The organism is Plebeiibacterium sediminum (assembly GCF_026013605.1).
Lineage (GTDB): Bacteria > Bacteroidota > Bacteroidia > Bacteroidales > Marinilabiliaceae > Saccharicrinis > Saccharicrinis sediminus.
In genome coordinates this window covers 1-115343 of record NZ_JAPDPJ010000008.1, presented here as the reverse complement: position 1 = coordinate 115343, position 115343 = coordinate 1, and the positions used below count along the sequence as shown (strand labels likewise).

At 34.5% G+C, this 115343-nt stretch carries 59 protein-coding genes; 18 read left to right on the top strand and 41 right to left on the bottom strand.

Annotated features, from left to right (window positions below; all coding sequences use genetic code 11):
• The first annotated feature begins 339 nt into the window (after window positions 1-339).
• Window positions 340-951 carry a hypothetical protein gene (locus tag OM075_RS05840; RefSeq protein WP_301189550.1) on the top strand — a complete coding sequence of 204 codons (612 nt, stop codon included), beginning with the start codon at window positions 340-342 and terminating at the stop codon, window positions 949-951.
• A gap of 275 nt (window positions 952-1226) precedes the next feature.
• Here the strand turns inward: OM075_RS05840 and galB are convergent, their stop codons facing one another.
• From galB to OM075_RS05695, 29 genes are all read right to left on the bottom strand, one after another.
• Complete coding sequence (galB, locus tag OM075_RS05835; RefSeq protein WP_301189549.1) at window positions 1227-3650, bottom strand: beta-galactosidase GalB; 2424 nt, start codon at window positions 3648-3650, stop codon at window positions 1227-1229.
• A 212-nt stretch (window positions 3651-3862) separates the two neighbouring features.
• Window positions 3863-4960 carry a glycoside hydrolase family protein gene (locus tag OM075_RS05830; protein WP_301189548.1) on the bottom strand — a complete coding sequence of 366 codons (1098 nt, stop codon included), beginning with the start codon at window positions 4958-4960 and terminating at the stop codon, window positions 3863-3865.
• Window positions 4961-5348: 388 nt separating this feature from the next.
• Window positions 5349-8918 (bottom strand): malectin domain-containing carbohydrate-binding protein, encoded by a 3570-nt coding sequence (locus OM075_RS05825; RefSeq protein WP_301189547.1) that lies wholly within the window; start codon window positions 8916-8918, stop codon window positions 5349-5351.
• Between the two features lie 28 nt (window positions 8919-8946).
• Window positions 8947-11661, bottom strand: a complete 2715-nt coding sequence (locus OM075_RS05820; RefSeq protein WP_301189546.1) for an alpha-d-galacturonidase — start codon at window positions 11659-11661, stop codon at window positions 8947-8949.
• A 32-nt stretch (window positions 11662-11693) separates the two neighbouring features.
• Window positions 11694-13730: an aceric acid hydrolase gene (locus OM075_RS05815; protein ID WP_301189545.1), complete on the bottom strand. Its 2037-nt coding sequence runs from the start codon at window positions 13728-13730 to the stop codon at window positions 11694-11696.
• A gap of 5 nt (window positions 13731-13735) precedes the next feature.
• Entirely contained in the window at window positions 13736-16552 is a 2817-nt protein-coding gene (locus tag OM075_RS05810) for a glycoside hydrolase family 78 protein (protein ID WP_301189544.1), read from the bottom strand.
• Window positions 16553-16920: 368 nt separating this feature from the next.
• Entirely contained in the window at window positions 16921-17523 is a 603-nt protein-coding gene (locus OM075_RS05805; RefSeq protein ID WP_301189543.1) for an SET domain-containing protein, read from the bottom strand.
• Between the two features lie 206 nt (window positions 17524-17729).
• On the bottom strand, window positions 17730-18698 hold the full coding sequence (locus OM075_RS05800) for a pectinesterase family protein (RefSeq protein ID WP_301189542.1): 969 nt from the start codon (window positions 18696-18698) through the stop codon (window positions 17730-17732).
• Window positions 18699-18799: 101 nt separating this feature from the next.
• Window positions 18800-20779 (bottom strand): right-handed parallel beta-helix repeat-containing protein, encoded by a 1980-nt coding sequence (locus tag OM075_RS05795; RefSeq protein WP_301189541.1) that lies wholly within the window; start codon window positions 20777-20779, stop codon window positions 18800-18802.
• Window positions 20780-20808: 29 nt separating this feature from the next.
• A complete protein-coding gene (locus OM075_RS05790; RefSeq protein ID WP_301189540.1) occupies window positions 20809-21717 on the bottom strand; it encodes a sugar phosphate isomerase/epimerase family protein in 909 nt (302 codons plus the stop codon).
• 37 nt (window positions 21718-21754) lie between these two features.
• Window positions 21755-23149 (bottom strand): hypothetical protein, encoded by a 1395-nt coding sequence (locus tag OM075_RS05785; protein WP_301189539.1) that lies wholly within the window; start codon window positions 23147-23149, stop codon window positions 21755-21757.
• A gap of 387 nt (window positions 23150-23536) precedes the next feature.
• The gene (locus OM075_RS05780; protein ID WP_301189538.1) at window positions 23537-24628 is read right to left on the bottom strand and encodes a sialidase family protein; all 1092 of its coding nucleotides are present in this window, start codon (window positions 24626-24628) and stop codon (window positions 23537-23539) included.
• Window position 24629: 1 nt separating this feature from the next.
• Window positions 24630-25271, bottom strand: coding sequence for a DUF3826 domain-containing protein (locus tag OM075_RS05775; RefSeq protein WP_301189537.1), 642 nt, complete (start codon window positions 25269-25271; stop codon window positions 24630-24632).
• A gap of 12 nt (window positions 25272-25283) precedes the next feature.
• Window positions 25284-26831 (bottom strand): MGH1-like glycoside hydrolase domain-containing protein, encoded by a 1548-nt coding sequence (locus OM075_RS05770; protein WP_301189536.1) that lies wholly within the window; start codon window positions 26829-26831, stop codon window positions 25284-25286.
• Window positions 26831-28672 (bottom strand): exo-alpha-sialidase, encoded by a 1842-nt coding sequence (locus OM075_RS05765; RefSeq protein ID WP_301189535.1) that lies wholly within the window; start codon window positions 28670-28672, stop codon window positions 26831-26833. The genes OM075_RS05770 and OM075_RS05765 overlap by 1 nt, the downstream gene beginning before the upstream one ends.
• A gap of 129 nt (window positions 28673-28801) precedes the next feature.
• Complete coding sequence (locus tag OM075_RS05760) at window positions 28802-29737, bottom strand: glycoside hydrolase family 43 protein (protein WP_301189534.1); 936 nt, start codon at window positions 29735-29737, stop codon at window positions 28802-28804.
• A gap of 10 nt (window positions 29738-29747) precedes the next feature.
• Complete coding sequence (locus OM075_RS05755; protein WP_301189533.1) at window positions 29748-31139, bottom strand: glycoside hydrolase family 140 protein; 1392 nt, start codon at window positions 31137-31139, stop codon at window positions 29748-29750.
• Between the two features lie 12 nt (window positions 31140-31151).
• Window positions 31152-34322: a DUF6298 domain-containing protein gene (locus OM075_RS05750; RefSeq protein WP_301189532.1), complete on the bottom strand. Its 3171-nt coding sequence runs from the start codon at window positions 34320-34322 to the stop codon at window positions 31152-31154.
• A gap of 111 nt (window positions 34323-34433) precedes the next feature.
• Window positions 34434-35099 carry a DUF3826 domain-containing protein gene (locus tag OM075_RS05745; RefSeq protein ID WP_301189531.1) on the bottom strand — a complete coding sequence of 222 codons (666 nt, stop codon included), beginning with the start codon at window positions 35097-35099 and terminating at the stop codon, window positions 34434-34436.
• A gap of 69 nt (window positions 35100-35168) precedes the next feature.
• Window positions 35169-36908, bottom strand: a complete 1740-nt coding sequence (locus tag OM075_RS05740) for a pectate lyase family protein (protein ID WP_301189530.1) — start codon at window positions 36906-36908, stop codon at window positions 35169-35171.
• 124 nt (window positions 36909-37032) lie between these two features.
• Window positions 37033-39507 carry a pectate lyase family protein gene (locus OM075_RS05735; RefSeq protein ID WP_301189529.1) on the bottom strand — a complete coding sequence of 825 codons (2475 nt, stop codon included), beginning with the start codon at window positions 39505-39507 and terminating at the stop codon, window positions 37033-37035.
• A 244-nt stretch (window positions 39508-39751) separates the two neighbouring features.
• A complete protein-coding gene (locus OM075_RS05730) occupies window positions 39752-41713 on the bottom strand; it encodes a RagB/SusD family nutrient uptake outer membrane protein (RefSeq protein WP_301189528.1) in 1962 nt (653 codons plus the stop codon).
• Between the two features lie 19 nt (window positions 41714-41732).
• Window positions 41733-45035, bottom strand: a complete 3303-nt coding sequence (locus tag OM075_RS05725) for a SusC/RagA family TonB-linked outer membrane protein (protein ID WP_301189527.1) — start codon at window positions 45033-45035, stop codon at window positions 41733-41735.
• Between the two features lie 226 nt (window positions 45036-45261).
• Window positions 45262-46842, bottom strand: a complete 1581-nt coding sequence (locus tag OM075_RS05720) for a sodium:solute symporter family protein (protein ID WP_301189526.1) — start codon at window positions 46840-46842, stop codon at window positions 45262-45264.
• A 16-nt stretch (window positions 46843-46858) separates the two neighbouring features.
• On the bottom strand, window positions 46859-48028 hold the full coding sequence (locus tag OM075_RS05715; protein WP_301189525.1) for a four-carbon acid sugar kinase family protein: 1170 nt from the start codon (window positions 48026-48028) through the stop codon (window positions 46859-46861).
• 7 nt (window positions 48029-48035) lie between these two features.
• On the bottom strand, window positions 48036-49073 hold the full coding sequence (gene pdxA, locus OM075_RS05710; RefSeq protein WP_301189524.1) for a 4-hydroxythreonine-4-phosphate dehydrogenase PdxA: 1038 nt from the start codon (window positions 49071-49073) through the stop codon (window positions 48036-48038).
• A gap of 1 nt (window position 49074) precedes the next feature.
• The gene (locus OM075_RS05705) at window positions 49075-49995 is read right to left on the bottom strand and encodes a dihydrodipicolinate synthase family protein (RefSeq protein WP_301189523.1); all 921 of its coding nucleotides are present in this window, start codon (window positions 49993-49995) and stop codon (window positions 49075-49077) included.
• 1 nt (window position 49996) lies between these two features.
• Window positions 49997-51142, bottom strand: coding sequence for an iron-containing alcohol dehydrogenase (locus OM075_RS05700; RefSeq protein ID WP_301189522.1), 1146 nt, complete (start codon window positions 51140-51142; stop codon window positions 49997-49999).
• Window positions 51143-51608: 466 nt separating this feature from the next.
• A complete protein-coding gene (locus OM075_RS05695; RefSeq protein WP_301189521.1) occupies window positions 51609-52604 on the bottom strand; it encodes a LacI family DNA-binding transcriptional regulator in 996 nt (331 codons plus the stop codon).
• A gap of 374 nt (window positions 52605-52978) precedes the next feature.
• On the opposite strand from OM075_RS05695, the gene OM075_RS05690 reads away from it, so the two are divergent.
• From OM075_RS05690 to OM075_RS05630, 13 genes are all read left to right on the top strand, one after another.
• Window positions 52979-54547 carry a glycoside hydrolase family 28 protein gene (locus OM075_RS05690; RefSeq protein WP_301189520.1) on the top strand — a complete coding sequence of 523 codons (1569 nt, stop codon included), beginning with the start codon at window positions 52979-52981 and terminating at the stop codon, window positions 54545-54547.
• A 205-nt stretch (window positions 54548-54752) separates the two neighbouring features.
• Window positions 54753-56357: a glycoside hydrolase family 28 protein gene (locus OM075_RS05685; protein WP_301189519.1), complete on the top strand. Its 1605-nt coding sequence runs from the start codon at window positions 54753-54755 to the stop codon at window positions 56355-56357.
• 17 nt (window positions 56358-56374) lie between these two features.
• The gene (locus OM075_RS05680; RefSeq protein WP_301189518.1) at window positions 56375-59599 is read left to right on the top strand and encodes a glycosyl hydrolase; all 3225 of its coding nucleotides are present in this window, start codon (window positions 56375-56377) and stop codon (window positions 59597-59599) included.
• 43 nt (window positions 59600-59642) lie between these two features.
• On the top strand, window positions 59643-60818 hold the full coding sequence (locus tag OM075_RS05675; RefSeq protein WP_301189517.1) for a glycoside hydrolase family 88/105 protein: 1176 nt from the start codon (window positions 59643-59645) through the stop codon (window positions 60816-60818).
• A gap of 114 nt (window positions 60819-60932) precedes the next feature.
• Entirely contained in the window at window positions 60933-62183 is a 1251-nt protein-coding gene (locus tag OM075_RS05670; RefSeq protein WP_301189516.1) for a pectinesterase family protein, read from the top strand.
• A gap of 46 nt (window positions 62184-62229) precedes the next feature.
• On the top strand, window positions 62230-65073 hold the full coding sequence (locus OM075_RS05665) for a glycoside hydrolase family 95 protein (RefSeq protein ID WP_301189515.1): 2844 nt from the start codon (window positions 62230-62232) through the stop codon (window positions 65071-65073).
• Window positions 65074-65094: 21 nt separating this feature from the next.
• Window positions 65095-66510: a glycoside hydrolase family 28 protein gene (locus tag OM075_RS05660; RefSeq protein WP_301189514.1), complete on the top strand. Its 1416-nt coding sequence runs from the start codon at window positions 65095-65097 to the stop codon at window positions 66508-66510.
• 132 nt (window positions 66511-66642) lie between these two features.
• Complete coding sequence (locus OM075_RS05655) at window positions 66643-69960, top strand: glycoside hydrolase family 2 TIM barrel-domain containing protein (protein ID WP_301189513.1); 3318 nt, start codon at window positions 66643-66645, stop codon at window positions 69958-69960.
• Window positions 69961-69985: 25 nt separating this feature from the next.
• Window positions 69986-72868 (top strand): glycoside hydrolase family 2 TIM barrel-domain containing protein, encoded by a 2883-nt coding sequence (locus OM075_RS05650; protein ID WP_301189512.1) that lies wholly within the window; start codon window positions 69986-69988, stop codon window positions 72866-72868.
• A 97-nt stretch (window positions 72869-72965) separates the two neighbouring features.
• Entirely contained in the window at window positions 72966-76382 is a 3417-nt protein-coding gene (locus OM075_RS05645; RefSeq protein WP_301189511.1) for a glycosyl hydrolase, read from the top strand.
• 225 nt (window positions 76383-76607) lie between these two features.
• A complete protein-coding gene (locus OM075_RS05640; protein ID WP_301189510.1) occupies window positions 76608-78026 on the top strand; it encodes a sialate O-acetylesterase in 1419 nt (472 codons plus the stop codon).
• Window positions 78027-78577: 551 nt separating this feature from the next.
• The gene (locus tag OM075_RS05635; RefSeq protein WP_301189509.1) at window positions 78578-80899 is read left to right on the top strand and encodes a DUF5703 domain-containing protein; all 2322 of its coding nucleotides are present in this window, start codon (window positions 78578-78580) and stop codon (window positions 80897-80899) included.
• Between the two features lie 306 nt (window positions 80900-81205).
• Entirely contained in the window at window positions 81206-84007 is a 2802-nt protein-coding gene (locus OM075_RS05630) for a family 78 glycoside hydrolase catalytic domain (protein WP_301189508.1), read from the top strand.
• Between the two features lie 510 nt (window positions 84008-84517).
• Here OM075_RS05630 and OM075_RS05625 read toward each other — a convergent pair.
• The 3 genes from OM075_RS05625 to OM075_RS05615 all read right to left on the bottom strand — a co-directional run bounded on the left by OM075_RS05625 (window position 84518) and on the right by OM075_RS05615 (window position 87844).
• Window positions 84518-85105 carry a YceI family protein gene (locus OM075_RS05625; protein WP_301189507.1) on the bottom strand — a complete coding sequence of 196 codons (588 nt, stop codon included), beginning with the start codon at window positions 85103-85105 and terminating at the stop codon, window positions 84518-84520.
• A gap of 780 nt (window positions 85106-85885) precedes the next feature.
• A complete protein-coding gene (locus OM075_RS05620) occupies window positions 85886-86608 on the bottom strand; it encodes a LytR/AlgR family response regulator transcription factor (protein WP_301189506.1) in 723 nt (240 codons plus the stop codon).
• A gap of 225 nt (window positions 86609-86833) precedes the next feature.
• Entirely contained in the window at window positions 86834-87844 is a 1011-nt protein-coding gene (locus OM075_RS05615; protein WP_301189505.1) for a sensor histidine kinase, read from the bottom strand.
• Window positions 87845-88240: 396 nt separating this feature from the next.
• Here OM075_RS05615 and OM075_RS05610 point away from each other — a divergent pair, with 396 nt between their 5' ends.
• The 3 genes from OM075_RS05610 (at window position 88241) to OM075_RS05600 (ending at window position 94108) form a co-directional block, all read left to right on the top strand.
• Window positions 88241-89356 carry an efflux RND transporter periplasmic adaptor subunit gene (locus OM075_RS05610; protein WP_301189504.1) on the top strand — a complete coding sequence of 372 codons (1116 nt, stop codon included), beginning with the start codon at window positions 88241-88243 and terminating at the stop codon, window positions 89354-89356.
• A gap of 167 nt (window positions 89357-89523) precedes the next feature.
• Window positions 89524-92778: an efflux RND transporter permease subunit gene (locus OM075_RS05605; RefSeq protein WP_301189503.1), complete on the top strand. Its 3255-nt coding sequence runs from the start codon at window positions 89524-89526 to the stop codon at window positions 92776-92778.
• A 28-nt stretch (window positions 92779-92806) separates the two neighbouring features.
• Window positions 92807-94108, top strand: a complete 1302-nt coding sequence (locus OM075_RS05600; protein WP_301189502.1) for a TolC family protein — start codon at window positions 92807-92809, stop codon at window positions 94106-94108.
• A gap of 336 nt (window positions 94109-94444) precedes the next feature.
• On the opposite strand, the gene susR is transcribed toward OM075_RS05600, so the two are convergent.
• Entirely contained in the window at window positions 94445-96049 is a 1605-nt protein-coding gene (susR, locus tag OM075_RS05595) for a SusR family glycan utilization regulator (RefSeq protein ID WP_301189501.1), read from the bottom strand.
• A gap of 127 nt (window positions 96050-96176) precedes the next feature.
• Here susR and ung point away from each other — a divergent pair, with 127 nt between their 5' ends.
• On the top strand, window positions 96177-96839 hold the full coding sequence (ung, locus tag OM075_RS05590; RefSeq protein ID WP_301189500.1) for a uracil-DNA glycosylase: 663 nt from the start codon (window positions 96177-96179) through the stop codon (window positions 96837-96839).
• Window positions 96840-96869: 30 nt separating this feature from the next.
• Here the strand turns inward: ung and OM075_RS05585 are convergent, their stop codons facing one another.
• The 8 genes from OM075_RS05585 to OM075_RS05550 all read right to left on the bottom strand — a co-directional run bounded on the left by OM075_RS05585 (window position 96870) and on the right by OM075_RS05550 (window position 115325).
• On the bottom strand, window positions 96870-98249 hold the full coding sequence (locus OM075_RS05585) for a sigma-54-dependent transcriptional regulator (protein WP_301189499.1): 1380 nt from the start codon (window positions 98247-98249) through the stop codon (window positions 96870-96872).
• A gap of 44 nt (window positions 98250-98293) precedes the next feature.
• Window positions 98294-100351 (bottom strand): tetratricopeptide repeat-containing sensor histidine kinase, encoded by a 2058-nt coding sequence (locus OM075_RS05580; RefSeq protein WP_301189498.1) that lies wholly within the window; start codon window positions 100349-100351, stop codon window positions 98294-98296.
• A gap of 85 nt (window positions 100352-100436) precedes the next feature.
• Window positions 100437-100892: a GAF domain-containing protein gene (locus OM075_RS05575; RefSeq protein ID WP_301189497.1), complete on the bottom strand. Its 456-nt coding sequence runs from the start codon at window positions 100890-100892 to the stop codon at window positions 100437-100439.
• A gap of 125 nt (window positions 100893-101017) precedes the next feature.
• Window positions 101018-101515, bottom strand: a complete 498-nt coding sequence (locus tag OM075_RS05570; RefSeq protein ID WP_301189496.1) for a sigma-70 family RNA polymerase sigma factor — start codon at window positions 101513-101515, stop codon at window positions 101018-101020.
• Between the two features lie 283 nt (window positions 101516-101798).
• A complete protein-coding gene (locus OM075_RS05565; protein ID WP_301189495.1) occupies window positions 101799-105812 on the bottom strand; it encodes a VPS10 domain-containing protein in 4014 nt (1337 codons plus the stop codon).
• Between the two features lie 118 nt (window positions 105813-105930).
• The gene (locus tag OM075_RS05560; RefSeq protein ID WP_301189494.1) at window positions 105931-107454 is read right to left on the bottom strand and encodes a hypothetical protein; all 1524 of its coding nucleotides are present in this window, start codon (window positions 107452-107454) and stop codon (window positions 105931-105933) included.
• 22 nt (window positions 107455-107476) lie between these two features.
• The gene (locus OM075_RS05555; RefSeq protein WP_301189493.1) at window positions 107477-108424 is read right to left on the bottom strand and encodes a PorP/SprF family type IX secretion system membrane protein; all 948 of its coding nucleotides are present in this window, start codon (window positions 108422-108424) and stop codon (window positions 107477-107479) included.
• Window positions 108425-108542: 118 nt separating this feature from the next.
• The gene (locus tag OM075_RS05550) at window positions 108543-115325 is read right to left on the bottom strand and encodes an Ig-like domain-containing protein (protein ID WP_301189492.1); all 6783 of its coding nucleotides are present in this window, start codon (window positions 115323-115325) and stop codon (window positions 108543-108545) included.
• Between the last annotated feature and the right edge of the window lie 18 nt (window positions 115326-115343).

The window sequence follows — 115343 nt, the reverse complement described above, 5'->3', positions numbered from 1 at the left end:
GATATTTACACTCCCTACTGAAGTCTGTTGACTGTAGACTGAGTACTGAGTACTATTGAATAAGATATAACCCCTTACGTTTTATCATATTTACACCTAATTTTAGAACATTTTATCACCAAATACCACAATAATCAATATTAATTCGCACATTTTAACTTTTTACAACCATTTATTAAGCTATATTTGTTTACGAATAAAGGAGTAGAAAAGAAACCACCTATATTATCTCTTCACTTCAATTATTTTGCCCGAATATTTATAACTCTCTGGGATCACATCTTAAAAACCGATTATGTTTAACCAGTATCATTTGTGATGCCATAAAACAATTTTAAGATGACCAATAACTACGTATTTTTTGATGTTGACTGTATTGAAATCACCCCAAATAAAGTAAAATTTAACTGTCCCGACAGAAGTCAACCTATTAGTGATGAACTGTTTGAAATTTACAGTTTAATTTCTGCCATTGTTGCACCGCTTGTATTCACTATTCATGAAGATGGTTTTCAACCCATGGAAGATGATAAACGTGACTTTGTTTTTATTCCGGCCAACAAGGAAAAAGAGGAATGGAAAAAGTCTATTGGTGAAAGATATAAGTTTTATCTGGAAAGAGGTACTAAGGACGGTGTTCAGGATGTTTTGGTTTTTAACAGCAACGAAAACACAGCTGAATGCGTTAAAAAATTAAAGGCTAAGGAATGGATTGTTTTTGGCGTGGGACTGGAAAATAAAGTGGATCATGTGATCACAGAACTACTTAAAATGGGTAAAAAAGTACGCTACATTCCAGAACTTATCATTAATGAATCTGCCTACAATGATGGTGAGGTGAATTTAAAATTAGTTTATGAATACTTTGCTAAATGGGAATCACTTGGTGCTTACCCTATGACTTACAACGAAGTATTGCTATTGATTAAGAAAAATAAGATGCATAAATAGGAGAAAGGAAGAGGGAAAAGGGAGAAGGGTTAAAGGAGAAAGGAACAGGAAGAAAGGAACTGGAGACTGAAGACTGGAAGAATCTTACAGGAGACTATTGATCATTATAAGAAAAAAGCAGGTTAACCTTTGTACACACAATAAAACCTAGCATCAAAATAGAAAAACTGTACAAAATTGATTAACCTAACTTTTAAACTAATAACACAATTGGAAAAACTATAACATTAGATGGCTGGTTTATATATTAATAAATCAGCCATCTTTTTTATATACTATTTTGATTTTAGAGTCAATACTCCATTTTTTAAGCCATCAGTAGTCGCTGTAATTTTAATATCCCCGGCTTCTTCTGTGGCCTGAACTATCAATAAGCACATTCCATTAAAAGCTTTACGATAATTGGCTTTAAATGGCTCTAAACTGGCTTGATATCCATTGTCAACTCCGGCAATAAAGCCGTTACCTTCTATGTCAAAATGAACCAATTGATCTGCATCCGGAATCATATTACCATCCTTGTCCATAATCTTAACTGTTATAAAAGACAAATCTGTTCCATCGGCATTAATTACCTCACGATCAGCAATTAATTCTACTTTATAAGGCTCGCCTGCAGTATGAATTTCTTTTTCTAAAACAACCTGACCATCTGTACGAGAAACTGCTTTAAGAGTACCTGGTTCAAACGGCACTCGCCACATTACATGGAATTTTCCATCTTCTTTTTTACGTGTACCTAATGATTTACCATTTAAGAATAGTTCAACCTCATCGGCATTATTATAATACGCCCAAACATCAATATCCTGTCCTTTTTCCCAATTCCAATGTGGGAAAATATGTAACATGGTTTTATCTGTCCATTCACTTTGATACAGGTAATATGCGTCTTTAGGGAATCCTGCCAAATCAATAATTCCTAAATAAGAACTACGTGCTGGCCAAGGGTAAGGTATTGGTTCTCCTAAATAATCAAACCCCGACCAGATAAACATCCCTGAGATGAAATCATTGTTTTTAACCACATTCCATGTATCCTCATGCGTTGCACCCCAATAGGCATACACATGATCATAAGCAGAAACCGTATAATCATCATTTGCACCTACCAAAGGAGCATTATAAGCCGAAGGCCAGATTCGCATACTATCTGAAGGCATATCATAATGTCCGCGTGTTGATAGAGCCGACATATTTTCAGAAGCGAGCATTTTTTGACCCGGGTAATTCTTTGGAAAATCAAGATACTCCTTATGCTTATAGTTAAAGCTAATTAAATCCAAAGCTCCTGATTGATATATATTATTTTTTTTAGGATCCTGCTCTGTTAATGCACTGGTTACAGGACGGGTTTTATCCAACTCTTTTACAATACCAGCCAACTCCCTTGTAATAGATATTCCTGTTGTATCAAACTGCTCTCTGATTTCGTTTCCAATACTCCAGGCAATAATACTTGGGTGGTTACGATCGCGTAAAATCATATCCTGTAAATCGCGAACATGCCATTCATCCCAATATAAATGATATCCTTTTTTAGCTTTAGTTTTTTTCCATTCATCAAAGGACTCATCAATAACTAAAAATCCCATTTGATCGCACAGATCCAATAATTCTTGAGCCGGAGGATTGTGCGCCATACGGATAGCATTACAACCCATTCCTTTTAAAATTTCAAGCTGGCGCTCCATGGCTCTGGTGTTTACAGCAGCACCTAAAGCACCTAAATCGTGATGTTGATTGACACCGTGAATTTTTAATGGCTGACCATTTAAAAAGAATCCTTTTGCAGAATCAAACTCAAAATATCTGATACCAAATGGAGTTTCATATTGATCAATCAATTCCTTCTTATTATAAACACTTGTTACAGCTGTGTACATATAAGGATTTTCAATGGACCATAATACGGGGTGATTTACAGTAAAATCATAGGCTATGGAACATAGAGAATCTTTACAGGAAACTGACTTTTCATCCTGAGCTACAACTTGATTATTCTGATCATACAATTCAGTTTTTACCTTTAATTGTTGTGCTGCGTTTTGATTGTTTTTGATTTTAACCTCAAGGTTTACGATTGCTGCCTCATCACTAACTTTTGGTGTTGTAATATAAGTACCCCAATGATCAACATGAACCTGATTTATAGTTACCATCCAAACATTACGATAGATTCCTGATCCGGTATACCAACGAGAAGCTGGCTGAGCATCATTATCTACTCTCACCGCCATTACATTTTCCTTATCTTCAAAATTTAAATATGGAGTCATATCATAACGAAAGGTAATGTATCCAAATGGACGCTTTCCTAAATAATGACCGTTTAACCAAACTTCACTATTACAAAAAACTCCATCAAAGTCGATATAATATTTTTGATTTTGAGGAACTGAATCCACCTTAAAGGTTTTTCTATACCATCCAATTCCAGTTGGCAATGCTCCTCCTTCAGTAGTTGAAGGATTATCCTTACTAAACTCCCCTTCAATACTCCAGTCGTGGGGTAAATTCAATGCACGCCAATCCGCATCATTAAATGATACCTTTGAAGCATCAGCAGTATCTCCTAAAAAGAATTTCCATCCTTTATTAAAAGATTCCACCTGTCGCGGATTATCAACCTTTTGATTACAGGCTGCCAATAAGGCAACTGCAACGATGATTAATATTTTATTTATGTGTTGATACATAATTTATTTTTTTAAGCTGATGGCTATTTGTTATTAGTTTAAACCACCTCCCCCTCATTCTTCGGGTACTCCTCCTTTAAAAGGAGGAGAATTATTTACAGCACTTACTAATGTATCCTTCGAAAGAGGAATCGTTTCTCTTGACAACATTCCCCGCCTTTTAAGGAGGGGTGGCAGATGCGAGGTACGAGAATCTGACGGGGTGGTTTATATTAATAAGTTAACTCACTCTTTCCTAAATCTTTTGACGTTGCCACAGCGATGCCTCTTTGTTGATCGCGATTTGTAGCACAATAAAAGTGGTAAACCACACCATCGTGCTTAACAACATATGATTTGTGAGCAAACCAGTTATCGTAAGGCTCTGATGGGAATACTAAATCTTTACCATCCCACTCTGTCCAGTTAACAAGATCATAAGAACAAGCAAAGCGGTTAAATGCATCGTAATCTTTACGAGTAGGCCAAAAAGCACCGAAATAAAACATTACCGAAACATCATCAATCTTTTGAATCACCGCATCACCAGAGATTCCTTTATGGTGATTGATTACAGGATCGGTACCAAAACGCTCCCAGTTTACCATATCATTTGACACAGCCATACCAATACGTTCTGCACCTCTGTTTGGATTAATACTATCACCCCTTGCATTGTAATACATTACAAATGGATATCCGGTAGTTTTGCTTCTATCGAATAAGACCCATGTTTTATAGATGGTGCTGTTCTCCCACCAACGTACATCTTCATCTGTAGCCATAAAAATAGGCTCTTTTTCTCTGTCCCAAAGGTGTACAGTTGTTGGATCCTTTTCTGTGTGAGCCATACCTATTGATAGCAAACCTTTTTCGTATCCTCGTGAATTACCACCAAAATATGGCATCCAATACTTGCCATCAAACTGTTCCAATTCATAGCTTCCTCCCCACTCCGGATCTTGTAAACTTGGGTAACCTGCTTTTTGATTGCTATCCCAATCTGTTGTATCAGAAAAAGACATCACTTTACCCATGTTATCCCAATGTAATAAATCATCACTCTGAGCTAACCAGGTTTCATATCCGCGACCATCAAAAACAAAATAGGTCATAAACCACTTGTCACCTTTTCGATATACAGTAGGACAATCCATTTTCTTAGAATCATCTTCAGGAACCATTACCAATCCATATTTATATGGCGTTTTTACTTCCTCATAGATCTCCTGCATCTTTTCCTTTGACACAGTTTTTGGCAATTCTTTTTTACAACTTGTAAAGGCTGCAAGCACCACAGCAATTATCACCAATACATTTAATGTCTTCATCACGGTATAGTTTTTATTATTTTTTTTCGATTTGTTGATTTGATAATTTGTTTAATTGTATTGCATCAACTTTACCGGGGCTAAAACCCCTGGCTATTTTATATCGGACTTTCAGTCCTTTTCCTTGTTCCTTTAACCTTCTTACTGCCACTTGTTGTCGCACGATTGCATCGTATAACGTTATCTATTAATATTTTAATTTACAGAACGTGATAAAATCGCGAACTAGCATATGGTTCACCTGCTGATGCCGAAAGAACCATTCTTAAGAGATTTATCTTTCTAATTCTAACAAGATACTCAAAGCTCTTCGCTCTATGCACTAGGCCAATTCTTGTTCCTTTCTCCTTGTTCCTTGTTACCCTTTACCCCTTAACCTTTAACCCTCTTATTGTACTTTCACCCAATCAAAATACAGCGGGCCTTTTTCTTTAGGTGTGATTTTAATGGTATAGGTTCCGGCATTAATGGTTGTTTGAGTATCTGTTCTAAAGCTTTTCCATTTGATGTTTGCTGAAGGAAATGTCCAAGAGCCATCCCACATTAAACGACCATCGGCTGCTAAAATTTCAACATCAGCATCAATCTCATGATTTGCCATATTCATAAAGCGGAATTGTAATCCATATTTTGAAGCCAAGCCAACTTTAAATACGAAACCAATGCTTCCATTTTTATCCGGAACAATGATGCAATCCTTTTTCATGAATTTTACCTGTTGTGCATTACCCCAACGTTTTCCATCTTCAGCCTGGTAAGAAACAGTTTTTCTTAGGTCGATGGCTTTATCTAATGTTGAAACAGGAACTGCAGCTACCACATACATCTTTTGTTCTTTAGCTTCTGATGCTGGCAATAACTCAACAGTTTGTCCTTTTAAGAATTTCTTTTGATAAAGAATAAATTTCGCCTTTTCATCAGATACTGATTCAATTATCTTATCAGATGGTAAAAAGTCTTTCATCCATAATGGTAAAGTTGTCATTGAAGAATCAATTCCGATATAAACATCGGCATCAGCACTTAGCTTAAAAGAAGCTATTACACTACTATTTTCTGCTTGTATTATTGAAGGACTTTTAATCCATTCTGCACCATATAAAACCGGTGGAATAGATGAAAATGCCTGCTCACTATCTGAATATTGCTTTATACCAGTATCCATCCAGGTTTCAGCCTTCCAATTATCTTGATCTCCACCTTGAACCTTTAGATTTGTTATTAGGCTCTCTGATGCCGGAGCAGCTTTTGCATTTGAATCCAGAGCTGAAATTGCAATGGCTGAAACGACTGCCTGTCCTGATTTTACTTTAGGAAAGGATATATCCAGACTACCGCCTTTAACATCTACTTCAATGGTCTTTTTCAATAATTTATCATGACCTGCTTCCTGCCAGATATCTAAATCATCTAGTACTGTACTATTGTTAACAGCCACATCAAAAATTCGCCATCCCTTACAATCTAAACCACCTCCGGTTCCGTACCATGGTTCAACAAAATACATATCCACTTTGTACTTTCCATCAGCTACAGGAAAGTGATATTTTAATTTATGGCGGCCATATCTGAATGTCTGAATTAATGGCCATTCATCTGTACCTTCTATTGGATCATGCGTTTGTCGCTGACTACCATAAAATGCAGGTAAGCCAGGATAATCATCCGTCCATGATAAAGAACCCCAGGTATCATTACTTATGTTGTGAACATCTGCCATCCAAACATTTCCTTGTTGGTCGATATAATCACTTCCACCACAATTCACCCTGTAAATTGTATTCCAGTCAGAATCTGCCTCCATCAATGGAGCAACATCTCCTTGCAATAGCTTGATATCAACACCCTGAGGTAAATGATGCATAACGATGTAATCTTCTGCAACTTTTTCTCCTTCAACATATCCAACAGCATATAAAACATTGGTTTGTATATCAACCTGATTAAATACAAAGTGAGTTCCAATACCTCCTCTTTTCTGACGGCCCAATGAGTTTTTATTAACTCCATTGAAAAGTTCTACCTCATCACAATTAGAATAGACTCTGATACCATCTTTGATGCCCGGTTCAGTCCAGCGATCTGGCCAGGTATGAGAAGCAATATAAACCATAGGTTCTTTTTTATTGTCCACATAATTAGAGCGAAACATATAGAATACATCCAAAGGTTCCCCCCAGATAGAAACTGCACCTTTATAATTGATTGGCCCCAGACGATCCATATCTCTGAACCCTTCACCTCCTTGTGTTCTTCCCGGGTTGTCGTGAGAATTAAATAACCAATGATACTGACCACAACATTTATCAGAAGCCTTTTCTGCCAATCTAATTTTTGATTCCATCAATAGGGTCATTCTATCTTCACTTAACACCCCATTAGCGTCAAACTCTCCCTCTGAATGTAAATCAATACTTCTCCAGGCACCATACTCACCGTTTAATAATTGCTTTGATATTTCCTGATCATAAATTTCAGGTTTACCGCCATAAGTTCCCGACCAGTTTTGAATTACATTCCAATCTGTACCAGAACCTCCATTACAAGTTGTAACCAATCGTTGCGATGAAGTCGTTGGATCTAATTCTCTGATAATATCTGAACACTCTCTGGCGAAATCTTCAGGAAGCGTACTTTCATTTTCCAATCCCCAAAGAATAATTGAAGGACTATTTCTTCTTTCTTTTACCCAATCACGAAGCAGCATTTTAAAGTTTTCCCTAAACTCTGGTGTATCAAACCAAATATGAGCTGCCATCTGAGTCCACCATAAAATTCCATTTTGATCCCAAGCTTCATGATAACGAAAATTATGAGGTTGATGAGCATCCCGGAATGAGTTGTAACCCATTGACAATATCTGATCTACACGAGCCTGTACCTGCTCATCAGAGAATGCATGACTCTGACCTAAGATATGCTCATACTCTGCAGTTCCGTTTATAAAAACAGGTTCATCATTTAAATAAAATCTGTTGGTGGCATTTTCACCTTTAATATCCCATTTAATCCAGCGGATTCCATAGGGAGTCGTAATCTCATCGACCAATTTATTACCCTCATAAATTTTAGTTTCCATGTGATATAAGTACGGATTTTCAACCGACCATAAATGAGGATGATGAATATCTTTAATTTCCTGAGCAATAGTATCAGTCGCTCCGGGAGCAATTTCAAACTTTTCAATAGCAACTGCTACTTCATTTCCAAGCGCATCCTTAAAACTGTTAACCAGCTCTATCTTTCTTGGTTTTGAACCATAGTTTTTCAGTTCAACTTCAATATTTAAATGTGCTTTTTCTTTCGTAATTTGATTATCATTCCAGATATGAACCCCGAAAGGCTCAACCCTAACCGAATTTGTCACAATCAGATGAACAGGTCGAAAAATTCCCATTGGCTGACTTCCTTCAGAAAATCCCCATTCAGGACTACATCCTCCACAAACCCAAGGTAAATCCCTGATATCAGATGGATGATCTGCTTGTACTGCCAGAATATTCTTTTGATCAAATTTTACAGCCTCAGTAATATCCAAAGTAAAAGTTGTTCTTCCTCCGGCATGATAACCTACTTTTTGTCCGTTTACCCATACAGTAGCATAAGAACCCACACCTTCAAAAAACAGGAAATAACGTTTATCATCAGTTTGCTTTTGCACCATAAACTCTTTGCGGTACCACGCATATCCATGACGATTTCCATGCATCATTCTGCGATAACCACCATAATCATCCCAATTATGAGGCACATCCACACTCAACCAATCTTCAGTGCTAAACTCAGCATCTTCAAATCCATTGAAGGCTGTTTTATCTGAATCATTAGCAATAGTCAGCCAATCTTCATTCAATAGAATATCTTGTCTCAAAGAATTTTTCTCAGAACATCCTGTGAATAGAATTAAACCAGCAATTAATAAATATCCAATTCCCCTAAATCTTAATAAACTCATCATTTCTTTATGGTTTTCTTTTCGACTCTATTTAATAAAATAACCAATCTACTGCAGCTCCATCTTCTGTACCACCCACTCCGGCATCATGTATCATAATTTCTTCGTTGCCATCGATAAAACCAAGAATTAACACACGGCCTTTCCCTAACTTTAACTCATTAACTCCTGGTTCGTATAGATAACTATACACATTAACCGGATACAAACCTGGTACATCAAGTGCATTTGCTATTTTAATATCTGCCTGACCACGATCATTTGCCAGCGCATTTGTTTCAAGCGTTGGCGGTTCCAAAATGGTATAACTATTTGTATTGAAGTAACCTACTAATACTTTAACAGGCTTTTTATTTTCAAATTTTAGTATGGTACCTTCTGCTTGCTGTTGCATATCTGAAAATTGAACTCCGGAAAGTTTTTGTAACTCATCACAAACTCCGTTTATCATAGTTTTATTATCGCTATAAACCTGTTGTCCTTTAGTCAAAGAGTATCTCTTAACTCCTTTATTTAGTATTTTCACTTCAACAGGATCATAAACTTTAAGTTCTTCAGAGATTTTAGCACCTCCATTGGCTTTAAGTGTTTCTATATTTCGCTTAAACACTTCCAATTCTTTTTGAAAATGAGGTAATAATTCATCCCAATGCTTATTAATTCCTCCTTTTCCAGCTATAGGAACTCTACGCATGGCTGTTTGCATACTGTTAGCATACAGATAGGTATCTTTAGTTCTATTCACCAAACTTGTGTAATGCTTCAGGCTACTCTCAAGAAAAACTTCTGCATGTTCCAGATCTTTTATATCATTGGAGTATTTATATCTAAGCACTAACAAGGCAGCATTTACTTTATCTGAAAAACAATTGGCAATATCGTTATAGCAGTAAACATCATTCTTCAACCTTTCAAATTCTTCCTGATTAGTCCCAATATTTTTTGATGCCTCTTCAATTGCTGCTACAGCTAATTTTCCATGCTCCACAACCTCTTTAATAATTTGAGGTGGTGTTTCTCCAACATGTTGCTCTCCTTTCCATTCCTTTTCAGCATAATCTATAAGGATTTCTCCAACAGGACCATTTGAGGACAGGAAGTTTTTATAAACATGATATTTAAATGGATTCACCAATTGTCCCATGAACATCCCCAACAACAAAGTTTGTCTGTTACCATCAGAAATACCAAAGGTGCGCAATAACTTTGGGGCAATTTCTCCTGTTTGCTCATAAGCTTCCAAAATATTCTTCCCCTGATCACCACATTGATAGTAATGATCCAAAATATCAGACCAATAGGCCACTTCCTCTTTTCTATCCCTGTGGCAATTCCATGCGTAACGAGCCCATGTTTCATACCACATCCAATCCCTGTCAATTTGCTTTAATCTTGGCGTTGTTTTATCTGCAGTATATGGCCAATCCCAGTAGGAAGCCTGAGGATACAAATGCAAGCCGTTGGCACCTTGAATATTGTGCATCGCCTTCACACTCTTTTGAATAAAATCAGGAGATGAATAACGGAAAGGCTCCAGATTAGCCATTATATGCACATTAGAAATATGAACAGAACCCAGCTCGCTTAATCCTTTTGGTATTGACTGCCAATCATCACGTGGTTCATATGTAGTCAATGACTCACCATTATATTTAAACATGGTATACAAGTTCTTATAGATAGGTAGTGCTGCTTCCATTACTTTAGCGGCATCTGTATCGTGACCTCTTAATACAATTGGAGGTTCATCGGTTCTGCCAAGAGCTTTTAAACCATCTTTTACTCCAGGAATAATTGTTTCAGTAAACCACTTTACATCATCATCGATAGTGTGCATGGCTTCACCCAAAGTAACCAATAATCCAACATTGGGATATTTTTCAATAAATGCAGTAATTGACTTTTGCGTATAATCTGCAATAAGTGGAGTAATTGGTCGACTACGTTCCTGAGTTTTTAAACCATGATGTTCGGCAAATGGCTTTGAAAGAATAATATTGTAGAACATCTGAATCACAAAGATGCCTCTTTTGTTTGCCTCTTCCGTTAAGAACTCAAACATCTCTTCATTCTTTTTAAAAGTCTCATCACCTACCTCTACGGCATAAGGATAATCCTTTAATTTAACCAATGAAGCAAACGGATGACCATTCCATAAGTACAAGGAATTATATCGATTTTCAACCAACATATCCAAATACTCAATCCATAATTTTTTATCATAAAACCAAGGGAAATTCTCAGGAGTATATGGATACTCATAAACCATTCTTCCCGGAAGGAAATCAGTTTTTTGCATCCCGATACAAGTTCCTCTTAAAACCATTTCGGGTTGATCAAAGAAATTTATATTTTCTGGCACACCACCATTCTCTTTTACCTGTTTAGCTAACTCCATGCAGGCATATAATGAACCGGAAGCATCTCCTCCACAAACTAAAACTTCATTACCAACAGTCTTAATCAGAAAGCTTTCTTTTGCTTTTAGTTTTGCTTTTTCATCAGATGACAGCACTGTCTCAACATCTGAAACTTCACAAACTCTTATGGATAAAAGATCCTTTTGTCCTTCACCTTGCACGATCTCATACCCAACAGCATCTAATGTATTTTGTAACCTTTCAGCTCCAAAAACAGTTCTGGTATGAGCTCCTTCCTGCAATACAAGATGAACCTTTGATTTACCACAAGAAGTGATTCCTATTAAAAGAACCAGGAGGTATAAATATTGTAGATTTTTTATCATTGATTTTATATTTTGCTTCCTTTTACAATTAATTATCTCGCTAAAGGAATCCAAACAGTCATTTCTGATTTTCCTCTGTTATCCCAGGCATAGTAAGGAATTAATCTTACTTTAACTTTTTTAGCATCATCTGATGATATTTCACGATATAACTGATTACTCCACTCTTTTTCTTTTGTAAGATTGGCTTCACCTACAAGAGTGGTAATTTTACTATCTGCAATTACAGTTGATTCGGGAGTTAATTTTATATCGGAAGGTAAGGCTATGTCAAAAATACGGGCTCCATCAACATCCGGAGATTCCAAACAATATACTATTGGTCCTCTTTTTACTGCAACCTGATTACGGGTTTCCTCTACCAACGGATTTGCTTCAATTAATTTAGCTTCCATTGGTAAGATTAACTCTACAACATCACCTTTTTTCCAGCTTCTGTTTATCTCTGCATATTTTCCAGGAGCCACAATAGCATCAACAGTTTTACCATTCACCATTAATTTTGCAGCACCACACCATGATGGTATTCTTAAATACATTGAAAAAGCATTTTTAGGAACCTTATTCATGGTAATTTTAATATCGCCATCCCATGGATACTTGGTTACCTGCTCTAATTCAACACTTGAACCATCTTTTAATTTTGTATCCAGTTTGTTTCCACTGTACATGTGGCACCATAGACCTTTATCACTAACACTGTAAGCATAATTACTTACCTCAGCAACAGTTCTGGCCACATTTGGCGGACAGCAGTTACATAATGTGATATATTCCTCACGATCTTTAGACCATCGTAAAGTGTAAGGCAAATCATTATTCACACAAAGCGGATTTGTATAAAAGAATCGCTTTCCATCAAGACTAACTGCCGAAAGTACACTATTATATAAAGTTTGTTCCATTACATCTGCATAACGCTCTTCGCCTGTAATTTGTAACATTCTCCAATTCCAGATCATATTACCAATATTGGCACATGATTCATTATGAGCTGTAGCATTGGGTAACTGATAATCTCTTCCATAAGCCTGGTGAACTTGTTGAATTCTTGGTTGATCGTAAGTAGTTCCATCCGGTGAAACACCATCGTATAAGGCACCACATGCACCTGTAATGTACATCTTACGATTTACAAGGTCTTCCCAAATTAATTCCAAAGGCTTTAATAAGGTGGTATCACCAGTTTCAGCCACAACATCAGCCACACCGGCATACATGTAATTAGCTCGTACTGCATGACCAATAGCTTCATGTTGTTCTCTGAAAGGAATACGATCCTGATTGTGATCACTGCCATTTTCAACCAAATCTCGAATTTCGATTAATTTTTCAGCTAACTCTAAATATCGAGGTTCTCTGGTAGTTCTATACATTTCCACTACTCCCATATAATGAGATGGACAAATAGCATTGCGTGCTAATTCTGCTGAAGATCTTTTATAAAAACCATATAAATAATCCGTTGCTTTTTTTGCTAAATCAAGCATGGTAGTTTTACCTGTTACACGATAATGCACACAAGCTGCAGTCATTAAATGACCTAAATTATAGGTTTCAAAATCCAAACGTTCTGCGAATTCTTTCTTTTGCTCAGGGTGCTGACGTTGTTCAATATTTACAGGCGTATGGATGTATCCATCTTCACGTTGAGCCTCACCAATGATCGCAATAATTTTATCCATCAGTTTATCTAGCTCTTTATCCTTTGTTACGGCATAAACCATTGCTGCAGACTCAAACCACTTATAAAAATCACCATCATGAAACGGAGGTCCAGAATGAACACCATCTTCATGCCCTGCCGCAATCTCAAAATTTCGAAAAGAATGACTGATTTCCGGATCATTTAATATGCTCCACATAAATGGAACCATAGTCTTTTTACAAACATCAAAACGTTCTGCCCAAAAACCATCAGTCCACTGTACATCATCCATATCTATGTTACTCATTTTAACATACGGACTCTGCGATGTATTTATCAAACTCTTTTCCTGTGCCTTAAGTTGAAATCCACTAAAAACACTTGCTGCCACAATTAAAAATCCCGGAAGTACCCTTTTCATTATTATTATTTTTGCGTTGTCTTAAATTGATAATTACCTGATCCCACTTCAACTTTCACATATCCATTTGATGGTTCAGTATACTTGATTTTTGCTTTTGAAATTTCTTTGCCATTGACATACAAACCTGATGTTGTAGAAGCTGGTACAAATACAGAAGCTGTTGTATTGGCTGGTACAGTTACTTTAAGTAGTAAAGATCCATCCTCTTGTTTTTGCCAATGAGAATTTATTTCACCATACATAGACTCAATATTTGCTTTTGCATAGGTAAGCTGATCGGATAATTGAGGTTTAATGATAATATGCTTATATCCTGGCTTTTCCGGATCAATTTGAACACCTGCTACCTGAGTATACAACCAATTACCAACCGCTCCATAGGCATAATGATTGAATGAGTTCATGCCTACATCCTGAAAAGATCCATCTGGCTTAATTCCATCCCAACGCTCCCAAATTGTAGTTGCGCCCATGGTTACAGGATATAACCATGAAGGATATCGTTTATTGAAAAGTAATTTATATGCTATATCCGAAAAACCGTTTTCAGATAATGCCTGACAAATCAAAGGTGTTCCTAAAAAACCAGTGGTTAAATGATCTAATTCATTGATATTATCTGCTAATCTTTGTGCTGCAGTTTCTTTGAATTCGTCAGGCATTATTCCGAATGATAAAGCCAAAATATAGGCGGTCTGCGTGTTCGAACTTAAACGTCCGGTCGCTGTAACATATTCCTTTTTAAATGCGGCCTTAATTTTAGGACGGATGGATTCGTATCTTTTTGCATCCTCATCTTTACCTAAAATTGCGGCTATTTTTTGCATTAACCCAGTTGTATAATAATAATACGCTGTGGCAATTAAATCTTTATCGGTATGAGCACCTGCAAAACCATAATCCGGAGCATTGTATTTGTAACTCATATATTCTGCAAAGGCCAACCAATCTCCAAAGTGGAATCCATAATCAAAAATATATCTATCGCCTGAATGCTTGATCATATATTCTTCCCATGCCTTCATTGACGCATACTGATTCTCTAAAATTTGAGTATCCCCATATGATTGATATACTGTCCATGGAATGATGACTGCTGCATCAGCCCAACCTGTAGCACCAAAGCCATCTGACCATCCGGTTCCTCCTCCGTTTTCAACAACATTTGGAACTACCCATGGCACACTACCATCGGCTTTTTGATCTACGATGAAATCTTTCATCCACTTAGTATAAAATGGAGCTGCATTCATATTAAAACAAGCTGTGGATGCAAAAACCTGAGCATCTCCGGTCCAGCCTAAACGTTCATCGCGTTGAGGACAATCTGTAGGAACATCAAGAAAGTTCCCTCTTAATCCCCATTGAATATTTTTTTGTAGACGATTTACCAAAGTATCTGAACACTCAAAATCCCCGATAGGATCCATATCAGAATGGATTACTTTTCCTGTAATATCATTTAAGGAAACCTCACCTTTGTAATCTGAAATTTTGATATATCTAAAGCCATGAAAAGTAAAATGAGGTTGAAACTCTTCAACTCCTTCACCATTAAAAATATATTGATCCTTTTGTTGGGCCACTCTTAAATTATCGATATAAAAGTTACCTTCCTGATCAAGTACTTCAGCATGTTGAATAGTTATCTTACTTCCTTTTTCTCCTTGTAGTTTAAACTGGACCCAACCCACCATGTTTTGTCCAAAATCAAATACCAATTCACCTTTTGGAGTAATGATTTTTTGAATGGGTTTTAATTCTTCAGTAATTCTAACCGGAACACCAACTGAGGCAGTTAAAATTGAATTATCATATTCTTTTTCAATACACTTACTCCATTTACTATCATCGAAATTTGACTTATCCCATCCTTCTTTTTCTAATCTGGCATCATAAAGTTCTCCATCATAAATTTCAGATTTTAAGATGGCACCTGTAGATGCTTTCCAACTATTATCTGACACGATGGTTTCTTTTGAACCATCTGTATAAGTCACTTCCATTTGAAAAAGCAACCCTGATTTTTTACCGTATAGATTTTTATTTCCCTGCCAAACCAAAGGCCCACGATACCATCCATCACCAAGAATAACACCTATGGCATTTTTCCCTTTTTTTAATTGAGCCGTTACATCGTATACCTGATACTGAAGATTACTATGATAACTCGTCCAACCCGGAGTAAAGAATTCATCACCAACTTTCTTTCCATTTAAATTGATTTGATACAATCCGTGGCAAGTGGCATAAATACGAGCTGATCTGATTTCTTTGCTTAAGTCAACTTCTTTTCTTAACAATGGAGAAGGATAAGGCTTTGTTTCATCCTCACTAATATCAGGCTCAATCCAGGATGCTTTCCAATCTGAAACACTTAATAATCCCATTTCAAAAGAAGCTACTTCACTCCAATTTGAAATATTTCCGTTAGCATCCCAAACACGCACCTGCCAATATACTTTCTGACCAGATGTTAAACTGTTTCCTTTATATGGAATTTGAATGGACTCTTCTGAGCTTACTTTATTGGTATTCCACAACAAATTATTTTCGCTTTTTAAATCAGCCATTGTTGCAGCAGCCTTAATCTGATAAGCACTCTGCAGTACATTGGTATTTTGTGAAGACAATTTCCAAAATAAACGTGGACTTAAATTCTCTAGTCCTATGGGATTTACTTTGTATTCTGTACGAAGATCTTGTACAGTTAATTTTGACTTCGCCCCCTGAACTTCCATAAAGCCAAGTGTCGTAAAAACCAAAAATATGAAAAGTGATTTTTGAAAATATTTCAAATGCATGCGATTTGATTTCATTAGATTTCTTTTATAGGATTAAAACTACTTTGTCCATATACCTCTGACAACTACATAAACACTTATTTCTTTAATAGTTATCCATCATAGATCATAAAGCATACAAAAATAGTTTATAAAAGTTAAAATTCCAATATATCGTTTACATTTTATTATTTATCAACCATTTTATTTACTTGTTTTTCTGGTTTTTACAGAATGTAATCGTTATCATTTTTAATGCTTTTTTCAATATAGAATTTGATTATAAACAAAGAAATCCACAACTATTCATTTCTGAATTATTGTGGATTTCCCTGAGTTATCTTAGTAACTATTTTATTTAGAATCGTATCTGATTATTTCATGGCTATTATTCAATTCTTAACCTAACCGTTATCAACTTTTTCCGCATTATAATAATTTAAAAGAATTGAATCTAAAGCTCTCTCTCCTTTTGTTATCAAAATAATTTCATTCCATAACCGATCAGAGAAATATGGACGAAGAGGTTGTTCAACTTCTTTAATTTTATTGAAGTTTTCAGCTATTATTGCATCCCACTCCTTATGGTAATTTACCAGATCATCGGGATAAACATATTTTCTATGTGTTCCTTCATCTTCAGCTTTAAACGGAGCTATAATATTTAAATAGCCATAATCATCTGTCAGCTGCTCACCTGGCTGAATATCCCTGATCGCAATCTCAAAATTGTAAGGTGTAGCCATACAATTTGAATTGAAACTATGATTCATAAACCTACCATGATCCCAGCATAACACATAATTTCCTTTATTATTACGATACGTATAATTTTCAAATACAGAACGTAAATCAGGAGACATCATATCCAATTGATCTGGTGTAAACTCCCGATCGAGTTCGTCTAACACCCAAATAATTGATCCTTGAGGAATGAATTGTTTGGCTACTAATCCATAGCCAATTTCATCACTAATATATTTTAATTCGGTATGAGGATGAATCATAAAACGCAGTTTAATTAGCGACTAAAAAATGATATTAAATTACGGATGCAAATTTAGATATAAACTTAATAGGAGATTTTCAATTTGCGGTATTTTTTTGCTAACAACAAAAGTCTATTGTATAATATTATTACAAAAGGTATACCCAATAAAAAAGGCTAATCTCAAAAGATTAGCCTGATATATTTATAATCCTATATAAGATATTATTTCACCATAGGAATCCAATCCCCAAATATATTTTCCTTGGTATACTTACGAGCTTGCTTTTTAGTTAATTGTTTAGACCAAGTGACTCTTTTTTCCGGCTGAAAACCTGATCCAGTGCAATCAAACTCAGCATATAGAGCATTCTTCTCGGCCTCAGCTTTTTTCCAGTTGTGCCAGCCTACAGGCAAAATATGGTTTCCTAATTCACAAGAGATAAAAACTGTTTTAGCATAAATACGCCATGGTCGTCCTAAATAAACCTTATCTACGCCCTCATCTGCTGTTAACTTACAGTTTTTAAACACATAACCAAATTCAGTACCTTTAAATGTACTGGCTGCAGTTACGTATGAATTGGTTTTACTATTTATTGTACAATCATCGAATAAGGCAGTAGCAGCACCAAAAATAAAATCAACTGAACCTTCAATGTAGCATCTTAAAAAATACTGTCGACTACCCTCTCCTGCTGCGTATACTGTGTCCTGATATCCTAATATTTTACAATCTACAAACTGACATCGATCTTTCTCTACATGTAAAGCTACCGCTTGTCCTACAGGTCCGGAATTATTGACAATGGTTAAATTCTGAACAATACAATCATCTGCATCAATCAATAATGTGTATGTATAAAAGGTACTATTTCTGCCTAAACCAATTTTACCAAAATAATCATCATAAGTAATAATAGTTTTATCAGTACTTTCTCCTTTTATTGTCAACAAATTATTCCATGCGTGCACTTTTACTTTTTCATGATAAACACCATTCCTGATATTTATTGTAACTCTTTTATCCGGAAAAGCTTTTGTGGCATTAATCGCATCCTGTATGGTAGTAAAATCACCAGAGCCATCCTGAGCCACAGTCATTTCATATTTTACTTCTGCGAATGAGGATGTTACGATTAACAACAACATCATTAACAGACTCATTTTCAATGTAATGTTTTTTATCATCATTTTTTGGTTGATATTGTAGAACTAATTTATCCTGCTAGTGTAATTTATTTCGACAAAAATTCCAAATTACCATTGAAGGAAACGGTATTTCAGATACTTTTTTAATGAAAAACGTCTCTTTCTTTAAAACCTTTAGGATGTATGCTCAATTTTTCTGGTTCAGAAACAGGAATGATATCCTTATATTCTTCCTCAATACCTGCATTATCAATAATTTTTTGAGCCTCTTCAGAGAATTCATCTTCTCTGAATGATATTGTATTTCCAATAACATTATTGATTCCATTATCCATCAAAAGATTATTCTTTACATAATTTCTGTAGGCTACATTATCATGACATCTTTTAGTCCATAAATGCAACCACATCCATTTATAACTATCATTATCCACCACGTTATCCTTTATAGTAATGTATGCAGAACCATCATCAGGATAGATACATCTTGGCCCATTAAAAATGTGATTTCCTTCTATTAAAGAACCAGGTTGTTCTCCCAAAACATATATTATTCCTCCATCATCCAAAACCTGATGGGTATTTCCAACCTTATTAAAGCGGATATAATTGTTCTTTGCCAAAGTTGAAGCCGGGATTCCGGAATTACCCCACCACCAGCCACAGGTAATTGCTCCATAGGGTGTCCATTCTATATCATTATGTTCTATGCTAACATTGGCCACAAAAAAGGCAGTAATTCCCTCAACTTGTCTGAAATCCAAACAAACATTACGCAAATAATTATTAGAGACTTGTATATTTTCACAAAGACCTTCAACACCTTCAGGAAAAATAGCTCCATCACCAATTTTATAATGCTGAGAATGGCCTACATTTACAGCATTACCCAGCATATCATAAAAGAAGTTTCCTTCAACCTTACTGTTTTTAACATCGTTAACCATATTAACGGCTACTGCAGAACTAATCCCTTCAAAACGATTACGAGTGAAAGCAATACCCTCAGCATTCTCCACTTGAATAGCACCTCTGGGAACATCAGTACTATTATACTCTGTAGTATGCCAATTACCGCCAGGTATGTATTTAACTGCTAAACCTAAACTTTGTATTCCTGCAAAACCATGCGAACCAGCAACCTCCATCAATTGCCAATGATCATACGAGAAAGTGATCCCTTGAAATTGAATATTCTTAACTCTCGATTCTGTTGAGTTTCCTTTAATATGAATTAAGCCCTCACTTACAGGTGCAATCACCTCAGCTTTGGCCATATCTTCACCATTGCTGTAATAGTAGATTGTTTTGGTTTTACGATTGAAATAAAACTCACCGGGAGCATCCAATAATTCATAGGCATTTCTGATTACAAAAGTTTTTTTGTAGTTGATTTTTCCTGCCCAGGCCATAGTTGTTGCAATAGCACCATAAGGTTGCTGCAATTTTACAACAGTGGTATCTCCCATTTTTTTTATATCTCTGGCACAAAGAATTTTTTCAGTCCAAATATTAAATTGCTCCAATTCAATATCCTCAGGATTAGAATATTCTTTTACATCCTCAGAACTAAATTTAATTCCATCAATTGCAGATCCTTCTCCATAAGCCCATGGCTCTTTACCTTTAATTTTAAACGTACCCCAATCACCTAACCCGGAAACCGGAATATCAGTTCCTGCCATGTGCATTCTTTTACCATTTACAAATAAGGTACGAAGCTTATGATCTGAATTAAGATGTGCTTTATAAATATTACCATCTACTTTTTGCCAGCCTGTAACTTTTACACCTCCGCTAATTATCACTTTTTCATTATTAGCTGACGAAATAATTGTAGGTGAAGATTCTGAACCAGAATCCTCAGGACCAAATAAAATAGGCTCACTGATCTGATAAGTTCCTCCTTTTAAAAGGATATGAATACCCTCAGAAATTGAAGTCTCTTTTTGTTGTCTTAAATCACGAGCTTTTTGAATTGCTTTTTGAACCGACTGCAATGGTTTTGCTTCAGTCCCTTCATTAGCATCATTTCCATTTGGAGAAACATAAATATTTTGTGCTGATATTAAGTTGCACAAACTCCAAACAATGATAACTCCAAGTGTCTTTATCTGGTTCATTACGATCAATTTGTATATTTTCGATATTATTATTCTGCTTGGAAAATCTTTTTAAGGTAAGCAGCATTGGCACCATAATTAGCTACTACATTTCTTACCTGAGTAATATCCCTTGAACGCTCAATAATAAGCCATCCACTCCAACCCATCTCATCAAGTGTTTTCTTAATTTTTGGCATATCAATCATTGGGTCGTTTTGCAACCAAACACTATCTGTATTTGAAGCATGAATCATAGCAATTCTATCTTTACCAAGAATTCTTAATTCATCACAAATATCCTTTTGGTGTTTAATGGCATTGTCAAAATTAAAATAGCTTTTAACTGCAGTTGATCCTATTTCATTTAAAAATTCAACTTCAGCTTTGGAATCAAAATTGGTTTCAATACCTACAACTACGCCTGCAGCTTCAGCTTTGGCTCCAATTTTTCTTAAATTATTGATTAATGAATCTTTACGCTCCGGATGTTGCGTTAAGTCCCCCTGAACACCCAATGGCAAAAAGATTGTTTTTACGCCCATCATTTCTGCAGAGTTAACAGCATCATCAATAACACGATCGATTCCTTCTCTTTCCGCAAAATTTTGTGCATAAAAACCAGACATCGCAATAGAACTGATCTCTATTCCGGTTGCAGCTGACTTTTCTTTAAACTCTTTTCTCCAGATAGCACTATGAAACTTATTTTTAAAGGTTGGTCGTTTTCCTAAGCCACCTAAGTCAACTTCCAGACCGTCGCAACCAATTTCAACCGCTCGATCAAATGCACTGGTTTTTTGACGCTTTAATATCATCCAGTCGCAAACTGCTACTTTATACCTTGGTTCTTTGGATGCTTCAGTTGAGTGTTTTTTATTGTTGCAACATGATATGATCATTGCTATCAATAAACCAATAGCAATAAATATTTTATAGGATTTTTTTATAGACTTCATAGATTTAAATTTTACACTAAACCAGTTTTTTTTTCAATTATTGTGCAATTGCACTCTCAAATTCTTTTGCAAGAACATCAAAACTCCTAATTGCTGTTTTCGGTAATTTTTCGCCATTATCACCGAAGACTTTCATAGCATTTTCATCTTCTACTGTTATTGCAGATTCATCCAACTCACCTTCTTTATTGAATACTTTAGATTCATCTAACTTTAAGTGTTTGGCCATAAAATGATACATTGCGGTACGTTTTAATGGGCCATAATCGTGATGCTCTTTAGGTAAATGAACATTTTCTACTACTGCATTATCATAGAAATTATAGATGCGTTTCAGGTATGGAAATTCAAGTTCCGGAACATTAGATGTCCAGTCACCTCCATCAGAAATTATCAATTGAGGTTTAGGTGCGAACACTCCTGCCAACTCCACATTATTTGTACCACCACAGCAAAGATGAATTGGATTTCCACTTTCACAAGGGCATCCTCCATAATGAATTGAAGACATCATAACAGTAGGAACACTCACATCAATTCTATCATCTAAAACAGACATTAATATAGAGTGACTTCCACCGCCGGAACCTCCGGTGATACCTATTCTGGTTGTATCAGCATATTTAAAAGAAGTCAAATAATCCAATAAACGAATGCTATTTAAAGCTTGTATTGTATTGGCTAAACTTTTACGGTGAGTTTTTGGGTCAACTTGCAGAACAGATTCTCCCCAGGCAAATAAATCATAATTAATTGCCATTGCGCCCATTCGAGCTAAACCAGCACATCTGGTTTGAATATCTTTATTATAGCGACCATTTCCAAAGTGTCCATTTGGACAAAGAACCACTGGGATTTTTCCCTTAATTTTAGCTGGTCTGTAAATGGAACCACAAACATAAAATCCGGGTAATACTTCAAGTGCAATATTTTGCACAGTATAACCATTCATTTTTCTGATTTTGGTTAGGATGGGTTTACTATCCGGGGACGTAGGCATGTGGTTTAAACGAACTGCTTCTTTTACACACTGCTTTAGTTTTGCTTGACGTTGTTGCCATTCATCCTTAGTGGAGTATTTAGAAGCTAAATAATCTAATGTTTCTTTGCCTTCTTCAACAGTTCTGCGATGATAACGAAACTCTTCTATTTTATATTTATTTTCTCCATTATCCGGAAGCGCCATTAAATCAAAAGGAGCCAATACATTTTTTAATGTTTCTTCTACATCCGCTCTGAAACGCCAGTTGGCATAATTCAATATTTTTCCTTCTACATCCTTATCTGAAATACGCAGTTTCACATTGTACTCCTGCTCAATATCTTTCAATACATCCTTTAACGGACGGGCAAACTTATTGTCTGAATTTTGTGCGATAGCGCATGTAAACGTTATCATAATCAGACAAAAAAATATAGTTATTTTTTTCATTTTATATTTTTAGATAAAAGACTAGAGATAAGAGAAATGAGAATATAAATGATGAATTTAACCTTTAATCCATTTGCCTTATTCTCTTTATCCTTTTTAATTATGTCACCCTTACAAAGCTTTAAATTCCCGATGCTTCACCTCTGAGTATCTTAAGATTTCTTAAATCTATAATTTTTTGAGAAGCAAAATCAACTCTCCTCCTTTAAAAGGAGGAGTACGGTGAGGTACGAACCGGGAGGTGGTTTTATAACTAGTCGTTAAACATTTCAAATTAAACTGAAGTATTAAAAACCACCTCCCCTCTCCTACGTCGAGGTACTCCTCCTTGATAAGGAGGAGAGTTGATTACCATACCGTTTTATTAATCTCTTAACCTAAATTCTGCTATTCAGGCCATTTTTCATCTTTAATCAGCTTCATACGTAACTTAGAAGGATCTACTTTTACATATTTCATACGCTCACGTCTCCAGGTGTAAATAAAGTGAACCATTCCATCAGCTGATTGAATTACTGCTGGATATGAATACTGACTAATTTCTGAATCTTCCAAAACTAATGAAGCATACCATTTAACACCATCTTTACTTACTGCAACATTTAAAGGAGTTCGATGTCCTTTTGAGGCATTCATAGGTGTTTTAGCATGATTATAGATAATTAAATGACGACCATCAGCTAAGGTTACAGCATCTGTACCTGAATTGTTATTAGGTAATTCTGTATCCTGAGTTAATCCCCATGTTTTACCATTATCGTGAGAATAAGCAGTTACCACAACACCATTTTTACTACGACAAAGGATTTGTAATGTACCATCTTTATGCTTTAAAATACTTGGCTGAATAATGTTATGAACCTTGTATTTATTAATAGCCTTTGTGGTTTCCCAGGTTTTACCCCAATCTTTTGTAGTTTCGAAATGTACTTCCCAACCTTTAATTTCTTTTGAAGAAGGACAGATTAATGTTCCATCATCCAATAGAATAGGCTTGTTTTTGACCGGTCCTATGTAACCTTCAGGCATTTTTTCTGCTTCGCTCCAGGTATGACCATTATCAGACGAACGTTTAATCATTCCCCACCAATCCTGAGGTTTAGGTCCCTCTTTATAAAAAAGTAAAAGATCACCTCCAGGAATTTGATATAAAACCGGATTCCATGTTGGATAACGCAATGTGTCATTTTGAATTCCGTTGGCCACGTTCATTGGTTTAGACCATTTACCATCTTTAAGATGACTAACGTAGATACAAACTTCTGGATGACGTTCATACTCGCCTCCAAAAAAAGCAGCTACTATTCCTTCGGGTGTTTCAGCTAATGTTCCGGCATGACAAGATGGAAAATCCGCTTTTTCATAAATAAATTGCTCTGTAATTATTCCTTTCTTCCACTTGTCTTTCTTGGCTTGCGCACTAAAAATTACCAATCCAAGAAATAAACTCAACGATAAAATTCTCTTTAATGACATCATATTATTTTTTATTTTTCTTTTCCTTAAGAGCCTTTACGTAATCTTTATACATCTGGTGCCAGTTGCGTCCATTACTATTAAGGTATTGCTCATTTTTTGTTTTATAAATCTCGAAAATAGCAGAAATCTCTTTCATACTTTTATAATCAACAGCCATTTCTCTGGCTTTTTTCAAGTTCCCAAGAATCACTTCTTCTTCCTTTGTAGTCATATTCGGAACAATCTCCTTATATGCTTTCATTGTAAAAGCGACTTTACCAACAGTATAGCAATCCAATACTTTTTCTACCTGCTCTGTGGTTAAATCTTCTCTTAACCCATCCATTAAATTTTCGTGCACAGTTGCCGGAATTGAGGAATCCACGATAATCTGACGATCCAAATCTGTTAGTTTATCACCTGTCCGTGGGTTAATACCCGCAGGAACCATTGAAAAAGGATGAGAATCGTGCCATTCTTTAACTGCTGTAAGATGCTCTGTTACAACTTTAATTAAACGTTTCTCTTTTGCATTATCGTTTAGTTCCAAAGTCTTAATCCATTCTGTAGCTTTCTTTTCCAGATCAGACAATTCTTTGGCATAAATTGAACTGACAAGACTCAATAAAACAAATATTAGTGTATATTTTCTAAGTACCTTCATAACCTGTATTGTTTATTCAGTTACCAACCTTTGTAATTGGTCTGAATGTGCAACAGATTTTCCATCAACTAAGATCTGTAAACCTGTACCTTTGTTAAATTTTGATCCATCTTTATCCCAGATTATTGTTAAGATTTTCCCCTGATATTTTACATTATCCAGGCAAAACCAATCCCACTTATCCTGAGGAACTAATGGATTAACTTCGATCTTTTCATCAGCTCTTGGTCGTAATCCTATTAACCCTGAAATTATTAAATCATTAAATGTTGAATGATTGTAATAACGACTTCGTTCCTGATCACCTTTTAACCAATATCCGGTCACTTCATCCTGATACTCACCAATGTAAGGACGACCTCGATGGTACTGTGACTCTACATATAACTCCATGTGCTTGAAGTAATCCTCGTTAGTAATCTCTTTCTGATCGTAATTATTAAGCACATTTGCCAATCCTACCATTGTTTGCGATGTAGCAAATGGCCAGATAGCACCATCCCACTCACATTTACAACATCCTTTTGTTCTGAACTCATCATGACGACGTTCAGCTGTTGTTTGTCCGTAAGGAGCTAAAAATCCCTGATCATCCATTAACTGCTTCCATGCTACAGACTGAGCATCAGTTGGAATATTAAAATACCATGGAATAAAACCTATTGCTTCACGAACATTTGCAAAATCACCATCCTCTTTTACAGTTTCATAAAAATGACTGTCTTCACTCCAAAGTTTCGTTGTTATCAATCCCAGTAGAGTATCCGCTTTCGCTTTATATTTCTTTTCAATATCAGCTTCACCTTGCATAGATGCCATTTTACTTATGGCAACTGCATTTGCATACATATAACTATTAATTGTTGGACGGGCATTTTTTACGTGACGTCCACCGCTAATTTGCTCTTCCATTCCATCCTGAACATCTTTTTGCCAAAACAATCCGTTTTCTAAACGACGCTCTTTTTCCCAACGCTCATAATCAGAAATCATATCCGGTAGCATGTCCAACATATATTCTTTATCACCATCAACCAAATACTTTTGATATAATGCATCTGCAGTCCAGTTACTAAATTTATGCAGCTTATTCATTGGCTTACCTTCATTTCCCCGGAACCAAACATGTACATACTGATCCAGATATTTTGAATCATGTAACCATCTCGATTCCATAATATGATGCCCCATTGCACAAGCAATCAAGTTGTATTTATCAGAATAAGAACGTTGCACTAAAAACTCTGTAATGGCATAGCCAACCGGAGTTTCTTTAATATGCTTTCTCAAAGTCCACCAACGATAAATAAACATCTCTTCAAAATTATCCTGCGGACATTCAAAGAAAGGAACATTATCTTTCATCCATTGCCATGATTCAGCATTAGGTATAGCCTGGGCTATGTTTTCATCTTCCATGCGATTAAAATAATCCACATAGTGCTTAAAATCATCTACATTTAAAACCGCCCCCTGGTAGTTGCTGTCTTTTTTATTACAACTACATGATGTTAATGCAATAACAGCTGCTATAAATATGATATACTTAAACGTGTTCATTATCTGATTTTTTTCGATGTAAATGATTTGATATTAAACTGAGCTTCCTTTACAGGAATTCCAGCATCTTTAAGATCATAATCCTGATCTGTAGGAGTATCTGCATCAGGGAAACGACGAATATCTCCTGTTCTGAAAGCTACACTTGAAATTTCGTGAACCGGACGATACATTAGGCGATAATTGCCTTTTTGCTTTCCATTAACAGTAACCCAGTAAAATCTTTTATTCACATCAAATTTAACCTGAATGTGATATTCTTCACCAGGCTCATAGCGTACCACTCCTGAATAACGGTAACCATTTCTAACTTTTAATACACTATCATTGTCGAATACTAAACGAATAGCACCCAGACCTTGAGCATTTTGAAATTCAACGTGCAGCTGACCATTATCATTTTGCTGAGGTACAACGGTAAACTCAACCACAGAACTTTCAGATGTTGGAATAACTCTTTCTGCTAACGCAAAATCATAACGATCTTTATCTTTTATTGTTAATACTTTCTCTTCTTTTACTTTTTCAATTTGCACAGGAGCCCATTGAAGGCTATAAATATTCCACCAATCTAATTCTTTATTATCTGGCAAGGCATTAAATTCCTCTGTTACATCCTCTGTTACCTTATCGATAACCGGAACAGGAACTTTTGACACCCAGATATCTTCTTTATTCATACTGTATGTCAACCACATATTATTATCTTTTGGCTGACCATTTCCTTCAATAATTCCTCTAATATATTGAGGTCCGTATGATTTAAAGTTTCCTCCATAGCGCATTGGAGAAATTTCACCATGAACCAAAAGAAGGTTGTTGTAATTTAAACCATCATCACTTACAGAAACACCTAAAGGCCATCTGTATTCTGAAGGATTGTAAACTGTAGCATATTTTCCATCAGCAGTTTTTTGCCCCCATATTTTGGCATTTTTATTTACAAAACCAGGAGCTCTTTCAGGGCGAGGCCATGTTTTACCACCATCTTCACTAATCGAAGTCAAGGCATGTTTCCACCAACCTACAACACGGTTATCTGGTAAATGATAGTAATTAAAAGCTTTAAACTGCAAGGTCATTGGGATGATAGGATCATCACGATCTGCCTCTTCATTCCACTGTTGCATCATTAATGGATTTGCCATCAATTCTTCACATGCCTTTTTAAATCCTTTATCTCTGCTTGAAGTATAAAATTTAAACTCGGTATTTTTCTTATTCCAATTGTGATTATATCGAACAAAATAGATTGGTCCCCATGTGCCATCTTTATAAATTTCACGAACTACACGACCAATACCATTGCCATCATTAGGGCTATCGTGTTTATCAATACTGATTCCATAAAATCCGGATACCAATAAACGATCATTTGAAGAAACATAAAATCCCATACGCTGATGCATAATCGCGATTAAGTCTTTAGCTACTCCATCAACACCTTCTTTTGTAGTTCCATCAGGCACTTTGTATTGAGGAAAAACAACCTTTGGTTTGCTCCAATCGTAACCATCTTTTGAAACACATAAATAAGACTGACTAGGTGGAATATGCTCACCAACTGAATCACTTAAATACTCTAAATAAAAAGTATCATTCCAATAAGCCAACATTGGTTGATGATTGTATGTCCAACCAAAATCATCTGCTGCCTCAGGCATTTCTCGATTAGCTCGTAACACCTGAATATTATGTGTACCAACAGCAGGACTTAACAATCCATGATGATAATCGATGTTTGATAATGTATTACCAACATATCGGGCAGTATCCTGTGCCTTTACACTCAGGACTCCTAATGCCAAAAATAAAAATGTATATAGTGTTGTTCGTATCATTTTTTCCTTTTCTAAATTTGTTACCAATAACTAAGTTAATAAGTTAAATGTCAATAGTTTAAAGTATAGTAACTTAAACATTATATTAAGTATTCTATTCACTTTTAACTTTAAACTTTTAACTATGAACTATCTAGTCATCTTAAGTTTTAAGCTATTCAAAACCTCTTCTGGAGCTGTAAAGATTGTACCATGTTTATGCCCTTTAGGTATGCTAAATTCAGATGAAACATCTTCAAAATTGATGAAGTCTTTTGTTTTATAAACCCCATATCTGTATTCTTTATAAACATCACAGAAGATATACCAGGCATCACCAAGTTTTAATACAGTTGGTCCCTCTACAAAATTACCAGAAAAAGCTTCAGAAGCTTCACTCCATGGACCAACAGATGTTTTACCAAAGGCGATTTTAAGATTTCGGTTAGGACGTGTATTATCTTTTAAAACCAAAACATAATCCTCTTTAGCTCTTTTTACAATAACTGCATCTATGACGCTAAAACCAGGATCACAAAATAGTTCAGGATCAGAATAGTTTTTAAAATCTTTTGTTTTCGTATAATACATACGATGATTGTTTTTTTCATCTTCAATTCCTTTTGGGAATTTATAAGGAATAGTAGACGCCCACGCAATGATGTATTCCTGGTTTTCATCATCGTAAAACAACTCCGGAGCCCAAACATTTACTGCAGTAGTATCATATTCCATAACAGGAATAAATTGCTGTTCTGACCAATTCATCAAATCTTTAGAGTTGGCATATCCAAAACCTAAATCACCACGCCAACCTGTAGTCCAAACCAAATGAAAAGTACCATCTGGTCCCTGAACCATAGAGGGATCTCTCATCAAATGACTTGGTCCAGCTTCTGGTTTTAGAAATGTAGTATCCAAATCTGTCCATTGAAAACCATCTTGACTATATAAAAGTCTCAATCCATCTGTTGCAGGCTCCTGAAAAGAAGTAAACATAAACACTTCGTTTGCCTCTTTAGTCTGATTGCAACTGGTAAAAACCAATACTAATCCTAATGTTATAGCTAATAAAAATTTACTCATTGTAATGCTATTAAACTTCATCTAAAATTAATACCCAATCATTTCCCTCTTCAGTCTCACCCGGAGCATCAAATCTTGCTACACCTGTGTTTGAAACTTCTTTTATCTCCTTAATCTCACCATTACGAGGATTAAACCATGAAGCTTTAACTTTTGAAGAAGAAAATTGATCCATATTAACTGCTATCTCATCTCCAATATAAGTATATATCATTGCATAACAATTGCCTTTTGTAGCCACTTTATAGGAATATTTTTCACCATTTTCAGCTAATAACGATTGATCCGGAACTCTACTAAAGAAGTCTCTTGAAAGCATCAATTGCTTCACATATTTCATTTGTTTTGCTCCTGGTTCATTTACAGCTTGCTGCCAGTATAATTTAGCTCCATAAGCAGGTTCTTTATCTTTTTCGCTATAAAACTGCATCACAGCACTATGTCCATATGTATATCCAAAGGCACCAGCAAATACAGACCAATATGCATATCTGCGAACATCATCATCATTCCAAAATGGTTGGTTTGTATCATGTAAACCCTGAGGAATGCCTTCATAAGATGGCTCCCCGTCAATTGTAGGTTTAGCAGGAGTCATTTTATAATCATCCTCCATATAACGCCAGTTATCCTGACCATAAGCTCTCTCTGTATCATCCTGATCATAGCGACGGTGACCAGACTGAACCATGTTAAAATCCATCCATTTTTCGTTATGAAACCAATCTGTAGAAGAACATCTGCCACGAGGATGGAATGTGATTAAGTGATTTGGATCTGTATCATTTAAACCATTACCAATGATGTTCCATGTAGCCGTTGAATCACTACCAAAAGTATCACCACCATTTAACCAAATAATATTTGTTCTGTCCTTATAACGATTTGCTAACCATTTAGAGTAAGTTGCAGCTTCATCTCTTGAAACATATCCATCTTTTACATTGTTTCCCCAAACTGGAACCATGGCCATGTATAAACCTTTTTCTGCAGCAAGATCAACAACATAATCCACATTATCCCAAAAATCATACTGTACAGAATCTTTAAAATCATTACCTTCTGTGATCAATGGAAATGCTACATTATTTTTGATTAAAGCAGAATCTCCATAAACATTTTTGGCACCAATCGTATGTAAAACCATCACCTGTATTACATTAAATCCAAGTTCTGCTCTATTGGTAAGGTATTGATCAGCCTCCTCTCTTGTCATTTTTGAAAACAGCAACCATCCGGTATCTCCCAACCAAAAAAATGGATCTCCACTTTCATCTTCCATAAACCTTCCGTTTTCGGAAATCTTTAATAAAGACAGCCCTTCTTTCTTTGTAGCTTTTTTTGAAACACAAGCTACCATCAGTAATAATGCTATAACGCCTAATGCTAATTTTTTAAACATGCCTAAACGGTTTTATTTTTTAGTTATCCATAAAATACTATAACTCTCATAAGGATTAGATAAACTAACCTTAGATCCGGCTTTAATCACCTTTTTATCACCTGTAATTTTTCCGGAATTTAAATCAACATATCTTACAACATACGTTCCTCTGTATGAAGAAAGATCCAGATCCACTTTATTATTTGCTGCTAAATGAATGATATACTCACCATTATTATTTGAAAGCATAGATAATTCTTCTGCATTTTCTGCATTTTCAACAGGCCGCATTGAAGATGCAGCATTCAATAGTTCTTTAGAGGTTTCCTGAGGTAATACAGGCAAAGATCCACCTGCCATAAAAACAGCCCAACCATAAGCATCAAATCTCCCTTCGCTGTAAATCACTGCTTTTTTCGGGAAGCGCATTTTATATTCAATCACACTTCTATAAACAGAATTAAAAGATCTGCTACCTGTCTTCTCCAAACGAGCATGTTGACGAGGAGCTAAATTTACACCACCTTTAGGAGCATATGCTGAACTATCCGGACGATAACTCCAGTAACGAACATCAATTACATCAATCACTGAAGCTCGTTCAGGTTGATTTAAAATTGCATCCTGAACATCTTTAGTTGTACTTAGGCAAATCATTTCATGCTTACCTGTTTCTTTCTCCCAATCTTTGATCACATCAATCCAGAATTCAACAAATTCTAAAGGCCCTGTATATTCAGCACTAATCAATTGAAGTACATTATGGTTATCTTCAAAATTATCTAAACACTGACGAATGAATTTATCGTGTAAGTCTCTGCGAACCGGATGGTTGATATCATAAAACTGTTCTGCAACGAAAATTCTTTTATCTCCAGCATATGGAGCTGGTTCCGGAAAGCCAGTATTATTGATATTATTAACCGGACGCCATGGACTGTCGGACCAGTGTGCTCCTGCTTCTAAAATATTATGCTGAAAGTAATTATGATGAACTAAAACCTGTCCTTCTTTGGCTGCAATATCAGCAAACTGCTTTAACCTTGACCAATAGAAATAATCGAATTTTGTAAGATCATATTTACTTAAACCATCCCAGGCAGTTCCTTGTCCACTGCGAGCCCAAGGCTGCACAAAGAAAGGAGCCCAAACATTACCATTCATGCGGCGAACTCGCTCATGATCCATTCTACGGCGATCATACCATAAACCATAATTGTGTTCCAAACCAACCATATTATTCTCCTTCATCCATTCTGATGCATATGTAAGATCATCAGTATAACCTTTTCCATATCTTCCCGGAACGTATCTTGTAACGCAAGGATTCTCTTTAATTGCCTGATAAGGACGAGCAACACCTCTCCACCAAGGTACCGTAAAGCGCATTCCTGCCATCACTTTTGATCCATATACCATCCATCCATTTTGAATAGAAATTTCAGGTATATCATCCTCTTTTACATGTTTAGCATCTTTTATTTTGGTTGCTAATAAAGCATCTATTGAATTGGTATTGATATGATTTCTTTCTGAAGCTCTCATTACCCATTGCTTCATTGTTTCCAATGGTTTGTATGATTCTTTAGTCAATTGCTCTGCAACTTCTGCAGTCGGACTACTTGAAGCTTCCTCCGGTTTGATTCTGTATTGATTTTCAAACACTTTTTCATCTTTTCCCAAACGATCTGCCAATTGCTTATAATATAAACTTCTTGGTGCCAGATGGCTATTCTGTTCATGCCAGTATCCATCGCCAATAAACTGAGCCCACGATGCAATACACCAGTTTGTAGCAGTAGGAGGAGCAAAACTTTCTATTCTGTCAGCAGAACATTGATAAAACATAGAATTGGCAGCACACCAACCCGAGCCTTGATTATCAAGATAATGATTATTAAAAGATAAACGTTGACCATCAACATTTACAATATCAAATAAAAGACCAGAAGCCCAACTGTCTATTGCTCCACTGTAATTATGAGGCAAACTCGAATAACACTCTACAAAAGCATTGGGTCCTGTTGCACAAAATCCGGTTGCAAAATCATGGTATCCGTCTTCAGCATATAATCGTTGAAACAAGGTTTGCTGTCCCATTGTAAAGAAGGTATTTCTTCTCCATCCACCAATTTCAGAAACCGGAGCTAATGAAACACAATCTTCAACGGTAACCTTTCTGGCTGTTTCATAGGCAGCTACTGCAGAACCTGCAAAATGAGTAAACACGATTTGACGAACCCAAACATTTTCGGCATTTTCAATAGAAATAGCTGTATGACAATGATCTTCGTCTTTAGTGTTTGATGCATCATACTCTGATGTTAAACTCAAATTTTCAATGCCTATATTATTGATTCTTCCTTCCCATTGATAAGGAACAACCTGACTTATTCCGTAAGTTGTATCTAAAGCTGTTGTAATTGGAGCATCAAAAAACAATGTATCTTGTTTAATTTCTTTGATGGTTCTATCCCACCATATATCTCTTTGTCCTGGTTTCCAACCCACATAACCAGTTTCTTCTCCACCATGTTCCCGCATGCTCAATTCATCAATCCACTTTTGAGTAGATGGACGATGAATCATTATTTTTTGTCCTACTGTAAAATCCTTAACATTGTTTACAGTAACATATTTTGCATTGATCGGAACATAGACATCTTTTATGTCCGATGCTTTGTCTAATATTTTATTATCCTCACCTTTAACTCTGATAAAAGTAAGTCTGTCCTTTCCTCCTACAATAATTTGGGTTCCATTATCACCCATTCCTTTCCCTCTAAGAACAATTCCTGATTTTTCAATTAACAATCGTCCTTTTACTAAATATTTTCCTGATTCAAACTGGATGGCACCTCTAAAACCTGTAATATCCATTGGAAGATTTCCAACAAAATCTATGGCTTTTTGAATCAATTCTGTAGCGTCACCTTCCACATAAGGGACAACAACTTTTGTTTTAACTAATGGTATTTCTTTTTCAGATGCTTCATATCCGCAGTAAGAGAAATCGATAATTCTATTTCCCTTTTCATCTGAGATGTATTCTAAATTTCCGTTGCTACCAATATATACAAGTGGCTTTGGACGAGGTTTCGCCAAAATTGAAGAAGCTACCACCAAAAGTGTTATGATAAATGTATTTTTAATAGCAAACATTTTATGTGTAGAAAAGATATCTTTCGCAGATTTAATCATTAGAACCGTAATTAATAGTTTTAACAAGAGTTTGATCTATAAATAAATCAAACTCTTAGTTTCTCAATTGAATTGCAATATTAAAATTACAATTTAAGATAATAGTATATATTAAAGCTCAATTCCTTTTGCTCTCATTCTATCATGCCATTCTTCGCTAAGTTTATTTAAATCGTAACCTTGCTTGGAAAGATAGTTGTTAATCCGACCTTTGTATTTACCGAACCAACCATGTTTTTCTTTTGAAGAACCACCATCAATAGCATGCTCTCTGGCTTCCAATAACCAAATATGTATTTGCTCTTTTTCTTCTGGTTTTAAATTCTGAATCATATCCTGAAACGCAGCGAAAGTATTGGGGCATACGTTGTATGTCAATCCATTTTTCACCCCGTCAATTTGCTCTTCTGTTAAAATCAGTTTTAACTCCGCATTAAAGGCAAAGTGATGATCACGAATTTTCAACTCTTGTTCTGCCTTTCGTAAATCGATTTTGGCATTTCTTAATTCTGTATTATCTGCAAATTCTTCTCTGATTTCAGCAACATCTGCATTACGAGATTCTTCTGCATCATTTAAAAATCGATAATGATCCATAATCAGGTCTCGAACCCTAATTTTTTGATCATTACTATCGAATGTTAATTCATCTACAATTTTATCTGCTCTGCCTCTGATGACTTTGGTATATTCATCATCCTCTGTTGTTGCGCATTTGGCATTGGCAAAAACAAATAAAACGATACATAGTGTTGTTAATATATTTCTCATCTTCATAACTCAAACCTTAAAATTAAAAACAAAAAATCCCCGGGAATATTTAGTTCCCAGAGATTAAACACCATATTAATATTCAATTAAAGACACTTTATCATTTAAAGTATCGTAATTATTTTTAAGATCTTGCCAGTTTACAGAAAACTTAGGATTGATACCATTGATGTACATTTCGATATTTGTATAACCATCATGGTTAATATCTCCGTTAGCATCAGATGCATCGTTAGGATTTAATCCAACTTTGATTTCATACGCATCAGGCATTCCATCTTTATCTGTATCTACGTAAGGAGTTCCTTTATATTCAGGATATCCACCTACCTGGCTGATGTCGGTAATAATTCCGATTTTATATGAATCTTCAGGTAAACGACGATATTTGAATTTAGGCACATCCTTTAAGCTAACTTTTTTAGGATACTCGATAATACCTGTACGAACCACTCTTGAAATTCGTTGGTCAACAGCATCACGAACCGGCCATGTTGCACCTGCATGATCTAACACATACTCGTGAGCATCTTTTGCTGGCATAATAGTTAAATGAGGCATTGCAAACGGACGAGTCCAGTATACTTGCTCTTTGTATTGCTTAAGATCGTCTGATAATAATACTTCTTTATATGGATCATTTTTATCTGGCATATCTTCTAACTGAACACCTCCTGCCCAGTTATCTTTGGTAACTTTTTCATTACCTTCCATGATATTACCATATACATAAGCTTTTCCATATACATGATGATCCAGCTTACTTCTTCCTGATTCAGGTTTTAAGATACGATGCCCAACAGGCTCATCTATTTTAGAAGCAGGACCTGGCTTAAAGTAGTTGTTAATAATGTTATACTTTGCAGTATAATCACCACCATCAATTGATCGGTGAACCCAGTTAAACATAGTGTTGTTTACAAAGTTAAAAACACCATTCCAACCAATAGATGGATTACGTCCTGAATTATTAGCCCAAAGATTACGCATAAAAGAACAGTTTTCACCACCAATGGTACTACCAAAAGCATGGTTCCATGTATCTAAACCTTCAGCAAAAATTGAATTCTGAATAGTAATATTTACTGTTGGAAGTTTTACATCTTTTTTGCCAGTACCATCATTCCACATGTGTCGGTAAATAGACATGTTTTCATCTAATCCCCATGTTGCAGAAATATGGTCAAGCATAATGTTACCTACAGGATTTCCTCCGATGGCATCATCACGACGACCTACCCATGTTTCTCCTCTACGAAAACGCATGTGACGAATTACCACATCGTGCGTATTGATCCAGAAACTCTCTCCAGCTAAACAAACTCCATCACCAGGAGCAGTTTGACCAGCAATTGTTACATAAGGAGCACGAACAATAATTGGACGCTCTAATTTGATAATACCTGCAACATTAAAAACAATAATACGGGCACCACCTGTTTGGCAAGCTTCACGCAAAGTTCCTGGTCCGTGATCAGCTAAACTGGTAACAGTTATTACTTTTCCACCACGACCACCGAAGCTATACATACCACCTCCCTCAGCACCAGGGAAAGATGGTATATCTGCCTGTGGTAAATCACATGGACGAGCTGCCCATGGAATATATGGTTTACCTTCAGCTTCTTCTTTTTCTACAATAGGTAACGCTTTTTCCCATGCTTCATCTGATAACTTATAAGTATCTTCAATTAATTTCTTTGACGCTTTCTTAACATCATCTGGAATATCCGGGTATTGTGCATATAAACTATTACTAAACACAAAACCAGATAATACAATTAATGTGCATAACACACGATTTGCTTTCTTCATTTCTAATTGTTTTTTTAATTCCACTATCCTTTAAATTCTATACACTGAAATAAGGTAACAACCTAATTATAATAGATATTTCTTATTTAATTTTTTGCTTTTACTTGACTCTAGTCAATACCTTTTATTTAAAAAAAGCTACTATTTCTCTTTTCTTACTATCTCCGTCTGCATCAACAACTTTTACTACAAATGAAGCAAAGCCCTCTTTTCGAGATGTAATTATTGCCTGATCATCTTTAATAATAATTGTTCCATTTGTTTCTTTTTCTATTGAATACTTTGGCGATTTTTCATAACCTTTAAATAAAGATAAAAGGCTAAAATTTATATCATCACCAATCTTATTAATATAATGCGGCTTATTCATCCATTGTAAATATTCCTCTAATTGGGTATATCCATTATTATCTTCATCATTATTACTATCTGAAAAGTCATTTTTATCAGACTGTATATTTAAGTTAAAAAACTTCTCCCACCAATCAGGAAGTCCATCTCCATCTGTATCCCAATCAGTACTTCTTGTTTCATAAGGATAATTCTCATAGCCTCCAACATCCTCCTGATCATCAGGCAGTCCTGGCTTACCTGATTTACTACCTTTACAAGAGTAAGTACCGGTTAACGTTTCTTTAATTATGCGCTGATCATGATCATCCGTTTCAGGGAAAATACATCCAACATCTGAAAGTACATCCTTATATGCGGCTACTGCAGTTTGTGTATTTACATACGATTCGAAAAATGGTTTTTCAACAAATGTTTCCCATTCTACAATAGCTTTATTACGGATTCTATATATACGTCCTTCATGTTGATTTGACTCATCAAAATACCCCGGCATAACATTTCCCATAAAATAGCCTCTTTGAGTACCCAGGCCAGTACCTTCATGGTCAATTATCAAGGCATAAAATTGATCTGTAGCTGCACCTGGTTTATAATAATTGCCAACAAAATTAACCTCTTTTGATCCACCGTCCGTTGCTCTGTGTCCCCAGTTATACACAACATTATTACGTATATCTAAACGACCTGCATAATAAGCATCACCGTCCAAACCACCTGCAAGGCTCCAATTGCGACCTTCGCAATGTGCCAATAAGTTATGGTGAAAGCTACCTACATCACCTCCAATACTACCTGCATAGCCGTGTTTAGTACCTGCAGGATAATTTGGATGACCTGCTGTATTTAGTGCTTCACTAATTAAGGTTCTTTGTAATGTAATATTTTGTCCCGACCTTGAACTAAAGGCTTCATCAATTGTCCAGCTAATTGAACAATGATCAATAATACAATTGTTACTACCTTGCATTCCCATTCCATCTAATCCCCAATTATAATCACCTTCTGATCCTCTTCTAACCCTAATATTTTGAATGATTACATCTTCAGCTCCGCTTAATCCCAGAGGAGCATTTTTTATACAGATTCCTTTTCCAGGAGCAGTTTGACCTGCTATTGTAACTTTATTATCAGATAATGTTAATCGGGATTTCAACTCAATTAACCCTGCAACATCAAATATAATTGTTCTTGGTCCTTTCTCTTCTTCTATCGCATAACGTAAACTACCTTCACCACTATCATTCAAATTTGTTACATGAACAACTTTTCCATCTCGTCCACCTCTTGCATACCTTCCATAGCCTTCTGCCCCAGGAAAGGCTGGTTGGGCAGTTCTAAATGTCCAAATATTTCCCTTTGTTATGGTTCCGTCTTTTTTTATTTCATCAACCCGCCAGAAGTATGTTAAATGCGAGTTTAGTTTGTTTACCTTATAAGTGGTATCTTTTTGATTTCCTCTATAGGAGTTGTTTGATTTATTTGCATAAAGAATTTCTTTATAATCGGACGAAAAAAATATGTTATGAGAAACAGCTTCATCATCCTTTTCCCATGTTAGTGTAATTTCATTATTATTAGCAACAACATGTTCGTTATTATTTTCTGGGTATGGTTTTTTAGCTTGGTCTAATAAGTTTGGGGTGTTTAGTTCAATTGCGTTTATCACAATATTTTTATTGGTAGTATTGTGATTTGTAGTATTAGATTTAAATAAAACTCTGACTTCTTTATTCTTTTTTGCTTTAAAAGTGAAGTAGACTATTTGTGCACTATATTTTGATAATGCCCTTACGGAAGGAGTTATATTTTCTAGAATTAACTTATCATTTACAAAAATATTTACCGGACTAAATGTATTAGCATCAGGACTATCTACATTATTAAGAAAAACTAATAGAGAGTGTTCTCCTTTTGGCAATCCTTTAATTGAAATTAAAATTCCTGCACCTTCATTCCCATGATCAACAGTAACTCCATCACTAATTAATTTAGAATTCTTTATACCTCCTTTATACCAATTACTTTTTAATCTAGTTCCATTATTTCCTTCTTTAGAAATACTAAATGTAACTCCTTCAATAGTTTGGTTACTAATATCATACTTATTCCATGCGTAATAATTAGGCTCCGATACCTGAGAAGAACTTCTTCCTGCCATATCAAAATCAATTTTCACAACTGGTAGTTGAGCAAAACAAAAAGAAGATGTAAATAATAATAAACTTAAATATAAAAACTTAAGCATGGAATTTATCTTATTAAGATTCATCAGTATTAAAAATTGGATTATTAGTTAATCTTGGAGTGCAGCTTATTTCTATAATGAAATAAACAGGAATACTGTTAAAATGGCTATCACATGTTTGTAAAGTAAAACAAGAATTGAGCCACTTATAAACTTATTTCAATTAGATTTTATTTAAATAAATCAATTAAAAAACAAGTAAGATGAAAGAGATACCCATAAAACGGGTATCTCTTTTAATATATTATTCTTGATAGTCAAATGTTCCATAAGAACCAGATTCATCTTTCCAACCAATGGTTTGCTCAATCCAAGGATTTAAAGAAATAACATCTGTTTTAAGTCCCATAATGTAATAATTTTGTTTCCAATCAATTTGAACAGCATCACCTCCAACATTATCCATAGGTGTTTCTAACTCTTCTAAAACAAAATTATTAGTATATATAGTTGCCAAATCATCGATCTGAGTACTAAAATCATCCGCATCAGGGTCTACGCTAACACCTTCTATAACTGCAATAAGTGGATCATCTGAAGTTGCAACTTGGTTATATTGCAAATAATGACCTGTACGCTGAGTGCCATTAAGAGTTGCTAGTCCTAATTTTACACAAGTAGTATTATTAGCTGTAGCATCATCGTTATAAAGCATCCATCTTTGAATATCCCAGAAGCGTTTACCTTCATAAGCCAATTCAACACGTCTTTCATACAAACAAGCTTCGATTGCTTCATATTTATCTGCCAAAGTTCCAATACCATAATTATTAGCAGAAGGAATACCTACACGATTTCTTATCATACCTAAATAACTAAGCGTATTTGGAATATCTCCTTTTGCTGCATAACATTCTGCAATTCCTAATAACAACTCTGCATAACGATATTCAAAAATATCAGTTCCTGAATATTGAAAACTACTTGTATTATCAGCATTTGTATTTGTCATTTTTCTGACAAATGCAGGACTTGAGATATTATTATTTTCACTAAAATAACTAACAGCAGCATCATCAACCCAACGATAAGCCCATACAACTGATTCATTATTGTCTTTATATGGCCATTTACTTCCTGAAAACGCAAATGTTCTGTAAAAACGAGGATCTCTATCTTTGAAGAATAAAAATTCATCATATCCATTTTCAACTGTAGGACGTGATCCATCTGCCATAGGAAATAAATCAATCATTTCTTTAGGTGCTGACAATCCACCACCACCATCTTGACTACTCAAACGTATATTCTTTTCCCAAGAATTATTTAATGAAGTATTTACATTTCCGCTACTTAATAATTGTACAGTAATTGCCTCAGAACAAAAACGATTGTCCTCTAAAAACATATCTGCCCATTCTTTAGCATTGCTTCCATATAAACCATAACCATCAGCAGTTAATTGTATTTCTGCAGCTAAACCAGCCTGTAATGCATTTTCCCAACGTTCATTACCTGAATTATCCCAATCTTTATTAAATAATGGGCTTGCAAACGTTAATAAAACACGTGCTTTTTGAGCTAAGGCAGCTCCTTTTGTTACTCTACCATAATCAGAAGATGCCCAGTTCTCAGGTAACAAACTAGCTGCTTCATCTAAATCTGATACAATTTGATCAACTAGTTCTGCGACAGAAGCTCTTGGATGTTTAATTGCATCAACTGTGGATGTAGCATTCTCAACTTCTGTTACGATAGGAACACCACCATAAGTTCGCATTAAGTCAAAATACTGAATAGCTCTTAAATAATACATTTGACCTTTTGCATGTTTACGATAATCCTCATCTAAACTTGCTCCTCTAACATCAATTTCTGTAATCAATTCATTACAATCTCTAATCCTGGTATAAGGCTCAGGTTTAATTTTATTTTCAACTTTTGAACCATAGTATCCAGATGCATCATCTGCATCCTCTAACATGATTGTTGGATTAATTAAATCTCTAATTCCCCCAATCTCTTCAGTCATACCTGATTGTTCAGTCTGATAAGATCCTACTAATGTTGCTGTTGGAGATGTGAATCCTGCAAAAAAGTCGTAATATAAGTTATTGATATACCAATCTACACGATCTTGAGATTCATAAAATGAAGGATCGTAATCTCCATAATTTTTCTTTTCCTCCAGAAAATCATCACTGCAGGAAATGCTAGTTACAATTAGCAAGGCTAGCAATATATATATATTTATCTTTGCTTTCATGATTTGAAATTCGTTTGAATTAGAATGTTACATTTAAATTAACCGCCCAAGTTCTAAGTGTTGGATATCCAGCATAAGAGTTATCATACATGTTACGATATTTATCAGGATATGGGTTGTAAAAATCCCAAAGATTATTACCTGTTACTCCAATTGAAGCTCTTTCTATATTAACTTTTGAAGTAATTATTTTTGGAATATCATAACCAACACTTAAATTTTTCATGTAGCAACGGAAAGTATTTACTTCCCAGAAATTTGAAGGAGCTGAAATTTGATCATAATATGCTAAACTTGGATATTTTCCATTCACATTATCATCCGGATCAAACATATCTGTCCAATAACTTTCGTGAGCCCACATATTATGAGAGGATGAAGTACCTTGCTTAACAATATCAATAAAAGTAACACCTCCCCAAGAAGTTGAGATTTGAGTTTTAAAGCTAAGGTTTTTATATTTCAATCCAAGATTAGTTGTAAAACCATATCGCTTATTCTTTTTTGCCAATTTTACATAATCCAAATTTTTATCAATTCTACCATCAGGACCTAATTGTACACTTTCATCGATTAGTCCGTAAAAATCGCCAGCAATATCTTTATAAGCCAACATACCGGTTTTCATACCATCAATACTACTAATACCTAGGTAATTAGGATCAGTACCAGCTGCTTCAGCCCTTGTGGATAAATAATTCCAATAATTCTGAATATCTTGTTCGTTTCGTAAAATACCGTCACCTGTAGATGTTTCGTTCCATGTTTCAAATCCCCAAGCAGGGAAAATTGTTGATCTTCCTTCAATTACTTGATTATTTGATGGATGAGTAAGAGCTTGTTCAGGATATTTCTTAATCTTATTGTCATTAAAACCAAAATGAATACCAACATTATAACTAAAAGCACCTGCTACTTTATCTCTCCAGTTAATACTAAATTCAGTACCCCAATTGTCTACAGCAGCATAGTTTTCTTCAGCAAAACCACCACCCACTGATAATGGTACACCTACAGAACTAGACATACTTGTTAGCATATCTTTTGTTCTATCATAATAGTATTCAACGCCTAAGTTTAATCTATTTTGCAATACATTTATATCTAATCCAATATTGTGCTTAATTGTAGCATCCCAACCGGCATCTCTGTTAGGAGATACTTTTGGACTTAAACCACCTCCAAGTTGACCTCCATTAGATCCAAATTGGAATCCTTTATCTGTATAGATATCGTATAATTGTTTCCATCTCCAGGCTTTAATATTATCCTTTCCTGTTTTTCCTACTGAATAACGTACTTTTAAGAAATCAATCCAAGAAAGAGCATCTTTAAACCAACTTTCTTCAGACATCACCCAACCAACCTGAACAGATGGGAAAAATCCCCAATAGTTTTCAGGAGCAAATTTTGTTGATGCATCACTACGGAATAAGAACTGTAATAAGTATTTTGATTGATAATTATAGTTTACTCTTCCTAAATATGACAGTGTACCAGATTCGGTTTTACTTGTATATGAATTATCAGATAAAACTCCAGCTGTAGCACTTGTTCCGTTATAATCAGCTAACGTATTTTCATAAGCTAAACGTTGGAATTTAAAATCAGATTCTGTGCGCTCAACGCCTACCATTGCACTAATGTCATGATCCCCAAATGTTCTGGCAAAATTTGCAAAAAAGTTAACCTGAGTACTTTTGCTAACAGTTTCATTATAGTATACTCTGGTGTTACGACTATTAGTTTCAATTTTATAATCTCCATCCTCAGCAGCAGTAAACAGGTGATGATCTTGTTGATTATAATTTTTAATTCTTGCTAAAGTATATGGTAATTGAACTTGTTCTGTATTACTATTACTTTGACTTCTTGAATAAGTTCCTTTAAAAGATAAACCTTTAATAAATGGCACTTCATAATTTAAAGCAAAATTGGTATTATAAGAAAAATCTTCAGTAACCTGCTTTGAACCACTATTCAAACTTGCAAAATAGTTCCATCCTGCAATTGTTCTGTTTGTATTTGCACTTTGTAAATTACGATCTGTACGTGGGTTTGGTGAAAACCAATATTCTTCACCATCTACAGTTGTAGTCCAAGGAACATATTTTGGCATATGCAAAAGATATCCATAATCAGCTTGTTCACCACTACTTTTGGCTTTAGATCCATAACTACTATCATTGATATTTGCAACAGACTTGGTAAAAGATTTTTCAACTTCACTATTATTTGCAGAAATAGATCCTGATAATTTCAAATCCTTAGTAATTTTTACATCAACACCTGTGCGAAAATTCCATTTGTCGTAATCCTGACTGCCTAAGTTTGCCCCTTGTGTAAAATAAGTTGCACCAGCAAAATAAGTTGCATTATCATTACCACCACTCATGCTAATTGAGTGCTTTTGCTGTCCAGCTCCTGACCACGCTTTATCTAACCAATCATAGTCCATATTTTTCATTTCAGCTAATTCTTCAGCTGAAAACAGGTTTTTACCATCACTATCTCTATTATCAGCTTTTAAGAAGCGATTGTGCCAAATTCCAAAATCATATGCACTCATAGTTTTACTATGGCTAATGGCATCATTAAAAGCATACTGACCTGAATAATTAAATCTGGTTTTTCCAGCTTTTCCTCTTTTAGTTTTTACAATTACAGCACCTTGAGAAGCTCGAGAACCATATATCGCTGCACTACCATCTTTTAACACGGTAATACTTTCAATTTCAGAAGGATCCAGTCTATTAAAAGCTTCTAATGTAGGTAATCCTGTTTCAGGATCAATCTGAATCATATCATCAATTACAATTAGAGGTATTTCAGAGCCTCCATCCTTTGAGAAGGAATAAGTTTGACGAATTGTTAATGTTGCAGATTCCCCTGGACGTTGAGATCCTCCACTAACAGAAACACCGGCAATTTGACCGTTCAATGCTTCAGCCATACTTGTAACAGGAAGATTCTCAATTTGATCCATTTTTACAGTTTCAATAGCACCTGTGATATTTTTGGCTGTTTGACTACCATAACCAACAACTACTACTTCACTTAAACTAGCGATATCTTCAACTAAAGTTACATCTATAGTAGTTTTTCCTTCTACTTTAATAGTTTCCTGATTAAAACCTATAAACGAAAACTCAAGTGAGGCATCCGACTGTATTTTAATAGAATACTTACCTTCTATATCTGTAATTGTACCATTAGATGTACCTTTAATTAATACATTCACACCGGTTAATGGCTCTCCATCGGCATCTTTTACAATACCGGAAACTGTAATACTCTCTTTATCCTGAGCATATGTATTCATTATGCCTAAACATTGAATGAATAAAATTAATGACACAAGATAAATCAAACGAAATCTTCTTGGATTTTGTAATCCTTGTAGACTTAATAAAAAATTAGGATTTTTTTCCATTGATCATAAAATTTGATTTAGTAAATAATAAAACAATAATTATATATTTATTTAGATATATCACACCTATTATACAGTGCAAAAACACTGTATCTTAATAGCTTTCATTTTCTTTTTAATTCTCTATGAGTTCACCTGACTTTTTAAGTTTTAACCAACCAATAAAAGTTAGTCGATCATCAATTTTCTTTTCTTCTTTATAGAAATAACTTGCAACTAATCCTACCACAAATAGTACTACATGACTATAAACTCCGATCATATACTTATGGTGAGTAAAATTATATGATCCCAAATCAACAATTAACTTCTCTTTGCCTGCCATGCCAATTGGTGTAGAGGTTAACAAGGCATAAGCAGTAAACACAACGCTAGCTCCAATACCGTAATACAAACCTTGTTTATTTGCTTTAGGAACAAATATGCCCAGTAAAAACATACCTGCAATACCACCTGAAAAAATTGCATATAACGTAAATACAATTCCTAAAACACCTTTACCTCCTGCTTTAACATAAAATAAAGCAACGGCAATAGCACCTAAACCAGCCAATACAATAAATAATTTACTCAAACGAACTTTTGTTCTTTCCGGGCTATTAGGTTTAAATCTATTGTAGTAATCTTCTAAACAAATGGCTGACAAACAATTTAAGTCTGAATCCAAACTGGAAACAGCTGCCGCCACTAAAGCTGAAATAATTAATCCGACAACTCCAACTGGTAGTTTTGTCATAATAAAATATGGAAAAATAGCATCAGTTTTAATTCCTTGTGGTAATACCTCTCCATTAATCTGATAATAAGAAAATAGAGCTGTACCAATAAACATAAATAATCCCCATACCGGAACACTTAATATCACACCCATCAGAGAAGCCTTTACAGCACCTTTATCTGATTTCGCAGTTAAATATCTTTGAACAATAGTTTGGTCGGTACCATATTTTTGAATAGCATAAAAAACACCATTTAAAGCCATTACAATAAAGGTAAGATTGACAAATTCCAGATCAAATGGTCCAAAACCGATTCTACCATTTTCCATAGCAACATTCCATATCTCTGCAGGTCCACCTTCTGTAGAAAACAATAGTATTCCTAAAGTAATTAACCCTCCTGCAATAAGCATGAATCCCTGAATTACATCTAACCATATTACTGCTTCTATACCACCAAGAACGGTTAATATGATTACTGCAGCTCCGATAACCCAAATCACGGTAACTGTATCTATTCCAATCATTTTACCTAATGCCAAAGAAATTAAATAGAATACGGTACCCATTTTAGAAAAGTGGGTTAATATAAAGCTTACTGAACTATATAAGCGTGCAAAAAATCCAAAACGTTGTTCGAAATATTCATAAGCACTTAATCTTATTACATGGCGGAATAATGGTACAATAAAGCTTACTATAAATACTAAAACAATGGGAACCATTAAGCCCTGAACCAAACGGATCCAGTTACTTGAATAACCTTCTCCTGGATAGGCTAAAAATGTAATACTACTAATTAAAGTGGCTAAAATAGACATACCAATTGCCCAGGAAGGAATAGTACCTCCAGCTGTAAAATAATTATCGGTATTCTTTTGTCGTTTTGAGAACCATACTCCAACGCCAATTGAAAGCAATAATGTTACAATAACAATTAAGTAGTCTATTATATGTAATGAATTTGTAGTCTGCATACTTGTATAAATATTTCTATTCTCCTAATAATATTTCTTTAGGCCAGATATAACTTCCAGGTTTGGTTGTAATTGAAAGTCGTGGATAACCGGCTACATTCATTTGAATTACTCCAGGCTCTATTTCATTAAAAGGGTATAACCTGGTAATATTTAAACTTTTAAAAATTACAGCTGCAGTAGCTCCCCCTTCTATCAACATATCATCAAACTCAACCAGATCAACAATAATTTTAACTAATTGTCCAACGGTTTCTCTTATTCTTATTGCAATATCTTCTTCTTCACTTCCCGAATGATTGATAGTTACAATAACTCTTCTTTTCTCTTCAATCTTTTGAACGATTTCTTGAGCCCAGTTTAATAATAAAGATTTTTTAAAGTTTTTTTCCCAGTAAATATCTTCTGGCATGTTTGAAATAAAAACTTTTGAATCCTTGATACTCTGAATCAGTTCATTGCTTTTAGGGTAAGCACTCCCAAAAACATATAATGTCTTTTCTCCTAGCTTACATTTGGATTCTTCACCATTGCTAAGCTTTTTAAAATCCTGTTCTAACAACACATCAAAAAAACCAGCACCTCCTGCAGCAACGGTATCACAATCAATTACCTTGCTCCATTTTTTCAAATCTTCATTGTTAGTTACATCACCAACAACCAATCCTAAATCGGGAATAGGCTGTTCTACACTCGCTGAGGTTACATTTTTTCTATCAGATCCTAATAATTCTACAACTGAAGAAGATTGAATTGAATACTCTGTATCATCAGCAAAAGATGTTTCAGCTAACGGCGCACCATCTACATAATAAACACCTCCCTTAATTAATCGCTTAAAGTTTGGATTACCAGCAATTATAACAGCTTTCTTTTTACCTGAAATTTCTAATTGCGCATCCAATTCTTCAGCAATATTACCTCTTAAAACAGAATCTAATTTCTTATATATATACTTTGGATTTAACTCCAATAACTTCCTGGTTAATTCCTTTATTTCTTTACGGGCGCAATCCGGAGAAAGTGTTCTTGTATCAGCTGCAATAACTAATAAATCTGCATCTTCATCTTTCTCTACTTTGGTTTCAATTACTACATTTAATCCATGACGTAGTCCTACTCCACCAATTTCAGCAGCTCCAGTAAAATCATCGGCAATAACAGCTATCATATCTCTTTCTAACATTTAATTATTATCTATGAAGCTTTACTGCATATTCTATGGCAAATAAGAGGGCATCGCAACTAGCTATTCCTTTACCTGCAATTTCAAAAGCGGTTCCATGATCAACAGATGTTCTTATAATAGGAAGACCTAATGTTATATTTACACCTTTAACGCTTTTCATAGCTTTAGTTTCAGGATCCCAAATAAAACCAACCACTTTAAATGGTATATGTCCCTGATCGTGATACATTGCCACACAACCATCATACTTACCTCCGTTGGCCAATGCATACAAGGCGTCTGGAGGAACAGGTCCTTCTACATTTAATCCAGACTTTACTGCTTCCTGAATAGCCGGAATAATTTCTTTTTCTTCTTCGTATCCAAATAATCCGCCATCACTTGAGTGAGGATTCAATCCTGCCACCCCAATTTTCGGATTCTGAATTCCTATTCTTTGTAATCCATCATTTAATAATTGAATTACCTCTATTACTCTATCTTTCTTTACTCTATCGCATGCTTCTCTTAATGACACATGAGTGCTAACATGTATCACTTTAAGCTGTTCATCAGCAAGTAACATTGCATACTTAGGAGTATTGGTATAATGAGCATATATTTCTGTGTGTCCTGAAAAATGATGACCTGCAGCATTGATTGCTCCTTTATGAATAGGACCAGTTACCGTTCCATCCACTTTTCCTTCCATTGCTAATTCAATTGCTTTTCTTACAGATCTAAAAGCAATATCTCCTGCAATAGCAGATACTTCACCAAATTTTATAGACTCAGGATTACCAAGTTCCAAATCATAAACATCAATTGTACCCTCTTCGTATTGAGCTTCTGAAACATCAGAAATAGCTCTCACTTTAAGATCAACTTTTGCTATTTCAATTGCTTTTTTGATAATCTCAGCATTTCCAATCAAAAGAGGCTTACATTGTTGATATATAGTAGAATATGAAAATGCTTTTGCTGCAATTTCTGGTCCAATACCAGCAGGATCACCCATGGTAATAGCTAATACCGGCTTTATTTGATCTTGATTGTTTAGCATTTTATTTAAGAATTTTCAAATTACTTAACTCCTCTTTCATTGACTCTATATAGGCTACCTCTTCTGCTTGATCCATTTTGTACATTGGAGGCATAACATTTCCTTTACACAACCCTTGAATAGACATCAGCATCTTAAGCGCTGGAATTGACTCACTTAAAATTCTGTCTTTCTGATATAATGCACCTAAATAATTTGTTTTTTGCTGTAATTCATCTGCAACTACTTTATCTCCTCTTAAAGCAGCATCCACCAAATCTTTATATAATTCAGGAGTAAAATTCCCGGTACTGGGAACAATTCCATCAGCACCATTAAGCATTGCATAACTTGACTGTGCTGCCCAACCTAATAAATAGTTGAAATCATCGCGATCTTTCGCTAATTCAATTGCTTTTATTAGTCTATCTTCATCCCTTTCAGAATCTTTTAAACCAACTATATTTTCATGCTCACTTAAGCTATCTATAACGGACAATGGTATTGAATATTTTACGGTTGCCGGCATATTATAAATAATCAAGGGACGATTAATTTCATCAGCCAATTGGGTAAAATACTTAAACATTTGCTCTTCATTCATTGGATAATATGCAGGTAAAGTGGCCACCATAACATCAGCTCCCAATTCGGCATACTTTTTCGCATCCTCAATAGATTCACTAATACAGTTAGATGAAATACCTACATAAACAATATCTTTACCTCCTACTCTATTCACAACAGCTTTAACAAGATCTTCTTTTTGTTTTGATGACAAAGAAGGAGCTTCGCCTGTGGTACCTAATATAAAAGGACTTACTCCATTTGTAAGAAATAAATCTATGATATTATTAACTCCATTTATATCTATTGAAAGGTCATCTTCCAATGGTGTAATCATCGGAACAACAACTCCTTTATATTTATTCTTTACTTCCATTTTAGTATGCTTTTTTATAAATATCAACGATATCCTCCAATTTCAATTCCTTGATATTATTATTCAATAAACGTTTCACCTCAAAGGCACCTTTAGCCATGCTTTCAATAGCATCTTCAGGAATATTTATATCTGAAAGTCTTTCAGGAATATCACATTCTTTCATGATCTCCTTAATTTTTGAAACACCATTTATTGCAGTTTCTTTCGCATCACTACCTTCTTTAGCTCCAAGAACTCTGGCAATCTGAGCAAATTTTTCAACACCTGATTCTAAATTATACTCCATTACATATGGTAATAATAATGCATTTGATAAACCATGTGGCACTTTAAAATCACTTCCCAGGGGATAAGCCAAAGCATGTACAGCTGCTGTATTAACAGGACCCAGACACATACCTCCATACACACTCCCTAGGGCTAACATTGTTCTGGCTTCCAAATCCTGACCATCTTTACATGCTCTTTTGATATAATTACCAATTAATCGAATTCCCTCAAGCGCAAAAAGATCTACCATTGGATGAGAAAACTTATTGGTATATGCCTCTAAGCAATGCGTTAAAGCATCAATACCAGTTGCAGCAGTAACAGCAGAAGGCACTCCGACTGATAAGGAAGGATCAATATAAGCTCCATCCGGAACCAAAAAAGGACTTATTACACCTTTTTTACCTCCATCCATTTCATCTAAAAATATTGCATTAGGAGAAACTTCACTGCCGGTTCCAGATGTAGTAGGCAAACATGCCAAATAAGTAGAACGTCCTTTTAGCAATCCATTACCAATTATTTCTCGTGTATCCTGATCACTCTGCAATTGAGCCGCCAACAACTTAGCCACATCCATTACACTTCCACCGCCAATACCAACAACACTATCTGCACCAAAAGCTCTGGCATCTTTAAGTATCTTTTCAAAATCAGCAAAAGAAGGTTCATTTAAAACCTCCGTATTCACCTTTATGTCAACACCTTCTTCTGTTAACGTTTTCAATACTGAAACCAATAGAGATTCAACAGGTGTAATAGTTAACAAATACATCTTTTTCAATCCCAATGACAAATAATCAGTAAGAAACTGATCCAATGTCCCCTCTCCGAAAACTAATTTACCTGGTTGATATATTATTACTTTATTCATCTTGATTGCTTGTTTTAAAACTCAAAACACTCTTTTTCTGCACCTTAACAACTTACTTCTTCAATATACAGCGCAAAAACACAAGTATTTTAAACTATAACCACAGCAAATGTAAACGTTTTCATATTTTCATGCAAATAATTTTTAACGTTTTTTTTCATTTTAACACTTTCACTACTTAGAATCGTTAAAAATAGAGAATCCACAAAATGATAGATGCAAAACAAAAACCAATTAAACAAAGCCTTATTACCTGGTTATATATACTTTATATAACATCACTTTTTCACAATAAAAACAAATAAACGCTTATTAACATTTTATCAAAACACAAATAAAAAACCTCTTTAGAGATGTAAACGATTTTAAAAACCCATACTAAACAAACAAAAAGCCCAACAGATAAAAATCCGTTGAGCTTTATAATGTATTTAATCTCAAAAACAGTTAATTCACAACTAAACTTCTAGCATGACTTTCGCAATATCAACTTGGTATTTAAAGTCATTTGAATTGGAGATCTTTTAGGATCACTAATCCTCTGTATTAGTAACTCACAAGCCCTTTTCCCTATTTCATATGCAGGCTGACGAACAGCAGACAACGGTGGATTCAGCGAAATAGACCACATCATATCATCAAAACCTACTATTGCAACCTCTTCAGGTATTCTCAACTCTCTTTTATGAATAGTTTCCAGCGCACCTAAAGTAATCAGGTTATTTCCAGTAAATATAGCATCAGGAGGATTTGCCATAGCCAACAACTCTTCACAAAGTTCTACCCCGCTTCGATGCTTTGAATCTCCATATTTAATCAATTCCACATCAACCTGCATCCCATTATCTTCGATGGCATCACGATAACCCATTTCACGATACTTTGACGATGGAATTTGCTTTTGTCCAGATATATAAGCAATCCTTTTATATCCCGATTTTATTAAATGATCAACAGCTACATACGCACCATCTCTATTATTTACAACAACCACATCTACATCTTTACCCGTCAAGCCCCTATCCACACAAACTATCGGTAATCCATCATTTAAAAGCTTAATCACATTAGGATCTTTTTCGTGAGCTGGTGCCGCTATTAATCCATCAATTGACTCCTGCTGCAAAATATCCAGATACATTTTTTCCTTCTTTTCATCCTGAGCGAAATTACACATGATAATTGCATAATTATTCTCATAAGCAACATCTTCAACCCCCCTTAATACATCTACATAAAACGGGTTTTGAATATCCGGAATCAGTAAACCAATTAAATTACTTGATGCAGATTTGGAACGTAATCGTTTTGCAACCCTACTAGGTTGATATTTTAATTCTTTTATTGCTTTTAAAACCTTTGCCCGCGTCTCCTCATTTACATTCGATCCCTTATTTATTACCCTGGAAACAGTTGCTATTGAAACTCCAGCTCTGCGAGCCACATCATTTAAACTTGACATACTTTAGCCAATTATTATTAAATACTCAATTCTTAGTACATCCAAAAACTTATTATAAAACATCTATAACGTTCATAATAACATAAAAGTATTTTATTTACTCAATTTTACAAACAGAATAAAACTCACCCAATTAAAACCTTCTTAAAGTTGAATATATACTTGTATTTTTTTGAATTTCTAACAAAGTTACACTTTTTACAATAAAAACCTATACGTTTACATTTTTAAGATTTTATATTTTTTCTTTTTCACTATGTTTCAGTATATTTATATCATGTAAACGTTTTCTTATTTAGTAGACTTTTTATACATTTGCCCTCAGATATACCCAACACGGACACAGAAAAATAAATATTAAATCTACAAAAAAAATGAAAACTACATTCTACATATATTATATCCTTATCATATCATTAAGCAGTTGCATCAATCAATCATCTCAAAATACAAAAATCCCAACGCTTAATGAAGTAGGAACGTGCGCCGTCAAGGACAATATTGACCCAATCAGCGCTCCTTTTTCTATGACCCAGCTAGAAAAACCTATTTTTAACAATACATCTATTGACATAAAAAAGCAGGGAGCTACAGAAACAGAATTTTCAACATCAATTATACAGAATTGTATCGATAGTTTAAGTAACAGTGGTGGTGGCACAGTAATAATTCCAAAAGGAAATTGGAAAAGCGGTAGGATTATTTTAAAAAGCAACATCAACCTTCACTTTGAAGAAGGCAGCGAATTACATTTTAGCGGAAAGCTGGAAGATTACCAACCTGCAGTATTCACAAGAATCGAAGGAATAGAAGTTATGTCGCTTGGCGCATGCATATATGCAAACAACGCAACAAACATAGCCATTACAGGCAAAGGAAAATTGTTTGGCCCGGCTAACGGTCCAGTAAGAGAGTACATTTACTCTAAAGATGTAATTGAAAACGTAGTTCCTTTAGATATACCAGCAAATGAACGCAGATACTCAGGAACAAATGGAGAAGGTTACTTTTTACCTATGTTCATCTCCCCCATTAACTGCAAAAACATATTTATAGAAGGTATAACCCTAAGAAATACTGCTTTTTGGAATATTGTACCCATTTATTGTGAAAATATTATCATCAGAGGTATAGACATAAATTCCGTTGGAATTCCAAGAGGAGATGGAATTGATATAGAATCATCAAAAAATGTACTAATTGAATATTGCAACCTAAGTTCAGGAGACGATTGTTTTACAATGAAAGCAGGCAGAGGAATTGACGGCATTAAAATAAACAAGCCTACTGAAAATGTTGTAGTTAGATATTGCCTGGCAAAAGAAGGTCATGGTGGAATTACCGTTGGTAGCGAAACTGCTGGAATGATTCGTAATTTGTATGTTCACGATTGTGTTTTTGAGAATACCGGAGTAGGAATAAGATTTAAAACCAGACGCCCAAGAGGTGGTGGCGGAGAAAATCTTTACTACGAAAGAATAAGAATGAATTTAAGATACACCGCAATAAAATGGGACATGCTTGGCAGCACAGGATCTGTAGGAGAATTAGCCAATAGATTACCACAGAGAGAAATAAACAAACTCACTCCCAAATACAGAAATATCACCATTAAAGATATCACAATCGAAAACAGCACTCACTTACTCAAAGTCATTGGCATTCCTGAATCACCAGTAAAAAACCTTACTTTAAATAACATTAATGCATCCTCTTTAAATCTCATAAACCTTTGTGATATAGATGGTTTCAAATTAATTAATTCAAATATTAAAAGTCAGGACAGTATTATCAACTTAACTAATGCAAAATCTATACACATAGAAAATTCGGTAATTAATACTCCATCACAATACATCACCATTATCTCTGATTCTATATCAGAACAAAATGTTACCATAAATAATAGCAATAAAAACATATTTAAAACAATAACTCAATAGAGTTGATTTTCATATTTTTGCATATATTTTAACTTCGTTTACATTGCTATTTAATTGTTTTACTGCAATGTATAATTAGTCAAATTTACATTTTATGTAATCGTTTTCATTGTCTTTACATTTTTAAACATTATATTTGCGATGTAACTTTATTTTACGTTTTAAAATAAGACTTAACAAATAAATAACGAATAGATATAATACAATGAAGTTTTTTAACATCCATTCAAGATTCTACAAAAATTCCTTAGTAAAAAACATATTACTATTCGTAATATTCGCAACTCCAACCTTTGCATTTGCACAATCAAACTACAACATAGTAGAATGTGGAGCAAGCAACAAGGGTGATAAAGCAGCAACAAAAATTATTAACAACACAATCAATAAGGCTTTTAAATCAGGTGGTGGCACCATTTATTTTCCGTCAGGCACATACATTACTGGTCCAATTACCTTAAAAAGCAATATTACGCTATATCTTGAAGCAGGAGCTACCTTAAAGTTTTCAGATGATTTTGATGACTACCTACCCATGGTAGAATCAAGATGGGAAGGTATTGATGTAACAAACTTTCACCCTTTAATTTATGCTTATGAAGCAGAAAATATTGCAATTAAAGGTCGGGGTACTTTGGATGGACAAGGTAGAAAATGGTGGGATTACCATCACACACTTTATTCCAAACCAAAAACATTCAAATCAAAATGGCAGGTAGAATTTGCGAAACAGAACACAAATGTTTTAATGCCTGACGAACCTTATATGATTGAAAGAGGTTTTTGTCGTCCTCCATTTATTCAACCTATGTATTGTAAAAACATCCTGATTGAAGGAATCACAATAACAAATTCCCCATTTTGGACCATTAACCCTGAGTTTTGTGAAAACATTAATATTGACAATGTTACTGTATATAACCCAGACTCACCAAACACAGACGGTATAAATCCTGAATCTTGCCGTAATGTTCACATATCAAACTGTAAAATATCAGTTGGCGATGACTGTGTTACAATTAAATCCGGTAAAGATGCTGCAGGAAGAAAAATGAATATTCCTTGTGAAAACATTACCATTACCAATTGCACTATGCTTGACGGTCATGGTGCTGTAGTTATTGGTAGTGAAATGTCTGGTGGAATCAAGAAAATAACGATTTCTAATTGTGTATTTGAAGGTACAGACAGAGGTATCCGCATTAAATCAACGAGAGGGCGCGGAGGTGTTGTAGAAGATATTGCGATAAATAATATCATTATGAAAGACATCAAAAAGGAAGCCATCAAATTAAATATGTTTTATGCAAAATCTGATGAAGAACCTGTTTCTGAAAGAACGCCATCATTCAAAAACATTCACTTCAGCAATATTTCAGGAAACGCTTATCAGGCTGGGTTTTTACTGGGCTTGAAAGAATTAAAAATTAAAGATATTTCATTTTATAACATCAGATTAGATGCCACAAAAGGTTTCATGATTGAAGATGCTGAGGATATAGATTTTTCAAATATTGTAATTAATAACACAGAAGGTGCTGTTATTTCTGCTTTAGATACCAAATTTATTGAGATTAACGGATTAAAAACAAAAACACCAGTAGCACAAACGCCTATTATTGAATTAACGGATGTTGAAAATGCTCTAATATTAAACTGTAATCAAAATAGAAAAACAGATATTTTCTTAAAACTAGATGGAGGAAAAACCAAGGATATCTATTTAGGAAATAACAATCTGGTTCAGGTGAATACTGAGGTTTTAAAAACCGAAAAGGTAAATTCTGATATAATAAAAATTAGTCACTAATTCGCAATTTGAGAGGGATGAAAAGGGTACAATTACTTTATATAACAAAACAAAACCAAGGCATTACATATAACAATAGCTCGGTAAAAAAGAGCCTAAAATCATATGTAGTTCTGGCCGCATTGTTTACAACAATGCTTTTTAGTTCTTGTACTAACCTACAAAATGACAATTCCTCGAATTTAAAAGGAGATTACGAAACAGGTTTTGATTACCAGGAATTTGTGAATCCCTCAGTAAAATACAGATCATTCCCTTTTTACTCTATAAACGATAATCTTGAACCGGAAGAAATTAAAAGACAGGTTCGTGATTTTAAAAATGCAGGATTTGGTGGCTTCTATCTTCATAGCAGAGTTGGTTTATTAACCGAATTTTTGAGCGATGATTGGTGGGAGAATATAGAAGCAGCCATTGATGCTGCCAACGAAGTGGGTATTGAGGCATGCTTTTATGATGAAGATAAATGGCCCAGTGGTTATGCCGGGGGTATCATACCTAGGATGGGTGAAGAATACAGAGCAAAAGGTTTAGTTCGTTTAGCCTTAGACACAAAGGTTCCAGAGGGATGTGTAACATTAAAAGAAGATGATCAATACCGATACATCATGTACACTGCCCAAATGGGAAATCCTAAATTTAATGGTACTAGTTGGGTTGATCTTTTAAACCCGGAAACTGTAAAAAACTTTATTGATGTTTCCTATAAGCCATACATTGAAAAGTTCACAGAAAAGACATCTCATTATACTGTAAACTTTTTTGCAGATGAACCTCATATTTGTGCCCGCTACTTTGATACAAACACGCCTAATTTAGGTATTCTGACCTACTCTCCTTTTGTTCGAGAAAAATTCAAGACATTATACGGTTACGATATCATTGATAAAATAAACCTGTTATTTGAAGAAAAAGAGAATTGGCGAGAAGTCCGTTTGCAATACTGGAGAACTGTTGCTCAACAATTTGATGAAAGTTTCACCAAACAAATTGCATCTTATTGCGCCGAGAACGGCATTAAATTTACAGGGCATTTTTTGGGAGAAGAGAGTCTAAAGAAAATAAGAAACCGTATAGGAAATGCGATGTTGCATTACAGAGATATGCAACAGCCTGGAATGGATCATTTGGGTTTATCAATTTCAAAAAGTATCATTACAGCAAAAAGTGTAAGTAGTGTTGCCAACCAATATGGTACGCCACGTCGTTTGACTGAAGTATTTGGGATCAGCGGTCAGAATATGAATTTTGAAGACAGGAAATGGTTAACCGGATGGCAAACTATTCTAGGTATTAATCACATTTGCCCTCACCTTACATTATATAGTTTAAAAGGAGAACGCAAAAGAGACTACCCTCCTACATTTTCATACCACCAACCCTATTGGAAACATAATAAATTGATAGAAGATTATATAGCAAGGGTTTCATATGCTACTACTGTTGGTGAGTATCATCCTCAGATTTTAATGATTCATCCATTAGAAACAGCCTATGCAAAGGGAGATCATGATAAGGATTACACATCTCATTTAAATACCATTTTTGAAAATTTACAGTCGGCCCATTTTGATTATGATTTAGGCGATGAACAAATCATGGCTGACACAGCTATTATCAAGGGTCATGAAATCAATATTGGTTCTATGAATTATGCTCATGTGATTCTTCCTGATATGATCACTATTCGCAAATCTACGCTGGAACTATTACTAAACCTGGCAAATAAGGGAGGAAAGATTGTAAACATTGGTAGATTTCCTGAATTTGTGGATGGAAATCCCAATGATACGGATTTAAAAAAATTACGAAACTTCAGTGTTGACATCAAACCTGAAGAAATTACAACGAAACTGGCTTCTGTTATTAAACCTAATGTTACTATAACCGGTGAGCAATCTGGTAAAATTTGGGAACAACTCAGAAAAACGAAAGATGGTTATGTGTTGCAACTTGCCAACATGTCGCACACCGATGCAATTCAGTTTAATTTAAAGTCTGATTTTCTGAAAAACAATCCTGTATTGTGGAATCCAAGTACGATAAAATGTTTTTCGCTGAAAACAAATAAAGATGGATCATTCACGCTTGAATTAGCGGCGTCATCAAACATTTGGATAACCACAGATAAGCTAAGTAAAACTGCAAAAATTGAGGGTGCTTATAAATTACCATCACAAAACACTTCTTTAGTTGAGCTAAATAAAAAATGGGATGGCAAGCGATTGGATCCCAATGCCATTACTTTAGATTTTGCCAGATATTCTACAGATAATGGTGAAACTTTTAGCAAACCAGAACCTGTTATTGGTATCTACAAAAGATTGTCAGAAAATGACTACAAAGGAAATCTTATATTGGATTATCCTGTTCAAATTAGGCAAATTCCCAAAACCTGTCAGCTAGTAGTTGAGGATCCTTCAATATTTAAATCTATTGAAATCAATAATGATCAGGTTCTTTTTAATGCATCAAAAAACTATTATTTAGATCACAAATTTTCAACATCATCTGTATCAGCATACTTAAAAGAAGGTAAAAACAGTATAAGATTCAATTTGGAATTTTTACCAGAAGAACCTGAAAGTCAATCTCAGCTAGCCAGATTAGGAACTGAAATTGAAAGTATTTATTTAACAGGTGATTTTGCCGTACAAGGAAGTACTCCTTCAATCTCAATGGATACACAACGTAATAATACCGGTGATTTTCAGCTTCGTCCTGTACACGGTTACGAATCCTTTACAATTACACAAGAAAAAACTCATTTTACAGGAAACTTAACATTAGAAGGATATCCTTTTTATGCAGGAAGTTTTGAACTCTCACAGGATTTTGAATTAAAATCTCTTGATCCTGATAAAAAATATTACATCAACTTACCAAACTGCGAATCAATTGTAACTCAAATAGAAATTAATGATCAATTGGTTGGTAATTTAACATGGTCTCCATTTAAAGCTGACATTACAAAATTGATAAAACAAGGTACCAACCAGGTAAAAATTACTTTAACCAACTCATTGCGTAATTTATTGGGGCCTCATCATCAGCAAAGAGGAGAACTAACCAGAGTTGGGCCGTTTAGTTTTACCGGATCCGGAGGGTTTCCTGATCCAAGAGGAGAAAGTAATTGGTATGATTTAAGAAAAACAAACGAACCAATGAAACTTTGGACAGACACCTATTATTTCATCCCATTTGGATTTTTAGAGCCTGTAACAATCTCAATTAGTAAATAAATCAATTGATATAACCTTGAAATCACAAAAAAATTATAATCATATGAAACTTACAGTTTGCCTGTTTGCAATTGCATTGCTTTTAAGTTGTAATACAACGACTAAGAAAGTTGAAAAAAAAGAAGATAAGTGGAGTGTTAAAATGGCTAACTCGGTTCTTGAAAGATACGATACACTGGGTTACTATAACGGTAGAACCAGAATTGGATGGTCATATGATATAGCTATGTTGGGCATGGCTATTGATAAATTGGGTGATATTGATAAGAAATACTCTGATTATTTATCGACTTATATGGATGGTATGGTTATGGAAGATGGAAGTGTGCCTCGCTATCGTCTTGATAAATTCAATATTGATTTGATTAATCCTGCAAAAGCACTTTTTACAGAATATAAAGAAACCAGGAATAAAAAATACAAAAAAGCAATTCCTCAGTTTGTAGAGCAAATGAAACAGCACCCTAAAACTCAAACCGGAGGATTTTGGCATAAAAAAGTATATCCAAACCAAATGTGGTTAGACGGACTTTATATGGGTAGCCCATTTCTAGCTCAATATGCAAAAGAATTTAACGCTCCTGAATGGTTCGATGTTGTGGCTAAACAAATCACCCTTGTTTATGAAAAAACTCTCGATCCTAAAACAGGATTACTATACCATGCCTGGGATGAAAGCAAACAACAAAAGTGGAGTAATCCTGAAACCGGTCAATCGCCTAACTTTTGGAGCAGATCTATGGGATGGTATGTAATGGCTATTGTTGATGTTTTGGATTTTATGCCTGAAGATCATCCTCAAAGAGCTGAAATCATTTCAATATTACAAAAAACATGCGATGCTTTAATGAAAGTTCAGGATCCAGAATCAGGAGTATGGTACCAGGTATTAGATCAGGGAAATCGTGAAGGTAATTACCTAGAAGGTTCTGGAACTGCAATGTACATTTATGCGTTTGCAAAAGGTGCAAAAAACGGATATCTGGATAAATCTTATTTAGATAAAGCCAACACTGCTTTTGACAATATGATTAAAGAATTTATCAAGAATGATGAAAATGGAATAATCAGCATGGTTAATATATGTGGTGCTTGTGGTTTAGGAGGCAATCCGTACAGAGATGGAACCTATGAATATTACATCAATGAAAAGATCGTAACCAACGATTGCAAGGGAGTAGCTCCATTTATTTTTGCTGCTATTGAATTGGATAGATAAGAGCGAAAAAAAATTAGTAATGAATAATGAGTATTGAGTAATTTTCAGCTTGTATAGAAAATTACTCTTTCTATAGTAACCTTCTTTTCCTTTAGAACTAACAACAACGAACACATGAACTCATTTAAAAATATATTTACGGTAGCATTATTTTCTTTTGTGGTATCGTTTACATTAAAGGCTAATATTTATAGAGATATTACAGTAGCTCAGGATGGAAGTGGCGATGTAAAAACCATTACAGAGGCAATCAATAAAATTCCTTCTGATAATTTTCAACGTTATGTAATCTATGTTAAAAACGGTGTTTACAACGAAAAAATAAGAATTGAAAAGGATTACCTGACTATTAAAGGTGAAAGTCGTGACAAAACAGTTATTCAGTTTAATCAATTGAAAAACGACTGGATAGCTAAAAAAGATTATGAAGGACCTGCTGTTGTAAATATTCATGCTGATGACGTGATTATTGAAAACCTCACTCTTAAAAATACAATGCCTAAAGTTGGCCCTACAGCTTATGTTATTTATGGAACAGGCACAAGAACCATTATTCAAAACTGCGATATCCTTAATAATGGAGCAAATACCGTAACACTAGTAGATGATAATACTGGTATGTACTATTTAAACAATTGTTTAATTGAAGGAACTGTTGACTTTATGAAAGCAATGGGTTGGTGCTATATTAATAACTGTCAGTTTTTCCAGAAAGAAGCTATTGCCTCGTTGTGGCATGCAGGTATTAATAATCCCAATCAGAAAATGGTAATCAACAATAGTACGTTCGATGGTGTTGAACACTTCTTTATTGGTCGTCATCATTATGATGCACAAATGTTTGTACTGAATTGCCACTTCACAGAAAAATTAGCTGATTTAGCTTTATATAGAAAAACATACGATAAAAAACCAGAAAAGAATAAGCCGTATATTTTCGGTGACCGACACTATTACTACAACTGCAAAAGAGATGGTGGTAATTATGAGTGGTTAAACAATAATCTATCTGAGTTTTCTTCAAAGATAAAAGCAGATGATATGACTTCTTCGTGGACATTTGACAATCAATGGAAACCCGAATATCAATCTACTCCTAAAATCACGGATTATAAGATAACTGATAAAAATATAATGATCAGTTTTGATCAACCTATTACAGTGAGAGGTAATGTAATTTTAGAAACGTCGACTGGTAAAAAACTTGTTTTTAGCAAGGGTAAAGGAAGACAAATTCTAAGTTTTATTCCTGATCAAAGTTGTACAAAATCTGATTTAAAAAGTGGTTTTAAATTAATATCAGGTGAACTTGCATCCACTTCAGCAAGTTGCACAACACCATTATTTAAATCATCAATAAAATAACAAATCCATACTGAGTATTAGTAGCGTTAAAGAAAAATCCGGAAGTATGAAGACTAATTTTATCAGACTAAATATATTATTTGCAGCTATCATAGTTGTATTAGTTTCTTCTTGTAATAATAAAAAGGAGGAAATTATAGAGCTTTGGTACAACAAACCAGCCAAGACATGGGAAGAAGCATTGCCTATTGGTAATGGTCGTTTGGGTGCTATGATATATGGAGATCCTCAGATAGAACAAATCCAGTTTAATGAGGAAACACTTTGGAATGGATCTCCAAGAAAGTATCAAAGAGACAATGCTTATAAAAGTCTTGATAAAATTCGTCAATTACTATTTGATGGCAAACAAGATATAGCTGAAAAACTAGCTGCAAAAACCTTTATGGGAAGACTTGCTTACGAAGACGAATTTCCTGTTTTAAAGGCTCAATGGGTTGATAGTATCAATCATCTTGATATTGTAAAAAAAGGCGTACTATCTTCATTTGACGATAGTACATGGCCTGAAATGTTCATCGACTATAAAAGTGTTTGGGAACGTAAGGGCCTTCCTGATATGAATGGAGCTGTATTATTTCGTAAAACAATTGATATTCCTGCACAATGGAAAGGAAAGTCTTTAAAAATTCATTTGGGTAAAATTAAGGATCATGATTTTACTTATATCAACGGTCATTTAATTGGAACAAAAGACGAAAGTAATACGAATCGAATTTATACCATCCCTGCTAAATTCGTTAAAACCGGTAAAAATGTAATTGCTGTTTTAATTAACAATTATGTTTCTACAGGAGGTTTTAATGCGGTAAGAACAGGTCCTAAAAAGATGAATATTACTCCTGTTAACTTTAAAGCAGATCCTCTATTTATTGAGGGTAACTGGAAATATAAAGTTATTGACAGAAAACCACCTTACTACCCGGAATACCAAGCAAAATATCAGCCTTTTGGAGTTGTTAGAATTGAATTTGAAGGACATGATTCAATTACAAATTTCAGACGTAGTCTTGAGATAAACAACGCATTGTCCAAAACAAGCTATACATGTAATGGAGTTCAATATCAAAGGGAGTATTTAGCAAGTCATCCGGATAATCTTATTGCTGTAAAATTAAGTTCGAATAAAAAGAACCAGCTCAATTTCAAAGCCTGCTTAGAGACTTTACATGCCATCTATAATATTGAAAAAATAGATGATCAAACACTGGCGCTTTCAATAAAAGTTGAGGACGGCGAGATGAAAGGAACTGCCTATTTAAATATTTCAAGCAATGACGGAATTGTAAATATTAAAGACAATCAAATTGTAGTTTCAAATGCAAGCGAAGCGGTAATCAAATTAATAGCATCAACCAATTATAAAGCGTACAATGATATTTCAGGAAATGCAAAAGAGATTTGTGATGCTCAATTGCCTATTATTGAATCATTACAATATGATGAAATCAGAACATCTCATTTAAATGATTACAAACCCATTTTTAACCGTTTTTCAATTGATCTTGGAGATCACGAAAAAAGACAAACACCAACTGACGAAAGAATTTTTAATATTAAAAATCAGGAAGATAAAGATTTAGCGGCCTTGTATGTACAATATGCAAGATATTTAATGCTTTCTTCAGGAAGAGAGGGAACCAATCCTCCTAACTTACAAGGTATCTGGAATGAAGAAATTTATCCGGCATGGGGAAGTAAGTATACCACAAACATCAATTGCGAAATGAATTTTTGGCCCGTGGAACCACTTAATATCAGTGAATGTCATAACACTCTATTTAAATTAATAGATGAAGTTGCCATTGAAGGTGCAAAAACTGCTAAAGCGTATTATAGCGCTAAAGGTTGGGTTCATCATCACAATACGGATCAATGGAGAGGAACTGCACCGATCAACAACTCCAATCACGGTATATGGGTAACAGGTGGTGCATGGTTAGCTCATCATTTGTGGGAGCATTATATGTATACGCAGGATAAAGAATTTTTAAAGACTAAGGCTTATCCTCTCTTAAAAGGTTCGGCTGAATTTTTTGCAGACTTTTTAGTAAAAGATCCTAAAACAGGATATCTGATCAGCACACCTTCAAACTCTCCTGAACATGGAGGTTTAGTTGCAGGGCCAACTATGGATCATCAGATTATTCGATCTTTATTTAAGATTGTAATTGAAAGCTCTGATATTTTAGATACAGATCACGAATTTGCTGCCATGCTAAAAGATAAACTAACTCAAATGGCTCCCGATCAAATAGGAAAACATGGTCAATTGCAGGAATGGATGGAAGATAAAGATGATACCACAGATACTCACCGTCATATCTCGCACCTATGGGGTGTTCACCCTGGCAATGAAATTACGTGGGATAACAATCCTGAGTTAATGAAAGCAGCAAAACAATCATTAATATATCGTGGGGATGATGGAACAGGTTGGAGTTTAGCTTGGAAAATAAACTTTTGGGCTCGCTTTTTAGATGGTAATCATGCCAATACCATGATAAAAATGTTATTGGGTTCAGCTCTCGATCCAGAAAGAAACGGAGGAGGTGGCTCCTACCCTAACTTATTTGATGCTCACCCGCCTTTCCAGATTGATGGAAATTTTGGTGGTGCTGCCGGAATTGTTGAAATGATCATGCAAAGTCACCAGGGTTATATTCAATTACTACCTGCTTTACCTGATTCGTGGCAATCTGGAAGTATTAAAGGATTAAAAGCTCGCGGAGGATTTGAAATTGATATGGAATGGAATGAAGGGAAATTGTATTCGTTATCAGTTCTATCTACAGCAGGAAATAAACTTAAAATTAAGTATGGAAAGCAAATGATAGAACAAGAAACCCGGGCCGGAGAAACTTATCAAATAAACAACCTAATCAATTAAAAACACAGTAACTAGTCTAAGATGAAACAGATATTTAAATATATAATACTTACTCTTTTTGTTCCTGCATTATTCATTAAATGTGCGAATAATAATACTCAAAATGATCCCTGGAAAACGGCAAATAATATTGTAGAAACTATTGGTTCTATATCGTTCAAAGACACTACCTATAATATCACAAAATATGGTGCCATAGCTGATGGTAAAACATTAAACACCTCAGTGATCAATGCAGTTATTGAAATGTGCAGCGTTAATGGTGGTGGAACTGTTTTAGTTCCTGAAGGAACCTATTTAACAGGTGCTATTCATTTTGAGGATAGTGTAAATCTGAAAATTGACAAGGGAGCTACATTATTGTTTTCTGTTGATCCTAAAGACTATCTGCCAGTAGTAAAAACAAGCTGGGAAGGTATATTTTGTTACAATTATTCTCCTTTGATTTATGCTTATGGCAAAAAGAACATTGCCTTAACCGGTGAAGGAACTGTAAATGGTATGGCTATACCTGAAAACTGGTGGAGACTAAAAGGTAAAACAAAATATGGTTGGAAAGAAGGAATGGAAAGTCAATTGGATTCTGTTGGACAACCACTACTTAACCAATACAATAAAAACCAAACTAAAGTTGAAGATCGACAAATGGGTGAAGGCCATTATTTACGTCCTCATTTCATTCAGTTTTTCGAATGTACAAATGCTTTAATTGAAGGTATTACTGTAGAAGACTCTCCTTTTTGGGTAATACATCCTGTACTTTGCGAGAATTTGACCATAAGAGGTGTAACGGTTAACAGTAATGGTCCAAACAACGATGGTTGTGACCCGGAATCTTGTAAAAATGTTTTGATTGAAAATTGCATTTTTAACACTGGAGATGATTGTATTGCGTTAAAATCAGGAAGAGATGATGACGGAAGAGCCATGAATCGACCAATTGAAAATGTAGTAATCAGAAATTGTACCATGAAGAATGGACATGGCGGAGTTGTTCTTGGCAGTGAAATTTCAGGTGGTTGTAAAAATATTTTTGTTGAGAATTGCGAAATGAATAGTCCTGAATTGGATAGAGCTATCCGTATTAAAACTAATAATAACAGAGGCGGCGTAACTGAAAATGTTTATATCCGAAACTTAAATGTAGGTCAGGTTAAAGAGGCTATCGTAAGAATCAATTGCAGTTATGATTCAAAAGAAGGCCAGGGTAATTTTATTCCTACCGTACAAAATATTTTCATCTCTAATGTTCAGTCACAAAAAGCACAAATGGCACTTAAACTGGATGGTTTAGAAGGTGAGAATTGTATAAAAAATATCCATATTGAAAACTGTTCTTTCAACGGTGTAAAAGAGGATAACGTTATTAAATACGTGGAAAGTTTAAATCTGAAATCTGTTCATATTAATGACGAGTTGATTAATGAATCTTTATAGTACAATAGATAGATATTAAGTTCTCAGTAGATGGTAGACAGTAGACGGTAGACAGTAGGCAAAATCTGAAGACTGTTGACTGGGAACTGGGAACTATTGACTAAGAAACAGCCTTCTTAATTCAAAGAAATCATGAAGTTATCATTAAAAAAATCGATACAAATAATAAAATCACAGTTTGGTTTTCAAGTGTCAGGAATGCTTGTTTTATTATTTTCGGCAAACATTAATTCTAAAGCTCAGACTGTAACTGGTGAACCTGCTGGAATTCCAATTCCTCCTCAAATATACTCAACTGAACCATGGGAAGATCCTCAAATATGTGGTCTAAACAGAGACCGTTCCAGAGTGACAGCTTATTCATATACTAACATTGAAGATGCTCTTAGGAATGTTAGAGAACAATCATCTCGTTATGTGGATTTAAACGGAGAATGGGATTTTAAATTTGCTATTAAGCCAGCTGATGCACCTACTAACTTTTATGAAAATAAGGTTACTGGATGGGATAAAATAAAAGTTCCTTCAAACTGGGAAATGGAAGGTTATGATATTCCAATCTATAAAAGTGCGGTTTATCCGTTTCGTCCGGTAAATCCACCTTACGTGCCAAGAGATTACAATGCTGTTGGTTCTTACCAACGCACTTTTTCCGTTCCTGAAAAATGGAATGGTATGAATATAACGCTTCATTTTGGAGGAGTTAGCTCCGCTTTTAAAGTTTGGGTAAACGGCAAATTCTTGGGGTATGGAGAAGACAGTTGTTTACCTTCAGAGTTTAATGTAACTCCTTATTTAGTTAAGGGCGAAAACATCGTTTCTGTTCAGGTAATCAGATGGAGTGATGGAGCTTATCTGGAAGATCAGGACCATTGGAGAATGAGTGGTATTCAGCGTGAAGTATATTTAATGGCTGAACCAAAACTTCGTATTGCTGATTTTCATTACCGAACAACGCTGGATAAAGAATATAAAGACGCTGTTTTCAGCCTTCGTCCTCGTATCGAAAACTTAACCGGAGATACAGTTAAAGGCTATATTTTTAAAGCTCAATTATATGATGCTGCCAAGCAAACTGTATTTGAAAAACCTCTGAAAAAATCAGTTATTTCTATTTTAGATGAAAGTTATCCTCGTTTAGATAATGTGATTTTCGGAATGCTGGAAACTACTGTTAAGAATCCTTTAAAATGGAGTGATGAGACTCCGAATCTTTATACACTTGTTGTTTCTTTAGAGGACAGTGTTGGAAATCTTCTGGAAGCTAAAAGTTGTAAGGTTGGATTTAGAAGCATCGAATTCAGAGAATCTGACAGCAAGTTATTGATTAATGGTAAAGTAACTTATCTATACGGTATTAACCGACACGATCATCATCCTGAAAAAGGAAAAGCTCTATCTAGAGAAGATATTGAAAGAGATGTAAAACAGATCAAGCAATTCAATTTCAATTGCATTCGTACAAGCCACTACCCTAACGATCCGTATTTCTACGATTTATGTGATGAGTACGGTATTTTGGTGATGGACGAAGCCAATTTGGAAACTCATGGACTGGGTGGTAAATTAAGCAATGATCCTTTTTGGACCAATGCTCATTTGCAAAGAATGACCAGAATGGTGGAAAGAGATAAAAATCACCCTAGTGTAATTATCTGGAGTTTAGGCAACGAAGCTGGTAGTGGACCAAACCATGATGCAATGGCAGGATGGGTTCATAATTTTGATATTACTCGTCCTGTTCATTATGAACCAGCACAAGGTAGTCCGGGTGTTGAAGGTTATAAAGATTTAAGCAAGCGTCCAAATACAGGTAGATTACCAAATCCTATCGATCAAAATTATGTGGATATGGTAAGTCGTTTCTACCCTTCTATCCCATTTATCTATGACTTATTAAACTTCCCGGGAGATAAAAGACCAATTCTTTTCGTGGAGTATTCACACTCTATGGGTAATTCAACAGGAAACATGAAGGAGCTTTGGGATATTTTCCGTTCAAATCCACGTTTTATTGGTGGTTGCATCTGGGATTTTAAAGATCAGGGCTTAACAAAATTAGATTCATTAGGAAATCCTTTTTATGCTTATGGAGGTGATTTTGGCGAAAAACTGCATGATAACAATTTCTGTATCAATGGTATTGTTGCTGCTGACGGAAGAGCAAAAGCTGCCATGTACGAGTGTAAACATGTTTATCAGCCTATAGAATGTGAATTGGTTAATGCAGATAAAGGTTTAATCAAGATTATCAATCGTCATGCTACTTTATCTACAGATCATTACAACTGTGCATTAAAAACATTACAGGATGGAAAATTAATTAAAACTGTTTCCATTCCTACTTTTCATTTAGAAGCAGGAAAAGATACTGTGATTAATATCTCTGGTTATCTGCCCAAATTTAAAGCAGACTTAGAGTATCTGACTAACATTGAATTCTCTTTACTTGAGGATCAACAATGGGCCAACAAAGGATATAACGTAGCTTCCAATCAGTTTGAATTATCAGGATTACCAATTTTTAAAACTGAATCAAAATCTTATCCTACATTAACAGTAAATGACAAGGATAACAAATACAACATTAGTGGTAAATCATTTAGCATTGGAGTTGATAAAACAAACGGAGCATTATCATCTTATATATGGAATGGTGAAGAACAAATTTTCGCTCCTCTCCTACCTAATTTCTCTCGTCCTTTAACGGATAACGACAGAAAAGGCTGGAAACCTCAGAAAAAACTGAAAGAGTGGTACGAGGCTAATCCTGATCTTACAGATATTAAAATTGAGGACCGAAAAGACATTGTCAGCATTACAAGTCAGTATTCTATTATCGACAATAAAGCCAATGTAACTGTAAATTACACCATTAATGGCGATGGAGTGATTAAAGTAGCATATAAACTTGATGTAAAGGACAGTCTTCCAAATATTCCAAAGGTTGGTATGAAGTGCGGTATTCAAAGAAACTATGATCAAATTAGTTGGTATGGTCGCGGTCTGTATGAAAACTACATTGACAGAAGATCCGGCTTTGAAGCAGGCATCTACAGTCAGCCTATCAATGAATTTATGGAACCATACATCATGCCTCAGGAAAATGGCAACAGAACGGATGTTAGATGGATGTATCTAAACAACAATCAAAACAATGGTGTACTGGTTGTTGCAGATAGTTTATTAAGTATGAATGCATGGCCTTATACAGAAGAAAATATTAACGAGGCCAATCATACTTATGATTTAAAAGACGCCGGATATATCACATTAAATATTGATTTGATACAGATGGGTGTAGGTGGTAACGACAGTTGGTCGGATGTGGCTCAACCGATACCTCAATATCAAATACCTGCAAAGGATTATCAGTACGAGTTTTACTTACTACCTATTAAAAGTAAAATCGATCAAATTACTTCTGTGTACAGAAAAATTAAGTTTTAATTAAGGGAAAGAAAAACATATTCATATGAAAACAATTATAAAGAATAGATTTTTACTGCTTTCGATGATCATTTCATTTTCATCAGTAAATATTTTTTCACAATCATTAAAAAGTAATACCGATACAGAAATCAAATATCTTTCAGGTAAAGGGTATGATGATGCTGTAGAATGGGATTTTTTCTGTACAGAAGGACGAAATAGTGGCGAATGGACCAAAATTCAAGTTCCTTCGTGTTGGGAGCAACAAGGTTTTGGGGAATACAACTATGGCATTTATTTCTACGCCATGAAGTCTCACCCTGCAATTCCAACCGAGCAAGGTAAGTACAAACACACATTCATGGTTCCAAAGGAATGGGAAGATAAAAACGTACAAATTGTTTTTGAAGCGTCGATGACTGATACTGAAGTGAGAATTAATGGCAAAAAAGCAGGTGAAACACATCAGGGTGCATTCTATCGTTTTAAATATGATATCACTCCATGGTTAAAATTCGGAAAAGAAAACTTGTTGGAAGTTACCGTAAGTGAAGAATCAAAAGATATCAGTGTAAATCTGGCTGAACGCCGCGCTGATTACTGGAACTTTGGAGGAATCTTCCGTCCTGTATTTTTAGAAGTAAGACCTGCTCACAATATTGACCGAACAGCTGTTGCAGCTGAAGCCAATGGTGATTTCCTTGCCGAAGTTTTCCTTGGACATCCATTATCAAACGAATACTCAGTTAAAGCAGAAGTGTTGGATTTGAATGGTAAAGTAATTGGAAAACCAGTTCTTGAAAAACCTCAACCTGGATCTGAAAAAGTAGTTCTAAAGTCGCATTTTGATAATATGAAACTATGGACTGCAGAAACGCCTAATCTTTACAATGTTCGATTTACATTGATGAAAGATGGTAAAGCTATTCACACAGTTAATGATCGTATTGGTTTCCGCACATTTGAAATCCGCAAAAAAGATGGACTTTACCTTAATGGACAAAGAATTATGATGCGTGGAGTAAACCGTCATAGCTTTTGGCCGGAAACAGGTCGTACTTTAAATAAAGAGTTAAACTATAACGATGTTCGTTTAATTAAAGAAATGAACATGAATACAGTTCGTATGTCGCACTATCCTCCTGATCCTGAATTTTTGGATGCTTGTGATGAATTGGGACTTTATGTTTTAAATGAGCTTGGTGGATGGCATGGTCATTACGATACAGGAGTTGGAAGAAAACTGGTTAAAGAGATGGTTACTCGTGACGTTAACCACCCAAGTATTCTTTTTTGGGATAATGGAAATGAAAAAGGTTGGAATACAGAGCTTGATGCTGAGTTTGCTCCTTACGATCCTCAAAAGCGTCCGGTTATTCACCCTCAGCAAGATCTAAACGGAATGGAAACCATGCATTACCGTTCATACGGTGAAACTCAAAACTATTTAAGAGGTAAAGATTTATTTATGCCGACTGAGTTTCTTCATGGATTATATGATGGTGGACATGGTGCTGGTTTATATGATTACTGGAAAATGATGTATAACCATCCTAACTGTACCGGAGGTTTACTTTGGGTGTATGCCGATGAAGGTGTAGTTAGAACTGATCAGGATGGAAAAATTGATAATGATGGAAACCATGGTGCTGACGGTATTGTTGGACCTCATCACGAAAAAGAAGGTAGTTTCTTTACCATTAAAGAAGTTTGGTCGCCTGTTTATATTGATTTTGATGAACTACCAGCTGATTTTTCCGGTGCAATTCCTGTTCAAAACAGATACGATTTTATCAACCTGAATCAGTGTAAGTTTACATGGAAACTAAGTCAGTTTTCAGATGCTTTTGAAAAGAATGCAACAGAAATAACGATTAAGGAAGGTAAATTCAACGGTCCGGATTTAGAAGCACATGCAAAAGGTGAATTAAACATTCCTCTTCCTAAGGACTGGAAGAATGCTGATGCTTTATTTGTTACTGCATACGATCCAGAAGGAGAAGAAATTTATACATGGTCGTGGGATTTAGCAAAAGAAGCTGATTCTATTGAACCAAACAAAGTAAATAATGAATTTAAAACTCAGGAAACAGATGAGCAAGTGACTATCTCTGTTGGAGAAAATGCATTTACTTTCTGCAAAGAAAAAGGTGAATTATTAAACGTAAAACAGAACGGAAAAACCATTTCGTTTGGTAATGGGCCTAAGTTTACTGCAGCTCGTCGTGGTGATAGAAGTTTGGATGGTTGGGTTGCTGAAAATTTACCTAAGCCATTAAATGGTATTGACAGAGTTTACAACGAATTTTCAACAGACTCAACGTTGACTTATTTTGATTATCACAAAGAGGATGGTTACTACGCAGTAAATGCAAAGTATGCAGGAGCGTTGAAAAATGTATTATGGAAGATTTATCCTGATGGATTATTGGAATTAGACTACACATACCAATATGATGGTGTGGTTGAGTTGATGGGAATCAAATTCGACTATCCTGAAGACAATATGAAATCTATTAAATGGTTAGGAATGGGTCCTTATCGTTCATGGCAAAACCGTACTCATGGTACAGAATTGGGTATTTGGGGAAATGATTACAACGATCCTATCCCTGGTGAAAGCTTTGTTTATCCTGAGTTTAAAGGATATTTCCGCGATTGGCAATGGGCTAATTTCTCAACTACAGAAGGAACCATTTCTATTGCAAATAAAAGCTTTGATAACTATTTAGGCGTTTATACTCCTCGTGACGGAAGAGATGCATTATTATATACTTTACCTCAAACAGGAATTTCAGTATTAGATGTAATCCCTGCTGTTCGTAATAAAGTAAATGCAACAGACTTATGTGGTCCTTCATCACAAGCACAACGTGTAAGTGGAGAGAAATCTGGAACGGTTTATTTTCGTTTTCAAGCAAAGTAAATTATAGATCGTTAGACATTAGATAAGAGATAATAGACTATTTGTAAATAATTCTAAAGTCTCTAATCTCTTATCTGTAATCTCTAATCTAAAAAAGATGAAAAAAATATTCTGCATACTATTAATTGGAGCATTCTTTCTGGGATGTAATTCCGGATCTTCAAAGGAAGAAAAGAATTATCCTACCACAGAATCAGCTAAACCATGGACACTTTGGTACTGGATGCATGGTGAAGTGTCAAAAGAAGGTATAACTGCTGATCTGGAGGCCATGAAAGAAATTGGTCTGGGTGGTGCATATCTGTCATTTATTAAAGATCTAAGAGATTCTTCATTGATAGAAAATCCGGTTAAAACATTGACTCCGGAATGGTGGGAAATGATTAAGCATGTCATGAAAGAGTGCGATCGTTTGGATTTAAAACTAGGTATGCACTCCTGTGATGGGTTTTCATGCGCCGGTGGTCCATGGATTACTCCGGATAAATCTATGCAGAAGGTTGTTTGGTCTGATACTATTGTGAAGGGCGGACATCCTTTTCAATCTGTTTTATCGGTTCCAAAACATAAAGAAAACTACTACGAAGACATTGCCATTTATGCCTATCCTGTTAAGGAAGGTGCAGGTGTTTCCTCGTTCCAAAAACAAGTTAAAGTAACAACTGATGCTACAAATAATGACATTAACTACCTGGCCAAAGAAGGAAATAACAAACAGTTTAAAAGTAAAGAACCTTGTTACATTCAATACGAATTTGAAGAGCCATTTACTTGTCGCTCTTTAATTATTCATTCAGGATGGTACAACTATCATTCTAACCGATTTTTAATCCAGGTTAGTAATGATGGTGTTCATTTCAAAGATCATTATCAAATGACGGCTCCACGACAAGGATGGCAGGATGTTTATGCAAATGCAACCAGTCTTATTCCTGAGGTAACAGCCAAATATTTTCGCTTTGTTTATGATCCAACAGGTATGGATGCCGGTGCTGAAGATTTGGATGCAGCCAAGTGGAAACCATCCTTAAGAGTAAAAGGAATTGAACTTTCTTCTGATGTAAAGATTCATCAATACGAAGGTAAATCAGGAGTGATTTGGCGAATAGCTCAAAGAACTAAAGATAATGACTTGAAATCAGATGAGTGTGTTGCTCTGGATCATTTAGTGGATATTACAAGTTACATGTCAAAAGATGGAACATTAACATGGGATATTCCTGAAGGTAACTGGCGTATCCTTCGTATGGGACACACAACAACAGGTACTACCAATTACATTGGCGGAGGCGGTAAAGGTTTGGAGTGTGATAAACTGGATTCTGAAACAGTAGCTTTTCAGTTTGATCAATGGTTTGGTGAAGTCTTTCGTCAGGTTGGCCCTGAATTGGCAAACACAGTATTAAAACGTTTTTTCATCGACAGCTGGGAATGTGGTAGTCAGAACTGGTCTCCGGTACTTCGCGATGAGTTTATAAAAAGACGTGGGTACGATTATTATAAGTACCTGCCTGTTTTAGCGGGTATTCCTATTGAAAATGCAGATAAATCAGAAGAAGTACTCACTGATTTACGTGAAACTATTGCTGAATTGGTTGCTGACAATTTATTTGGAACCATGCAGAAGCTGGCACATGAAAAAGATTGCCATTTTGCAGCCGAAAGTGTTTCTCCGATTATGGTTTCAGATGGAATGCTGCACTTTAAAAATGTGGATTCACCAATGGGCGAATTCTGGTTCAGAAGTCCCTCGCATGATAAGCCTAATGATATGATGGATGCCATTTCTGGTGCTCACATCTATGGAAAACAAATTATACAGGCGGAAAGCTTGACAGAGATTCGTTTGGATTGGGATGAACATCCGGGAATATTGAAGCCTGTTATAGATCGCAATTTTGCATTAGGTATTAATAAAATATTCTTCCATGTGTTTACACAAAATCCATGGATCGATCGCAGACCAGGAATGACTTTGGATGTAATTGGTACTTATTTTCAACGTGATCAGACCTGGTGGAAACAAAGCAGTGCATTTATTGATTATTTAACCAACTGTCAAGCCTTGTTACAGACAGGAAAACCTGTTACTGATATTGCTGTATTTACAGGAGAAGAGATTCCTCGACGTTCCATTTTACCAGATCGCTTGGTACCAATACTACATGGTATTATGGGTGAAGAAAGATTGGCTAATGAAAAGAAAAGATTGTCAGAGAATAATTATGAAGTGCGTCATATACCTCAAGGAGTAACAACTTTGGAGAGTATTGCAGATCCTGAAGAGTGGATCAATCCTTTAATGGGTTATGCATACGATTCTTTTAATAAGGACGCTTTAATCCATCTTGCTTCAGTAAAGGATGGGAAGATTGTGTTACCCGGAGGTGCTGAATATAAACTATTAGTGGTTCCCGGTCAGAGAAAAATGGCTCCGAATGGCGGAGAAAAAATGAGCGTTGAAGTCGCATCAAAACTTTTGGAATTAACCAAACAGGGAGCAACCATATTAATGATGGAAAAACCATCTACCACTTATGGTGCCAGTCAAGAGGATGATCAGAAATTAAAATCTATAATCAACGAGTTATTTACTGGTTCTCCTGTACAAATGAAGGATGAAAAAGGCAACAGTTACAACATTAGTAAAGTTGGTAATGGTCGTGTTATTGTTGGTCCTTTTGTTGCTGGATCATTTGATCAAATAGATTTAATCAAAGATTTTAAAGCCTTAAATATAACTGGAAAGGAAATCACTTCAATGGCATGGAATCATCGCAGTTCTGAAAATGAAGAAATTTATTTTGTTGCAAATCAATTAGACAATCCTCAGGAAGTAACGCTGTCTTTTAGGGAAAATGAAAAGACACCTGTTATTTATGATCCGGTAACCAATACTAAATTCTTACCTAAAGATTATGCTGTAGTTAATGGTCGAACTGATATCAAGTACAAAATGGAATCGAATCAATCTATCTTCGTGATTTTTGAAAAGGAAGTAACTTCTACTATATCACAAGTATCATATAACAAGGTATTTGATATTGAAGGAACCTGGAGTGTTCAATTTGATAAGGATTTAGGTGGTCCATCTGAAGCAATTGCTTTTAATGAGTTGACTTCCTGGAGTGAAAGCAATAACGATTCAATCCGCTATTATTCTGGTACAGCATCTTACAAAAACAGCTTTAATTGGGATGAAAGCAATAAAGAAAAACAGGTATGGTTAAAGCTTTCTGACTTTGACAATATTGCTGAAGTGAAAGTAAATAACGTACCATGTGGTATTTGTTGGACTAAGCCTTATCGTGTAGATATTAGCAATGCAATAAAATCAGGCACCAATAATTTAGAAATTGAGATTACCAATACTTGGGCCAATCGATTAATGGGCGATCATCAATTACCCGAAGACGAAAGGGTAACTTATACAACCGCTCCTTATCGTTTGGACGGTCGGGAGCTATTGCCTGCTGGATTATATGGTCCGGTTACAATTGAAGTAAGTGAATAAAGGTGAAGGGAAAAAAGGAACATGGAGAACGCAGTAAGGAGAACAAACATTGTATGATAATAATAATGCAAATCAAGGCCTGAAGGGCCGTAATAAAATAGCATAGGGCGAAGCCCTATGTATTAATATAAGGGAATAAGTCTATTATCTAATGTCTATTATCTAATGTCTATTATCTAATGTCTATTATCTGATTACAAAAAGAAAATATAAAAAGTTAAACGAATGAAACATTTAAGTTTAGTTCTGCTGTTTGCATTAATGACTTTGGGAGTACAGGCTGAAATAAAACTATCAGCATTATTCTCAGACAATATGGTATTACAGCAACAATCAGAAGTTGCCATCTGGGGTTGGTCAGATGCTAAAACGTCTATCTCTGTACAAACATCATGGAATAACCAGAATTATACTACTAAATCTGATAAATCAGGAAAGTGGAAAGTAATGGTTAAAACACCTGAAGCAGGTGGTCCTTATGAAGTAACCATTAGTGATGGAAAAGCCATTACTCTTAAGAACGTGATGATTGGTGAAGTTTGGTTATGTACAGGACAATCGAACATGGAGATGCCAATGAAAGGATTCATGGGACAACCTGTAGAAGGATCGAATATAGATATCTTAAAATCAAAAAATAAAAATATCCGAATGTTATCTATCCCTCGTAGCTCAAAAACTGAACCTCAGGATAATTTCGAAGGTCAGTGGAAAGAAGCTTGTCCGGCAGTAGTATCTAATTTTAGTGCTACAGGGTATTATTTCGGACGATTATTGCAGGAAATGATTGATGTTCCTGTTGGATTAATCGATGTAAGTTTTGGTGGTTCATGCATTCAGGCATGGATGAGCAAAGAAACTTCTGTTGAATTTGAAGGCAAGAAAGTACCTGAAAAAGGTGATTCTATTCCGGAAGTAAATCGTACACCAACCGTACTTTTCAACGGAATGCTTCACCCAGTTATTGGATATGGCATTAAAGGTTGCATCTGGTACCAGGGCGAAACAAACTATATTGAAGCTGATAAATACGAAGACTTATTGCCTACTATGGTAAATGAATGGCGTACTTTATGGGGCCAGGGAGATTTCCCTTTTTATTATGCTCAAATTGCTCCATTTGATTATTCTGTATTTAAGCCATTGGAAGATCAGGAAGAAAAACATAATTCAGCATATCTAAGAGATGCTCAAAGAAAGGCTGAAGCTAAAATTCCTAACAGCGGAATGGTAGTATTATTAGATATTGGTGAAGAAACAAGTATCCACCCAATGAAGAAACAAGTTGGAGGAGAAAGATTAGCCATGTATGCGCTGGCCGACACTTATAAAATGGAAGGTTTTGGATATAAAAGTCCATCTTTTAATGCCATGTCTGTAGATGGTAGTAATGTTGTGGTTTCTTTTAACCATACTAACGGATTAACATCCTATGGTAAAGAAATTAAAGGTTTTGAAATAGCAGGAGAAGACAAACGCTTTTATCCTGCAACAGTATTTTTAAGAAGTAAATCAGTAGTACTATCATCTCCAAGAGTTAAAAAACCAGTAGCAGTACGCTATGCATTTAAGGATTTTGTAGTAGCTGAATTATTCGGTACTGATGGTTTGCCTGTTTCATCATTCAGAACTGATAATTGGTAAATATTATAAATAAAGAATTGAATTTTTAAGGCTGAAAGCCTTTAATATTAAAGCAAGGGGCATAGCCCCTTGATATGAGCATCCTGATTATCTCAGGCTGAAGGTCTGAATCTTAATTTTTCAATACTTGATCTATATTAAATAATATATTCTATAATTAAATTTTTGTATTAGTTGTTTTATGTAAAAATCCCCCGTTAAAAGGGTGTTTTTAATTTTTGAGAAGAGAACGTCCATAACAAGCTTTTTAAGCCTGTTATGATGTTTTCTTTGAAAAAACTATTAAGGGTAAAAAGGTTAAAGTGCATTTTAAGGAGGAATCATTAATCTTGATTCAAAAAATAAGGGCTGAAGGCCCTAAATACATTAGCCCAGTGTGTAGCGAGGCGAAACGCTGGGTAAATATTCACAGTGAAAATTAGGCCTGAAAGGCTGATATCTTTAGCCCTTGGAGTTAGCCTTGGGGCGGAAATATAAATAAACACACAAGGCCTGAAGGGCTGTAATCATATAGTTCTGGGTGTGAGCCCTGAATATTATAATTTTCCAAAATGAAAAAAACATTATTTCTAATATTCATAGCCATAATAACTTGTAACAGTTTAATCAACAGTGCAAACAAAGTTGATTTGGATCAGTACAATGTTGTATGGACAACTCAAAGTAAAAATTCATCCGAATCAATGCCCTGCGGAGGTGGAGATATTGGCACAAATGTTTGGGTAGAAAATGGAGAAATAATATTCTACTTGTCAAAGAGCGGAACCTTTGATGAAAACAATACTTTTCTAAAACTCGGCAGAGTCAGAATTCACCTCTCTCCTAACCCATTTGAAGGAGAATCTTTTAAACAGGAATTAATCCTTAAAGATGGATATGTTCAGATATCTGGTTCTAAAGAAAACCTATCTGCTGATGTAAAATTTTGGGTTGATGTTTTTAATCCTGTGATATCAGTTGAGATCAATTCGAACCAAAAAATTAATGTGGATGCTATATACGAAAACTGGCGTTATCAGGACAGAGAATTACGTAAGGGAGAAAGCTTTCAAAACACCTATAAATGGGCTCCTCCTAAAGGACTAAAAACTTTAGCAGACCAAATATCTTTTAAGGATAATGGTGTTTTGTTTTATCATAGAAATAAAGCTGAATCAGTCTTTGATGCCACTGTAGATCAACAGGGATTATCAGGTATTAAAGATCAACTTTATAATCCATTACACAACTTAACTTTTGGTGGTTATATGACAGGTAAAAACTTCAAGTCTGTAACAACCACCGATGGAACATATTTAGATACGGATTTTAAAGGATGGAAACTTCAAAGTAAAGAAGCGTCTAAAGCACATCAGTTAAAAATAAGTCTGCATTCAAACCAAACCGAATCTATTGAAGACTGGCAAACCGAACTTTGGAAAACAGTATCAACTGCAACTACATATTCATCCTCATCACACAAAAAAACAATTGAATGGTGGAACCAGTATTGGAACAGAAGCTTTATTCAAATTCAATCAGGTAAGGATCAAAACAGCCAGGAGTACCAAGTAGGAAAAAACTACCAGTTATTCAGATATATGTTGGGTTGTAATGCATATGGAAATTACCCTACCAAATTCAATGGTGGTTTATTTACTGTTGATCCGGTTTTTGTTGATGCTAAAAAGAACTATACTCCGGATTTTAGAAACTGGGGAGGTGGAACATTTACAGCACAAAACCAACGTCTGGTTTACTTCCCAATGCTAAAAAGCGGTGACTTTGATATGATGAAACCGCAATTTGATTTCTACTTACGCATATTAAACAACGCAATATTACGAAGCAAAACCTATTGGGGACATGATGGTGCTTGCTTTACCGAGCAAATAGAAAACTTTGGCTTACCTAACCCTAGTGAATACGGATGGAAACGACCTGATTGGTACGACAAAGGTATGCAGTATAATGCATGGCTCGAATATCAATGGGACACGGTTTTGGAGATATGTTATATGATTCTTCAAACCGAGAAATACAACAACAATGATATTTCTGAATACATTCCTTTAATTGAAAGCTGCCTGACCTTTTTCGATGAACATTACCAATACCTGGCAAAACAACGAGGTAGCAAAACATATGATGCCAATAATCATTTGGTATTTTATCCGGGGTCCTCATGCGAAACCTATAAAATGAGTTATAACTCAACCTCAACCATTGCAGCCTTGCAAACGGTATTAAAAGAAACGATTGCTCTGCCGGAGAAATACATGACTCAGGAACAAAAAGATAAATGGAGCAAGATGCTTGAACACATCCCTCCTATCAGTTTTACAGAATATGATGGTCATAAAACAATTGCACCGGCTAAATTATGGGAAAGAGTAAATAACGTTGAAGTTCCTCAACTTTACCCTGTATATCCTTGGGGAATTTATGGCGTAGGGAAACCTGATTTAGAAGTGGCTGTAAACACATGGAAGTATGATCCTGATGCCAATAAGTTTCGGAGTCATATTGGCTGGAAACAAGATAATATTTTTGCTGCCCGATTAGGATTAACTAAGGAAGCAGCTGAATTAGCAAAATTGAAGTTGAAAGATTCTGAGAGAAGATTCTCTGCATTCTGGGGACCGGGTTACGATTGGGTTCCTGATCATAACTGGGGTGGATCCGGTATGATTGGACTGCAGGAAATGTTATTACAAACCAATGGTGATGAGATTCTTCTATTCCCGGCCTGGCCAAAAGATTGGGATGTACATTTTAAACTTCATGCGCCAAATAACACAACTGTTGAAGCAAAAGTAAAAGATGGAAAATTAGAGTACCTGAACGTTGAACCAAAAGAAAGAGAAAAAGATATAGTGAATTATTTAAAATAAAAGAACCACCTCCCCCTCGTTCCTCGGGTACTCCTCCTTCAAAAGGAGGAGAATGTCGCAGGAAGTTGCTCTCTGAATTTTAGGAGGATAACACAGGCGGGATGGTATATATATCAATTAAAAGTAAATACAATAGTTAGTTAAGTATTTGTAATGTTTTGATTGTTTTATTAATGAGCATTTTATGGTAAGACATATAAAATACGGACAATAAGCGTTTTGTAAATCAGTCTTTGGTCTTTTGACTAAAATCTAACAATCTATTGAAATAAAAGTCAATCGTAAATATTTAAAAGATATAATCTGATGTCAACAAAAAAAGCAATAGGCATTTTAATAGTAGTCCTTAACCTGATTAGTTTTTCATCCTGTACCAAGGAGAAAATCGCGGTTAAAGAAATTCTTTGCGAAAATAAAGTCAATCCTCAGGGGGTTGATGTTCAAAACATACATTTCAGCTGGAAGATGATTTCCTATGAGAGAAGTAAATCTCAATCTGCCTATCAGATAATCATTGCTTCTGACTTAAACAATCTGAATTCATATAATGGTGATATATGGAATACCGGCAAAGTTCAAAGTGACCAAAGTATCCTAGTAAAATATGATGCTGAAAAACTTACTCCGGGAACAAAATATTTCTGGAAAGTAAAAGTGTGGGATGAATCAGATAACGAATCCAGATGGAGTGGAACGGGAGATTTTGTAACTGGTTTGATTTCTGAATCAGACTGGAGTGGCGCCAAATGGATTGCTTATGATGAGTTGGATTCTGCCAACAGAATTGTTCCGGGAATCCATGCTCCTAACTACAGTAAAGAGTGGAAACACAAACCACTGGGGCAACATGTGCTTCCTATTATCAGAACGGAGTTTAATATAGACAAAGAGATCGAATCTGCTTATGCATTTATTTCCGGATTAGGTCATTATGAGATGGATTTAAACGGTAATAAAGTTGGTAATCGTTTTCTGGCTCCGGGTTGGACAAACTATGATGATTATTGCTTTTATAACACTTACGATATCACTGAAAACTTAAATAGCGGAGCTAATGCCATTGGTGTTTGGTTAGGAAATGGTTTTTACAACATCCCTAATTCACGATACCGTAAACTGCTTACTGCTTATGGTAATCCTAAGATGATGTGTAAGATTTTAGTTAATTATACCGATGGCAGTTCTGAGTCAATTGTTAGTAATGAAAACTGGAAAACAGATGCCAGTCCTATTACTTTTTCGAGTATTTATGCCGGCGAAGATTACAATGCATGTTTAGAGCAAGAGGGTTGGAATAAACCTGGTTTTGATGATTCGTCATGGAAGAATGTTGTTGTAACAACAGCACCTAATCATCATATCATTGCAGAGATGGATTATCCTGTGGCTATTGAAGAAACCATTGCTGTTGATACAGTTTTTGAAGTTAAAACTGAGCAAGGCGGGTACTTATACGACTTTGGTCAAAATGCTTCAGGTATTGTTGAACTTACTGTAAAGGGAAACAAAGGCGATACTATTAAATTATATCCTTCGGAGCTTATTAATGAGGATAACAAAGCCGTTCAGGGTGCAACAGGTAAACCTTATTATTTCACTTACATCTTAAAAGGTAATGAAGTAGAAACATGGAAACCTCGTTTTACATTTTATGGTTTCAGATATGTTCAGGTTGAAGGTGCAACGCCGCAAAAAATGGCGAAAGAAAACACTACAGAAATCATCGACCTAAAGCTTTTACATAACAGAAACTCTGCTCCTGAAGTCGGAACTTTCAATACCTCATTTGAACTATTCAATAAAGTTAATTCACTAATTAAATGGGCCATTAAAAGTAACCTTCAAAGTGTGGCTACGGATTGTCCTCATCGCGAAAAATTAGGTTGGTTAGAGCAAAGCTTTTTAATGGGTGGTGGAATTCATTATAATTACGATGTGTATCATTTGTACTGTAAGATCATTGATGATATGATCAGCGCCCAAACGGCTGATGGACTGGTTCCAACTATTGCTCCTGAATATACTGTATTCGACTTTGCCAATGGCGATTTCAGGGATTCTCCGGAATGGGGAAGCGCATCAGTAATCTTACCTTGGCTAATGTACAAATGGTATGGCGACAAAACGCAAATGGACAAGGCATGGCCTATGATGACTCAATATGTGGATTACCTGAAAAGCAAATCTGTAAATCATATTTTAGATTTTGGATTAGGCGATTGGTACGATTTAGGTCCTAACTCTCCGGGTTATGCTCAGTTAACACCACGTTCATTAACTGCTACTGCCATATATTATTACGATGTTAAGTTGTTATGCGAAATGGCTGAGTTGACTAATAAGAAAGAGGAATCTAAATATTATGGAGATTGGGCTAACGAAATAAAGCAGGTATTTAATTCAACTTTCTTTGATGCTGAAACCAATATCTACAGCACAGGAAGTCAAACGGCCATTGCAATGCCTTTGGTAATTGGTTTAGTTGATGATGCTAAAAAGGATGCGGTATTTAAAACCTTAATCGTATCTATTAATAATGGCAATAAAGATTTAACTGCTGGAGATATTGGTTTCCATTACCTGGTTAAAGCCTTACAAAATGGTGATGCAGGTAACTTGTTATTTGATATGAATGCTCGTGATGATGTTCCGGGATATGGCTTTCAATTGAAAAAAGGAGCAACAGCTTTAACTGAATCATGGCAAGCGTTAGAGCGTGTTTCAAACAATCACCTGATGTTAGGTCATATCATGGAATGGTTTTATGGTGGATTAGGAGGTATTGAGCAAACTGATAATTCAATAGCGTATAAGGAAGTAAAAATTGCACCTCAGTTTGCAGGCAACATTTCTTCAACCGAAACAAGTTATGAATCGCCATACGGAACCATAAAATCAGCATGGAACATTACAGAACATCAAACTGAATTAAATGTTTCAGTTCCGGTAAACTCAACTGCTGTAGTGTACTTCCCTGCTGATAAAAAAGATACCATACTAGAAAATGGTAATTCAATTGATACTTCAAAGGATATTGAAGTTTTAGGTTATGAAAAAGGTAAGATCAAAATCAAAGTTGGTTCAGGTGAATACACATTCACAAAGTAAAATACAATAGTAAAATATTAATTCAGACATGAGGCTATCTATTCATAGGTAGCCTCTTTTTGTATATAAAAACATTCTTTGTTATAACCCGGGCTGTAAGCACATGCTGGTTCAAGTTTGCAACTTGGACCTTTGCTCTAGTTCAACGAAGCGTCTCGCTTCGTTGTTAATTTCAGGCCTCTGGCCTTTTGTATTTACTACTAGCATTTATTATTTCAAAAATATCAGGCAAGAGGCCTTGGCTTATGCAACATAGCGAGACGCTATGCCGAACTTATGCATTTAGCTAGGCAGTCCAAAATAACTTACATCGTGCTGGTTCAAGTTTGTAACTTGGACCTCCATATCTCTTCCACAAGTTTGTAACTTGTGGCACAAATCTTATCCCTTATCATTATTTTATTTTGTACGCTATTCCAGTACAAGATAATACCAACAAAAAAAGCACTGTATCAAAAATACAATGCTTTAAATATTTAATGTTTTAATTAAGCCTTTTACAGGCTATTATTATTCAGGTTGAACAAATTCACCATTAGCAACAATTCTAACTTCATCGCTAATGATTAGTTCAGGGAACTTTCCTCCTACTTCAAAATCTGAACGTTTAATAGTTCCATCTATTTGAAAAGAAGTAGTCAGTTTTGATGACATTGGATTTGTAGTTTGTCCTCTGTATAATAAATCTACTGTAACTGATTTTGTAACACCATGAATAGTCAAATCACCTGTAAGTTTATATTTGTTCTCTTCTACTTTTTTAATCGCTGTACTTTTAAATGTCAACTCAGGATATTTTTCAACATCAAAAAAGTCAGCACTTTTAAGGTGATTATTACGAGCTTCAACTCTTGTATTAATCGAACTTGATTTAGCTGTTAAATTAAATACTGCATCACTAAAATCTGGTTTAGTTGATTCTACATTAACTGTAAAGTCATCAAATGTTCCGCTAACATCATTAATTCCTAAGTGTGTTACAGTAAAGAACAATTGAGAGTGTGCTGCATCATTTGTCCATACTGAAGATTTACTTGCTGTAAATGCTGAAAATGTAATTACTGCTACGACTGATAATAATAAACTTAATCTTTTCATTGTATTAATTTTTAATTGTTTTTATTTTTTCTAATTCAAATGAAACGCTCAAGAATCTTTAAGATTAAAAGTGACTTGATTGTTGCATTCTTTTTTTGTTTTAAATCTTTAATACAAATATAGATCAGCATTACACCTCGTACACTTGATCTATGTTAAGAAATAAGTTTTAGGATGAAAATGTATTGTATGATGTGATCGCTAGTTTATATATTGGAGATGGACAAAGCCATATGATTAAGAAGACCGCGCTATACTTAATTTTCAGTTTGTTACACCGCGTTAATATCATTTTTAAAAGTCAGTCTAATTGGCCTTGACAGATTCTTTTAGTAACCCAGTCAACTCTAATAAATGAACACCTAACATACTGAATTACTGACCATCCCACAATTTTACGAGACCAAATTTCGGCCAAGAAATATCGCCCTGCAGTTTTGCGAGACCAAAATTCTGCTAAGAAATATGGCCCTGCAGTTTTGCGAGATCAAATTTCTGCTAAGAAATATGGCCCTGCAGTTTTGTGAGACCAAAATTCTGCTAAGAAATATGGCCTTGCAGTTTTGCGAGACCAAATTTCCGCCAAGAAATATTGCCCTGCAGTTTTGCGAGACCAAATTTCCGCCAAGAAATATCGCCCTGCAGTTTTGTGAGACCAAATTTCTGCTAAGAAATATAGCCACGCAGTTTTGTGAGACCAAATTTCTGCTAAGAAATATAGCCATGCTGTTTTGCGAGATATGTCTTCAATTATAACAACAGATGAATAATATTATACCCTTACCCAAAAATTTTAAGAACAGCATCTTTATAACTCTTCCCAACCGGAAGTTTTGTATTATTCACTTCAAGTATATTTCCTTCTAGCGACAAAATTTCTTTAACTGATACAATATATGATTTATGAATACGAATAAAATCGTCTTTAGGTAAGGCATCTTCCAACTCCTTTAACGAAGCCAGTGCAGTAATTTTTTTGTTTTCGGTATGGAAAGTAACATACGCTCTTTGCCCTTCAATAAACTTAATATGATCAAAGTTGATTTTATACAATTTACGATCGGCTCGTACTGTTAAATAAGTATCTGCTATTTTTGTTTGGATAGAATCCGGATCTAAAGTCACATTTCGGTTATCCGATTTCATTTCAAACTTATCGATCACCTTATTCACAGCCTGAAAAAAACGTTCAAAGGAAAATGGCTTTAAAAGATAATCTGTCGCATTTATATTAAACCCTTCTATGGCATATTCCTGATAAGCAGTGGTAAATATAACATCAGGCTTATGATCCAGACTCTTCATAAAATTAATGCCGGTGATATCAGGCATTTGAATATCCAAAAAAATTAAATCTACTTTTTTTTCTTTGATCAGATCCATAGCTTTTAAAGGAGAATTAAAATCGCCTAATAATTCAAGTTGAGGAATTTTGGCAATATAATTAATGATATATTCTCTTGCCAAACGTTCATCATCTATAACTATACATCTGATTTTCATGTGTTTATTTTTTTCTTTTCACCACATGAAACTTGCCGAAAAAACAATCATTCTCGTGTGTGAGAAGTTTATCGCATGGCTCGTTTCATATGTAATTATTTTTTTATTATCATCTTAAATGTAGACACTATTTAGGATTAATCATTAATCACCCTTCTCCCTTCTCCCTTGTTCCCAGTTCCCTTGTTCCCAGTTCCCGCTCACTCCTACTTCGTAACTACTGCTTTATATTTCTAAAGATAATTCAACTTTATAAATTTGATTTACTTCATTAATATCAAGTTGATACTGATCTTTATAAATAATCTCTAACCTGTGTTTTACATTTTTAATTCCCAAACCACTTCCTGGTAGACTTCTACCAACCTCTGGTACCGTATTTTCTATTATAAAAGATAACTTATTATTACTATTCTCTATTTCAATTTTTACAAAAGCTTCTTCTATTTCTTCTATTTTACTGTACTTAAAGGCATTTTCTATAAAAGGAATAAATAACATAGGTGCTACTTCTATAGAATCCACATCTGCTCCTTTGGTAAACTGAATATTTTGTAAGTGCTCAGATTTCATCTGCTGAAAAGCCATAAAGTTTTCAATATACTTTATTTCCTGTATTAACTTTACCTTATCCTTATTACAATCGTAAAATACATAGCGTAGCATTTCACTCAATTTCAACACACTTTCAGGAGCATTTTGCTTGCCCATGTAGGTTAACGAGTAAATATTATTTAATGCATTAAATATAAAATGAGGATTAATTTGAGCCTTTAATAACTTTAATTCAGTTTTTAATTTCTCTTCGTTTAAAAGCTTTTCATTGACTTTTAGCTGAGTAGTTTGCTCCATTAAACTAACCGATGTTGCGGCAAAAAAGGCCAAACTAAACTGCATAAACAATCGCATAAACAAAAACATGATCGGAGGATGATCAGATGAGTCATTACTAAAATAATCAAAGTATAAAATCTCTCCGGTTACCACAATTGAGGTAAGCACTAATATTATAGCAAATGACGAAAAAAAGTACTTTTTCTTTTGATGATAGTATTTGGGGAAAATATGATATACAATAATATTATAGACCAAAGCCAAACAGCCCACATTGTATGCTGCAATAACAATGGCTCTTAATAACGATGCAAAATAAAACATCATATTAAAGTAGAGTGCAAACAACGCTCCCCAGACAGCTATCTGCACCCAATATTTTTTAGCAAACTTTAAATTCACAATTTGTTTTTTTTGTTTGGTGGTAAAATCATCGTAAAACATACGATACCATGTTCGTAACAAAACTAAATAACATTATGCTGAATCCTAAAATTATTAAACAAATGTACTTGCTTTTATCATAAACCTTTAGTTTTAACGAACAACTAACATCAGCTGTCTTAAATACATATAAAACGTATTTGGTATATAAAAACTATACGTTTGTTCATTAAGTTTCTGTTTTACACATCTCCAATCTATTTTTAAATTCTCAAATAATAGAATTTAATAATATCAATAATACGCTGTATAATATGAACACTATACATAAAAGAACTGCAAATTATATACTTATATGAAATTTACAGGGAGTTATTTGTGGACATTACATACAGAGAAAGAAAATTTAAACAGATGAAGAAGAACGTATTTAGCATCCTAATTGGTTTGGCTATTATTGTTGGTGCTATCGTATTATCGGGATATTTGATTAACTCAAAACCTGATCCCCAAAAAAATTCGTTAATACATAATACGATGAATGTTAAGGCCAGTCAGATTAAATATTCTGACATTGAAACAAATATGAAATACCGTGGTCGGGTTTCTGCTTTCAATACAGTAGATTTAACGGCAGAAGTTTCAGGACGTATACTTCAGGGGGACATTTTATTTAAAGAAGGCGAATCTTTTAAGAAGAATGATATTATTGTTCGTATTTATAAAGAAGATGTACTTGCTACTCACAAGGCCAGTATCAGCAGCTTTTTACAAACTCTGGCTCAGATTCTTCCGGATATTAAAGTTGATTATCCTAACGAATACGAAAAATGGAATAACTTTTTTATAGCTATTGATCCTGAGCAAAACTTACCTGAGTTACCACAAATAAACTCTAATCAGGAAAAAGTTTTTCTTTCTGCCAACAATGTATTAACAAACTACTACAATCTTCAAAATCAAGAAATAAACTTAGCCAAATATACCATTCGTGCTCCTTTTAATGGAACATTAAAAACTGTAAACAGAGAAATTGGTGCTGCTGCATCAATGGGTTCTACTTTGGCTACATTAATCCGTTCTGATAAATTAGAAATTACTGTTCCTGTATTTACCGACGATATTCAATGGATTAAAAAAGGCGATACAGCTACCTTAATTGAAAGAACCGGTGCTGAAACCAGCATATCAGTATCACGAATATCAGGTTATGTTGATGAAGAAACTCAATCGGTTAATGTTTATCTTACTTTTTATCCTAGCAGTCAGATGAATTTACTGGAAGGTGAATATGTTGACATAGCTTTTGAAGGTCAGACTGTCAATGGATTTGAGATACCCAGGGAATCTTTAGTTGGAGAAACATATGTTTATGTACTAAATGAAGGAAAGCTGGATAAAACTAAGATTAATATTATAAGATCACTCAACGATACTTACATTATCACAGGTATTGAAGAAAACAAAACTATTGTTACCGAGTCGTTAGCCTCTATTAGCTCAAATGTTGAGTATATAGCACGCGACTAAGCTATCATTACTAATTTTCTATTGAGTATTGCTAGTTCCATGCTACAAAAAACATAGAATAAATGCATAAAACAACCATGTAAGTTTGATTGCACAAATTTACATACAGGAGGTTCATCTAATTTATATGGTAGTTCCTTCTGGCAGTTGAAAATAAATTTATACAGATGAAAAATATTTTATCACAATTCGTAAAATATCCTTTTTATGGAACAATGGTGATAGTAGTGCTGGCATTGTTAGGCTATTTCTCCATGAGCCATATGAAAAAGGCTACATTCCCCTTAGTGGAATCTAAAACCATCTCGGTTTCTGTGATGTATCCGGGAGCCACTCCCAAAGAAATGGACGAAGGAATTACCTCTCTTGTTGAAAATAGTTTAAGAGGAATTTCAGGTATTAAAGAGTTCTCATCAACATCGAGCGAAGGTTCTGCAAGTATTACCATAACCGCATTAAATGGTTATGATATGGACGAACTACTATCCGATGTTAAGAACACAGTAGATGGTATCTCCAACTTTCCGGCTAATGCAGAGCGACCAATTGTTGCAAAAGGACGTGCCCGCGATATGGCCATGTTTATGTCATTATCAGCTGAGTCCGGAAATGTTCTCGACTTAAATAAAATGGCTAATAAAGTTGAAGATGACTTATTAGCAACAGGAAAAATATCTCAGATTAGTATTTTTGGTGTTCCTCGAAATCTTGAATTGGCTGTTGAGCTAAACGAAACACAGTTACGCAGATATAACCTGACATTTACGGATGTTAGAACTGCCATCACACAAAATAACCTGGATGCTTCGGGAGGTACTATCCGTAATCCACGTGAACAAATCAAAATTATCAGTCGCCAGAAATCAGTTAAACCTAAAGACATTGAAAACATTGTAATTAAGGCTAACGAGAATGGTCAGCCTATTACAATTGGAGATGTTGCTAGTGTAAAGCTACAGGTTCCCGAAGATCCAAGTAATGGTTATGTAAATAAAAAACCAAGTGTTACCTTATTGGTACAAAAATTAAATTCTGAAGACTTAGAGGATATATCCAATATCGTAAAAGAATATATTGAAGAGTTTAATAAGTCGCACGATGATTTTCATATTACAGTCCGCATGGACTTCCTTGATATCATCGATGGTCAGTTAAGTATCCTTATTGAAAATGGTATTCAAGGAGTATTTTTAGTTGTACTATTATTATCCTTACTACTTAATATCCGTTTGAGTTTATGGGTAGCATGGGGTATTCCAGCATCATTCCTTGGGATGTTTATCGTAGGTAACCTGTGCGGTTTAACCATGAACCTGATCAGTCTTTTCGGAATGATATTAATTGTTGGTATTCTGGTAGATGATGGTGTTGTAATTGGTGAAAATATATTTACTCACTTTGAAATGGGTAAATCTCCCCGACGTGCAGCTATTGAAGGAACATTGGAGGTGTTACCTGCCGTATTTACTTCGGTTGCAACAACTATGATTGCCTTTAGTCCGCTATTCGTAATTGAAGGACAAATGGAAGTGATGTACGAGATGGCTTTTGTTGTTGTCGTCTGCCTCGCCATATCCTTAATGGAAGGTATGTTTGTTTTGCCTGGTCACCTTGCAAATCCTAAAGTATTAAAACCAAACAAGGAAACTTCTTTATACGGTAAACTTCGCGCTTATATCGATAAAAAGTTAGATGGTTTTAAAAACCGTATTTATGCTCCTTTTTTAGATTGGGTTTTAACTCACAGAGGAATAGCAATGGCATCAATAACTGGTTTATTTATTATTACCATAGGTTTAGTTGGCGGAGGAGTAATTGGATTTACATATTTTGGTGCTTCTCCATCTGATATGTTTACCATTGACCTGGCTTTAAAACCAGGGGTGAATGAAGAAATTACCAAGCAACTTTTATTTGAAATTGAAGATAAAGCCTGGAAAGCCAACAATGAATTAATGGAAGAACAAGGAGATACCATGTCGTATATTTCGGCCATGAGTATTTCTATGGGTAGTGCATTTTCAGGAACTGAAAGAGGTACCAATGCTGGTATGATCCGCGTTTTCCTTAATTCTTTAGAAAAAACACAGGTTTCTGATCAGATCATTAAGAAAGCGATTGCTGAACAGGTTGGTAAAATTCCAGAGGCTTATAAATTTGCAGTTGGTGCATCAAATCGCTTTGGAGCTCCGGTATCCATCAGTTTATTGGGATATGATGCAGAAGAATTAGATAAAGCAAAGGAAGAACTTGAAATACAATTGGCACAAATGCCAGCCTTGTATAACATAACAGATAATAGCCAATTGGGTAGTCAGGAACTACGTTTAACTTTAAAACCAGAGGCATATGCGCTGGGATTAACCTTATCTAGTTTAATGTCTGAAGTGCGTCAGGGTTTTTATGGAGCATTAGCTCAACGTATTCAAGAAGGTAAAGATGAAATTTGGGTTTATGTAAGATACGCACGCGAGGATCGTAAAACTGTTGGTCAACTTGAAAATATGATCATTCATACTGCTCATGGAGATTTTCCTTTAGGAACCATTGCTGAAATTAGTACAGCGCGTAGTTTGAGTTCTATCAATCACTTTAATGGTCGTAGAGAGGTTCGGGTTAATGCTTTCCAAAAAGATCAGTCACAATCTGTTCCGGATATCCTGGCCTTTATCGAAACGAATATCCTAAGCGAAATCATAAAAAAATATCCTGACATTACTGTAATGCAACAAGGACAGCAAAAGGATAGTAAAGAACAAGGTGGTAGTATGCTCATGTATTTTGGTTTGGCATTTATCATTATGGTCCTTATCATTATGATTTACTTTAAATCTTTCCGCCAGGGAATCTTAATCATTATGATGGTTCCACTGGGTATCATTGGCGCTGTTTGGGGACACGGATTTCATGGTCAGCCTTTGTCAATGATGAGTTTATGGGGTATGGTTGCCTTATCTGGGGTAGTAATTAACGATGCCATTGTATTTGTATCTAAATACAATATGAACCTGGAACGAGGAATGCAATTGATTCCTGCCGTGAAAGATGCTGGATTATCAAGGTTTAGAGCTATATTCCTGACTACTGTTACAACTACTGGTGGGTTAATGCCTTTAATACTTGAAAATAGCCCGGACGCCAGAATGTTATTACCAATGGCTACAGCATTAGCTTATGGTATTTTGTTCGGAACCTTATTTATTCTTGTTATTTTACCTGTATTACTTGTTTTAAATAACAAAAACATGATCTTAATGCACAAAATATGGATTACAATTGTAAAAATATTCAATCCTAAAAGTGACATAAACGAGGATTTTACACCTGAAGATCTAGAACCGGCAGTAAAATATGCGAAGATTGATAAAACAATGAAGGAAAATATGGCAAAGAAAATTGATAGTACTTTGCATATTGATTAAATTAAGATCGATTTTAAAAACAATGGTAATGAAAAACATTAAAATTCAGATATTAACCGTTTTATTCTGCATACTCTCAATGGGTATGCAGTCTCAAAACACCTTATCTTTATCGCAGGCCATTGAAATGGGTCTGCAAAACAATTACGATTTAAAGGTGACTCGTAACAACGAAAATATTGCTTCCATTAATAATAACTGGGGTAATACAGGCGCTTTACCCACAGTTAGTTTCAGCGCAGGATTATCTGAAAACCTTAATTATAATGATAATGAGGATTACAGAACAGAAAGTCTTTCGCCTCAGGTTAGTTTAAACTGGCTGTTATTTGATGGTTTTTCTGCACGAATCACTAAAAAACGATTTGAAGAACTTGAAAATCTATCTAAAGGTAATACCGTTATTCTTGTTGAAAATACAATTCAGGATATCATTTCTGCCTATAACAACTGTATTGTACAACAAGAGCTAGTAAAGGTATACGATGAGTTAATGAGTCTATCTGAAGACAGATATAACAGAGAATTAAGTGGTAAAGAAATTGGCGTTAGTACTACTTACGAAAGTTTGTTAGCCAAGACTTCATGGCTTTCTGATAAATCAACTTATTTACAACAAAAAGTTTCCTACGAGAATTCTATCAGAACACTAAATTTTATTTTAGGAATTAAAGACAATACTATGTGGCAACTTACTTCTGAAATAAAAAGTGACCTGCCTGATTACACATTATCTGATTTAAGTAATAAGTTAATATCAAATAACACAACACTTAAAAATCAGTATATTAATCAAACATTATTGTCAAAAGAAACTGCTTTAGCAAAGAGCAATTATCTTCCTACAATTAGTTTAAACGGAGGTGTTTCGCAAACAAACAGAAATACCTATTTTTCAAAAACTTCTGCTAATGACACTGAAACAAACTTTTCTGATGTCAATGTAGGTTTGAATATATCGTACACAATTTTCAACGGTGGGCAACGAAAAAGAAGTGTTCAGATTGCAAAGATTGAAGAAGAATCGGGGTTGGTTGAAATAGACCAAATGAAACATAGCCTTCAGAATCAGTTGATGCAAATATTTAGCACCTATGAAGTTCAAAAAGAATTAGTTGTTTTAGCTAATGAACAAGAAGAAGCGGCAAAACTAAATATGGATATGGCTGAAGAAAAACTTAAAAACGGATCTATTGATTCCTTTGATTTCAGAGCTATTCAGATTAACTACTTAAATGCTGCCATTCAAAAGTTAAATGCAACATATAATGTTATAGAGTCTCAAACTGCTTTAACCCGCATAACGGGTGGTATTGTAGATGAGTATTAATAAAAATAAGTTACGGTTATTATAAAAAAAGAAAGGTTGACAAAATAATTTGTCAACCTTTCTTTTTAATATCGTTCCACCTTTTTTACAACTATTACCTAGTATATAAAAACGGGCTTAATGGTCTTGAATACTATGCAACTTGTTAACAAGTTTGATTCTTTCTCTCCTTACAATGAAAATTCCAATTAGCAATGCAGCAATACCAATTATTCCCATACCAAAACAATTTAGATTTATTGAGATTTACGCTACAAATATATTCAAAATTTTATAAAAATGTAATCAAATGTAAAAAAATGTAAATTTATTTACGGTTTGTACTTAATTTTCTGCTCAAACCACTGTTTTTATATCATTTAAGCGCTTAAAAAAGTCTTCAGCAGAAAGATCTGATTTATTCTTAGCTTTAGTTTTATAGGTATAAATGGTATTGATAGAAACATCCAAAACCTGAGCTATAGTTTCATTATCAATAATCCCCAATCTGATCAATGCTAAAATTCTCAATTCCGTATTCAATAGCTGCCCACTTTTTAAAACATATTTATTCTCAGGTAAGATAAATGAATCTACTTCTTTAATAAAGTCAGGAAATAACGATAGAAATACTTCATCAAAATTATGAAACAACTGTTCTCGCTCTTTTCTCGGATTTATCTTTTTCAATACAGTTTTTAATTTTACAGGATTATTAGAACTTAACAGCTTGTTTAATGCTTTAGAAATTTCTTCAAGTTTATTTATATATCCTGAGCTTGTATTAAAAAAATGACCAATGTATTTCTCTTTAATCCTGTTGGCTTCATTTAATTGAGTATTTAAAACCTTTAGCTCCTTATTACTCTTAGTGATGGATATCCATATTTTTCGCAGGTTAAAAAGCTGACGATATACTATTATTAAAAACAACAATACACCAACAATCAGTAAGGAAACAATCCATGCATATTTAAAAGCAGTTTCCTTCTTCCTCTCCTCCTCTATTAATTTTGCACCTTCAATAGCTGGAAATATCTCAGATACTTCGAGAATCCTTTGTTTGGATCCAAAAAAATCAGCATCTTTTTTTGCCTGTTGCACATATTTATATGCTTTCTGCACCTCTCCATCCTGATACAGATATCTTGATAAAACTCTTAAAGATGTAGCTTCCTTTGTAACTGTTTTAATATCTGCTATTGCAGAGTTTACCAGATGTTCAATGCCTGAATTCCTTCGTCCTTCTTCAACATCAATAAAACCTAAACTGGAATGTATTACAGCCTGCTGGTGTAAATCAGGAGATAGGTTATCATAGGCATATTTAAAATAGAAAGAAGAAGAATCAGGCTTCCAGTTTACTAAATAATATAAGGCCTTTGTTAAAACCGGCTTTATGGTGCCCTCAACTGCATATTTACTAACCGAATCCACATAAGCATTTGCAATCTGGCGATATTGAGGTGAATAAAAATCATCTTTTATATAGTCGGCTAAATCATAATAGGCACGCACTTTATAGCTATAATATTCCTGAATATCTTCACCCTTCAGCTGTTCAATATCTACTTTGTTTAAAGTATCAATGGCTTCTTTGTAATAACCTACAGAAACCAACAAATGACCATAATTGGATAATGTTTGAGCAATAGATGCTGGATTATTCACATTATAAGCCATATCTATGGCCTTTCTGTAATAACACATGGCCGAATCAAAAACATACACCGTGTATTCATCAGCTATTCTGCGATACAATTGATACTGTTCTTTTTGATTATGAATGAATGTTTTTTGCTGTAAAAGACTTTTCAGCGAATCAATACGTTGCTCCTTAATCTGAACATAATACCACTCTTTATTAATAGCTTTATCTAACTCAGAAAAGACATCTTTTTGTTGCGCAAAAGATGTCATCAAAAACAAGAATAGAATAACACTTAGAATTACTCTTAACATATAATGATATAGATTTTGAGTAAAAATACTTAAATGAAGTATAAAATGACCCTGGACTGATTATTTTTTCATTGATAAAACTATTAGTTTTGTAGCTCATTTAATAATAAAACGATCAACAATCACTATGGATGTAAAAATTGAAGCTGGCTGGAAGGAACTACTAAAATCGGAATTTGAAAAGGAGTACTTTATTAATCTGACACAGTTTGTACGAGATGAATATAAGACTCAAACCATATTTCCTCCGGCTGCAAAAATTTTTAATGCCTTTGAATTGTGCCCTTTAGAAAATACCCGGGTTGTAATTCTGGGACAAGATCCTTACCACGATATAAATCAGGCCCATGGCTTATGCTTTTCTGTAAATGACGGTATCAAAGTTCCCCCATCATTGGTTAATATATATAAGGAAATTCAAAGTGACTGTGGTGTAACTCCTCCTGCCAGCGGTAATTTAGAACGATGGGCAAAACAAGGCGTGTTATTGTTAAATGCCACATTAACCGTAAGAGCACATCAGGCAGGCTCTCACCAGAAAAAAGGTTGGGAAGAGTTTACTGACAGTGTCATAAAACATCTGGCTCAGGAAAAAGAAAACATTGTATTCCTATTATGGGGAGCATACGCAGGTAAAAAGGCTGCATTTATTGATGAAACAAAACATTGCATTCTTAAATCTCCTCATCCATCACCTCTTTCTGCACACAGAGGATTTTTAGGAAATAGGCACTTTAGTAAAACCAATGCGTTTTTAATAAGCAAAGGGTTACAACCTATTGAATGGTAATAACCCTTACTTTTGAATTGTTGATAAATATTATACAATCTGTTTATCGATTGAAATTTCGTATTTCTTAATCTTTCTTTTAAGCGCATCTCTTGATATGCATAACAGTTCAGCTGCTTGAGTCTGATTAAAATCGCAACGTTTTAAGGCCTCAACAATCAATGTTTTCTCATGTGATTCTATACACAAAGATTCGATATGTAGTGATTGATTTTTATTTTCGCCTTTAATTGGAAAATCTTCTGGAAGCAACTCCTCTCCTTCCAATAGAATTAAAGCCCTCTCAACCATATTTCGCAACTCTCTAACATTACCAGGAAAGTGATATGATTGCAGCTTTTTAATAAGTTCTTTAGATATAGAAGGAACTGTCATTTTCTTTTTCTTTGAAAATGATTGTACAAAGTGATATAATAGAGGCTTTATATCTTCAGGTCTTTCTCTCAGCGGAGGAATATTAATTTCTATAGTATTAATCCTGTGATACAAATCAATTCTGAATTTATCCTGTTCTATTAACTCCTCAATATTTTTATTAGTGGCAGATATTATTCTAACATCAACAGCAATCTCTTTATTACTACCAACTTTCTTAATTTTATTTTCCTCAATAGCCCTTAATAACTTAGCTTGTAATGAAAAAGGCATATCTGCAATCTCATCTAAAAACAGTGTTCCATTATTTGCCAATTGAAAGTATCCTTTCTTGTCCTCTCGTGCATCTGTAAATGCCCCCTTAACATGGCCAAAAAACTCACTTTCTAATAAAGTTGATGGTATGGCAGAACTATTAACAGGTGCAAAAACCTGTTCTTTTCGTGGACTTCCATAATGTATGATACGGGAAATGATTTCTTTTCCTGTTCCATTTTCTCCAGTAACCAATACATTTACATCTTTATCTTTAGCTGCTTTTAAGGCTATCTTCAAAACATTTTTAATAGCATCACTCTCTCCAATAAAATCCTTCTCAATCATGCTTTCCAGCTCCATGGAAACCAGCGACCCCCTATCTTCAGCATTTTCAAGTTTAGCCTGCAATTCAACAAACTTACCAGTACGTTCTACAGCCACCTGAATATCCATCACCTGAAATGGTTTACGAATAAAATCTGAAGCACCTTTTCGCATCGCCTCAATAACCATATCCATATCTCCATACCCGCTAATCATAATTACTTCAGTATTGGCATATTCCTGCTTAACTTTTTGGAGTACATCCAATCCATTCATTCCAGGCAACATAATATCCAGAATCAAGATTCCTGGCTGCTCTTTCTCCAGAATTTCAAAACCTTCGTTAGGTGTGTTTGCTGTATACACATTAAAATTTCTCTTATCCAGATGATATTTGAGCTTTTCTGTAATTCTTACTTCATCATCCAGAATTAAAATTTTTAAATTATCCATTTTACTGATGCCATTAACTAATCATTACCTGCAGATTTTCTGCCTTATCTTTTTTGAATAGGGAATACTACCTTCATGCTGGTTCCATCCATAACCCTGCTCTTCACTTCTATTCTTCCCTTCATCTCGTTAATCAAACTATAGGAGATAGACAAACCTAATCCGGTTCCTTTTCCTAATTGCTTACTGGTTACAAATGGTAAAAATATATCCGTCTTTTTATCCTGGGGAATTCCAATACCATTATCTCTAACCTCTATAAAAACCTGATCGTTTTCAACCCCGGTTCTGATACTTATTTCTTTTCTAAATTCATCATCCTTTTCTGAGCGTTCCTCAACAGCATCGCGTGCATTGGAAAGTAAATTATGAATAACCTGTTCTACTTTATGCGGATTTCCAAGAACCTCAGGAACGTGAGCATCTAACTGCAAACTCAATTTAATATTATGATTCTGGTATTGGCGCTGTATCATTGATATTGCTGATTCCACACAATCCGAAACTGAAAAACTCTCGAACACACTTTCTTTTTGTCCGCTGGAAAATACTCTGATGTGATCTACTATTTCTCTAACTCTTACTATATCTTCAAAAATTTCGTTTACCGATTGCTTTAAAAATTTCTCATCAGGATGTTCTTCCAATAATTCAAACTTAATTCCTTCAGCTGATAATGATATATTTTGTATTGGCTGATTGATTTCATGGGCAATACCTGCAGCTAATTCACCTAGTGAAGACAGACTGGATTGATGAACAATAATTTGTTGTTGTTCTTCTTGTTTCTGTAAGGCTTCTTTAATTCGCAATTCTAAATTGCTATTCTCAACTCTCTTTAAGTAATACCTGTAATAAATAATAAATACAAGAATTAAAATGACCAGAATTGTAAAACCAAAAGATAGACGCCACTTGGAAAGATTTTCTTTTTCCAGGCGCAAGCGATAATTTTCATTTTTAGCCTGGAGTATATCATTTTCCTGAGTTTTCTTTTCAAGATCATGAACCACTAAGGTATTAGTAAATTCTTCAGCCTTTTGCTCCTGCGACAAGAAATCTGATATATCAGAATACAACACCTGATATTCATAAGCCCTTTTAAAGTCTTTCTTTTCCTTGTAAATTAAGGAAAGCTCATAATAAATAGTTCGGAGTACAGTTTTGTTGTTAATTACCTCAGCTAACTTTAAACTCTTCCTGAATTTATCAATAGCGTCTTCATAATGCCTGTTATCCTTTGCAATTTTAGCCAAATTCAAAAAAGACATCGACGCCCCTAAATGATCATTTAATTTAATTTGTAATTTGAGAGCTTCTTCAAATAAGGCTTTGGATTGTTTTAAATCCTTGTTTAAATAAAAAGTACCTGCCATCCGATTCAATACCTCTGAGATACCAAGCTGGTCTTTTCTTTCAACTAATTCATCGTATAGTAACAAAAAGTATTCTAATGACTTATCATATTCTTCCAGGTATAGATGAATTTCGCCTATATTTCTCCATAACGTAGTTTTATCACCATCTTCACCAATTAAATCCAGGGCTTTTCTATAATTATCAAGCGCTAAATGATAATCTCCCAGGTTTTTATAAACATTACCAATATTTTCATAAGTATCAACAATTGATGATACAGTGGAATTTTTGTCACTTAATAATATCAGTAACGACCTTTTATAACTATCGAGGGATTTATGGAATTTATTCAACCGATAAAATGTGGTAGCTAAAACATTTACGCCTTCCTGATCACCAATTGATTTATAAGTACTTAATGATTTCTTATAATAATCTAATAATTCATCGTAATCACTTAAAAAATAGTAACCCATCCCCAGGTTACCATAGGCTTTAGCTTCTCCTTTTTTATCATTAAGTTCTTTTGCTAAACTTAAGGCTTGCTTGGCATAATTAACCGCTTTTTCAGCGTCAGAAGTTAAATAATATCTTGAAAATTGATTATAAACTTCAACTTTCTCTGATCTGGAAGCATTTTTAAGCTTCCTGTGTAAATTATCTAGAACTGACTCTTCTGATTTAAGGATTATAAAAACACTTAAACAAAACAGAAGTGTCAGTATTTTTTTTAGATTTATCATTATAGGGATAACTATTTTGCTGGTTCGAAGAATCCTCACTCTATACATCCCAACACACCGATTCTTCAATAATCAGAGCAAAATACTATTTATAAATCAACTCAACAATTTTTTCCAGGCCCTCTTTATCTTCTTTATCAAAATTAGAAAGATCTCTACTATCTATATCCAGAACTCCTACGATTTCTTCTGATTTATTAAGAACAGGCACAACAATCTCTGATTTTGAAAGAGAACTACACGCAATATGGCCAGGAAAGGTTTCAACATCATCCACAATTACAGTTTGCTGCGTATTAATACCAGCCCAACATACACCAGTATCTTTTTTTAATCTCAGGCATGCTAATGGCCCCTGATAAGGTCCAACCAGTAATTCTCCTTCCTGAAGAAGATAAAATCCAGTCCAAAAATACCCTTTCATTTTATGATGTAATATGGCTGATATAGTGGCCATTCTGGAAATTGGACTATTGATTGGAGTTGTTAACTTCTCTATCTGATTATATAATCGATCGTACTTAGATAATTTTGCTGACATAATATATTATAAAAAAACAATGCAAGATAGGTAAATAAACCAAATCTTGCATCTGTTAATATTCCGATTAAAAAGTTTTCTTTTTTAATACTTCTCGAATAAGTGGGCGATAAATACAACGCTTCTTACTCCTCTAACATATTTTGTAATTTCTTTCGAGTAAAGAAGATTCTACTTTTCACTGTACCAATTGGCAAATCTAATTCTTCAGCTATTTCTTTATATTTATAGCCTGAAGTGTGCATAGTGAAAGGTATTCTGAACTCATCATCCAATTTTTCAATACTTTGGTTCATTTCATTTACTGCCTGAACCATTTCAGGTGTTTCTGAAGAATAATTTCCTTTAAAAGCAACTCTGTATGCATCCTCTACTGATTCAAATGTACTTCTTGTTTTCTGAGTTCTTCTATAATTATTAATGAATGTATTCTTCATAATCGTAAACACCCACGCCTTAAAATTTGTATTGGATACAAACTGTTTTCTGTATGTTAACGCCTTCAATGTTGTTTCCTGCAACAAGTCATTAGCATCTTCTTCATTGGCCGTTAAGCTAAGTGCAAAGTACTTTAGCTTATCTTGTAGGCTCAATAACTTTTCATTGAATTGCATTGTTGTCATGGTGTAATGTTTTGTTTGTTATAACCAGTAACTTCTTTCTAATTGTTTAACAAATATAGTTAGTTCATAAACGCCAACAAAAGATATTAACATCTTTTTTTATTTTATTTAAAACCATTCTAAACAATATTAATATTATTGATCTGATTTACTGCATCTTATAAGACAAGAATTCTTTTATTCTAAATTACTACATTTTAATGTGAACAAAAAAAATTGTTTAATAAAAATAAAAAAGGATGTCATAAAATGACACCCTTTTCTTGTTAAAAATTTATGATTTTTATTTAACTATCATTAATTCAGCACTTTTCTTATCACCCATAACTATTGAAACAACATAACTACCTGGTGATAAAGATTCAATATTCATTTTTCCTTTTAAATAAGGAGAATCTTTAAATATTTCCTGACTTTTCATTAACTCTCCAGAAACGGAGATTACGTTAATTTTTACAGTACCAACATAATCATCCTCGATAGAATAGTTAAATTGATTACTCACAGGATTAGGGAAGATATCAAAATCAAAATCCGAAGATGATTTATCAAAAATTCCTGATACTTCTTCTTGTATCTGCACGTTATCAATAGCCCATCCCCATCCGGCTTCCAACTGATCTGAATGTAATTTGAATCTTATTATTATGGTATCTTCTGCGTTAAATGTATCCCACAAGTCTATAACATGTTCAATATACTGTTCAGGAGTTGGTGTGTCTGAATAACTTGTACTGCCGGAAGTCCATACATCTGAATAACTATAATCATAACCATCTGCTAAAGCAACCCAATTAATCCCATCGGTACTTGCTTCAACAACAACATAATCATAAAAATCAGATTGTGGATAAGTTGATCCGGCTTCTCCAGTTTCAATATAGGCAATATCGATATACTTTAAGAATGCCATTGAATGATCTGTCGAAACAACAATAGGATATTTAAGTGTATAATAAATATCTTTATTTTCCTGATAAGGATGCTGTGTTGTTATGGCATTATTATCCAAATCAACACGATTTACAGAGAATCCATTTCCATAGAAATCACCTAAACGTGTTGTGAATTTATTAGAATAACTTGATTCAATAGTCAGCATATTATTAACAGGAATTTCAACACCATTTGAAGAATAAGCAATATCACCAATATACCCAACAACTCTCACTCTTTCTTTACCCTCAACTCCTGCAGCATCAATTTCATATTGTTTTAAACCAATAGACGTATTGTTATATGTATTTAATAAAACATCATCTGCATAAACTTCAACTTTATCATAAGCTACATCGTAATCCAATTCAATATTATAGTTCCCTTTAGGATTAACACCTATTCCATTTATATAAGGATTATAATTTATGCTTGATAAACCAGTTCTTTTTACTGTCCAAACACCTAAACCATGCGTTCCAACAATCACCTCATCACCAACAATCTTCATATCCCATATTGAAACTGCTGGTATTCCATTATCAGCAATAGCCCAATTACTTCCATTATCATATGAGATGAACAAACCGATTTCTGTACCGACCCAAATTTCATTTTCATCAAAAGGCATCACTAATAAAGAGTTTACTGCCACATTAGGAAATCCATTCGAACTAAAATCTGCCCCATAGGTAACATTTCCTTCTCCATCAACCTGACTAAATCCTGTAATATCCTCCCATGTTTGACCTAGATCTGTTGTTCTGAAAACTTTTGGATAGTATGCATACGAAAATAGCAAATATGCTGTATTTGGATCAGATGGATGAGTTGCAATATTTGAAACAGCACCTAAATTCATTGCGTTTACAGCATCACTAAACGATTGACCTCCATCTGTAGAAACATGCATAGTACCTTTGGTGTAACCTTCAGAACTATTCATGATAATACCAGCCCAAACTACATCAGGGTTTGCTTCACTAATAGCAATTTTAGGATAACCTCCGGATCCCCATCCCCAATTAGTTCCCATATTGATATTCTCCCAACTAGTACCAAAATCTTCAGATTTCCATAAGCCGGATGCTCCTCCAATAAATAAAAGATCCGGATTAATTGCAGAACTAGCTATTTTTGTTAAAAAAGGAGCGGTTTCTGTTGTATTATCATCAAATCCACCAGATATATCAATCCATGAAGCACCACCATCTTCTGATTTTGCTAAATCATTATTATAAACAGATCCAATTAGTTTTTGAGGATCACGGGAGTGCCAAACAGCATCAAATCCATCACCAGATAAGGCAGCTGTCCAATCATCAGAAACAGAAGGGTCTGTTCCGGAAATATACGATCCATTATCCTGCATTCCCCCAAAATACCTGTATTCTGAAGGATGTCGACTAATTCCATAAAACTGAGTTGTGATATAGCCTTTTGATTTTGTAACCCAATTTGAACCTCCATCATTAGAATAGAAGAGCCCGCCATCATTTCCTACAATAATTGCAAAAGGAGATCCTACTCCTTGTAAAATATTAATGGAATGATGATCGGCATGAGAGTAATTACTTGCTGTTGGACTATGCCAAACAGTAAGATGATCAGCTGATAAACTCTTATTGCTTAATGAGAATGGATGTACTAAAATATTATTGGTTGGTAAACTGGATTCATCCCAGGTAACACCATTAACTAACTGAGGATAAAGTGTAAATAACAGATTAGAATTTCCATTATTAGTTGTAACTGCCGCATTTGGCAATGCATCATCATAAACAATATCATGAACCACAATAACTTCGTATCCATCTGCTGTCAAATCAAATATGCCATTATTATTTGAGTCTATAAAGGATGCGTATAACTGTTCAGAAACTAAACCGTGTTTTTTAACTACTTTAAAAGGCACATCAACATAATCATTATAGGAAAGAGCGGCCATATCATCATTTATATCGTAAGTATATGAAGTACTCGTTAAACGATGAGCTTTTTGTGAAATACTCGTTCCAAATTGAATTTCCACATCATCTAATGTTGAATCATATCCCTCATAAATTTTCACCCCTCCGTTAGCGTGAGAGCCATAAAAATTACCCAGCTCCATTATCGATGACATTCCATTTTCAACATTATATGCATTTTTAGATGTACCTGAAATATCTTCTCCCAAAGTAAAACCGTAAAAATCAACTCCTCCTATAAAACCTTTATTGGCATCTGTTGGATCAACTTTTATAACATTATTATACCAACCCTGGCCCCCTAAAAATTCAGTTGATGAAGCATCGGTACATTCAGCCCAATCTTCTCCTCCATTGATAGAATAATATAATTTTGAATCTTGATTTAAGGCATATAAAACATCCGGGTCCGATGGCGATACTGCTAATTCTATTCTTCCATCACCACTCAAATCTAATACCTGAAACCAACTTTCACCTGCATTAGTAGTTTTATATACAGCTCTTTTATTACTATCTCTATTATTATAGGTCACCCACAAAATATTTTCATTTGTTGGATGCATTATTAAACGTTGATAACGAGCTTCTCCTCCTTGTTTAGGAGTAATATTACTCCAGATACTACCTCCATCAATTGATTTAGCCACAATTTTATTTGTAGCTACGAACAAAGTATTTTCTTGAGTGGGAGAAACAACAATACTATTTACATAATGAAAATAAGATGTATTTGTAGTCTTAGGAATTTGATTCCATGTTACACCATTATCCAATGATTTATAAATTCCATTTCCTTGAATAGCATCGATATTAAAATAACCTTCCCCAGTTCCAGCATAAATAACATCGGTATTAGATTCTGCCATTACTAAAGTACTTATAGATAGATTTGGAAGATCTGGAGAAATTAACTGCCAGGTAGTACCAGCATCTGTTGTTTTCCATATTCCCCCTGCTACGGCACCTGCAAACCAGGTCTGTTGAGTAGCATCTGAAGGATCAACAATTATGGCTCGGGTTCTTCCTCCAACATTACCAGGTCCTCGCTGAACCCAATCTAAATCTACAGTAGTACTTTTTAGGCTGGACTTTAATGCATATGCCGATTTAAGTTCCGTGATTTTATAGTTTTTGGGATATTTCGCTTTCCCAAAACCCGAAACCATGGCATTTTTATATTCAATATATTTATCTGGTTTATCTGCCGGTTTGGAATAACCTTTTTTGCGGCGTTCAATTTTCTTATTAATCTGCTGTTCTATAATCTCTTCTGAAGAAACAGCTAATACCTTTTTTTTACTTTTTGGCTTTGATGGAGCACTTAAATAATAGAATACCCCAAATCCCAATATCATTAGAACCGGGATAAACAAATGCTTTTTTCTCATACAAACACTATTGAATCAAGTTTAAATCTCACTAACTCTTTAAAAGAGAAAACACTCACTAACAACCCTACGCATCTATTTATAAAAAAGATTCAAGTATCTGCTATAATTTATAACGCTAATATGCTTTTAAAACCACTTGAACAGAATATCCATTTTTTTCAGATTGGGCTATGTTTTCCAATTTTGAGTTGAAAGTTTCAAAGAAACGCTTTTTAATCTCAATTAACAAATCCTGCTTACTATCAGCATAAAATGAAAACTCGCCTTTACTATCCGTTGTAGTTGTGATTATTAGATCCGAATCCTGATAGATATTCACTATAGCATTTGATACAATTGTTGACTCCTGAGAGGAAACAACTTTACCCATATAATGAGTATAATTATAATTAACCTTCTGTTCAAAGGCATAAATATCATCTTTCCCTTTTCCTCCATCTCTATTTGAAACGAAATAACCCAGCTTATTATTCTCATAATAAATCAAACCAAAATCATCGTCAGAGGTATTTATTGGATAGCCCATATTAAATGATGATGAATAGGTTTCGCCTTCGGGCAATGCGAAGAAAATATCCATACCTCCTAAACTACCCTGCTTATCTGACGAGTAATATAATATATTATCATCGCTAACAAATGGAAACATTTCATTTCCTGAAGAATTAACATTAGGCCCAAGGTTTACCGGAGGACTTAAAAACCCATTTTTATAATAGGAATAATAAATATCCAAACCTCCATATCCCCCATCCATATCTGAAACAAAAAAGAAACGTGTTTCATCTTTAGTTAGAAAGGCATGCATCAGAGAAAAATTAGTTTGGCGTAATGGTATTGGCATCATTTTTCTTTGCCATTTACCTTTATTTTTATAAGCAACATAAACATTAAGATAAGAACTCTTATTATCCTTATGTATCATATTTCTTGTTAAAAATGCAATATCATTTTCTGTATTAAAAGCTATTGGTCCATCATTATATTTCGATAATAACTGTTTGCTAAAAGGCTTTGGCTCTGTTAACGACAAATGATCATTAATTTTTGAAGTATATAATTTATAAAAGCTACTTCCATCTCTAATATCAGATCTTTTAAGAGCTGTTATTTCTCCTTTATTTGAGCAGAACACCAATTTATTATCGTATATAGCAGGCCCAATTTCTGATGACTCTGTATTAATTGGAAGATTAAATATTTTGAAATTACTTGAATCTCTTTTTAGTAATTCCAGTTTACTTTTTGTCAACAAAGTTCCTGAATTCTCAATTTCTTCTAATTCATTATACTGCTTTAAAAATTGATTTGCCTCCTCGTAACGTTGTAACTTCTTTAATTCCTGTGATAAAATAAGATATGTTGAAAAATCAACATCAGGATAATCTTTAGCTTTCAAATACCATTTTACACTATTCTCTGAATCACCTAAATGTCTGTAACAATCACCTATCCGATGCGTTACATAATACATAGCTTCACCTTTTTCTTCCAGCTGTTTGTATAATTTAATCGCCTTTTTATAATTAAAATTATAAAAACACTCATCTGCTTTTTTTATTTCCTTGATCTGTGATATTAATGAGACAGGTAATAAAAAACTGAATATAAATAGTATAATGATTGAACAATATCGCATAGTTTAAAACTTAAATCTTCAATTAGAAATATCTTGGATTGATTACTCTTTCCTTATTAAAATTAAACTCATAATTAATCATTAATTCATGAGAACCACTATGATAAGAACTTAATTGATTTGTGTTTAAATCAAACGCATAACCAAATCGAACCTGTTTATTGATTTGAAATTGTAAAATACCTCCCAGAGATTCATTTAAGCGATACATGGCACCCACCCAAAACTTATCGTAAAGAACGGTATTCACATTCATATCAACACTAAAAGGTGAGCCTTGAGCTAACCGGGTCATTACAGATGGTCTCAGCACAACATGATTATTTAAATGAAATACAATTCCCATCATTCCATAATAATGACGAACCTCATTTCCATTGCCATAACTTTCGGCACCTTCTTCAAATGAATTTTCCATAATTCGAGGAGCAGATAATCCTAAATAAAAACGCTGAGAATACAGATATACTCCAAAACCAAAATTAGAAAGTAAAGTTGATTCATTTGCATTATAATAGGATTCATCATTACTATACGTCTTATCTAATCCATTATAATCTATTGCATAATTGCTAAAGCCGGCATTTAATCCTAACGACATTTTTAGTTTATCACTCATTTTAAGATGGTAGGCGTAATCAATAAAAAAACTTGTTTGATTTACTGGTCCATAAGAATCATAAACCAAAGATGCTCCCATAGCCATATTTTTGTATACAGGCAAGTGTCCCGTAAAAGTAGCTGTAGTTGGAGCACCCTCAAAACCTACCCACTGCTGCCTGCCTAAAACCATTAAACTCAACATCTCTCTTGAACCTGCGTATGCCGGATTAATAGTTAAAGTATTAAACATATACTGTGTAAACATTGGATCTTGCTGAGCACTTAAATGATTTAAGTCAGACCCAATTATTACAACAATACCAACCAGTATAATCTTAATTCTTATATATTTTGTTATTCTATTCATATGTCTAGATTTACTTTTAATTACTATATGGAATTCTCCAATTTAGTCATACTTGTGTGTGATAAGTCATATACTTCATCGATCTTACGATTCTCTTCCATCGGTTCATCATATCTAATTATCTTTTAATATAAACAGATCCTTTAATTACTCCATTTGATCCTCCAAGTTTCACAACATAGAAATACAAACCCTGAGGTAATTCAGCTGAACCAATGGCTGAATTACTTGATTTTCCATCCCATTTGTTATCATAATTTCTCATATGGAATACCTCACCTCCCCATCTGTTGTAAATAAAGATTTCATTTCCTTCATAATCAGATACTCCTGGTATCATAAAGTAATCATTTACACCATCTCCATTAGGAGAGAAAGTATCTGGAGCATCAATTCGTTCAGCACAATCATCAAATGAATCCTGAAAATTCAAAATACCATCATTATCACAATCTTCAGCACCTTCTTCGCTATCTAAAACACCATCATCATCGCTATCTTCATCCCTATAATCAGGAATTCCATCTTCATCAGTATCTTTAACATCCTGTAAACAAGTTTCGCTTACTCCTCCTTCTATAACATCTAAAATGCCGTCATTATCTGAATCTGTATCTCTATAATCAGGAAATTCATCACCATCGGTATTAAAGTTTTGCTCTTCAATATAATCAGCTATTCCATCTTCATCACTATCTGCAACTCCAATAATAAATTTAACTGTAGCTTCATCACAATTACCTGAATCATCACATCCTACATAAGTAAAATATTCTTCAATACAATATTCTCCATAAATTGAGGTGTATGTAAACACTCCATTTTCCTGAACTCTTAAGAAACCTCCTAATAACTCAGATTCATCTACCAATACGGTTATTTCGTCGCCATTAATATCTGTGTCATTATCCAACACATTAAATGTTACTGTTTCTCCATCGACCATATAAATCACATCATCCTCACATACTGGTGCTACATTTTGTAAACTCACATTTACAGTAACTGTAGCTGATGAACATAATCCTTCATCATCACAAATTTGATAAATGAAGGAATCTGTACCAGAAAAACCTTCATTAGGAACATAAGTAATTTCGCCAGTTAAAGACTCAACAGTACATACTCCATTAGTTGGTTGTGATAAAAGAGATAATGAAGTAATATCCAGATTATCATCAATGTCAACATCATTAGAAATTACATTTATGGTAACTTCTGTATCCTGTGCTGAAGTAATTTCATCATCATATGCAACCGGAGCATCATTTTGTGGAAGAACTTGAAGAATTACCTGGGCATTATTACATCCATTTTCAGAGTCGCAAACCTGATATTCAAAAGTATCTGCACCATTAAAATCTGCATTAGGGGTATAAATAATTTGATTCGATGCATTCACTTCTGCTGTTCCATTTTCTGCTTGCAGCGTAATAGTGACCACAAAACCATCTGATTCTGAATCAATATCATAATCATTAGAGAGTACATCTATTATTACACTTTCATCTTCATTTGTTTCTGCTTCATCACCTACAGCAACGGGTAGATCATTTACTGCTAATATTGATATAGAAACTGTTGCGTCATCTGAATATCCCAAATCATCAAAAACTCTGTATCTGAAATTATCTGTTCCAAAGTAATTTTCATTTGGTGTATAAGTAATTTCTGCTGTAGAACTATTTAATGATAATACACCATTTACAGGATTATTAATAATGATTAAAGAACTTATATCAATATTATCCTGAGGATCGGTATCATTATCCAACACAGAAATAACGATACTTTCATCTTCATTAACTTCTACATTATCGTTTATTGCATTAGGCGCTTCATTATTTACATTGATGTAAACAGTTGAAATATTACTTACCAAGCCTTCTGCATCGGAGAACCTAAAATTAAATTCATCATCCCCAGAAAAACCTTGTTCCGGAGTATATGTAACAATAAAGTTTACTCTGTCAATCTGAATGGTACCATTAGATGGTGTACTTATATTTTCAAATGTTGAGTAATCGATATTTCCATCAACATCTGTTACCAAATCAGCAAAAGCAATTTCAACAGATACATTTTCTGATGTAGAATAATTCACATTCTGAGTTACTGGAGCATCGTTTTGGGAAACAACCTCTACTACCAAGTTAAATATTCTACTTCTATTATTTTCTTCAGATTGATCGCTAACATAAACAGGCACATTTAAAAATCCAGAATAGTTACTAACGGGAGTAATTACATTATTACTAACTGAATAATTTAAGCCGGCTAACACAACTAGTACAAAATCATTTGGATAATTATTATCCGGATCTTCGACTATTAAATCTGTTAATGTTACTGGCAGCGGTTCATCTTCATTTGTAAATAAAGTTAACTGATCTGTAATTTCAGGTCTGTCATTAACGCCAATAACAGATATTACCAATGAATATACATCACTAATGTTATTATTCTGTTCCTGATCATTTACAATAACATTCACTAGCAATTCACCATTAAAGTTCAATGCTGGTGTAATCGTATTTCCTACTACAGTATAATTATTACCGGATAAAACACTTAATATAAAATCTGAAGGATAGTTATTATCAACATCTGAGACACTGATATTATTTAATGTAACAGTATAAGTTCCCTCTTCCTGGATTTCTATACTATTTTGCGATACAATAACAGGCTGATCATTAACAGCATTTACCGTAATGAAAACATTTGCCGTAGTACAATATCCATCTTCATCACAAACCTGATATTCAAAAGTGTCCTCTCCAAAATAATTGCTATTAGGAGTGTAAACCACTATTCCTCCGGTTTGTATTGTTGCTTCACCATTAGTTGGTAAAGATAATAGGGTTAATGTACTTGCATCAATATTATCCTGTGGATCTGTATCGTTACTGGTAACATTAATAGATATGCTATTATCTTCATCTACATCAACAATATCATTTACTCCGGTTGGGGCTTCATTTGAAACAAGTATTGAAATTACACCGCTCGCACAAGCTCCTTCATTGTCACATATTTCGTAGGTAAATGAATCAGTACCTGAATAACCATTGTTTGGGACATAGGTGATTATTGCATTTTGTAAATCAATTGAAGTTGTTCCATTGGTAACATCTGATAGAATTTTTAAAGTAGATAAATCTATACCATCTTCAACATCTGAAATAAGGTTATTGATATTAACAGTAATTTGTTGATTTTCTGCAATTGTAACATTTTGACTGTTTGCTATTGGCGTATCATTCTGTGCCAAAACCAATACATCAACTGTAAATATGCTACTTTCTGAGTTGGTTGATTCTCCATCGCTAACAGATACATCAACAGATAATGTGCCATAATAATTTAACACAGGAGTAATCGTTGTTCCATCAAATGTGTAATTTTCTCCTGCATGTACAATCAAACTAAAATCAGTGGACTCATTATCTACATCTATAATTGAAATATCATCTAAAGAAATAGCTACAGGTACATCCTCATTTGTTGATATTGTATTTATTTGAGACTCGATAACTGGTGCATCATTTACAGGATTAATAGTTACGCTTAAATTAAATGTAATACTATTTTGATTTACAGGACCTAAATCAGAAACATACAATGGTATTGTTAATGTTCCATTAAAATCTTGTAACGGTGTCACCTGACGACCTGAGAATGTATAATTGCTGCCTGCCAACAATGTCATTTCATGTTGACTTGAGTAGGTATTATCAATATCTGTAACATTTAATGCTGTGAATGGTATTGTAAATACAACATCTTCGTTATATGTCAATGACTGCTGACTATTAATAATAGGTGCATCGTTTACAGGAGTTACAGTTAAAACAACATCATTACTATTAGATAAAGTACCGTCGCTGGCTGTAAATCGAATGGTTTCCTGGCCAAACCAATCTTCATTTGGTATTTCAACAGAGGCTATTTTTGTTGTTTCATCAATAGCAATCACTAAATCTGAATTACCACTATAACTCCATGAAATTTGATCATTTGTATTGTCAGGATCTGAAACATATAAATTCAAATTAATATCAGAGAAGGTTGCGCCCTCTGCAATTGTTTGATTTGGAATATCAATTACTACAGGTGGATCATTATCATTAATAACATTTACCTGTAGGTTATAAGTATTACTTTGAGCTCCTGCCGGATCAACAACATATACCTGAACTGTAATTGTACCAGTTACATTTTCATTAGGAGTAATAGCTGTGCCATTAACTATATAATTAGCTCCCGGCAGAATGGTCATTATATAATTAGTCGGATAATTATTATCCGGATCCTCAACGATTAAATCAGATAAACTTATTTCAGTTAAGGTTTCTTCAGCTATAGATATAGAATTCTGTCCTGTAATTATTGGTTCATCATTAACTGCAGTAACCTCTAATCTCACATTGTCATAAACAGATGTATTACCCTCATCTGTCGCATAGAAAGTGATTACTTCAACCCCATTCCATTCAGCATCTTTAGGTGTAATAGATGCAACTCTATTGGTAATTACAATATCAAAAAATGTTGGTACAGGATTTACTGACCATATTATATCTTCATCTGAAGTTTCAATATCGTCTATGTAACTATCTAAACTGATTGTACCAAAATTAACATCCTCAGCCCTTGTTTGATCAGGGATATCAGTTATAACCGGATCATCGTTGACTGGAGTTACTGAAATTGAAACTGATACTGTATTACCATTTGAAGATCCATCATTTGCAGCATAAGTAAAACTATCACTATGATTCTCAGATCCATCATGTGTATAATTAAACGTTCCGTTAGGGTGTAATGTCAATGTTCCATAACTTACATTACTCATTAATACAGCTGTTAGCGCATCTCCATCAGCATCGCTATCATTATCCAAAACCGAATCATTTCCTCCACTTAAAGTTGTTGAAGTTCCTCCTTCATTAACAGTTATCGCATCTGCATTTGCAATTGGAGTATTATCATTTAAATTAGATATAGTAATTGTTATCAATTCTGAATCACTATGACCTGCTCCATCTGTTACAACAACAGTCAATTCGTAAATATTATTATTATCATTGTCCGATGGATTTTCAAAATCAGGTGCATTAATAAATGTCAGTATTCCATTTGAACTATTCATTGCAAATAATTCAGAATCTGTCCCTGTAATTGAATAACTTTCGGTATCATCATCATCCTGATCTGTAGCTGATGCAACTGTTACAGTTCCTGTATGATTTTCACTTAGAGTAACATTTCCAACATTAATTACAGGAGTAAATTCATTAACAGGCAAAACTGTAACCGACCATGATGCACTTACAAAATTATTATCTTCATCTGTGGCAGTTATTCTTATTGAGTAAACATTATCTCCATTTGAATCTGCTGGATTTTCATAGTCACGGACTTCCATACTTACTACTCCGGATGAAGGATTAATACTAAAGGCTGAAGCATCTGTTCCTCCAAGCGTATACACTACATCTCCAATTGGACTTCCTGTTATATGTGGTGTTACAGAAGTATAAACTTCATTCTCATTAACATAAGCTGGTGATATTGCATCAATAGAAAAATTTGCAGTTTCTTCAATATTTTGAACTGTTATAGTTATAGACTCAGAATCAGTATGATCAGCTCCATCTGTTACTGTAACTGTTAACTCATAAATATTATTCTGATTGGCATCAGTTGGATTTTCAAAATCCGGGGCAGACTTAAATGTTAATTCTCCATTTGTACTATTTATGTCAAATGCAGCATAATCAGTTCCTGATATAGAATAAGTTTTACTATCTCCTGCATCAGCATCAGTTGAGGTTGCTGTTAATACCACTCCTGTATGATTTTCATATATGGTTGTACTTCCCACACTAATAACTGGTAAATTATCATTCACTGCAGAAACTGTAATTGTTACCGACTCAGAATCTGTATGATCAGCAGCATCTGTTACAATAATATTCAAGTCATATATATTATTACCTCCATTATCTGTTGGATTTTCGTAATCTGGTGAATTTTTAAATATCAACTCTCCACTACCCGGGTCTATTACAAATAAAGATGCATCAGTTCCTGAAATTGAATAAGTCTCACTATCTCCTGCATCAGCGTCAGTTGAAGTTGCTGTTAATACTACTCCTGTATGATTTTCTTCAACTATGGTGTTTGCTACGCTTAATATTGGCGAATTATCATTGACATCGGTAACAGTAATAGTGATATCTTCTGATGTTTCATGACCAACAGCATCTCTTACTAAAATGGTTAAGTCATATACATTATCACCTCCATTATCTGTTGGATTTTCATAATCTGGTGAATTCAAAAAACTAAGAACACCGCTTGTCTCTCCTATTGTAAACAAGGCATAATCATCTCCTGATAATGAAAACAACTTGCTATCTCCTAAATCTCCATCTGTAGAAGTAGCTGTTAATACAGTTCCTGCATGATTCTCTTCTACAATTGTATTTTCCACAGTTAATACAGGAGAATTATCATTAATAGCTGATATGTTAATAGTGACGATTACTGTATTGCCATCAACTGTTCCATCATTTGCGGCATAGCTAAAACTATCACTGGTGGTTTCACTGTCATCATGGGTGTAACTAAATGTTCCATCGCTATTTAAGGTTAATGTTCCATTACTTACATTACTTTTCAATACTGCGGTTAAGGTATTGCCATCTATATCATTATCATTTTCTAAAACTGACGAACCTCCACCGTTTAAGCTTGTGGTAGATCCTCCTTCACTTAAGCTTATAGCATCCTCAACAGATATTGGTGCATCATTTACACTGCTTACCGTAACGGTTATTGTTGATGGTGCACTCGATAATAATCCATCGGAGACTACTGCTCCAACACTCAATGTACCATTAAAATTTGC

Bases quoted from the DNA above. Each gene is read 5' to 3' on its own strand.
- OM075_RS05605 (WP_301189503.1), top strand. From the start codon at position 89,524: ATGAAAAATATTTTATCACAATTCGTAAAATATCCTTTTTATGGAACA.
- OM075_RS05645 (WP_301189511.1), top strand. From the start codon at position 72,966: ATGAAAAAAATATTCTGCATACTATTAATTGGAGCATTCTTTCTGGGA.
- OM075_RS05805 (WP_301189543.1), bottom strand. From the start codon at position 17,523: ATGATTCATCCTCATACCGAATTAAAATATATTAGTGATGAAATTGGC.
- OM075_RS05570 (WP_301189496.1), bottom strand. From the start codon at position 101,515: ATGACAACAATGCAATTCAATGAAAAGTTATTGAGCCTACAAGATAAG.
- OM075_RS05640 (WP_301189510.1), top strand. From the start codon at position 76,608: ATGAAACATTTAAGTTTAGTTCTGCTGTTTGCATTAATGACTTTGGGA.
- OM075_RS05610 (WP_301189504.1), top strand. From the start codon at position 88,241: ATGAAGAAGAACGTATTTAGCATCCTAATTGGTTTGGCTATTATTGTT.
- OM075_RS05765 (WP_301189535.1), bottom strand. From the start codon at position 28,672: ATGATACGAACAACACTATATACATTTTTATTTTTGGCATTAGGAGTC.
- OM075_RS05755 (WP_301189533.1), bottom strand. From the start codon at position 31,139: ATGTTTAAAAAATTAGCATTAGGCGTTATAGCATTATTACTGATGGTA.
- OM075_RS05800 (WP_301189542.1), bottom strand. From the start codon at position 18,698: ATGATGATAAAAAACATTACATTGAAAATGAGTCTGTTAATGATGTTG.
- OM075_RS05715 (WP_301189525.1), bottom strand. From the start codon at position 48,028: ATGTTAGAAAGAGATATGATAGCTGTTATTGCCGATGATTTTACTGGA.
- OM075_RS05670 (WP_301189516.1), top strand. From the start codon at position 60,933: ATGAACTCATTTAAAAATATATTTACGGTAGCATTATTTTCTTTTGTG.
- OM075_RS05760 (WP_301189534.1), bottom strand. From the start codon at position 29,737: ATGAGTAAATTTTTATTAGCTATAACATTAGGATTAGTATTGGTTTTT.
- OM075_RS05635 (WP_301189509.1), top strand. From the start codon at position 78,578: ATGAAAAAAACATTATTTCTAATATTCATAGCCATAATAACTTGTAAC.
- OM075_RS05620 (WP_301189506.1), bottom strand. From the start codon at position 86,608: ATGAAAATCAGATGTATAGTTATAGATGATGAACGTTTGGCAAGAGAA.
- OM075_RS05575 (WP_301189497.1), bottom strand. From the start codon at position 100,892: ATGTCAGCAAAATTATCTAAGTACGATCGATTATATAATCAGATAGAG.
- OM075_RS05730 (WP_301189528.1), bottom strand. From the start codon at position 41,713: ATGAAAGCAAAGATAAATATATATATATTGCTAGCCTTGCTAATTGTA.
- OM075_RS05690 (WP_301189520.1), top strand. From the start codon at position 52,979: ATGAAAACTACATTCTACATATATTATATCCTTATCATATCATTAAGC.
- OM075_RS05745 (WP_301189531.1), bottom strand. From the start codon at position 35,099: ATGAAGATGAGAAATATATTAACAACACTATGTATCGTTTTATTTGTT.
- OM075_RS05815 (WP_301189545.1), bottom strand. From the start codon at position 13,730: ATGAAAAGGGTACTTCCGGGATTTTTAATTGTGGCAGCAAGTGTTTTT.
- OM075_RS05830 (WP_301189548.1), bottom strand. From the start codon at position 4,960: ATGAAGACATTAAATGTATTGGTGATAATTGCTGTGGTGCTTGCAGCC.
- OM075_RS05625 (WP_301189507.1), bottom strand. From the start codon at position 85,105: ATGAAAAGATTAAGTTTATTATTATCAGTCGTAGCAGTAATTACATTT.
- OM075_RS05725 (WP_301189527.1), bottom strand. From the start codon at position 45,035: ATGAATACATATGCTCAGGATAAAGAGAGTATTACAGTTTCCGGTATT.
- OM075_RS05555 (WP_301189493.1), bottom strand. From the start codon at position 108,424: ATGAATAGAATAACAAAATATATAAGAATTAAGATTATACTGGTTGGT.
- OM075_RS05825 (WP_301189547.1), bottom strand. From the start codon at position 8,918: ATGATGAGTTTATTAAGATTTAGGGGAATTGGATATTTATTAATTGCT.
- OM075_RS05840 (WP_301189550.1), top strand. From the start codon at position 340: ATGACCAATAACTACGTATTTTTTGATGTTGACTGTATTGAAATCACC.
- OM075_RS05705 (WP_301189523.1), bottom strand. From the start codon at position 49,995: ATGGAAGTAAAGAATAAATATAAAGGAGTTGTTGTTCCGATGATTACA.
- OM075_RS05735 (WP_301189529.1), bottom strand. From the start codon at position 39,507: ATGCTTAAGTTTTTATATTTAAGTTTATTATTATTTACATCTTCTTTT.
- OM075_RS05580 (WP_301189498.1), bottom strand. From the start codon at position 100,351: ATGATAAATCTAAAAAAAATACTGACACTTCTGTTTTGTTTAAGTGTT.
- OM075_RS05685 (WP_301189519.1), top strand. From the start codon at position 54,753: ATGAAGTTTTTTAACATCCATTCAAGATTCTACAAAAATTCCTTAGTA.
- OM075_RS05775 (WP_301189537.1), bottom strand. From the start codon at position 25,271: ATGAAGGTACTTAGAAAATATACACTAATATTTGTTTTATTGAGTCTT.
- OM075_RS05790 (WP_301189540.1), bottom strand. From the start codon at position 21,717: ATGAAGTCTATAAAAAAATCCTATAAAATATTTATTGCTATTGGTTTA.
- OM075_RS05770 (WP_301189536.1), bottom strand. From the start codon at position 26,831: ATGAACACGTTTAAGTATATCATATTTATAGCAGCTGTTATTGCATTA.
- pdxA (WP_301189524.1), bottom strand. From the start codon at position 49,073: ATGCTAAACAATCAAGATCAAATAAAGCCGGTATTAGCTATTACCATG.
- ung (WP_301189500.1), top strand. From the start codon at position 96,177: ATGGATGTAAAAATTGAAGCTGGCTGGAAGGAACTACTAAAATCGGAA.
- OM075_RS05700 (WP_301189522.1), bottom strand. From the start codon at position 51,142: ATGAATAAAGTAATAATATATCAACCAGGTAAATTAGTTTTCGGAGAG.
- OM075_RS05740 (WP_301189530.1), bottom strand. From the start codon at position 36,908: ATGAAGAAAGCAAATCGTGTGTTATGCACATTAATTGTATTATCTGGT.
- OM075_RS05795 (WP_301189541.1), bottom strand. From the start codon at position 20,779: ATGAACCAGATAAAGACACTTGGAGTTATCATTGTTTGGAGTTTGTGC.
- OM075_RS05560 (WP_301189494.1), bottom strand. From the start codon at position 107,454: ATGCGATATTGTTCAATCATTATACTATTTATATTCAGTTTTTTATTA.
- OM075_RS05750 (WP_301189532.1), bottom strand. From the start codon at position 34,322: ATGATTAAATCTGCGAAAGATATCTTTTCTACACATAAAATGTTTGCT.
- OM075_RS05720 (WP_301189526.1), bottom strand. From the start codon at position 46,842: ATGCAGACTACAAATTCATTACATATAATAGACTACTTAATTGTTATT.
- susR (WP_301189501.1), bottom strand. From the start codon at position 96,049: ATGTTAAGAGTAATTCTAAGTGTTATTCTATTCTTGTTTTTGATGACA.
- OM075_RS05585 (WP_301189499.1), bottom strand. From the start codon at position 98,249: ATGGATAATTTAAAAATTTTAATTCTGGATGATGAAGTAAGAATTACA.
- OM075_RS05695 (WP_301189521.1), bottom strand. From the start codon at position 52,604: ATGTCAAGTTTAAATGATGTGGCTCGCAGAGCTGGAGTTTCAATAGCA.
- OM075_RS05660 (WP_301189514.1), top strand. From the start codon at position 65,095: ATGAAACAGATATTTAAATATATAATACTTACTCTTTTTGTTCCTGCA.
- OM075_RS05600 (WP_301189502.1), top strand. From the start codon at position 92,807: ATGAAAAACATTAAAATTCAGATATTAACCGTTTTATTCTGCATACTC.
- OM075_RS05810 (WP_301189544.1), bottom strand. From the start codon at position 16,552: ATGAAATCAAATCGCATGCATTTGAAATATTTTCAAAAATCACTTTTC.
- OM075_RS05780 (WP_301189538.1), bottom strand. From the start codon at position 24,628: ATGATGTCATTAAAGAGAATTTTATCGTTGAGTTTATTTCTTGGATTG.
- OM075_RS05655 (WP_301189513.1), top strand. From the start codon at position 66,643: ATGAAGTTATCATTAAAAAAATCGATACAAATAATAAAATCACAGTTT.
- OM075_RS05820 (WP_301189546.1), bottom strand. From the start codon at position 11,661: ATGATAAAAAATCTACAATATTTATACCTCCTGGTTCTTTTAATAGGA.
- OM075_RS05675 (WP_301189517.1), top strand. From the start codon at position 59,643: ATGAAACTTACAGTTTGCCTGTTTGCAATTGCATTGCTTTTAAGTTGT.
- galB (WP_301189549.1), bottom strand. From the start codon at position 3,650: ATGTATCAACACATAAATAAAATATTAATCATCGTTGCAGTTGCCTTA.
- OM075_RS05630 (WP_301189508.1), top strand. From the start codon at position 81,206: ATGTCAACAAAAAAAGCAATAGGCATTTTAATAGTAGTCCTTAACCTG.
- OM075_RS05785 (WP_301189539.1), bottom strand. From the start codon at position 23,149: ATGAAAAAAATAACTATATTTTTTTGTCTGATTATGATAACGTTTACA.
- OM075_RS05565 (WP_301189495.1), bottom strand. From the start codon at position 105,812: ATGAGAAAAAAGCATTTGTTTATCCCGGTTCTAATGATATTGGGATTT.
- OM075_RS05650 (WP_301189512.1), top strand. From the start codon at position 69,986: ATGAAAACAATTATAAAGAATAGATTTTTACTGCTTTCGATGATCATT.
- OM075_RS05665 (WP_301189515.1), top strand. From the start codon at position 62,230: ATGAAGACTAATTTTATCAGACTAAATATATTATTTGCAGCTATCATA.
- OM075_RS05680 (WP_301189518.1), top strand. From the start codon at position 56,375: ATGAAAAGGGTACAATTACTTTATATAACAAAACAAAACCAAGGCATT.